At 59.9% G+C, this 97,633-nt stretch carries 103 protein-coding genes (1 of these 103 running past the window's edge); 50 read left to right on the forward strand and 53 right to left on the reverse strand.

Annotated features, from left to right (window positions below; translation table 11 throughout):
• The 7 genes from ampG to ACJ8PE_RS09010 form a co-directional block, all read left to right on the forward strand.
• Positions 1-908, forward strand: the 3' portion of a protein-coding gene (gene ampG / locus ACJ8PE_RS08980; protein ID WP_197793429.1) for a muropeptide MFS transporter AmpG. Its footprint begins 571 nt before the window's first position; only the last 908 of its 1,479 coding nucleotides appear in the window; its start codon lies off the left edge, out of view; it ends in the stop codon at positions 906-908.
• A 439-nt stretch (positions 909-1,347) separates the two neighbouring features.
• Complete coding sequence (gene cyoA, locus ACJ8PE_RS08985) at positions 1,348-2,298, forward strand: cytochrome o ubiquinol oxidase subunit II (RefSeq protein ID WP_033642069.1); 951 nt, start codon at positions 1,348-1,350, stop codon at positions 2,296-2,298.
• Positions 2,299-2,301: 3 nt separating this feature from the next.
• Positions 2,302-4,293, forward strand: coding sequence for a cytochrome o ubiquinol oxidase subunit I (gene cyoB, locus ACJ8PE_RS08990; RefSeq protein ID WP_033642067.1), 1,992 nt, complete (start codon positions 2,302-2,304; stop codon positions 4,291-4,293).
• Positions 4,283-4,897 (forward strand): cytochrome o ubiquinol oxidase subunit III, encoded by a 615-nt coding sequence (locus ACJ8PE_RS08995; RefSeq protein ID WP_004940367.1) that lies wholly within the window; start codon positions 4,283-4,285, stop codon positions 4,895-4,897. Before cyoB ends, ACJ8PE_RS08995 begins: the two co-directional genes overlap by 11 nt.
• Positions 4,897-5,235 (forward strand): cytochrome o ubiquinol oxidase subunit IV, encoded by a 339-nt coding sequence (locus tag ACJ8PE_RS09000; protein WP_004940369.1) that lies wholly within the window; start codon positions 4,897-4,899, stop codon positions 5,233-5,235. Before ACJ8PE_RS08995 ends, ACJ8PE_RS09000 begins: the two co-directional genes overlap by 1 nt.
• 17 nt (positions 5,236-5,252) lie before the next feature.
• Positions 5,253-6,143: a heme o synthase gene (cyoE, locus tag ACJ8PE_RS09005; protein WP_025301761.1), complete on the forward strand. Its 891-nt coding sequence runs from the start codon at positions 5,253-5,255 to the stop codon at positions 6,141-6,143.
• A 198-nt stretch (positions 6,144-6,341) separates the two neighbouring features.
• The gene (locus ACJ8PE_RS09010; protein WP_025301760.1) at positions 6,342-7,706 is read left to right on the forward strand and encodes an MFS transporter; all 1,365 of its coding nucleotides are present in this window, start codon (positions 6,342-6,344) and stop codon (positions 7,704-7,706) included.
• 34 nt (positions 7,707-7,740) lie between these two features.
• Here the strand turns inward: ACJ8PE_RS09010 and ACJ8PE_RS09015 are convergent, their stop codons facing one another.
• Entirely contained in the window at positions 7,741-8,232 is a 492-nt protein-coding gene (locus ACJ8PE_RS09015) for a YajQ family cyclic di-GMP-binding protein (protein ID WP_164057380.1), read from the reverse strand.
• A gap of 182 nt (positions 8,233-8,414) precedes the next feature.
• Between ACJ8PE_RS09015 and panE the strand changes: the two genes are divergently transcribed.
• Both panE and yajL read left to right on the forward strand, forming a co-directional pair.
• Entirely contained in the window at positions 8,415-9,326 is a 912-nt protein-coding gene (panE, locus tag ACJ8PE_RS09020) for a 2-dehydropantoate 2-reductase (protein WP_442536746.1), read from the forward strand.
• On the forward strand, positions 9,289-9,879 hold the full coding sequence (gene yajL, locus ACJ8PE_RS09025; protein ID WP_033642064.1) for a protein deglycase YajL: 591 nt from the start codon (positions 9,289-9,291) through the stop codon (positions 9,877-9,879). The genes panE and yajL overlap by 38 nt, the downstream gene beginning before the upstream one ends.
• Before the next feature lie 66 nt (positions 9,880-9,945).
• On the opposite strand, the gene thiI is transcribed toward yajL, so the two are convergent.
• On the reverse strand, positions 9,946-11,394 hold the full coding sequence (gene thiI, locus ACJ8PE_RS09030) for a tRNA uracil 4-sulfurtransferase ThiI (protein WP_033642063.1): 1,449 nt from the start codon (positions 11,392-11,394) through the stop codon (positions 9,946-9,948).
• A gap of 160 nt (positions 11,395-11,554) precedes the next feature.
• On the opposite strand from thiI, the gene xseB reads away from it, so the two are divergent.
• The 4 genes from xseB (at position 11,555) to ACJ8PE_RS09050 (ending at position 15,727) form a co-directional block, all read left to right on the forward strand.
• Entirely contained in the window at positions 11,555-11,818 is a 264-nt protein-coding gene (gene xseB / locus ACJ8PE_RS09035) for an exodeoxyribonuclease VII small subunit (RefSeq protein ID WP_033642062.1), read from the forward strand.
• Positions 11,819-11,823: 5 nt separating this feature from the next.
• A complete protein-coding gene (ispA, locus tag ACJ8PE_RS09040) occupies positions 11,824-12,744 on the forward strand; it encodes a (2E,6E)-farnesyl diphosphate synthase (RefSeq protein ID WP_033651083.1) in 921 nt (306 codons plus the stop codon).
• A 34-nt stretch (positions 12,745-12,778) separates the two neighbouring features.
• Entirely contained in the window at positions 12,779-14,644 is a 1,866-nt protein-coding gene (gene dxs, locus ACJ8PE_RS09045; protein ID WP_033651082.1) for a 1-deoxy-D-xylulose-5-phosphate synthase, read from the forward strand.
• Positions 14,645-14,752: 108 nt separating this feature from the next.
• Positions 14,753-15,727, forward strand: coding sequence for an aldo/keto reductase (locus ACJ8PE_RS09050; RefSeq protein WP_033642059.1), 975 nt, complete (start codon positions 14,753-14,755; stop codon positions 15,725-15,727).
• Between the two features lie 32 nt (positions 15,728-15,759).
• Here the strand turns inward: ACJ8PE_RS09050 and pgpA are convergent, their stop codons facing one another.
• From pgpA to nrdR, 6 genes are all read right to left on the reverse strand, one after another.
• On the reverse strand, positions 15,760-16,254 hold the full coding sequence (gene pgpA, locus ACJ8PE_RS09055) for a phosphatidylglycerophosphatase A (RefSeq protein ID WP_033634010.1): 495 nt from the start codon (positions 16,252-16,254) through the stop codon (positions 15,760-15,762).
• Positions 16,247-17,239 (reverse strand): thiamine-phosphate kinase, encoded by a 993-nt coding sequence (gene thiL / locus ACJ8PE_RS09060; protein WP_033642058.1) that lies wholly within the window; start codon positions 17,237-17,239, stop codon positions 16,247-16,249. The genes pgpA and thiL overlap by 8 nt, the downstream gene beginning before the upstream one ends.
• A gap of 52 nt (positions 17,240-17,291) precedes the next feature.
• Entirely contained in the window at positions 17,292-17,708 is a 417-nt protein-coding gene (nusB, locus tag ACJ8PE_RS09065) for a transcription antitermination factor NusB (protein WP_004940384.1), read from the reverse strand.
• 20 nt (positions 17,709-17,728) lie between these two features.
• The gene (gene ribH / locus ACJ8PE_RS09070; RefSeq protein WP_004940385.1) at positions 17,729-18,199 is read right to left on the reverse strand and encodes a 6,7-dimethyl-8-ribityllumazine synthase; all 471 of its coding nucleotides are present in this window, start codon (positions 18,197-18,199) and stop codon (positions 17,729-17,731) included.
• A 107-nt stretch (positions 18,200-18,306) separates the two neighbouring features.
• On the reverse strand, positions 18,307-19,416 hold the full coding sequence (gene ribD / locus ACJ8PE_RS09075; RefSeq protein WP_033642057.1) for a bifunctional diaminohydroxyphosphoribosylaminopyrimidine deaminase/5-amino-6-(5-phosphoribosylamino)uracil reductase RibD: 1,110 nt from the start codon (positions 19,414-19,416) through the stop codon (positions 18,307-18,309).
• A 10-nt stretch (positions 19,417-19,426) separates the two neighbouring features.
• The gene (nrdR, locus tag ACJ8PE_RS09080; protein ID WP_004940387.1) at positions 19,427-19,876 is read right to left on the reverse strand and encodes a transcriptional regulator NrdR; all 450 of its coding nucleotides are present in this window, start codon (positions 19,874-19,876) and stop codon (positions 19,427-19,429) included.
• A gap of 176 nt (positions 19,877-20,052) precedes the next feature.
• On the opposite strand from nrdR, the gene ACJ8PE_RS09085 reads away from it, so the two are divergent.
• A complete protein-coding gene (locus ACJ8PE_RS09085) occupies positions 20,053-20,613 on the forward strand; it encodes a DUF3251 domain-containing protein (protein WP_342170705.1) in 561 nt (186 codons plus the stop codon).
• A gap of 66 nt (positions 20,614-20,679) precedes the next feature.
• On the opposite strand, the gene secF is transcribed toward ACJ8PE_RS09085, so the two are convergent.
• The 5 genes from secF to queA form a co-directional block, all read right to left on the reverse strand.
• Positions 20,680-21,648 (reverse strand): protein translocase subunit SecF, encoded by a 969-nt coding sequence (secF, locus tag ACJ8PE_RS09090; RefSeq protein WP_019454209.1) that lies wholly within the window; start codon positions 21,646-21,648, stop codon positions 20,680-20,682.
• Positions 21,649-21,658: 10 nt separating this feature from the next.
• Positions 21,659-23,506 carry a protein translocase subunit SecD gene (secD, locus tag ACJ8PE_RS09095; protein WP_071845087.1) on the reverse strand — a complete coding sequence of 616 codons (1,848 nt, stop codon included), beginning with the start codon at positions 23,504-23,506 and terminating at the stop codon, positions 21,659-21,661.
• A 24-nt stretch (positions 23,507-23,530) separates the two neighbouring features.
• A complete protein-coding gene (gene yajC, locus ACJ8PE_RS09100; protein ID WP_004940391.1) occupies positions 23,531-23,863 on the reverse strand; it encodes a preprotein translocase subunit YajC in 333 nt (110 codons plus the stop codon).
• Positions 23,864-23,896: 33 nt separating this feature from the next.
• On the reverse strand, positions 23,897-25,021 hold the full coding sequence (gene tgt / locus ACJ8PE_RS09105; RefSeq protein WP_016928877.1) for a tRNA guanosine(34) transglycosylase Tgt: 1,125 nt from the start codon (positions 25,019-25,021) through the stop codon (positions 23,897-23,899).
• A 72-nt stretch (positions 25,022-25,093) separates the two neighbouring features.
• A complete protein-coding gene (gene queA, locus ACJ8PE_RS09110) occupies positions 25,094-26,164 on the reverse strand; it encodes a tRNA preQ1(34) S-adenosylmethionine ribosyltransferase-isomerase QueA (RefSeq protein WP_033642054.1) in 1,071 nt (356 codons plus the stop codon).
• 120 nt (positions 26,165-26,284) lie between these two features.
• Between queA and ACJ8PE_RS09115 the strand changes: the two genes are divergently transcribed.
• The 3 genes from ACJ8PE_RS09115 (at position 26,285) to ggt (ending at position 29,697) form a co-directional block, all read left to right on the forward strand.
• Positions 26,285-26,866 carry an ACP phosphodiesterase gene (locus tag ACJ8PE_RS09115; RefSeq protein ID WP_025301748.1) on the forward strand — a complete coding sequence of 194 codons (582 nt, stop codon included), beginning with the start codon at positions 26,285-26,287 and terminating at the stop codon, positions 26,864-26,866.
• 229 nt (positions 26,867-27,095) lie between these two features.
• Positions 27,096-27,698 (forward strand): peroxiredoxin C, encoded by a 603-nt coding sequence (locus ACJ8PE_RS09120; protein ID WP_004940403.1) that lies wholly within the window; start codon positions 27,096-27,098, stop codon positions 27,696-27,698.
• Positions 27,699-27,933: 235 nt separating this feature from the next.
• Positions 27,934-29,697 carry a gamma-glutamyltransferase gene (gene ggt, locus ACJ8PE_RS09125; RefSeq protein ID WP_072628292.1) on the forward strand — a complete coding sequence of 588 codons (1,764 nt, stop codon included), beginning with the start codon at positions 27,934-27,936 and terminating at the stop codon, positions 29,695-29,697.
• Positions 29,698-29,750: 53 nt separating this feature from the next.
• On the opposite strand, the gene malZ is transcribed toward ggt, so the two are convergent.
• Positions 29,751-31,574 carry a maltodextrin glucosidase gene (gene malZ, locus ACJ8PE_RS09130; RefSeq protein ID WP_404768981.1) on the reverse strand — a complete coding sequence of 608 codons (1,824 nt, stop codon included), beginning with the start codon at positions 31,572-31,574 and terminating at the stop codon, positions 29,751-29,753.
• Between the two features lie 246 nt (positions 31,575-31,820).
• Here malZ and ACJ8PE_RS09135 point away from each other — a divergent pair, with 246 nt between their 5' ends.
• The 4 genes from ACJ8PE_RS09135 (at position 31,821) to ACJ8PE_RS09150 (ending at position 34,130) form a co-directional block, all read left to right on the forward strand.
• Complete coding sequence (locus tag ACJ8PE_RS09135; RefSeq protein ID WP_197793809.1) at positions 31,821-33,077, forward strand: mechanosensitive ion channel family protein; 1,257 nt, start codon at positions 31,821-31,823, stop codon at positions 33,075-33,077.
• Positions 33,078-33,209: 132 nt separating this feature from the next.
• A complete protein-coding gene (locus ACJ8PE_RS09140) occupies positions 33,210-33,479 on the forward strand; it encodes a hypothetical protein (RefSeq protein WP_197793808.1) in 270 nt (89 codons plus the stop codon).
• Between the two features lie 85 nt (positions 33,480-33,564).
• Positions 33,565-33,843, forward strand: coding sequence for a type II toxin-antitoxin system RelE/ParE family toxin (locus ACJ8PE_RS09145; protein ID WP_033651073.1), 279 nt, complete (start codon positions 33,565-33,567; stop codon positions 33,841-33,843).
• Complete coding sequence (locus ACJ8PE_RS09150; RefSeq protein WP_025160069.1) at positions 33,843-34,130, forward strand: HigA family addiction module antitoxin; 288 nt, start codon at positions 33,843-33,845, stop codon at positions 34,128-34,130. Before ACJ8PE_RS09145 ends, ACJ8PE_RS09150 begins: the two co-directional genes overlap by 1 nt.
• A 45-nt stretch (positions 34,131-34,175) precedes the next feature.
• Here ACJ8PE_RS09150 and proY read toward each other — a convergent pair whose 3' ends face one another.
• The 5 genes from proY to phoB form a co-directional block, all read right to left on the reverse strand.
• A complete protein-coding gene (gene proY / locus ACJ8PE_RS09155) occupies positions 34,176-35,582 on the reverse strand; it encodes a proline-specific permease ProY (RefSeq protein ID WP_197793807.1) in 1,407 nt (468 codons plus the stop codon).
• A 73-nt stretch (positions 35,583-35,655) separates the two neighbouring features.
• Positions 35,656-36,972: a branched-chain amino acid transport system II carrier protein gene (brnQ, locus tag ACJ8PE_RS09160; protein ID WP_021504688.1), complete on the reverse strand. Its 1,317-nt coding sequence runs from the start codon at positions 36,970-36,972 to the stop codon at positions 35,656-35,658.
• Positions 36,973-37,457: 485 nt separating this feature from the next.
• Positions 37,458-38,420, reverse strand: a complete 963-nt coding sequence (locus ACJ8PE_RS09165; protein ID WP_116286626.1) for a PstS family phosphate ABC transporter substrate-binding protein — start codon at positions 38,418-38,420, stop codon at positions 37,458-37,460.
• Between the two features lie 14 nt (positions 38,421-38,434).
• Positions 38,435-39,751, reverse strand: a complete 1,317-nt coding sequence (gene phoR / locus ACJ8PE_RS09170; protein ID WP_004940434.1) for a phosphate regulon sensor histidine kinase PhoR — start codon at positions 39,749-39,751, stop codon at positions 38,435-38,437.
• Positions 39,752-39,775: 24 nt separating this feature from the next.
• Positions 39,776-40,465, reverse strand: a complete 690-nt coding sequence (gene phoB, locus ACJ8PE_RS09175; RefSeq protein ID WP_004940438.1) for a phosphate response regulator transcription factor PhoB — start codon at positions 40,463-40,465, stop codon at positions 39,776-39,778.
• Between the two features lie 215 nt (positions 40,466-40,680).
• Here phoB and sbcD point away from each other — a divergent pair, with 215 nt between their 5' ends.
• The 3 genes from sbcD (at position 40,681) to licT (ending at position 46,241) form a co-directional block, all read left to right on the forward strand.
• Positions 40,681-41,913 (forward strand): exonuclease subunit SbcD, encoded by a 1,233-nt coding sequence (gene sbcD / locus ACJ8PE_RS09180; RefSeq protein ID WP_197793806.1) that lies wholly within the window; start codon positions 40,681-40,683, stop codon positions 41,911-41,913.
• Entirely contained in the window at positions 41,910-45,161 is a 3,252-nt protein-coding gene (gene sbcC / locus ACJ8PE_RS09185; protein WP_197793805.1) for an exonuclease subunit SbcC, read from the forward strand. The genes sbcD and sbcC overlap by 4 nt, the downstream gene beginning before the upstream one ends.
• A 231-nt stretch (positions 45,162-45,392) precedes the next feature.
• Positions 45,393-46,241: a BglG family transcription antiterminator LicT gene (gene licT, locus ACJ8PE_RS09190; RefSeq protein ID WP_033651067.1), complete on the forward strand. Its 849-nt coding sequence runs from the start codon at positions 45,393-45,395 to the stop codon at positions 46,239-46,241.
• Here the strand turns inward: licT and ACJ8PE_RS09195 are convergent.
• The 3 genes from ACJ8PE_RS09195 to mak all read right to left on the reverse strand — a co-directional run bounded on the left by ACJ8PE_RS09195 (position 46,238) and on the right by mak (position 47,871).
• On the reverse strand, positions 46,238-46,624 hold the full coding sequence (locus ACJ8PE_RS09195) for a type II toxin-antitoxin system VapC family toxin (RefSeq protein WP_033651066.1): 387 nt from the start codon (positions 46,622-46,624) through the stop codon (positions 46,238-46,240). The two genes, licT and ACJ8PE_RS09195, sit on opposite strands and share 4 nt — an antisense overlap.
• Positions 46,621-46,854, reverse strand: coding sequence for a type II toxin-antitoxin system Phd/YefM family antitoxin (locus tag ACJ8PE_RS09200; protein WP_004940455.1), 234 nt, complete (start codon positions 46,852-46,854; stop codon positions 46,621-46,623). The genes ACJ8PE_RS09195 and ACJ8PE_RS09200 overlap by 4 nt, the downstream gene beginning before the upstream one ends.
• Positions 46,855-46,962: 108 nt before the next feature.
• Positions 46,963-47,871, reverse strand: coding sequence for a fructokinase (mak, locus tag ACJ8PE_RS09205; RefSeq protein WP_197793804.1), 909 nt, complete (start codon positions 47,869-47,871; stop codon positions 46,963-46,965).
• Positions 47,872-48,087: 216 nt separating this feature from the next.
• Between mak and rdgC the strand changes: the two genes are divergently transcribed.
• The gene (gene rdgC / locus ACJ8PE_RS09210; protein ID WP_004940461.1) at positions 48,088-48,999 is read left to right on the forward strand and encodes a recombination-associated protein RdgC; all 912 of its coding nucleotides are present in this window, start codon (positions 48,088-48,090) and stop codon (positions 48,997-48,999) included.
• Between the two features lie 65 nt (positions 49,000-49,064).
• On the opposite strand, the gene ppnP is transcribed toward rdgC, so the two are convergent.
• A complete protein-coding gene (ppnP, locus tag ACJ8PE_RS09215) occupies positions 49,065-49,355 on the reverse strand; it encodes a pyrimidine/purine nucleoside phosphorylase (RefSeq protein ID WP_004940463.1) in 291 nt (96 codons plus the stop codon).
• Positions 49,356-49,382: 27 nt separating this feature from the next.
• On the opposite strand from ppnP, the gene ACJ8PE_RS09220 reads away from it, so the two are divergent.
• Positions 49,383-49,604, forward strand: a complete 222-nt coding sequence (locus ACJ8PE_RS09220; protein WP_047025775.1) for a hypothetical protein — start codon at positions 49,383-49,385, stop codon at positions 49,602-49,604.
• Between the two features lie 24 nt (positions 49,605-49,628).
• Here the strand turns inward: ACJ8PE_RS09220 and ACJ8PE_RS09225 are convergent, their stop codons facing one another.
• Positions 49,629-49,829: a YaiA family protein gene (locus ACJ8PE_RS09225; protein WP_015376810.1), complete on the reverse strand. Its 201-nt coding sequence runs from the start codon at positions 49,827-49,829 to the stop codon at positions 49,629-49,631.
• Positions 49,830-49,876: 47 nt separating this feature from the next.
• The gene (locus ACJ8PE_RS09230) at positions 49,877-50,281 is read right to left on the reverse strand and encodes a nuclear transport factor 2 family protein (RefSeq protein WP_033651063.1); all 405 of its coding nucleotides are present in this window, start codon (positions 50,279-50,281) and stop codon (positions 49,877-49,879) included.
• A gap of 96 nt (positions 50,282-50,377) precedes the next feature.
• Between ACJ8PE_RS09230 and ACJ8PE_RS09235 the strand changes: the two genes are divergently transcribed.
• Positions 50,378-51,121, forward strand: a complete 744-nt coding sequence (locus ACJ8PE_RS09235; RefSeq protein WP_197761892.1) for a helix-turn-helix domain-containing protein — start codon at positions 50,378-50,380, stop codon at positions 51,119-51,121.
• A gap of 36 nt (positions 51,122-51,157) precedes the next feature.
• Here the strand turns inward: ACJ8PE_RS09235 and aroL are convergent, their stop codons facing one another.
• From aroL to ACJ8PE_RS09255, 4 genes are all read right to left on the reverse strand, one after another.
• On the reverse strand, positions 51,158-51,682 hold the full coding sequence (gene aroL / locus ACJ8PE_RS09240; RefSeq protein ID WP_197761894.1) for a shikimate kinase AroL: 525 nt from the start codon (positions 51,680-51,682) through the stop codon (positions 51,158-51,160).
• Positions 51,683-51,791: 109 nt separating this feature from the next.
• Positions 51,792-52,310, reverse strand: a complete 519-nt coding sequence (locus ACJ8PE_RS09245; RefSeq protein ID WP_197798033.1) for a GNAT family N-acetyltransferase — start codon at positions 52,308-52,310, stop codon at positions 51,792-51,794.
• A 53-nt stretch (positions 52,311-52,363) separates the two neighbouring features.
• The gene (locus ACJ8PE_RS09250; RefSeq protein ID WP_197793802.1) at positions 52,364-54,487 is read right to left on the reverse strand and encodes a TonB-dependent siderophore receptor; all 2,124 of its coding nucleotides are present in this window, start codon (positions 54,485-54,487) and stop codon (positions 52,364-52,366) included.
• Positions 54,480-55,595, reverse strand: a complete 1,116-nt coding sequence (locus ACJ8PE_RS09255) for an ABC transporter substrate-binding protein (RefSeq protein WP_197793801.1) — start codon at positions 55,593-55,595, stop codon at positions 54,480-54,482. The genes ACJ8PE_RS09250 and ACJ8PE_RS09255 overlap by 8 nt, the downstream gene beginning before the upstream one ends.
• A 216-nt stretch (positions 55,596-55,811) precedes the next feature.
• Here ACJ8PE_RS09255 and ACJ8PE_RS09260 point away from each other — a divergent pair, with 216 nt between their 5' ends.
• A complete protein-coding gene (locus ACJ8PE_RS09260; protein ID WP_033651058.1) occupies positions 55,812-56,273 on the forward strand; it encodes a GNAT family N-acetyltransferase in 462 nt (153 codons plus the stop codon).
• Here the strand turns inward: ACJ8PE_RS09260 and ACJ8PE_RS09265 are convergent, their stop codons facing one another.
• Together ACJ8PE_RS09265 and ACJ8PE_RS09270 are read right to left on the reverse strand one after the other, a co-directional pair.
• Positions 56,274-56,831: a class I SAM-dependent methyltransferase gene (locus ACJ8PE_RS09265; protein WP_033642027.1), complete on the reverse strand. Its 558-nt coding sequence runs from the start codon at positions 56,829-56,831 to the stop codon at positions 56,274-56,276.
• 240 nt (positions 56,832-57,071) lie between these two features.
• A complete protein-coding gene (locus ACJ8PE_RS09270) occupies positions 57,072-57,356 on the reverse strand; it encodes a YdgH/BhsA/McbA-like domain containing protein (RefSeq protein ID WP_033634035.1) in 285 nt (94 codons plus the stop codon).
• 310 nt (positions 57,357-57,666) lie between these two features.
• Between ACJ8PE_RS09270 and ACJ8PE_RS09275 the strand changes: the two genes are divergently transcribed.
• Positions 57,667-58,842, forward strand: coding sequence for a low temperature requirement protein A (locus ACJ8PE_RS09275; RefSeq protein WP_442536747.1), 1,176 nt, complete (start codon positions 57,667-57,669; stop codon positions 58,840-58,842).
• Between the two features lie 199 nt (positions 58,843-59,041).
• Here the strand turns inward: ACJ8PE_RS09275 and ACJ8PE_RS09280 are convergent, their stop codons facing one another.
• Positions 59,042-60,403, reverse strand: coding sequence for an esterase-like activity of phytase family protein (locus ACJ8PE_RS09280; RefSeq protein ID WP_197761902.1), 1,362 nt, complete (start codon positions 60,401-60,403; stop codon positions 59,042-59,044).
• A 426-nt stretch (positions 60,404-60,829) separates the two neighbouring features.
• On the opposite strand from ACJ8PE_RS09280, the gene aqpZ reads away from it, so the two are divergent.
• A complete protein-coding gene (aqpZ, locus tag ACJ8PE_RS09285; RefSeq protein ID WP_033642023.1) occupies positions 60,830-61,525 on the forward strand; it encodes an aquaporin Z in 696 nt (231 codons plus the stop codon).
• 57 nt (positions 61,526-61,582) lie between these two features.
• Here the strand turns inward: aqpZ and ACJ8PE_RS09290 are convergent, their stop codons facing one another.
• Positions 61,583-62,353, reverse strand: coding sequence for a class I SAM-dependent methyltransferase (locus ACJ8PE_RS09290; RefSeq protein WP_197793800.1), 771 nt, complete (start codon positions 62,351-62,353; stop codon positions 61,583-61,585).
• 117 nt (positions 62,354-62,470) lie between these two features.
• Between ACJ8PE_RS09290 and ACJ8PE_RS09295 the strand changes: the two genes are divergently transcribed.
• From ACJ8PE_RS09295 to ACJ8PE_RS09305, 3 genes are all read left to right on the forward strand, one after another.
• The gene (locus ACJ8PE_RS09295) at positions 62,471-63,274 is read left to right on the forward strand and encodes a helix-turn-helix transcriptional regulator (protein ID WP_033642020.1); all 804 of its coding nucleotides are present in this window, start codon (positions 62,471-62,473) and stop codon (positions 63,272-63,274) included.
• Between the two features lie 107 nt (positions 63,275-63,381).
• A complete protein-coding gene (locus tag ACJ8PE_RS09300; RefSeq protein WP_103101588.1) occupies positions 63,382-64,110 on the forward strand; it encodes a DUF2076 domain-containing protein in 729 nt (242 codons plus the stop codon).
• Positions 64,111-64,205: 95 nt separating this feature from the next.
• Complete coding sequence (locus tag ACJ8PE_RS09305; RefSeq protein WP_197779842.1) at positions 64,206-64,754, forward strand: GNAT family N-acetyltransferase; 549 nt, start codon at positions 64,206-64,208, stop codon at positions 64,752-64,754.
• Here the strand turns inward: ACJ8PE_RS09305 and ACJ8PE_RS09310 are convergent.
• From ACJ8PE_RS09310 to ACJ8PE_RS09330, 5 genes are all read right to left on the reverse strand, one after another.
• Positions 64,745-64,996 (reverse strand): hypothetical protein, encoded by a 252-nt coding sequence (locus ACJ8PE_RS09310; RefSeq protein WP_033642017.1) that lies wholly within the window; start codon positions 64,994-64,996, stop codon positions 64,745-64,747. The two genes, ACJ8PE_RS09305 and ACJ8PE_RS09310, sit on opposite strands and share 10 nt — an antisense overlap.
• An 86-nt stretch (positions 64,997-65,082) precedes the next feature.
• Complete coding sequence (locus tag ACJ8PE_RS09315) at positions 65,083-65,535, reverse strand: thiol-disulfide oxidoreductase DCC family protein (RefSeq protein ID WP_099783851.1); 453 nt, start codon at positions 65,533-65,535, stop codon at positions 65,083-65,085.
• A gap of 75 nt (positions 65,536-65,610) precedes the next feature.
• On the reverse strand, positions 65,611-65,940 hold the full coding sequence (locus tag ACJ8PE_RS09320; protein ID WP_197761905.1) for a hypothetical protein: 330 nt from the start codon (positions 65,938-65,940) through the stop codon (positions 65,611-65,613).
• 151 nt (positions 65,941-66,091) lie between these two features.
• The gene (ycaC, locus tag ACJ8PE_RS09325) at positions 66,092-66,718 is read right to left on the reverse strand and encodes an isochorismate family cysteine hydrolase YcaC (protein WP_004928476.1); all 627 of its coding nucleotides are present in this window, start codon (positions 66,716-66,718) and stop codon (positions 66,092-66,094) included.
• A gap of 116 nt (positions 66,719-66,834) precedes the next feature.
• Positions 66,835-67,716: a pirin family protein gene (locus ACJ8PE_RS09330; protein ID WP_016928920.1), complete on the reverse strand. Its 882-nt coding sequence runs from the start codon at positions 67,714-67,716 to the stop codon at positions 66,835-66,837.
• Between the two features lie 125 nt (positions 67,717-67,841).
• On the opposite strand from ACJ8PE_RS09330, the gene ACJ8PE_RS09335 reads away from it, so the two are divergent.
• Positions 67,842-68,750 carry a LysR family transcriptional regulator gene (locus ACJ8PE_RS09335; RefSeq protein WP_033634044.1) on the forward strand — a complete coding sequence of 303 codons (909 nt, stop codon included), beginning with the start codon at positions 67,842-67,844 and terminating at the stop codon, positions 68,748-68,750.
• Here the strand turns inward: ACJ8PE_RS09335 and ACJ8PE_RS09340 are convergent, their stop codons facing one another.
• Positions 68,751-69,134 (reverse strand): VOC family protein, encoded by a 384-nt coding sequence (locus tag ACJ8PE_RS09340; protein WP_033642012.1) that lies wholly within the window; start codon positions 69,132-69,134, stop codon positions 68,751-68,753.
• A 2-nt stretch (positions 69,135-69,136) separates the two neighbouring features.
• Positions 69,137-69,919, reverse strand: a complete 783-nt coding sequence (locus ACJ8PE_RS09345; RefSeq protein WP_442536748.1) for a DeoR/GlpR family DNA-binding transcription regulator — start codon at positions 69,917-69,919, stop codon at positions 69,137-69,139.
• Positions 69,920-70,057: 138 nt separating this feature from the next.
• On the opposite strand from ACJ8PE_RS09345, the gene ACJ8PE_RS09350 reads away from it, so the two are divergent.
• Positions 70,058-70,747 (forward strand): hypothetical protein, encoded by a 690-nt coding sequence (locus ACJ8PE_RS09350; RefSeq protein ID WP_033651048.1) that lies wholly within the window; start codon positions 70,058-70,060, stop codon positions 70,745-70,747.
• A gap of 106 nt (positions 70,748-70,853) precedes the next feature.
• Complete coding sequence (locus tag ACJ8PE_RS09355) at positions 70,854-71,471, forward strand: hypothetical protein (protein ID WP_182074089.1); 618 nt, start codon at positions 70,854-70,856, stop codon at positions 71,469-71,471.
• 35 nt (positions 71,472-71,506) lie between these two features.
• Here ACJ8PE_RS09355 and ACJ8PE_RS09360 read toward each other — a convergent pair whose 3' ends face one another.
• The 3 genes from ACJ8PE_RS09360 to pagP all read right to left on the reverse strand — a co-directional run bounded on the left by ACJ8PE_RS09360 (position 71,507) and on the right by pagP (position 73,027).
• The gene (locus ACJ8PE_RS09360; RefSeq protein WP_019454261.1) at positions 71,507-71,770 is read right to left on the reverse strand and encodes a putative hemolysin; all 264 of its coding nucleotides are present in this window, start codon (positions 71,768-71,770) and stop codon (positions 71,507-71,509) included.
• A gap of 51 nt (positions 71,771-71,821) precedes the next feature.
• On the reverse strand, positions 71,822-72,310 hold the full coding sequence (locus ACJ8PE_RS09365; protein ID WP_197793796.1) for a DUF2501 domain-containing protein: 489 nt from the start codon (positions 72,308-72,310) through the stop codon (positions 71,822-71,824).
• 126 nt (positions 72,311-72,436) lie between these two features.
• Positions 72,437-73,027, reverse strand: a complete 591-nt coding sequence (gene pagP, locus ACJ8PE_RS09370; RefSeq protein WP_033642007.1) for a lipid IV(A) palmitoyltransferase PagP — start codon at positions 73,025-73,027, stop codon at positions 72,437-72,439.
• A gap of 1,047 nt (positions 73,028-74,074) precedes the next feature.
• Between pagP and ACJ8PE_RS09375 the strand changes: the two genes are divergently transcribed.
• The gene (locus ACJ8PE_RS09375; RefSeq protein WP_197793795.1) at positions 74,075-75,754 is read left to right on the forward strand and encodes an alpha-keto acid decarboxylase family protein; all 1,680 of its coding nucleotides are present in this window, start codon (positions 74,075-74,077) and stop codon (positions 75,752-75,754) included.
• A gap of 52 nt (positions 75,755-75,806) precedes the next feature.
• Here ACJ8PE_RS09375 and ACJ8PE_RS09380 read toward each other — a convergent pair whose 3' ends face one another.
• Entirely contained in the window at positions 75,807-76,910 is a 1,104-nt protein-coding gene (locus ACJ8PE_RS09380) for a DUF1615 domain-containing protein (protein ID WP_197761909.1), read from the reverse strand.
• Between the two features lie 178 nt (positions 76,911-77,088).
• On the opposite strand from ACJ8PE_RS09380, the gene tehB reads away from it, so the two are divergent.
• Positions 77,089-77,952 (forward strand): SAM-dependent methyltransferase TehB, encoded by an 864-nt coding sequence (gene tehB, locus ACJ8PE_RS09385; protein ID WP_197761911.1) that lies wholly within the window; start codon positions 77,089-77,091, stop codon positions 77,950-77,952.
• Here the strand turns inward: tehB and ACJ8PE_RS09390 are convergent.
• Both ACJ8PE_RS09390 and ada read right to left on the reverse strand, forming a co-directional pair.
• Positions 77,947-78,660 carry a 2OG-Fe(II) oxygenase gene (locus ACJ8PE_RS09390; RefSeq protein ID WP_197761912.1) on the reverse strand — a complete coding sequence of 238 codons (714 nt, stop codon included), beginning with the start codon at positions 78,658-78,660 and terminating at the stop codon, positions 77,947-77,949. The genes tehB and ACJ8PE_RS09390 overlap by 6 nt on opposite strands.
• Positions 78,657-79,712, reverse strand: a complete 1,056-nt coding sequence (gene ada, locus ACJ8PE_RS09395) for a bifunctional DNA-binding transcriptional regulator/O6-methylguanine-DNA methyltransferase Ada (protein WP_442536750.1) — start codon at positions 79,710-79,712, stop codon at positions 78,657-78,659. The genes ACJ8PE_RS09390 and ada overlap by 4 nt, the downstream gene beginning before the upstream one ends.
• Before the next feature lie 237 nt (positions 79,713-79,949).
• Here ada and leuE point away from each other — a divergent pair, with 237 nt between their 5' ends.
• Positions 79,950-80,588, forward strand: a complete 639-nt coding sequence (gene leuE / locus ACJ8PE_RS09400) for a leucine efflux protein LeuE (protein ID WP_004940625.1) — start codon at positions 79,950-79,952, stop codon at positions 80,586-80,588.
• A gap of 159 nt (positions 80,589-80,747) precedes the next feature.
• A complete protein-coding gene (locus ACJ8PE_RS09405) occupies positions 80,748-82,247 on the forward strand; it encodes an aldehyde dehydrogenase family protein (protein WP_042783752.1) in 1,500 nt (499 codons plus the stop codon).
• A gap of 33 nt (positions 82,248-82,280) precedes the next feature.
• On the opposite strand, the gene feaR is transcribed toward ACJ8PE_RS09405, so the two are convergent.
• The 3 genes from feaR to ACJ8PE_RS09420 form a co-directional block, all read right to left on the reverse strand.
• Complete coding sequence (gene feaR, locus ACJ8PE_RS09410) at positions 82,281-83,180, reverse strand: transcriptional regulator FeaR (RefSeq protein WP_197761914.1); 900 nt, start codon at positions 83,178-83,180, stop codon at positions 82,281-82,283.
• Between the two features lie 139 nt (positions 83,181-83,319).
• Positions 83,320-83,961 carry a DsbA family protein gene (locus tag ACJ8PE_RS09415; RefSeq protein ID WP_197779929.1) on the reverse strand — a complete coding sequence of 214 codons (642 nt, stop codon included), beginning with the start codon at positions 83,959-83,961 and terminating at the stop codon, positions 83,320-83,322.
• Positions 83,962-84,068: 107 nt separating this feature from the next.
• Entirely contained in the window at positions 84,069-84,482 is a 414-nt protein-coding gene (locus ACJ8PE_RS09420) for an Exc2 family lipoprotein (protein ID WP_197793886.1), read from the reverse strand.
• A gap of 193 nt (positions 84,483-84,675) precedes the next feature.
• On the opposite strand from ACJ8PE_RS09420, the gene ACJ8PE_RS09425 reads away from it, so the two are divergent.
• Complete coding sequence (locus ACJ8PE_RS09425; protein WP_004940639.1) at positions 84,676-84,924, forward strand: hypothetical protein; 249 nt, start codon at positions 84,676-84,678, stop codon at positions 84,922-84,924.
• Here ACJ8PE_RS09425 and ACJ8PE_RS09430 read toward each other — a convergent pair.
• Entirely contained in the window at positions 84,921-85,688 is a 768-nt protein-coding gene (locus ACJ8PE_RS09430; protein WP_033651038.1) for an NAD(P)H-dependent oxidoreductase, read from the reverse strand. The two genes, ACJ8PE_RS09425 and ACJ8PE_RS09430, sit on opposite strands and share 4 nt — an antisense overlap.
• Positions 85,689-85,772: 84 nt before the next feature.
• Between ACJ8PE_RS09430 and ACJ8PE_RS09435 the strand changes: the two genes are divergently transcribed.
• The 6 genes from ACJ8PE_RS09435 to ACJ8PE_RS09460 all read left to right on the forward strand — a co-directional run bounded on the left by ACJ8PE_RS09435 (position 85,773) and on the right by ACJ8PE_RS09460 (position 91,919).
• Complete coding sequence (locus tag ACJ8PE_RS09435; RefSeq protein ID WP_197793887.1) at positions 85,773-86,153, forward strand: winged helix-turn-helix transcriptional regulator; 381 nt, start codon at positions 85,773-85,775, stop codon at positions 86,151-86,153.
• A 128-nt stretch (positions 86,154-86,281) separates the two neighbouring features.
• Positions 86,282-87,883, forward strand: a complete 1,602-nt coding sequence (locus tag ACJ8PE_RS09440; protein ID WP_197793888.1) for an ABC transporter substrate-binding protein — start codon at positions 86,282-86,284, stop codon at positions 87,881-87,883.
• A 278-nt stretch (positions 87,884-88,161) separates the two neighbouring features.
• Entirely contained in the window at positions 88,162-88,686 is a 525-nt protein-coding gene (cybB, locus tag ACJ8PE_RS09445) for a cytochrome b561 (RefSeq protein ID WP_197761931.1), read from the forward strand.
• Between the two features lie 53 nt (positions 88,687-88,739).
• Positions 88,740-90,026 carry a hypothetical protein gene (locus tag ACJ8PE_RS09450; RefSeq protein WP_197761924.1) on the forward strand — a complete coding sequence of 429 codons (1,287 nt, stop codon included), beginning with the start codon at positions 88,740-88,742 and terminating at the stop codon, positions 90,024-90,026.
• Positions 90,023-91,198: a hypothetical protein gene (locus ACJ8PE_RS09455; protein ID WP_197793889.1), complete on the forward strand. Its 1,176-nt coding sequence runs from the start codon at positions 90,023-90,025 to the stop codon at positions 91,196-91,198. The genes ACJ8PE_RS09450 and ACJ8PE_RS09455 overlap by 4 nt, the downstream gene beginning before the upstream one ends.
• 16 nt (positions 91,199-91,214) lie before the next feature.
• Positions 91,215-91,919 carry a hypothetical protein gene (locus ACJ8PE_RS09460; protein WP_197793890.1) on the forward strand — a complete coding sequence of 235 codons (705 nt, stop codon included), beginning with the start codon at positions 91,215-91,217 and terminating at the stop codon, positions 91,917-91,919.
• A gap of 3 nt (positions 91,920-91,922) precedes the next feature.
• On the opposite strand, the gene ACJ8PE_RS09465 is transcribed toward ACJ8PE_RS09460, so the two are convergent.
• Complete coding sequence (locus tag ACJ8PE_RS09465) at positions 91,923-93,020, reverse strand: hypothetical protein (protein WP_197793891.1); 1,098 nt, start codon at positions 93,018-93,020, stop codon at positions 91,923-91,925.
• A gap of 501 nt (positions 93,021-93,521) precedes the next feature.
• On the opposite strand from ACJ8PE_RS09465, the gene ACJ8PE_RS09470 reads away from it, so the two are divergent.
• Positions 93,522-94,055: a hypothetical protein gene (locus ACJ8PE_RS09470; RefSeq protein WP_197793892.1), complete on the forward strand. Its 534-nt coding sequence runs from the start codon at positions 93,522-93,524 to the stop codon at positions 94,053-94,055.
• A 50-nt stretch (positions 94,056-94,105) separates the two neighbouring features.
• Here ACJ8PE_RS09470 and ACJ8PE_RS09475 read toward each other — a convergent pair whose 3' ends face one another.
• Positions 94,106-94,324, reverse strand: coding sequence for a TM2 domain-containing protein (locus ACJ8PE_RS09475; RefSeq protein ID WP_015376761.1), 219 nt, complete (start codon positions 94,322-94,324; stop codon positions 94,106-94,108).
• A 429-nt stretch (positions 94,325-94,753) separates the two neighbouring features.
• Complete coding sequence (locus ACJ8PE_RS09480) at positions 94,754-95,533, reverse strand: alpha/beta hydrolase (RefSeq protein WP_197793893.1); 780 nt, start codon at positions 95,531-95,533, stop codon at positions 94,754-94,756.
• Positions 95,534-95,924: 391 nt separating this feature from the next.
• Between ACJ8PE_RS09480 and ACJ8PE_RS09485 the strand changes: the two genes are divergently transcribed.
• Both ACJ8PE_RS09485 and ACJ8PE_RS09490 read left to right on the forward strand, forming a co-directional pair.
• A complete protein-coding gene (locus tag ACJ8PE_RS09485; RefSeq protein ID WP_197761928.1) occupies positions 95,925-96,863 on the forward strand; it encodes a VirK/YbjX family protein in 939 nt (312 codons plus the stop codon).
• A 159-nt stretch (positions 96,864-97,022) separates the two neighbouring features.
• Positions 97,023-97,633: paraquat-inducible protein A (locus tag ACJ8PE_RS09490; RefSeq protein WP_442536751.1), on the forward strand; the 611-nt coding region annotated here is incomplete at its 3' end.

A 97,633-nucleotide genomic window follows, 5' to 3' on the forward strand; every position in this document is an offset into this window, starting at 1 on the left:
CGCTGATGGCGCCGGAACCGGATGAAAGCATCCCGGCGCCGCGCACCATGGAACAGGCGGTCGTCGCGCCGCTGCGCGATTTCTTCGGCCGCAACAACGCCTGGCTGATCCTGCTGCTGATCGTGATGTACAAAATGGGCGACGCCTTCGCCGGCAGCCTGAGCACCACCTTCCTGATCCGCGGCGTGGGATTCGACGCCGGCGAAGTGGGGCTGGTGAACAAAACACTCGGGCTGTTCGCCACCATCGTCGGCGCTCTGTTCGGCGGCGTGCTGATGCAGCGTCTCACCCTGTTCCGCGCCCTGATGCTGTTCGGCGTCCTGCAGGCGGTCTCCAATCTCGGCTATTGGATCCTGGCGGTGACCGACAAGAACCTGCTCACCATGGGCAGCGCCATCTTCCTTGAAAACCTGTGCGGCGGCATGGGTACCGCGGCCTTCGTCGCGCTGCTGATGACGCTGTGCAACCGTTCGTTCTCCGCCACCCAGTTCGCGCTGCTGTCGGCGCTGTCCGCCGTGGGCCGCGTTTATGTCGGCCCGATCGCCGGCTGGTTCGTCGAAGCCCATGGCTGGCCGCTGTTCTATCTGTTTTCGATCGCCGCCGCGCTGCCGGGCTTGCTGTTGCTCGGCGTCTGCCGCCAGACGCTGGAACACACCCAGGAGCATGGCGACTTTATGCCGCGCACCGCGTTTACCCAGGCTTACCGCTGGGCGCTGCGCCTGCTGACGCTGGGCTGCTCGCTGCTGGGGCTGTGGTTGCTGCTGCTGATCGCTAATGCGCTCGACTGGACGCAGGCGCCGCTGTTGGCCGACCGACTGCTGCAGATCGGCGCCGCATTGAGCCTGCTCGGCGTCGCGATGGGCAGCATGCTGGATTATCTGGCGCTGCGCCGCGCTCGTTTGGCGTAACCCGACCGGCCGGCGATTTTGCCGGCCGAAAAAAAAGCGATCCAGGGGTGTATTTATTTCGTTAAAAAAAGATAATCAGCGAGAAAATTATTTTTTATCCGACTGCGGCGCTCGGAAATAAAATTAAATTCACCTTTAAGACACAATTATTTTACATTAAATAAACCTTTTCTGCGTATTTCCCCGCCGCGCATTTCTTCGCCAGATTCATCATACCTTTAGTTTTCCTTAACATACGGACTGCTCGTCACGATTCAGCGTGCCAACGCGTTGTTGTCATTGGTAAATTGTCACGCAGGGTTACATCTGTGACCCCCTTAACAGAAAGTGTCAACAAGCCGCTGACACTCCCTTAAGCATGTTTACAGTACTGCAACCTTCCCGTAAAATGCCCGCACACATGAAACGACAATTGAGCCTTTGTTATTGAGGTCGTTAGATGAGACTTAAGAAATACAATAAAAGTATTGGGATGCTGTCATTAATTGCAGGCACTGTATTGCTCAGTGGCTGCGATATGGTTTTGATGAATCCCAAAGGAGCAATTGGTGTTGAGCAACGGACACTGATTATCACTGCAATCGCGTTGATGTTGATCGTGGTGGTGCCAGTTATCTTCATGGCGTTCGCCTTTGCCTGGAAGTATCGCGCTTCCAACAAAGACGCCAAGTACAGTCCGAACTGGGCCCACTCCAACAAGATCGAAGCGGTCGTCTGGACCATTCCTATCATTATCATCGCCATCCTTGGCACCATTACCTGGAAGACTACCCACGAACTCGACCCGTTCAAGCCGATTGTCACCGACAAGAAGCCGATGACGATCGAAGTGGTGTCGCTCGACTGGAAATGGCTGTTCATCTATCCGGAACAAGGCATTGCGACCGTTAATGAGCTGGCTTTCCCGAAAGATGTTCCAGTCGAATTCAAGATCACCTCTAACTCGGTAATGAACTCGTTCTTTATCCCGCAGTTGGGTGGACAGATTTATGCGATGGCCGGCATGCAGACCAAACTGCACCTGATCGGCAACGAAGCCGGTGCCTACAAGGGCATCTCCAGCAGCTACAGCGGCGCAGGCTTCTCCGGTATGAAATTCACCGCGATCGTTACCCCGACCGAAGGCGACTTCGATCAGTGGGTGGCCAAGGTGAAGGCATCGCCTAAAAACCTGAACACCACCGACGACTTTAACAAACTGGCAGAGCCGAGTGAAAACAACCCGGTCGAGTACTTTGCCGCTGTCAAACCGAATTTGTTCAAAGAAACAATTGCCAAATTCATGGGCGACATGGATATGCACAAGGGCGCTGGCGCGCACGAAGGCATGGACATGAGCCAAGGTATGGACATGGGTGAACATGCTGCTCACGCCGGAGCCGAGGAATAACTGATGTTGGGAAAATTAACACTTGATGCGGTTCCGTACCACGAACCGATCATCATGGTCACCGTAGCCGCAATTATCGTCGGGGGCCTGGCAGTGCTGGCGCTGCTGACCTATTTCGGCAAATGGAAGTGGCTGTGGAGCGAATGGCTGACTTCGGTCGACCATAAAAAAATTGGTATCATGTATATCGTCGTGGCGATGGTCATGCTGCTGCGCGGCTTCGCCGACGCCATCATGATGCGTAGCCAGCAGGCGTTGGCGTCCGCCGGCGAAGCCGGATTCCTGCCGCCGCACCACTACGACCAGATCTTCACCGCGCACGGCGTCATCATGATCTTCTTCATGGCGATGCCTTTCGTGGTTGGCCTGATGAACGTCGTGGTGCCGCTGCAAATCGGCGCGCGCGACGTCGCCTTCCCGTTCCTGAACTCCCTGAGCTTCTGGTTCTTCGTGGTGGGCGTTGTGCTGATCAACATCTCCCTGGGGGTCGGTGAATTCGCTCAGACCGGTTGGCTGGCGTATCCGCCGCTGTCAGGTAAAGAGTACAGTCCTGGCGTCGGGGTCGATTACTGGATCTGGAGTCTGCAGATTTCCGGTCTGGGTACCCTGCTGACCGGCGTGAACTTCTTCGCCACCATTCTGAAGATGCGTGCCCCTGGCATGCCTATGATGAAGATGCCGGTGTTCACCTGGGCGGCGCTGTGTACCAACGTCCTGATCATCGTTTCTTTCCCAATTCTGACCGTCACCATCGCGCTGCTGACCCTGGATCGCTATCTGGGCACCCATTTCTTCACCAATGATATGGGCGGCAACATGATGATGTACATCAACCTGATTTGGGCCTGGGGTCACCCAGAGGTGTACATTCTGGTTCTGCCGGTGTTCGGCGTGTTCTCCGAAGTCACCGCAACCTTCTCCAGAAAACGCCTGTTCGGCTATACCTCACTGGTATGGGCAACCATCGCGATCACCGTTCTGTCGTTCATCGTATGGCTGCACCACTTCTTCACCATGGGGTCCGGCGCGAACGTTAACGCCTTCTTCGGTATCGCCACCATGATCATTTCCATCCCGACCGGGGTGAAAATCTTCAACTGGCTGTTCACCATGTATCAGGGCCGCATCAAGCTCAACTCCGCAATGCTGTGGACCGTTGGCTTCATCATCACCTTCTCCGTGGGTGGTATGACCGGCGTTCTGCTGGCGGTGCCGGGCGCGAACTTCGTGCTGCACAACAGCCTGTTCCTGATCGCGCACTTCCACAACGTCATCATCGGCGGCGTGGTGTTCGGTTGCTTCGCGGGCCTGACCTACTGGTTCCCGAAATCCTTCGGCTTCACGCTGAACGAAAAATGGGGCATCCGCGCGTTCTGGTTCTGGATCATCGGCTTCTTCACCGCCTTCATGCCGCTGTACGCATTGGGCTTTATGGGCATGACCCGTCGTATCAGCCAGAACATCAACCCTGAGTTCCACCCTCTGCTGCTGGTTGCAGCCGGCGGTGCGGCGCTGATCGCCTGCGGCATCTTGTGCCAGCTGACCCAGATCTTCGTCAGTATCCGTGACCGCGAACAGAACCGCGATCTGACCGGTGACCCATGGGGCGCTCGTACTCTGGAGTGGTCAACGTCTTCTCCACCGCCGTTCTATAACTTTGCCGTAGTGCCGCAGATTCATGACCGTGATGAGTTCTGGGACATGAAAGAAAAAGGCGAAGCCTATAAGAAACCGGCTAAGTACGAACCGATTCATATGCCTAAGAACACCGGCGCCGGCGTTATCATCGCCTTCTTCAGCCTGGTATTCGGTTTCGCAATGATTTGGGAAATCTGGTGGATGGCTCTGGCCGGTTTCATCGGTATGATCGTCGTCTGGATCGGCAAGAGCTTCGATCACGATGTTGACTACTATGTGCAGGTTGATGAAATCGAGCGCATTGAGAACCAACACTACGAACAAATCCGTAAAGCAGGCGTGAACCATGTCAACTGAAACTCTGACCAATCATAACGCAGCCCATGCAGAGCATGGGCACCACGATGCGGGTGAGACCAAGGTCTTCGGATTCTGGATCTACCTGATGAGCGACTGTATTTTGTTTGCGAGCTTGTTCGCGACTTATGCAGTCCTGGTGAACGGGACCGCCGGCGGTCCCTCTGGCAAAGACATCTTCGACCTGAAGTTTGTCTTGGTCGAAACTTTCCTGCTGTTATTCAGCTCCATCACCTACGGCATGGCGATGATCGCCATGAACAAGGGTAAAGTTGGCGGTGTAAACACCTGGCTGTTCCTGACCTTCCTGTTCGGTCTGGGCTTCGTGGCGATGGAAATCTATGAATTCCATCACCTGATCGCCGAAGGCTTCGGTCCGGATCGCAGCGCGTTCCTGTCCAGCTTCTTCGCGCTGGTCGGCACCCACGGTCTGCACGTGACTTCCGGCCTGATTTGGATCATCGTGCTGATGATTCAGGTGAGCAAGTTCGGCCTGACCGCGACCAACAAAACCCGCCTGATGTGCCTGAGCCTGTTCTGGCACTTCCTGGACGTGGTCTGGATCTGCGTATTTACCGTTGTCTACCTGCTGGGGGTTATGTAATGAGCCATTCATCCCATGAAACCTCTCACGGCGGCGCAAGCCACGGCAGCGTGAAGTCATACCTGATCGGCTTTATCCTGTCGATCATCCTGACGGTAATTCCATTTGCGATGGTAATGAACGGCACTGCCTCTCATTCCACCATCCTGGCGGTTGTTGTCGGTATGGCGGTTATCCAGGTGATTGTTCACCTGGTTTACTTCCTGCACATGAACACCTCATCGGAAGAGCGCTGGAACCTGGTGGCATTGCTGTTCACCGCTATGATCATCGGTATCGTTGTTGTAGGTTCACTCTGGATTATGTACAACCTCAACATCAATATGATGGTCGATTAAGAGCTGAGCTGCACGTGATGATTAAGCAATACCTGCAAGTCACTAAACCAGGAATTATTTTCGGCAATTTAATTTCTGTCGTTGGGGGATTCCTGCTCGCTTCCAAAGGGAGCATCGACTATCCCCTGTTTCTCGCCACCCTGGTGGGTGTCTCGTTGGTGGTCGCGTCGGGCTGTGTGTTTAACAACTACATCGACCGCGACATCGACAAGAAGATGGAGAGAACGAAGAATCGGGTGCTGGTAAAAGGCCTGATCGCGCCGAGTGTCACCCTGGTTTATGCGACCGCGTTGGGTATTGTGGGCTTCGCGTTGCTGTATATCGCGGCCAACCCGCTGGCCATGTGGCTGGCGGTGATGGGCTTCGTGGTTTATGTCGGCGTTTACAGCCTGTACATGAAGCGCCACTCGGTCTACGGCACGCTGATCGGCAGCTTGTCGGGTGCCGCGCCGCCGGTTATCGGTTACTGCGCGGTCACCAACGAGTTCGACGCCGGCGCGTTGATCCTGCTGGCTATCTTTAGCCTGTGGCAGATGCCGCATTCTTATGCGATCGCTATCTTCCGCTTTAAAGATTACCAGGCGGCCAACATTCCGGTGCTGCCGGTGGTGAAAGGCATTTCCGTCGCCAAGAACCACATCACGGTCTACATCCTGGCGTTTATGATCGCCACGCTGATGCTGACCCTGGTGGGCTACGCCGGCTACAAATACCTGATCGTCGCTGCGGCGGTGAGCGTATGGTGGCTGGGCATGGCGCTGCGCGGTTACAAAACCGAAAACGACAGCGTCTGGGCGCGTAAACTGTTCGTGTTCTCCATCGTCGCCATCACCTCGCTGAGCGTGATGATGTCGATCGACTTCAGCGCCACGGCGGCGCCTGAAGCGCTGGTGACCTACGTTTGGTAAGCCAAATCATCTGTCAATGGGCCGCGTATGCGGCCCATTTTATTTGTCACGCCGAAAAGCGGCCAAACTGTAATATCTGTTAAACAACATTCGATTTACCCCCCCTGCCCTGCACACTAAAATGACGCAGCTTTACAGAAATCATGCCATCAGGCGCTGTCTCAACGTCTGATGGCATGGTTTTTACCGAGGTTTGATGTGAACGATAATTCAATGACCCCGCAGGAGCGCCGCGCCACCTGGGGATTGGGCACCGTATTCTCCCTGCGCATGCTCGGCATGTTTATGGTCTTGCCGGTGTTGACCACCTACGGCATGGCGCTCAACGGCGCCAGCGAAGCGCTGATCGGCATCGCCATCGGCATTTACGGCCTGGCGCAGGCGGTGTTTCAGATCCCGTTCGGCCTGGTGTCCGATCGCATCGGCCGCAAGCCGCTGATCGTCGGCGGCCTGCTGATCTTTGCCCTCGGCAGCGTGATCGCCGCGGTCACTGACTCTATCTGGGGCGTGATCCTCGGCCGCGCGTTGCAAGGCTCCGGCGCCATCGCCGCCGCGGTAATGGCGCTGCTCTCCGATCTGACCCGCGAGCAGAACCGCACCAAAGCGATGGCGTTTATCGGCGTCAGTTTCGGCATCACCTTCGCCATCGCCATGGTTCTGGGCCCTATCATCACTCACGCCTTGGGCTTGCACGCGCTGTTCTGGATGATCGCCGTGCTGGCGCTGGCCGGCATCGTCATCACCCTGGCGGTGGTGCCTTCCGCCGACACCCATCTGCTGAACCGCGAGTCCAGCATCGTGCGCGGCAGCTTCCGCAAAGTGCTGAGCAACTCGCGCCTGTTGAAACTCAATTTCGGCATCATGTGTCTGCACATTCTGCTGATGTCGAGCTTCGTGGCGCTGCCGCTGGCGATGGAAAAAGCCGGGCTGGCGGCCAGCGAACACTGGATCGTCTACCTGGTGACCATGCTGGTGTCGTTCGCCGCCGTGGTGCCGTTCATTATCTATGCCGAGAAATATCGCCGCATGAAGCAGGTGTTTATGGGCTGCGTGGCGGTGCTGTTCTGCGCCGAAGTGCTGCTGTGGCTCTCCGGCGCTCATCTATGGGGCATCATCGCCGGCGTGCAGCTGTTCTTTATGGCCTTCAACGTGATGGAAGCCATCCTGCCTTCGCTGATCAGCAAAGAATCGCCGGCCGGCTACAAGGGCACCGCGATGGGGGTGTACTCCACCAGCCAGTTTATCGGCGTGGCGATCGGCGGCAGCCTCGGCGGCTGGCTGTACGGTTTGCAGGGGGCAGGCTTGGTGTTTATCGCCGGCGCAGTATTGGCCGCCGTCTGGTTCCTGGTCAGCAGCACCATGAAAGAGCCGCCGTATGTCAGCAGCCTGCGCATTACGCTGTCGGAACTGGCGGTGAAGGATTCAGCGCTGGAAAGCCGCCTGAAGGCGCAGCCCGGCGTGGCCGAGGCGATCGTCGTGCCGGAAGAGCGCAGCGCCTACGTCAAAGTGGATACCAAGCAGACCAATCGCGGTCAGTTGGAAGCGCTGGTCAATTCGCTGTAAAAAATCAGGGCCGGCAATGCCGGCCCCGTCGAGATTAATCGCGGAAGTTCTTGAACTGGAACGGCTGGCCCAGATCGCCGCCGCGCACCAGCGCCATCACGCTCTGCAAGTCGTCGCGTGACTTGCCGGTCACCCGCACTTCTTCGCCCTGGATCTGCGCCTGCACCTTCAGCTTGCTGTCTTTGATCAGCTTGACGATTTTCTTCGCCACGCTGGTTTCAATCCCCTGCTTCAGCTTGGCTTCCACGCTGTAGGTTTTACCGCTGTGGGTAAACTCGTCCGGGATCTCCAGCGCGGCGCCGTCGATGCTGCGTTTGCTCAGCTTTTCGCGCAGAATGTCGAGCAGCTGCTGCACCTGAAAATCAGACTCGGTGGCAACCTTGATGCTTTGATTCTTCTCGTTTAGCTCAAAGCTGGCCGGCACGTTGCGAAAATCCCAGCGGGTGCCGAGATCGCGGGTGGCGTTCTCAACGGCGTTACGCACTTCCTGCATATCAATTTCGGAAACGATGTCGAAAGATGGCATACTTCTTCCTCCTGAATGAGTGCCTAATAGCTTAGGCGATTTTGATGCCGAGCATGATAACCGCTTTGCCGCCTCAGACAAAATCTGCTGAACGCACGCAGGGATAGCGCTTCAGGCTGCCATAAAGCCTATAGTTAGATCACGGTAATTGAGCGGTATTCCCGTGTTTCCAAGGAGACTGAATGAAAATAACCATTCTTGGTTGCGGCGCGCTCGGACAACTGTGGCTCTCCCGGCTGTATCAGCAGGGCCACGATGTACAGGGATGGCTAAGAGTGCCGCAGCCTTTTTGCGCCGTGAACGTGGTAGAGCCGGAAGGCGTCTCGTTTAATCGCAATTTGCCCACCAACGATCCGGAGCACCTCGCGCAAAGCGAGCTGCTGCTGGTGACGCTGAAAGCCTGGCAGGTATCCAGCGCGGTCAGCGCGCTGTTGCCGAAGCTGAGCCCCCGCTGCGCCATCTTGCTGCTGCACAACGGCATGGGCACTCAGGAAGAGCTGCCGCCGAACGGCCAGCCCATCTTGCAGGGCAGCACCACCCACGCCGCGCGCCACGAAGGCAGCACCATTATCCACGTCGCCACCGGCATCACCCACATCGGCCCCACCTCACCGGCCGCCCAGCACCTCAGCCACCTGGCGGAAGTGCTGCATCAGGCGCTGCCCGACGTCGCCTGGCACAACAACATCGCCTCGGCCAACTGGCGCAAGCTGGCGGTCAACTGCGTGATCAACCCGCTGACGGCGCTGTACGGCTGCCGCAACGGCGATCTGCAGCGCTACCCAGAGCAGATCGAAGCGCTGTGTCGTGAAGTCGCCAGCGTGATGGCCATGGAGGGTTACCACACCTCCTGCGAAGGCCTGATGCAATACGTGATGGACGTGATCCACAGCACCGCCGACAACGTTTCGTCGATGCTGCAGGATATCCGCAGCCAGCGGCATACCGAGATCGACTACATCACCGGCTACCTGCTGCGCCGCGCGCGCAGCCACGGCCTCACGCTGCCGGAGAATGCGCGGCTGTTTGAATTGATTAAACGAAAGGAAAATGAATATGAGCGTATCGGCGCTGGTCTGCCTGGCACCTGGTAGCGAAGAAACCGAAGCCGTCACCACCATCGATCTGCTGGTGCGGGCGGGCGTTAAAGTCACTACCGCCAGCGTCGCCGGCGACGGCGAGCTGACTATCGTTTGTTCGCGCGGCGTCAAGCTGCTGGCCGACGCGCCGCTGGTGGCGATCGTCGATGAGCCTTTCGACGCCATCGTGCTGCCCGGCGGCCTGCAGGGGGCGGAATGCTTCCGCGACAGTCCGCTGCTGGTGGAAAAAGTGCGGCAGATGCATCTGCAGGGCCACATCGTCGCCGCCATCTGCGCGGCCCCGGCGCTGGTGTTGCAGCACCACGATCTGTTCCCGATCGGCAACATGACCGGTTTCCCAGGTTTGAAAGATCGGATACCGGCGGATAAATGGATGGAGCGCCGCGTGGTGTACGACGCGCGCGTCAACCTGCTCACCAGCCAGGGGCCGGGCACCGCGATGGAGTTTGCGCTGAAGCTGATAGACCTGCTGCTCGGCAAGGCCAAAGCGGCGGAGATCGCCGCGCAGCTGGTGCTGATCCCTGGGATGTACGATTTCCGCGACTGAGCGGCTTGCCGATAAAAAAAGGGCTGAACACCGGTTCAGCCCCTCTCGTTTACGCCGCTGCCCGCGTTACGGGCGATAAACCTTCACGTTGCTGAAGCCCTGCTCCAGCAGGTACAGCGCCTGCAGGCGGCTCATTACGCCGCGCTCGCAGTACAGCAGATAGGTTTTGCTCTGATCCAGATCGCCGAACTGGGTGCTCAGCTTGTAGAACGGCAGCGCTTTCACTTCAACCTGTTCCAGCTGCAACGGCTTCTCTTCCTGCTCGTCGTTGGAACGGATATCCAGGATCACCTCGTCGGCGCCGAAGGCCGCGACGGTTTCCACTTCGGTCACCTGCTCCTGCGCCTGCTCGGCGATGGAGCGAATATCGACGTTCTTCGCCTCACTCACCACCCGATCGAGAATGCTGAAATCGAAGTGGCTTTCTTCCTCTTCAATCTTGGCCTTGACGGCTTTTACCGTCGGGCTCTTCGAAATCACGCCGCAGTATTCCGGCATGGTTTTGGCGAAGTCTTCGGTGCCGATTTCACGCGCCAGTTTGATGATGTGCTCTTTATCGTGCGAGATCAGCGGACGCAGGATCAGCGTATCGGACGCATTGTCGATCAAGCGCAGGTTGGTCAGCGTCTGGCTGGACACCTGCCCCAGCGCTTCACCGGTTACCAGCGCCTGCACGCCGTAGCGTTCGGCCACTTGCGAAGCGGCGCGCACCATCATGCGCTTGAGCACCACGCCCATCTGGCCGTCGTCGACTTTCTCCAGGATCTCGCCCACCACCGGTTCGAAGTCGATGGCGACGAAGCGCACTTTGTGCGAACTGGCGAAACGGTTCCACAGATAGTGCGCCACCTGCTTCACGCCAATCTCATGCGCGGCGCCGCCCAGGTTAAAGAAGCAGAAGTGCACGCGGCAGCCGCGACGCATCAGCATATAGCTGGACACGCCCGAGTCGAAACCGCCGGAAATCAGCGACATCACGTCTTCCTGAGTGCCGACCGGGTAACCGCCGATACCTTCGAGGCGGCGTTTAACCAGCATCAGCTTGTCGTCTTCGATCTCGAGGTTTACCGTGACCTGCGGGCGGGTCAGGTTAACGCGCGCGCTGTCGATATGCTGGTTCAGACCGCCGCCGACGTAGCGCTCCACGTCCTGCGAGTTGAAGGCCTGCTTGCCGCGGCGCTTGACGCGCACGCAGAAGGTTTTGCCTTCCAGCTGGGCGCGGTAGGCTTCCAGCGTCTGCTCGAAGATGTGGTGGATATCGGTATAAGCGCGATCTTCCACTTCCAGAATATGGTGGATGCCGGGGATCCGCGTCAGCGCGTCGGCGATGACCGGCCGCTGGTTTTCATCTTTGGCGCGAACTTCGATATGATCCCAGTGACGGACGACCGCCAGCGTTTCATCATACTGCTTCAGGACGTTGCGAATATTGGTCGAGAGAATCTTGATAAAGCGCAAGCGCACAGATTGGCTCTTGATGGTGATTTCCGGGAACAATTTAATGATAAACTTCATGGCGGTCTTTGTTGTCAGATAAGAATTACGGCGCGGAGTATATCACCATATCGCCGTGCTCTGCGCACAAAACCATACATGAGCGCCATGATTTGCTAATCAAGATCCGCTAGGATAGGCTCTGGCGCCACGGTTCACATGATGACGTAAAAAGAAAATTATGCCGAAAAAACCAGCACAATCAGCCAGTACAGAGCAAACAGCCAGCTTTGAAAGCGCCCTCGGCGAGCTGGAAAGCATCGTGACGCGTCTGGAGTCGGGCGAACTGCCGCTGGAAGACGCGCTGAACGAATTCGAACGCGGCGTGCAGCTGGCGCGTCAAGGCCAGCAGAAACTGCAACAGGCGGAACAGCGTGTGCAGATCCTCCTTAACGACAGCGCCGACGACGCGGCGTTGGCGCCTTTCACACCGGATACCGAGTAACCGACATGTCTGAGATCGTCCCATCGGCCGCTTTTGCCGATCAACTGCAGATTTTCCGCCGGCGCGCCGATCGCGCGCTGCTGGATTTCATCGCCCCGCTGCCGTTCAACGACGGCAACATGGTGGCGGCGATGCGTCATGGTGCCTTACTGGGCGGCAAGCGCCTGCGCCCGTTCCTGGTGTATACCACCGGCCAGATGTTCGGCGTATCGCTGACCAACCTGGACGCGCCGGCGGCGGCGGTGGAATGCATTCACGCCTACTCGCTGATCCACGACGATCTGCCGGCGATGGACGACGACGATCTGCGCCGCGGCCAGCCGACCTGCCACATTAAATTCGGCGAAGCCAACGCGATCCTGGCCGGCGATGCGCTGCAAACGCTGGCGTTTTCGATCCTGGCCGATGCCGAAATGCCCGACGTGGCGCTGCGCGATCGGCTGGCGATGGTCTCCGAACTGGCGGCAGCCAGCGGCGTCGCCGGCATGTGCGGCGGCCAATCGCTGGATCTGGAGGCCGAAGGCAAGCGTGTCGATCTGCAGGCGCTGGAGCAGATCCACCGCCACAAAACCGGTGCGCTGATCCGCGCCGCGGTGCGTCTGGGCGCGCTGAGCGCCGGCGAAGCAGGACGAGCGGCGCTGCCGCAGTTGGATCGTTATGCCGCTGCGGTCGGCCTGGCGTTCCAGGTGCAAGATGACATTTTGGACGTTGTCGGCGAGACTGAAAAGATCGGCAAGCGCCAGGGAGCGGACCAACAACACGGAAAGAGTACCTACCCGGCGTTACTCGGGCTTGACAGCGCGAAAGCAAAAGCGTGGGATCTCTATCAGGAAGCATTAGCTGCATTAGACACTTTGGCAGCGCAATCTTATAACACAGCGCCATTGCGAGCGTTAGCCAGCTTCATTATTGAACGCGACAATTAACGTGTGACGTTAACTCCTCTGATATGAGTATCGAATGAGTCTTGATATAGCCAAATACCCAACCCTGGCGCTAGCGGAAAACCCCGAGGAACTCCGCTCACTGCCCAAAGAGAGCTTGCCGAAGCTGTGCGATGAGCTGCGGCAATATCTGCTGAACAGCGTCAGTCGCTCCAGCGGCCACTTTGCCTCCGGGCTGGGTACCGTCGAACTGACGGTGGCGTTGCATTTCGTCTACAACACGCCGTTCGATCATCTGGTGTGGGACGTCGGCCACCAGGCCTACCCGCACAAAATCCTGACCGGCCGCCGCGACCGGATCGCCACTATCCGGCAAAAGAACGGGTTGCACCCCTTCCCGTGGCGCGCCGAAAGCGAATACGACGTGCTGTCGGTCGGCCATTCGTCAACCTCGATCAGCGCCGGCCTCGGCATGGCGGTGGCGGCAGAGCGTGAAGGCAAAGGCCGCCGCACGGTGTGCGTGATCGGCGATGGCGCCATCACCGCCGGCATGGCGTTCGAAGCGATGAACCACGCCGGCGACATCAATCCGGACATGCTGGTGGTGCTGAACGACAACGAGATGTCGATCTCGGAAAACGTCGGCGCGCTGAACAACCATCTGGCACAGCTGCTGTCCGGCAAGCTTTACTCCACCCTGCGCGAAGGCGGCAAGAAAGTGCTGGCCGGCGTGCCGCCGATCAAGGAGCTGGTGAAACGCACCGAAGAGCACCTGAAAGGCATGGTGGTGCCGGGTACGCTGTTCGAAGAGCTGGGCTTCAACTACATCGGCCCGGTAGACGGGCACGACGTACAGGGCCTGGTCGCCACGTTGAAAAACATGCGCGATCTGAAAGGCCCGCAGCTGTTGCACATCATGACCAAGAAAGGCCGCGGTTACGCGCCGGCGGAGAAGGATCCGATCAGCTTCCACGCGGTGCCGAAGTTCGATCCCGCCAGCGGCACGCTGCCGAAAAGCGCCGGCGGTCTGCCGACCTATTCGAAAATCTTCGGCGACTGGCTGTGTGAAACCGCCGCCAAAGACAGCTCACTGATGGCGATCACGCCGGCGATGCGCGAAGGTTCCGGCATGGTGCAGTTCTCGCGCGACTATCCGCAGCAATATTTCGATGTGGCGATCGCCGAGCAGCACGCGGTCACCTTCGCCGCCGGGCTGGCGATCGGCGGCTACAAGCCGGTGGTGGCGATCTATTCCACCTTCCTGCAACGCGCCTACGATCAGCTGATCCATGACGTGGCGATCCAAAACCTGCCGGTGATGTTCGCCATCGATCGCGGCGGCATCGTCGGCGCCGACGGCCAGACCCACCAGGGGGCGTTCGATCTGTCGTTCATGCGCTGCATCCCGACCATGGTGATCATGACGCCGAGCGACGAAAACGAATGCCGCCAGATGCTGTATACCGGCTATCACTACAACGACGGCCCGAGCGCCGTGCGCTATCCGCGCGGCACCGGCACCGGCGCTGTGCTGGAGCCGCTCAGCCTGCTGCCGATCGGCAAAGGCGTGGTGCGCCGCCAGGGGGAAAAGATCGCCATTCTCAACTTCGGCACCCTGCTGCCGGAGGCCGCTGCGGCGGCGGAAGCGCTCAACGCCACGCTGGTCGACATGCGCTTCGTCAAACCGCTGGACGAGCAGCTGGTGCTCGAACTGGCCGCCAGCCATGAAACGCTGGTCACGCTGGAAGAGAACGCCATCATGGGCGGCGCCGGCAGCGGCGTCAACGAACTGCTGATGGCCAAACGCCGTCCGGTGCCGGTGCTGAACCTCGGCCTGCCGGACAGCTTCGTCTCACAGGGCACCCAAGAAGAACTGCGCGCCGATCTGGGGCTGGACGCCGCCGGCATTCAGCGCCAAATCGAAACCTGGCTGGCGCAGTAATTCGCCACTCGCGCCTGATAAAACGCCTCCGCCTTCGGGGGCGTTTTCATTTCCGCCCTCCGGGATCCGCGCTACAGTTACTGTCTGAGCTGTGAATGGGAGGCAAGCATGAAATATCTCAAACTGGGCAACACCGATCTGAACGTCTCGCGCATCTGCCTGGGTTGCATGACCTACGGCGAACCGAGCCGCGGCAATCACGCCTGGACGCTGCCGGAAGAAAGCAGCCGCCCACTGTTGAAACAGGCGCTGGAAGCCGGCATCAACTTTTTCGACACCGCCAACAGCTATTCCGACGGCAGCAGCGAGGAGATCCTCGGCCGGGCGCTGCGCGACTATGCACGCCGCGAGGAGGTGGTGATCGCCACCAAGGTCTATTTCCCGCTGAGCAACCTGGAGCGCGGTTTGTCGCGCGCCAAGATCATGCAGTCCATCGACGACAGCCTGCGCCGTCTCGGCACCGACTATGTCGATTTGCTGCAAATCCATCGCTGGGATTACGAAACGCCGCTGGAAGAGACGCTGGAAGCGCTGCACGACGTGGTGAAAGCCGGTAAGGCGCGTTATATCGGCGCCTCTTCCATGTACGCCTGGCAGTTCGCCAAGGCGCTGTATACCGCCGATCTGCACGGCTGGACGCGCTTCGTCAGCATGCAGGATCAATACAACCTGATCCAGCGCGAAGAAGAGCGCGAGATGCACCCGCTGTGCGCCGCCGAAGGCATCGCCGTACTGCCGTGGAGCCCGCTGGCGCGCGGCCGCCTGACCCGCCCCTGGGGCGAAACCACCGCCCGCCTGGTCTCGGACCAATTCGGCAAAAGCCTGTACGATGAAACCGAAGGCATCGACGCCATTATCGCCGAGCGCGTCGCCAGCCTGGCGGAGGAACGCGGCGTGCCACGCGCGCAGATCGCGCTGGCCTGGCTGCTGAACAAGCCGGCGGTCAGCGCGCCGATCGTTGGCGCGTCACGCAGCGAGCAGTTGGACGACGCCATTGCCGCGGTCGATTTGAGTTTGTCGCCGCAAGAGGTGGCGGAGTTGGAAACGGCTTACGTGCCGCATCGGGTGACGGGATTTGAATAAGAGAAGCGGGCGCGAAGAACCGCGCCCGGCTGTCAGAACAGCCCGATCGGCCAGTGGTGCCCAATCAGGTAGATGATGCCCGCAGACAGCACGCCGGCGATGATATCGTCGACCATGATGCCCATGCCGCCATGCACGTTGCGGTCAAACCAGCGGATCGGCCACGGCTTCCACATATCCAGAATGCGAAAGATGACGAAACCGGCGGCGACCCAGCGCCAATCGTTGACCGGCAGCGCCATCAGCGTGATCCACATGCCGACGAACTCATCCCAGACGATGCTGCCGTGATCGTGCACCTTCATGTCTTTTGCCGTGCGGTGGCAAATATAGACGCCGATGCAAATGCTGAACATCACCGTCAGCGAGTAGAGCTGCCACGGCAGTTGGATCAGCAGCAGCCAGAACGGGATCGCCGCCAGCGATCCCATGGTGCCCGGCATCACCGGCGACAAACCGCTGCCGAAACCGGTGGCCAGCAGGTGCCACGGATTGCTCATCCGCAGCCGACGCTTGGCTTCATCCATGGGTGCCCGGCTCCGCGTTGAAATGATCGAACCCGGCCCAGTCCAGCACCACCGCCTCATCGTTGCGGTAATAGCGAATGCCTTCAGACAGCGGGCCAATCTGGCCGATACAGGTGTAATCGGCCCCGAGGTGGCTCAGCGCCACGTCCAGCGCGCCGCGGTTGATCTCCGGCACGGTGAAGCACAGCTCGTAGTCTTCGCCGCCCGCCAGCGCCCAACGCAGCGCCTGTTCGGCATCAGCATGGCTGCTCAGCGCCTGCGACATCGGCAGCTCGTCCAGCACGATGCGCGCGCCGCAGTCGCTGGCCTTCAGGATGTGCTTCAGATCGGAGATCAGGCCGTCGGAAAGATCGATTGCCGAGCTGGCCAGATCGCGCAGCGCCTGCCCCTGCAGCACCCGCGGCTGCGGACGCAGGTGGCGAGCGACCAGATAATCGCGCGCCGCGCTATCCGTCACCGCCAGGCGATCCTGCAGGATCGCCAAACCGGCGGCGCTGTCGCCCAGCGTGCCGGTCACATAGATCCAGTCGCCGATGCGCGCGCCGCTGCGGCTCAACGCCCGGCCGGCCGGGATCAGCCCCTGAATGGTCAAGGTCATGCTCAGCGGGCCGCGCGTGGTATCGCCGCCGATCAGCTGCATGCCGTAATAATTGAGTTGATCGAACAGGCTGTCGCTGAACGCCTTCAGCCAGGGTTCGTTCACCTCCGGCAGCGTCAGGGCCAGCGAGAGCCACGCCGGATCGGCGCCCATCGCCGCCAGATCGCTCAGATTGACCGCCAGCGCTTTATACCCGAGATCGGCCGGATCGATGTCCGGCAGGAAGTGAATGCCCGCGACCAACGTATCGGTACTGACGGCCACCAGCTGTTTTTCCGGCACTGCCAGCAGTGCGCAGTCATCTCCAATGCCCAACTGTACATCCCGGCGCACGCGCTTAAACCGGTCAAAATAGCGGGCAATGAGGTCAAATTCGCCGCATGCCATATCGATATTCCACTAGAAGAAATTAAGGCCGGGAATGCCGGCCTTAATGTTTTTACTTTTTCTTGCGAAGGGTTGGCGCCACTTTATCCAGCACCCCGTTCACAAACTTGTGGCTGTCTTCCGCGCCGAAGGTTTTCGCCAGCTCGATCGCTTCGTTGATCGCCACCTTGTAAGGGACATCCTCGCGCATTTTCAGTTCAAACAGCGCGACGCGCAGCACCGCGCGTTCCACCTGGCCCAGCTCTTCGAGCTGACGCGACAGGTAAGGCGCCATCAGTTCGTCCAGCATACCTGCATTCACTGCCGCGCCGGACAGCAACTCGCGAAAATAGGCGACGTCAACATCTTTGACATCCTGCTCCGTCAGGAACTGGTGTTCAACATCGGCAAGGTCGTTTTTAGACAACTGCCAAGAGTAAAGCGCTTGAACAGCGCACTCACGAGCGCGGCGACGAGCAGCAGGTTTCACGGAATTCCCCTTAACTAAATTCAGGCTTTAATAGCTTTGATAACATTAATCATTTCAAGTGCGGTCAACGCGGCTTCAGCGCCCTTGTTGCCCGCTTTGGTGCCGGCGCGTTCGATCGCCTGTTCGATGCTTTCGGTGGTCAGCACGCCAAAGGCAACCGGGATTTCGGCATTCATCGCAACGTTGCCGATGCCGGAGCTGGCTTCGCCCGCCACATATTCGAAGTGCGCGGTGCCCCCACGGATAACGGTGCCCAGCGCGATAACCGCGTCGTATTTGCCGGTTTTGGCCAATACGCTCGCCGTCAGCGGCAGCTCGTAAGCGCCCGGGACCCAGACAACGGTGATGTTGTCGTCAGCAACCTGACCAATGCGTTTCAGCGCGTCGATGGCGCCTTCCAGCAGGCTGTCGTTGATGAAATTGTTAAAACGTGCAATTGCGATCGCCACACGGGCATTTGGAGTAGCAACAACACCTTCGATAACTTTCATGGGCTTTCCTTAAAAATGGGTTCAATACCCCGCAGGGGGGCGGATTCTATCATATTCTTTCATCGCCTGCGCGGCGCTTTTGTAAAACCGGCGCGCGGGCGCGAGATTCAGTGTTTCGCCCGCAGGCGCAAACGCAGATCGGGGCCAACCTGGCGCACGTCGCTAAAGACGAATTCCGGTGCGTCGGCCAGACGCTCGAGGCCCGGCAAATGACACAGGCCGCGGCCATTATCGCCCAACAGTTTTGGCGCGATGTACAAAATGAGCTCATCCACCAGGCCGGCCTGCAGCAGCGCGCCGGCCAGCGTCGCCCCCGCCTCCACCCAGATTGAATTCACCTGGCGCTTGGCCAACAGCATCATCATCACCACCAGATCGACGCCGCCGCCGTGCGCCGGGCAGATAAACTGCTCAACGTCTTGCGGCCAGGCCTGTTCATCCGCCTGCAGCCGCGCCAGCCAGGTGGCGCCCGGCTGCTGCACCACGCGGTGCTGTGGGGTAATGCGATTTTGGCTGTCGAGCAGGATACGCAGCGGCTGACGCAGATTTTCGCGCGGATAGAGGCGCTGGGTCTCGGCATCCAGCTCATCCCAACGCACCGTCAGCGACGGATCGTCCGCCAGCACGGTGGCGCTGGTGCTGAGAATGGCGGCGCTCTGCGCACGCAGTCGCTGCACGTCCTGACGCGCTTCGGGTGAGGTGATCCACTGGCTTTCGCCGGAGGCCATCGCCGTGCGGCCGTCCAGCGACGCGCCCAGCTTCAGTTGCACATAGGGAAAACCGGTGCGCATGCGTTTGAGGAAGCCCAAGTTGACCGCTTCGGCCTCGGCCAGCATCAGGCCATGACGTACTTCGACGCCGGCTTGCTGCAGCTTGTACAAGCCGCGCCCCGCCACCTGAGGATTGGGATCTTGCATCGCCGCGACCACCCGCGTCACGCCGGCGGCCACCAGCGCATCGGCGCAGGGCGGCGTGCGGCCGTGATGGCTGCACGGCTCGAGCGTCACATAGGCGGTGGCGCCGCGCGCCTTGTCGCCCGCCATGCGCAGCGCGTGCACTTCCGCGTGCGGCTCGCCGGCGCGCAGATGATAGCCTTCACCGACAATTTCGCCGTCGCGCACGATAACGCAGCCGACGTTCGGATTGGGCGCTGTGGTGAAACGCCCCAGCCGCGCCAGCTCGAAGGCGCGCGCCATGTAAAATTCGTCGTGATGCATGAAAGATCCTTTAGTCTTGCAGGCGGGCAATCTCTTCGCCGAACTCGCGCACGTCTTCGAAGCTGCGGTACACCGACGCGAAGCGAATGTAGGCGACCTTATCCAGCTTTTTCAGCGCGTCCATCACCAGATTGCCGACTAATTTGGTCGGCACTTCGCGTTCGCCGGTGGCGCGCAGTTGGGATTTGATATGGTTAAGGGCGTTTTCCACGTCGTCCGAGCTGACCGGGCGCTTTTCCAGCGCTTTCAGCATGCCGCGACGCAGTTTGTCTTCGTTGAACGGCTCGCGCACCTCATCGCTTTTAATCACTCGCGGCATCACCAGCTCGGCCACCTCGAAGGTGGTGAAGCGTTCATTGCATACCAGACACTGGCGACGACGGCGTACTTGCGAACCGTCCCCCACCAGGCGGGAATCAATGACTTTGGTATCAACGGCGGCGCAGAAAGGGCAATGCATAACACGTCCTGATAAACGTTTTTTATAGATAAATGCAGTTTAACCCGAAGTGAAGCCACAACAAAGGGCGTCGGCCATTTGTTGCGATAAGCGGCGGGCAGGCGGCGCCGATATGACTTTCACCGCCATGCGGGCTAAGCTTGATAGCAGGAGATTCAGCATAGGAAATCGCCGTCATGACAACCCGTTACCCCAAAATCACCCTGCTCGCTGCCGCCGTGTTGCTCACTGGCTGCGCGCACAACGCCGCCGTGCCTCAGCTGCGCCATCAGGTCGCCGCGCTGAACCAAAAAGTGAGCGTATTGACCGATCAGGCCACCGCGCTGGAGCGGCAAAACCAGCTCAATCAGCACTCCGACAACGGCGTCTACCTGCTGCCGGCGGCGCGGAGCGCCGCCCGTTTGCAAAGCGGCATCGGCGAACTGAGCGTTTCGCTGAGCCACATCAAGAGCGAAGCCAACGGTGCCCAGGCGCAGCTGCATGTGCGCATCCTCTCACAGGCCACGCTGCCGCCGTTTAAAGCGGTGGTGGAATGGGGCCAACTGGACGCGGCCACCGGCCGGCCGCTGACCGCCGAGGCGCTGTCGCAACCGATCGCCAGCGCCGACTCGCTGCTGCCGAAACCCGGGCAGGACTTCGAGCTGCGCTTCAGCGGCCTGACGCCGGAACAGCTGGGCTATATCCGTCTGCACAGCCTGGTGGCCACCGCCCTGCCGGCGGTGGTGCAGCAACACTGAAATCCGAGGCAAAAAAAAAGGAGCGCCGATGGGCGCTCCTTCTCATTTCGCTGAATACTGCGGCGGTTAAGGCAGAATCGAAGGCTGATCCGCGCCCTCTTTTTCCACTTTTTGCTGCAGCATGTGTTCGCGTTTCATCCCCAGCTTCAACGCCAGCGCGGACGCGACGTAGATAGAGGAAACGGTACCGATCGACACGCCGATCAGCATCGCCAGCGAGAAGCCTTGCAGCATCGCGCCACCGAAGATGTACAACATCAGCACCACCATCAGGGTGGTCCCGGAAGTCATCAGCGTACGGCTCAGCGTCTGGGTCAACGACACGTTCATGATCTCGTAAGGCGTGCCGCGGCGGATCTTGCGGAAGTTCTCACGAATACGGTCGGAGACCACGATGCTGTCGTTCAGCGAGTAACCGATAACCGACATCAGGGACGCGACGATGGTCAGGTCAATCTCGATGTGGAACAGCGACAGCACGCCCAGCGTGATGATCACGTCGTGCGCCAGCGCGATAACCGCCCCCAGCGCCAGGCGCCATTCGAAGCGGAAGCCGACGTAGATCAGGATACAGATCAACGCCACCAGCAGCGCCATGCCGCCGGTTTGCGCCAGCTCGCTGCCCACGCTCGGGCCGACGAACTCAATGCGCTTCACGGTGGCGTTTTTATCCACCGAGTCGTTGATCACGCCGATCACCTTATTGCCCAGTTCCTGGCCTGCGGTGCCGGTCGCCGGTGGCATGCGCACCATCACGTCGCGGCTGCTGCCGAAGTTCTGGATAATCGGATCCTGGAACCCGGCCTTCTCCAGCGTATCGCGCATCAGGTCGAGGTTAGCCGGCTTCTCCAGGTTGATTTCAATCACCGTACCGCCGGTGAAATCCAGACCCCAGTTAAAGCCGCGCACCGACATGGTGGCGATCGACGCGACCAACAGCACCAACGAGATGCCGAAAGCCACGTAGTCCCAGCGCATAAAGTCGTAGACTTTACGGCCGTAGTTGAGTTGCTCAACAGTATAATCCTGTGCCACAACGCACTCCTCAGATAGACAGCTTGTTAATGCGTTTGCCGCCGTAAAGCAGGTTGACGATGGCACGGGTACCGACAATCGCGGTGAACATGGACGTCGCCACACCGATAGCGGTGGTGATCGCAAAGCCCTTGATCGAACCGGTGCCGACTGCGTACAGGATGACCGCGGTGATCAGGGTGGTGATGTTGGCGTCGACGATACTGGAGAACGCGCCTTTATAGCCCTCATGGATCGCCTGCTGAACGGACCGGCCATTCTTCAGCTCTTCCTTGATACGTTCGTTAATCAGTACGTTGGCGTCGACCGCCACCGCCAGCGTCAACACGATCCCGGCAATGCCCGGCATGGTCAGCGTCGCCCCCGGCAACAGGGACATCACGCCGACGATCAACACCAGGTTGGCGACCAGCGCCGTGGTGGCGATCACGCCGAACTTACGGTACCAGACCACCATGAAGACGATGGACGCCACCAGGCCCCACAGACAGGCTTCCAGACCTTGGGTGATGTTCTGCTGACCCAGGGTTGGACCGATGGTGCGCTCTTCAACGATCTGAATCGGCGCAATCAGCGCACCCGCACGCAGCAGCAGCGAAAGCTGACGCGCTTCGTTCGGGTTGCCGATGCCGGTGATGCGGAAGCTGTTGCCCAGACGCGACTGAATGTTCGCCACGTTGATCACTTCTTCCTGTTTCACCAGCACCGCACGGCCGTTGGCGTCTTTCTTGCCGCTGTCCTTGTACTCCACGAACAGGGTCGCCATCGGTTTACCGATGTTGTCCTTGGTGAAGTTGGACATCGACGTGCCGCCGGCGCTGTCCAGCGAGATGTTAACCTGCGGCTGGTTGTATTCGTCGGTGCTCGAGGTGGAGTCGGTGATGTGGTCACCGGTCAGGATCACGCGCTTGTACAGCACGATCGGCTGGCCGTCGCGGGTGTATTTCACCTCGGAATCGCCCGGCACGCGGCCGTTGGCCGCCGCGGTGGCGTCCGCATTGGTGTTCACCAGACGGAATTCCAGCGTCGCGGTGGCGCCCAGAATTTCTTTGGCGCGCGCGGTGTCCTGAATGCCCGGCAGCTCAACCACGATGCGGTCGGATCCCTGGCGCTGCACCAGCGGTTCGGCGACGCCGAGCTGGTTGACGCGGTTACGCAGGATAGTGATGTTCTGCTGTACGGCGTATTCGCGCGCTTCGCTCAGACGGGCGTCCGTCAGGCTGGCTTTCATGGTGTTGGCGCCATTGGCAGACAGCACCAGATCGCGCTGACGCGGGCCGATATAGCTGATGGCCTGGTCACGGGCCGCATCGTCGCGGAAGCGAACTTCCACGCCGTTGTTGTCCAGCTTGCGGATAGACGCGTAAGGAATGCCCTTCTCGCGCAGCTCGCTGCGCAGGGTATCCATGGTCTGTTCCTGCAGCTTGCTCAACGCGGTGTCCATGTCCACTTCCATCAGGAAGTGCACGCCGCCGCGCAGGTCCAGACCGAGTTTCATCGGCTCTGCGCCCAGCATGGCCAGCCAGGTCGGCGTAGCCGGCGCCAGGTTCAGCGCCACGACGAATTTGTCACCCAGCTCGGTCACCAGCGCTTCGCGGGCGCGCAGCTGAACGTCAGGATCTTTAAAGCGAGCCAGGATGGCGCCATTTTCCAGCGCAATCGACTTGCTCGCGATGTTGTCTTTTTCTAATACGGTACGGACCTGGTCCAGCGTAGTTTCACTGGCGGCGACGCCGCGCGCGCCAGTGATTTGTACGGCCGGATCCTCACCGTAGATGTTGGGAAGCGCATAAAGCAGACCGACGAGGATCACGACGATCAACATCAGATACTTCCACAAAGGATAACGGTTTAGCACGGCAATTCCCTTCGGGAAAAAAGATTACAGGGCCTTCATGGTACCTTTCGGCAGAACGGCCGCCACGAAGTCACGCTTGATCATCACTTCCGTGGTGTCGTTCAGCGCGATGGCGATGATGCCGGTGTCGGCCACTTTGGTCACGCGACCGATCAGGCCGCCGGTGGTCAGCACTTCGTCGCCTTTACCGATGGAGTCCATCAGCTTCTTGTGATCTTTCGCGCGCTTCTGCTGTGGGCGCAGGATCATGAAGTAGAAGATCAGGCCGAACACCACCAGCATAATGATCAGAGAGTACGGGCTTCCCTGAGCCGGAGCCCCTGCGGATGCGACGGCGTCAGAAATGAAAAAGCTCATTGAAATTCCCTCATTAAGTTATCAATTATTAGATCAAGCGTTTAAAGGCGGAATCGGCTTGCCGATCCGACCATAGAAATCCGCAACAAACTGCTCTAATTTACCCTCTTCGATAGCCTGGCGTAAACCCGCCATCAGGCGCTGGTAGTGACGCAGGTTATGAATTGTGTTCAGTCGAGCACCCAATATTTCGTTGCAACGGTCGAGATGGTGCAAGTAGGCGCGGCTGTAATGGCGACACGTGTAGCAATCACAGTCTTTATCCAGCGGAGAAGTATCATCCTTGTGCTTGGCATTACGGATTTTTACCACACCGTCAGTCACGAACAAATGGCCGTTGCGGGCGTTGCGGGTCGGCATGACGCAGTCGAACATGTCGATGCCGCGGCGCACGCCTTCCACCAAATCTTCCGGCTTGCCGACGCCCATCAAATAGCGTGGCTTATCTTCCGGAATTTGCGGGCAAACGTGTTCAAGAATGCGATGCATATCCTCTTTCGGCTCGCCTACAGCCAAGCCGCCCACAGCGTACCCATCAAAGCCGATATCCACCAGCCCTTTTACTGAAACATCACGTAAATCTTCGTAAACGCCGCCCTGAATGATGCCGAACAGCGCATTTTTATTTTCCAGCTCGTCGAAACGCTGGCGGCTGCGCTGCGCCCAACGCAGCGACATTTCCATCGAACGCTTGGCGTAGTCCCAGTCGGCCGGGTACGGCGTACATTCATCGAAGATCATCACGATGTCGGAACCCAGGTCATACTGGATTTCCATCGATTTTTCCGGGCTCAGGAACACCTTGTCGCCGTTGATCGGGTTGCGGAAGTACACGCCTTCCTCTTTGATCTTGCGCATCGCCCCCAGGCTGAACACCTGGAAACCGCCGGAGTCGGTGAGGATCGGGCCCGGCCACTGCATGAAATCGTGCAGATCGCCGTGCAGCTTCATGATCTCCTGGCCAGGGCGCAGCCACAGGTGGAAGGTGTTGCCCAGCAGGATCTGCGCACCGGTCTCTTTCACTTCTTCCGGCGTCATGCCCTTGACCGTGCCGTAGGTACCGACCGGCATAAAGGCCGGGGTTTCCACTACGCCGCGGTCGAAAATCAGGCGGCCGCGGCGTGCGCGGCCATCGGTAGTTTGTAGTTCGTACTTCACAAAGCCTCCAGCATCAGAGAAACAGTCTGATGTCGTTGAAACGGGGCCGCGCCGTGGGCGCAGCCCGGGAAATTAACCGCCGACGGACTCGTTTTCCGCCTGCGGATTACGGCTGATGAACATCGCATCGCCGTAGCTGAAAAAGCGATACTGCTCGGCCACCGCCTGCTGATAGGCGTTCATGGTATTTTTGTAGCCGGCGAAAGCCGACACCAGCATGATCAGGGTGGACTCCGGCAGGTGGAAGTTGGTCACCAGCGCGTCGATCACCTGATAGTGGTAACCCGGATAGATAAAGATGCTGGTGTCGCCGAAGAACGGCGCAATCAGCGCCTCTTTGCTGGCCGCCGCGGCGCTTTCCAGCGAACGCACCGAGGTGGTGCCCACCGCCACGACGCGCTTGCCGCGCGCTTTGCAGGCCAGCACCGCATCGACCACGTCCTGCGGCACTTCGGCGTATTCGGCGTGCATCACGTGATCTTCGATGGTTTCCACGCGCACCGGCTGGAAGGTGCCGGCGCCGACGTGCAGCGTCACGAACGCCATTTCAACGCCCTTGGCGCGCAACGCCGCCAGCAGCGGTTCGTCGAAGTGCAGACCGGCGGTCGGTGCGGCGACCGCGCCCGGCTTCTCGCTGTAGACCGTCTGATACAGCTCGCGGTCGGCGTCCTCATCCGGGCGAGCGATATAAGGCGGCAGCGGCATATGGCCGGCCGCGTTGAGAAGGGTGAAGACATCGCGTTCGTCGTTGAAGCGCAGCTCGAACAGCGTCTCGTGGCGCGCCACCATGGTGGCGGCGATGCTCTCGTCATCACCCAGCAGCAGCTCGGCGCCCGGCTTGGGCGCTTTCGACGCGCGCACGTGCGCCAGCACGCGATGGTCGTCCAGCACGCGCTCCACCAGCACTTCAATCTTGCCGCCGCTGACCTTGCGGCCGAACATGCGCGCCGGGATCACGCGGGTATTGTTGAACACCAGCAGGTCGCCGGCCTCCAGCTTGTCCAGCAGATCGGTGAATACGCCGTGCGTCAGCGCCCCGCTCGGCCCGTCCAGCTGCAGCAGGCGGCATGCGCTGCGCTCGGCCTGGGGATAGTGGGCAATCAGGGATTCGGGAAGTTCAAACGAAAAATCAGCGACGCGCATGGGTATTCACTTCTTCAATTTAAGGCTGGTTGGTAAAAAACAGGCGGCCTAGTCTAAAGCCGGGGGCGGTCAGCGGCAAGAAATAAGGAGGATTTGCCTGACTTCGGGTATAGTTGAGGGATGAATTTTCTCGCTCATCTTCACCTGGCCATGCTGGCGGACAGCTCGCTGCTGGGCAACCTGCTGGCCGATTTCGTGCGCGGCAACCCCGCCGCCGACTATCAGCCCGACGTGGTGGCCGGCATCATGATGCACCGCCGCGTCGACGTGCTGACCGACAGCCTGCCGCAGGTGAAAGCCTGCCGCGACTATTTCAGCGCCCCCTACCGCCGCGTGGCGCCAATTACCCTCGACGTGGTGTGGGACCATTTTCTGGCGCGCCACTGGCAGCAGCTGGAGCCTTCACGCGACCTGCACCAGTTTACCCAGGAAGCCCGCAGCCAGATCGAACCTTACCTGCCGCTCACGCCGCCGCGTTTTCAGAACCTGAACGGCTATCTGTGGCCGGAACGCTGGCTGGAACGCTACGCCGAATTGCCGTTCATCGCCCGGGTATTGCAGGGCATGGCCAGCCGCCGTCCGCGCCTCGATGCCCTGGCCGGCTCGTTCGCCGACGTCGAGCGGCATTATCATCAGCTTGAAACACAATTCTGGCAGTTTTATCCGCAAATGATGCAGCAGGCGAAGGAAAAAACGCTGTGAGGTCAAGCCCAAGCGTTTGAAATTGCAGCGCCTTGCAAGAATTTACGTTTTGCCGCTTGCCCTTTTGTGGGAAAAGGTTATTTTTAAAGCCTGTCAAATTTAATTAATGAATTTAATAGGTAAAAGCTATCTCATCGATTGGTCTTTTGCCCTTTATTCACCACGTCGCGGCCCCTATACTGGCCCTTGTTTTTACATCCACCCTTTAACACCTATTACAGGAGTAATTATGGTCCTGGTAACTCGTCAAGCCCCTGACTTCACTGCAGCTGCCGTACTGGGTAGCGGCGAAATCGTTGAAAACTTCAACCTGAAGAAGCACCTGAACGGCAAACCGGCCGTCCTGTTCTTCTGGCCAATGGACTTCACCTTCGTATGCCCTTCCGAGCTGATCGCTTTCGATCACCGCTATGAAGAGTTCCAGAAGCGTGGCGTTGAAGTGGTTGGCGTTTCCTTCGACTCAGAATTCGTTCACAACGCATGGCGTAAAACCCCTGTCGACAAAGGCGGCATCGGTGAAGTGAAATACGCAATGGTTGCTGACGTTAAGCGTGAAATCCAGAAAGCTTACGGCATCGAACACCCGGAAGCCGGCGTTGCGCTGCGCGGCTCCTTCCTGATCGACAAAGACGGCATCGTGCGTGCTCAGGTTGTTAACGACCTGCCAATCGGCCGTAACATCGACGAAATGATCCGTACCGTTGACGCGCTGCAATTCCACGAAGAGCACGGTGAAGTGTGCCCGGCTCAATGGGAAAAAGGCAAAGCAGGTATGGGCGCTTCCCCAGACGGCGTAGCAAAATACCTGTCTGAAAACGCTGCCAAGCTGTAATTTCAGCCTGATAGTGAATCAACCGGCCTCCGCGGCCGGTTTTTTTATGCCCCTTTTTGGGGCAACACGCCCGTCTTCAGTGCTTTATTTCCCTGTTTCCGCTCACATTTCCCACCCTGCTCGCCGCGCGTGCGCCCATCTGCGGCTACTATCAATAACGCTGGCTCGCGCTTTGCAAGTGAACAACAGCCAAGCAAACACAACACAATAAAAAACTGACAGGGTAGGAATAACTATGTTTTTACAGAAATGGAGCAAACCCCTGACCATGGCGGCGCTGCTGGTCAGCGGCAGCCTGCATGCGGCGTCCAATCCGGCGGTGGAGGCCAAAAACGGCATGGTGGTCACCTCGCAGCATCTGGCTTCGCAGGTCGGGGTGGATATCCTGAAGATGGGCGGCAACGCCATCGACGCCGCCGTGGCGGTCGGCTACGCGCAGGCGGTGGTGAACCCCTGCTGCGGCAACATCGGCGGCGGTGGCTTTATGACCGTCCACCTGGCGGACGGCACCGACACCTTCATCAACTTCCGCGAAACTGCGCCAGCGGCGGCCAGCGCCAACATGTATCTGGACGCCGACGGCAAGGTGAAGAAAGACGCCAGCCTGTACGGCTATCTGGCGGCGGGCGTGCCGGGCACCGTGCTGGGAATGGAAACCGCGCGTGAGAAGTACGGCAAACTGAGCCGCGAACAGGTGCTGGCGCCGGCGATCAAGCTGGCGCGCGAAGGCTTTGTGCTGACCCGCGCCGATACCGATATTCTCGACACTACCGTTGCACGTTTCAAACAGGATCCCGAGTCGGCCAAAATCTTCCTGCGCCCGGACGGCAGCCCGCTGCAGCCGGGGGACAAACTGGTGCAAACCGATCTGGCCAACACGCTGGAAGCCATCGCCAAAGGGGGAACCGACGCCTTCTACAAAGGCAAGATCCCGCAGGCGGTAGAGGCGGCGGCCAAACAGGGCGGCGGCATTTTGACGGCGGCCGACTTCGCCAACTATAAAGTCACCGAAACCCCACCGATCACCTGCAGCTATCGCGGCTACAAGTTCGTGTCGGCGCCGCCTCCCAGCTCCGGCGGCGTGACGCTGTGCGAAATCCTCAACGTGGTGGAAGGCTATGACCTGAAAAGCATGGGCTTCAACTCGGCGGCGGCCATTCATACCATGACCGAGGCGATGCGCCATGCCTACATGGACCGCAACACCTACCTCGGCGACCCGGAATTCATCAAGAACCCGATCGACCGGCTGGTGAGCAAGAGCTACGCCGAGCAGATCCGCAAGAAAATCGTCGCGGACAAGGCCACGCCGTCGGAAAACGTGCAGCCCGGCATGGAACCGCATGAGAAGCCGGAAACCACCCACTATTCGATCGTCGACCATGACGGCAACGCGGTCTCCACCACCTATACCGTCAACGGCCGCTTCGGCGCCGTGGTGATCGCACCGGGCACCGGCTTCTTCCTCAACGATGAGATGGACGATTTTACGGTCAAAGTGGGCGAGAAAAACCTGTACGGGCTGGTGCAGGGCACCGCCAACAGCATTGCCCCCGGTAAGCGCCCACTATCGTCAATGAGCCCGACGCTGGTGACCAAGGACAACAAGATCTTTATGGTGCTGGGCTCGCCTGGCGGTTCGCGCATCATCACCATCACCCTGCAGACCGCGTTGAACGTGATCGACCACGGCATGGCGCCGCAGGAAGCGGTGGACGCGCCGCGCATCCATCACCAATGGCTGCCGGATGAGGTGTACTACGAACAGCGCGGCGTTTCCGCCGATACGCTGAAACTGCTGAGCGGCATGGGCTATAAGATGGTCGAACAAACGCCGTGGGGCGCCGCCGAACTGATTCTGGTCGGTTTGCCGGGCGCAGCGGGCGTCAGCCCGGCCAACTCCGGCAACGATTCGGCGGTTTCCGGCAAAGTGCGCGAAGGTTACCTGTACGGCGCCAACGACGTGCGTCGCCCGGCAGGCTCCGCGGTCGGTTACTGATGTAAACGCCCACTCACCTTAATCGCGGGGGCCCTTCGGCCCCCCCAGTTCCCTTAGCCTTCACAGCGCCACAAGGTGGCCGATTCTTCCACCAGCTGCAGGCGCAGCCCGCCGGCCGTTTCGCTCAACTCTCCCCGCCCTTCCACGTGCCGCCACGGGCCGCGGGCCAACAGCGGGTTGTGCGGCAGCTGCGCCTGGCCGCTGCCGTCGCGCTGCAGCGCCACCAACACCTGCTCCTGCTGATACAGGCGCACGAACACCAGCGTTTCTCCGCTGGCGTACAGCACCTGACAGCCGCCGCGACGCAACGCCAGGCTCTGTTTACGCAGCGCGGCCATGCGCTGGAACAGCGCCAGCAGCGGCCGATCCCAGTCGCCGACGTCCCACGGGAACGGCTTGCGGCAGAACGGATCGTTGCCGCCGTCCAGGCCAATCTCATCACCGTAATAGAGGCAAGGCACGCCGATCCAGCTCAGCAACCACACCGCCGCCATCTGCATGCGCGCCGCGTTCCCCTGCAACAGCGTGAGGAAACGCGCGGTATCGTGACTGTCCAGCTGGTTGAACTGGATCAGCTGGCGGCCGTGCGGCAACCCGGCGCGGTAGCCGTCCATCCACTGCGCGCACCCGGCGGCGTCCAGCCGCACCGGGTGATAGGCCACGTCCAGCCCCGCCAAAAACGCCCGTACCGGCAGCGCGAACCCCATGTAGTTCATCGCCGCATCCTCCACGCCGGCGTGCAGCCAGCGACGCGCGTCGCCAAAGTGCTCGCCCACTACGTAGGCCTGAGGATTCTCCTGCTTCACCGCCTGATAGATGCCCGCCAGGTGACGCAGGTTGCCGGCAGCGCCGCCGTTCTCCCCCAGCATATGCACCACGTCCAGCCGCCAACCGTCGATGCTGTACGGCGGGCGCAGCCAGTGACGCACCACGCTGCCTTCCCCGCGATAGATTGCTTCCGCCACCTGCGGCTCGGCGAAGTTGAGCTTCGGCAGGCTGGCGTTGCCCTTCCAGTCGAGCGCGCGGCCGTCCGGGTAGAAGTTGAACCAGCCGCGATACGGCGAATCGGGGTGGTGGCAGGCGCCGTTTTGCCCTTGGCGATGGCGGTCGAACCACGGATGCGAGTCGCCGGTGTGGTTGAACACCCCGTCCAGCACCAGTTTCATGCCTACCTTGTGAGTGCTCACTCGCAAACGCGCCAGCGCCGCGTTGCCGCCGAAGTGCGGATCGACCTGGTAATAATCCTCGGTATCGTACTTATGCACGCTCGGCGCGGTAAAAATCGGGTTCAGGTATAGCGCCGTCACGCCCAGCTGCTGCAGGTACGGCAGTTTGGCGCAGATGCCGTCCAGATCGCCGCCGTAAAAGGTCGAAGCGGCGTGGCTGTCCTCCAGCGGATGCTGCCAGTCGCGCCGGATCACCTCGGTGCCGGCCGCGTGATGGCGGTAGCTGCCGCTTTGGATGCCGTGCTCGCCGCCGCTGCTGGCGAAGCGATCGGGGAAAATCTGGTAGAACAGCTGATCCGCCACCCACTCGGGGCCGTTGTCAGGCTCGTCGACGGCGAATTGCGCCAGCTGGCCCGGCGGCGTTAGCGACCAGCCCTGCGGCCCGAACCACTGCTGGCGATCGGCCCACAGCAGCTTGAAGCAGTATCGCCGCGTCGGCTCGCCCTCATTCAGCGTCAGGCTGGCCTGGTAGCGCCGCATCCCCTCGTGACGCTGCGCTTTCATCACCAGCAGCCACTCTTCGTTGTCCGGTTCGGCGCGCAAAAACACCCGTTCCGGCAGTTCATCCCCTTGTAACCACAGCGTGATATCCAAACGTTGCCCTTGCTTCACCACAAAAGGCGGAACCGGTTGATGCCAGGCATTAAGCATACTGTTCTCCTGCTGTACCAAACGAAATCGACGGCATTCTTCAAGAAGCGAACAATGCCACGTTAAGTGCAACTCCCCCTCCTCTCTGACCGCAAAACCCAGGGATGAGCCGGGGGGCGGAGACCGAAAAATAACGCTAACTCGATGTAAAAAAAGGTAAACAGGCACAAATCCTGCACGTTACCCCTTAGGCTAACGCGTTTTGAGCATACAGGATATTTTTTGCGCATTTTTTAAGGAGCGGTAATGCAACAACAGATAACGCGCTGGCTGGAACAATTTGGGTTGGAATTCGGCGGAGTGATGTCGCTGTTGATGGTCTTGGGGTTGATCGTCCTGATCTCGGTAGTGATCCACCTGGTGCTGCACCGGGTGGTGTTGGCCGCCCTTCAGCGCCGCGGCCAGCAGTCGCAACGCGTCTGGCAACAGGCCATCACCCAATACAAACTGTTCCAGCGCGTGGCGCTGCTGCTGCAAGGGGTGATCATCAGCATCCAGGCGACGCTGTGGCTGCAGAGCGGCAGCCAGACTCAGGCGGTGATCGTTACCGCCGCGCAGGTGTGGATACTCGCCTTCACCCTGCTGTCGCTGTTCTCGCTGCTGGATACGCTGCTGGCGCTGCTGCGCCAAAGCCCGATTTCCAATCAGCTGCCGCTGCGCGGCATTTTCCAGGGCCTGAAACTGGTGGCGGCGATCCTGATCGGCATCATGATCGTCTCGCTGCTGATGGGCAAATCGCCGCTGTTGCTGCTCAGCGGCCTGGGCGCCATGACAGCGGTCCTGATGTTGGTGTTCAAGGATCCGATCCTCGGGCTGGTGGCCGGCATTCAGCTCTCCGCCAACGACATGCTGAAGATCGGCGACTGGCTGGAAATGCCGAAATACGGCGCCGACGGCGCGGTCACCGACATCGGCCTGACCACGGTCAAAGTGCGTAACTGGGACAACACCGTCACCACCATACCGACCTACGCGCTGATCTCCGACTCGTTCAAAAACTGGCGTTCGATGTCGGAATCCGGCGGGCGCCGCATCAAGCGCAGCTTGAATATCGACACCGCCAGCGTGCACTTCCTGTCGGAAGAGGAACAGCGCCGCCTGCAGCGCAACCCGCTGCTGCACAGCTACCTGAACGTCAAGACCCAGGAGCTGAGCCAGCATAATCAGGAGATCGCCGTCGATCTGGCCTCGCCGCTCAACGGCCGCCGCCTGACCAACCTCGGCACGCTGCGCGCCTATCTGGAAGCCTATCTGCGCGCTCACCCGCGCATTCACCAGAACATGACCCTGATGGTGCGCCAGCTGGCGCCGACGCCGGAAGGCCTGCCGCTGGAAATCTACGCCTTCACCAACACCACGGTCTGGGCGGAGTACGAAAGCATTCAGGCGGATATTTTCGACCATATCCTGGCGGTGATCGACGAGTTCGGTCTGCGCGTGCATCAGACGCCGACCGGCAACGACATGCGCGGCATGCTGCGACAAAGCGCGAACGCTTCCTGACGTCGGCTGACGTAACTGTGTCTGCTGGTAATTATTCGCTTTCAATTGCCAGCAGATATCTCCATCCCCTTCTTTTCCCCGGCGAAAACGGCGTTAATGCGCCCTCACCTTCACCACCGAGAGGGAAAGCCCTTGCTGAAACGGATACGTCATCGGCTGTTTACCCTGATGGCCACCCTGCTGTTTATCGGCTGCCTGCACAACGCTTTGCTGGATGAAAGCCGCATGCCCCGCAATCTGCAACCTTCGCTGAGCGCCCTCAGCAGCAACCTGCAGGACATTCGCGAAGTGCTGGCGCGCTGCGCCGGCGAGGAAGAGGAGGAACGCCTGAACGACGGCGGCATACGCATCGAAGCCCGCGCCGCCGGGGATGATGAAGCGGAAGAAAAACGCCAGACATAGTGGGTTAAAAAACGCCCCAATTTGTTGCGTGATACGCAACACCCTACTATGATGCGTATAGCGCAACACTCATGGAGCCATCAGGATGATAAGAAGCTTCAAGCATAAGGGACTCAAAAAGTTTTTCGAAACCGGTTCAACAGCAGGTATCGACGCCAAACAGGCGAAAAAAATCGCGCTGCGGCTGAGCGTGCTGGATTTAGCGAAAGTGATTGATGACGTGGATTTACCCGGCTTCTTCTTGCATCCGCTAACGGGCGCTCGCAATGGGCAATGGTCCGTCACCGTGACCGGTAACTGGCGCATCACGTTTGAACTGGTCGAGGGTGATGTTTATATCGTGAATTATGAGGACTATCACTAATGAACCGCATGCATAATCCTCCTCATCCTGGTGAGTTGATCAAAGAAACCATGGAAACGCTGAATCTCAGCGCGCGCGCGCTGGCCAAAGCATTGGACGTCGCGCCGTCTACGGTTCAACGCCTGATCAGCGGTAAATCCGATATCTCGCCGGAAATGGCCATCCGCCTGTCCATCGTAATAGGCAGTTCCGAACAGGTCTGGATGGGAATGCAAGATGCTTACGATCTGTGGCAGGCCAGGCAGTCCATAGACGTTTCCAAACTGCGCAAGCTGGACTTCGCTTGACGCCTGCCCCTAAAAAAACACCGGCCTCAGCCGGTGTTTTTCCACTTAGTCTTGCTGCGTCGCCAGCAGCGCGCGTTTTTTCTGGCGGTTGACCTTGAACCAGTAACCCGCCAGCAGCAACACTACCCAGACCAGGCCGGCGTACAGCGAGACGCGCGTGGTCGGGAAGTAGCCGATCAGGCCGATGATGAACACCAGGAACACGATCGCCACCACCGAGGTGAACACCCCGCCGCGCAGCGGGAACGCCAGTTGCTTCACCTGCTCTTTGCTCAGGCTGCGGCGGAAGGCGATTTGCGAGAACAGGATCATGATCCACACCCACACGGTGGCGAAGGTCGCCAGGGAGGCGATCACCAGGAACACGCTCTCCGGCATGATGTAGTTGAGGTATACCGCCAGCAGCAGCGCCAGCATCATCACCACCACCGTCACCCAGGGAATGCCGCGTTTCGACACCTTGCTGAACATCTTCGGCGCATGGCCCTGCTCGGCCATGCCGTGCAGCATGCGGCCGACGCCGAACACGTCGCTGTTGATCGCCGACAGCGAAGCGGTGATCACCACGAAGTTGAGGATGCCCGCCGCCACGGTGATGCCCATATGCTGGAAAGTCAGCACGAACGGGCTGCCGTTGGTGCCCACCTGGTTCCACGGGTAGATCGACATGATGACAAACAGCGTACCGACGTAGAACACCAGAATGCGCCACGGCACCGAGTTGATGGCTTTAGGAATCGATTTTTTCGGATCCTTGGCTTCGCCGGCGGTGATGCCGATGATTTCAATGCCGCCGTAAGCGAACATCACCAGCTGCAGCGACAGGATCATGCCGATAACGCCGTTGCTGAAGAAGCCGCCGTTCGACCACAGGTTATGAATGCCGGTCGGTTGCCCGCCGTTGCCGATACCCCAGATGATGATGCCGATGCCGGCCGCGATCATGATGATGATGGTGGCGACCTTGAAGAACGAGAACCAGAACTCCAGCTCGCCGAACACCTTGACGCTCATCAGGTTGATGGCGCCGATGATCAGCACCACGCTCAGCACCCAGATCCAATGCGGCACTTCCGGGAACCAGACGCCCATATAGATGCCGAAAGCGGTCACATCGGCGATGGCGACGATCAGGATCTCAAAGCAGTAAGTCCAGCCGGTGATGTAACCCGCCATCGGGCCGAGGTAGTCCTGCGCGTAGCGGGAAAACGAGCTGGCCTGTGGGTTGTTGACCGACATCTCCCCCAGTGCGCGCATGATGATGAAGGCCACGATACCGCCGATCAGGTAAGCCAGCAGCACGCTCGGGCCGGCCATTTTGATGGCGTCCGCCGAGCCGTAGAACAAGCCGGTGCCGATGGCAGACCCCAACGCCATAAAGCGGATATGACGCGTGCTGAGGCCGCGTTTCAGCTTATTGTCGGGGACAGTGGTGGGTGACTGTTGTTGCATGAAAATGACCCATAGTTTTAAACGTAAAAAAGCCACGGACATGTCCGTGGCCCTAGATTAAGCCGGGGGATTATCAGTGCGCGGTCACTTGGGAACGCGTGCACACCCGATCATAAATCGCGACCAGCGCCAGCATCAGCAGCGAAGGCGGCAACCATGCCAACCCCTGCTCCGCCAGCGGCAGGTGAGTGGTCCAGGCCGGCAGCAGCTGCTGGAAGCTGGACGCTTTCACCGCGTCAAGGATACCAAACAACAGGCTGACAAGCATCACCGGCGCGATGATGCGCGGCGCGCTGTGCCACCAACGCAGGGTGAAGCTCAGCACCACCAGCACGATGCACGGCGGGTAAATCGCGGTCAGCACCGGAATGGAGATCTGGATCAGGTGGCTCAGGCCGAGGTTGGACACCACCATCGAGAACAGGCCCAGAATAAACACCAGCGTCTTGTAAGAGAACGGCAGGTATTGCGCGAAGAACTCGGCGCAGGCACAGGTCAGGCCCACCGCGGTCACCATGCAGGCGATGAAGATCAGCGCCGCCAGGAAGAAGCTGCCGAGGCCGCCAAAGGTGTTCTGAACGTAAGCGTGCAGGATCACCGCGCCGTTGGTGGCGTCCGGCACCAGCGCGCCGCTGCCGGAACCCAGTTTGAACAGGCTCAGGTACACCAGCGTCAGGCCCACGCCGGCGATCAAACCGGCCAGAATGGTGTAGCGGGTCAACAAACCGGCGTCTTTCACGCCGCGCGAACGCGCCGCGTTGACGATAACGATGCCGAACACCAGCGCGCCCAGCGTATCCATGGTCAGATAGCCGTTAACGAAGCCGGAGGAGAAAGGCACGCTCTGATAAGCCGTCGTCGCCGGAATCGGCGCACCGGCAGGCCACAGCAGCGCGGCGATGCCCAGTACGGCCAGCGCGACGATCTTCAGCGGCGCCAGCACATGGCCGACGGTATCGAGCAGGCGGCCCGGATACAGAGAGATGCCGATCACCAGCGCGAAGTACACCAGGCTGTAGATGAACAGCGGCATGGCGCCGTCGCCGGTCAGCGGGGCGATGCCCACTTCGAAGGACACGGTGGCGGTACGCGGCGTCGCGAACAGCGGGCCGACGGCCAGGTAGCAGACGGTCGCCAGCAGCAAGCCGGCGCCGCGGCCGATTGGCGAACTGAGGGCGTCGATGCCGCCGCCGACGCGCGCCAGCGCGATGACGGTGATGACCGGCAGGCCCACGGCGGTGATCAGGAAGCCCAGCGCCGCAGTCCAGACATGTTCACCGGACTGCAAACCGACCATCGGCGGGAAGATGATGTTCCCGGCCCCGACGAATAAGGCAAAGGTCATAAAGCCCAGTGCCAGGATATCTTTTGACGTTAAACGATGACTCATACGATGTCGTGTTGCCTGTTCAAATGAAAAAAAGGGTCCGATAGCGTGGTGGCGTGACGCCCCACCCGGTTGCCGGCATGCCCGATCGTCGCCGCGCCAAATAAGCACCCTAAACGCAGTCGATCCGGCGTTTATGTCCCTATTCGAAAGTGGCCGCTCATAAAGATGGGCAAAATTTTAGGAGTTATAAAAATGGAGGTTTAATCCGACAACGAAGGCTAAGGTAAACGTTTATAGCGCTTCAAGGCAAGACGCACGGCGAAAAGCAGAGCTATCGACCATATAAACTTTAGCCACCAGTCGATCATATTGGCTATCAATAAATATACACTACATGATTTGTATCATTTTTGAACAATGAATTCACAAAACGTGAAGCATATATCGCTTTACCGCTCGAAATCGCCAATAAAAAGCCGATTTTCGCGTGGTATGAGCTTCGTTTCGCCATAAAAAAAGGTGAAAATTACGCCGTTTTTTGTCGCTTATTGCGCCATGACCGGCGCGAGCGGTGGCAACCCCAGCGCCTGACGGGTCTTCTGCAGGGTGGCCGGCGGCAGCGGCAGATAGCCGTCGTGGTTGACCAGGCTTTGGCCTGGTGTCGACAGCACGCGATCGAGGAACGCGGCGGTCAGTGGCTCCAGCGGTTGATGGGGGGCTTTGTTGATGTAGATATACAGATAGCGCGACAGCGGGTAGCGATCGTTGCGCACGTTGGCGGCGGTAGGCGCGACATAGTCCTCTCCCGATTCCGCCAATGGCAGCAGCCGCACGCCGCTGGCGCGAAAGCCAATGCTGGCGTAGCCGATGCCGTTGAGCGAACCGGCCACCGCCTGCACCACCGAGGCCGAGCCGGGCAGCTCATTGACGCGCGGCATAAAATCGCCGCCGCACAGCGCGCGCAGTTTGAAGTAGCCATAGGTGCCGGACGCCGAGTTGCGGCCAAAGCGCTGCAGCGAACGCGACGCCCAGTCGCCGCGCAGACCCAGCTCGCCCCAGCGCGTCAGCGGCTGGCTTTCGCCGCAGCGCCGGGTGGCGGAGAAAATGCGGTCGAGCTGCTGCAGGTTGAGGCCGCGCAGCGGATTATCCTGATGCACCAATACCACCAGCGCATCCACCGCTACCGGCACCGCCAGCGGCGCATAGCCGTAACGGTGTTCGAATGCCGAGATCTCGGCCGCCTTCATCGGCCGGCTCATCGGGCCGAGCTGCGCGGCGCCCGCGGCCAACGCGGTCGGCGCGGTCGAGGAGCCGGCGGCCTGGATCTGCAGGTTGACGTTGGGATAATGCTGGCTGAAATCCTGCGCCCACAGCGCCATCAGATTCGCCAGCGTGTCGGAACCGACGCTGGACAGGTTGCCCGCCAACATGCCGTCAGGCTGCGCCAGCGCGCCGCGTCCGGCCAGCAGCGCCAGGCAAAGCAACAGCCCTCGGGTTATTCGGGTCATACCGGTGTCTCGCGTTAATTTTTCACCGCATTCTCTGATAAAGCGGCGGGAACAATCAACCGATTGGGCAAGGTAAAGATAAAGCGGGTGCCGATCCCCGGTTCGCTGAGGATCTCCAGCCGCGCGTCGTGATGGCTGAGCGCGTGCTTGACGATCGCCAGCCCCAGCCCGCTGCCGCCGGTCTGGCGCGAGCGGGCCTTGTCGACGCGGTAAAAACGCTCGGTCAGGCGCGGCAGGTGTTCGGCGGCGATGCCCGGCCCGTTGTCGCTGACCTGGAACTGCGCGCCGTGCGCCGTCTGTTGCCAGCTCACTTCGATATGGGTGCCCTTCGGCGTGTGGTTGACCGCGTTGTACACCAGGTTAGACACCGCGCTGCGCAACTGGTCTTCATTGCCGAACACGTTGAGCTGCTCGTTAACCCGGAAGGTGATCTCATGATTGCCGCCGCTCAGCGATTGCGCCTCGCGCTGCAACACCCGCAGCATCAGCGGGATATCCACCCGCTCGTTCATGTCGACATTGGGCGCCGCCTCGATGCGCGACAGCGTCAGCAGTTGCTTGACCAGCCCGTCCATCCGGCGGGTCTGCTCTTGCATGGTGCTGAGCGCCTTGCTGCGCAGCGAACCGTCCTGCTCTTCGTCGCCCATCATCTCCAGGTAGCCCTGCAGCACCGTCAGCGGCGTGCGCAGCTCATGGCTGACGTTGGCGAAGAAGTTGCGCCGCGCGCCCTCCAGCTGGCGCATCTGGGTGACGTCGCGCGCCACCATCAGCAACTGCCCTTCGGAATACGGCATCACGCGGAATTCGACGTAGTGTTCGTTGTTCAACTGCAGCGTCAGCGGGCGCGAAAACTCCTGCTGTTGCAGATAGTGGCTGAATTCCGGATAACGCAGCAGGTTAAGGATGTGCTGGCCGTTGTCTTCCGGCCAGCGGAAGCCGAGCAGATGCTGCGCCAGCCCGTTGCACCAGAAGATGTTGCCCTCGACGGTGGTCATCACCACCGCGTCAGGCAGCGATTCGGCTCCGCTGCGAAAACGCTTGATAAGCAGCGCCAGCTCGCGCCGGCGGCGGCGGTTGCGCTGCTGCATCTGATACAGGCCATAAAACAGCGGCTCCCAGCTCCAGCGGCCGGGCGGCGGCGTCATGCTGCGGTCGATCCACAGCCAATGGGAGAGTTTGAGCTGGTTGTAGAAATTCCACACCAGCGCAGCCAGCGCGGAGGCCAGCAGGAACCAGGGCAGATAACCGAAAATCAGCCCCAGCAGTAAGGCGGGCAAACAAAAAAGAGCCAGCTCCAGAGCCAGCCTCTTCCACGACAGACGTTCTAACACGGCATATTCTCCAGCGCGGCGCGATCAGTAGCGCGTTGAGAACCGGTAGCCGGTGCCCCGAACGGTTTGAACCATTTTATCATGCCCACTGGTTTCTAACGCCTTGCGGAGCCGACGGATATGCACGTCAACGGTACGGTCTTCCACATAAACGTTAGTGCCCCAGACGTGATTAAGCAACTGCTCACGGCTATAAACCCGCTCCGGGTGGGTCATAAAGAAGTGCAGCAGCTTGAACTCAGTCGGCCCCATGTCCAGCGCCTGATCGTTCGCCATCACGCGGTGGGAGGACGGGTCCAGGCTCAGCCCTTGCATTTCAATCACCTCTTCCACCGCCATCGGTGAAATGCGGCGCATGACCGCCTTGATGCGCGCCACCAGCTCCTTGGGCGAGAACGGCTTGGTGATGTAATCATCCGCCCCCACTTCCAGGCCGCGCACCCGGTCTTCTTCTTCGCCGCGCGCGGTCAGCATCATGACCGGAATATCGCGGGTCAGCGCTTCGCGCTTCATATGTTTGATAAACTGAATGCCGGAACCGCCGGGCAACATCCAGTCAAGCAACACCAAATCAGGGAACGGCTCAGACAGACGCGTCACGGCGCTGTCATAATCCTCGGCTTCCAACGGTTGGTAACCATTTTGTTCCAACACAAAGCACACCATCTCACGGATCGGCGCTTCGTCTTCCACCACCAGTATGCGTCTTGCCATCGTCAATCCTGCCAATGTGTTAGCGACTTTTCGGGCGCCATTATGCGTCAGTTTTGTGACACTTTTATGAAAAAAACCGGCTGTTATAGGCAGTAAGCATAGCGATTATTTCCCGCAGTAAAGAAAAATCATCCGGTTGTCATCATCATTGCGCCGGGACAGCCGCCGCCGCGGCCTTTATAATCATCGCCATTATCTTTGCATCCGGGAGTGTCATGCGCCTGATCCACACCTCTGACTGGCACCTTGGCCAGTACTTTTTCACCAAAAGCCGCGCCGCCGAGCACCAGGCTTTTCTGAACTGGCTGATCGAACAGATCGAACAGCAACAGGTGGATGCGCTGATCGTCGCCGGGGATCTGTTCGATACCGGCTCACCGCCCAGCTATGCCCGCGAGCTGTACAACCGCTTCGTGGTGGAATTGCAGCGCACCGGCTGCCAGTTGGTGGTGCTGGGCGGCAACCACGACTCGGTGGCGACGCTGAACGAATCGCGGGAGCTGCTCTCCTGCCTGAACACCACGGTGATCGCCAGCGCGCAAGGCGCCCCGGAACAGCAAATCGTGGTGCTGAACCGGCGCGACGGCCAGCCGGGCGCGGTGCTGTGCGCCATTCCGTTCCTGCGGCCGCGCGATCTGCTCACCAGCCGCGCCGGCGAATCCGGCGCGCAGAAACAGCAGGCGCTGCAGGAAGCCATCGCCGAACATTATCAGACGCTGTATCAGGCGGCCTGCGAGCGCCGCGACCAGCTGGGCTTGCCGCTGCCGATCGTCGCCACCGGCCACCTGACCACCGTCGGCGTCACCACCTCCGACTCGGTGCGCGACATCTATATCGGCACCCTCGACGCCTTCCCGGCGCAGGCCTTCCCGCCCGCCGACTATATCGCGCTGGGCCACATTCACCGCGCGCAGAACGTCGCCAAATCGGAGCATATTCGCTATAGCGGCTCGCCTATCCCGCTCAGCTTCGATGAGCTGGGCAAAGCCAAAAGCGTCTTCCTGGTGGATTTCGCCGACGGCGCCCTGCAGCGGATTGACGCGTTAACGATCCCGCAGTTCCAACCCATGCAGCTGATCAAAGGCGATCTGGCCGAGATCGAACGGCAACTGCGGCAATTTGCCGACTATGCCGGCGAGCTGCCGGTGTGGCTGGATATCGAAGTGGCGACGCAGGACTACCTCAGCGATATTCAGCGCCGCATCCAACTGATGGCGGATGAGCTGCCGGTGGAAGTGGTGCTGTTGCGGCGCAGCAAAGAGCAGCGCCGCCAGGCGATTGCGCAGCAGGATAAGGAAACGCTGAACGAGCTGAGCGTCAACGAGGTTTTCGAGCGCAGGTTGGCGCAGGAGGCTGAGATGCCCGAAACGCGCCAACAGCGGATGCGCCAGATGTTCCGCCAGGTGGTCGAAGCGGTGCAGCACAACGCCGAGGAGACGAATTCATGAAGATCCTCAGCCTGCGGTTAAAAAACCTCAACTCGCTGCAGGGCGAATGGAAAATTGACTTCACCGCCGAGCCTTTCGCCAGCAACGGCCTGTTCGCCATTACCGGCCCGACCGGCGCAGGCAAAACCACCCTGCTGGACGCCATTTGCCTGGCGCTGTACCACCAGACGCCGCGCCTCAACGTCACGCCGAGCCAGAATGAACTGATGACCCGCCACACCGCCGAATCGCTGGCGGAGGTCGAATTCGAGGTCAAGGGCGTCGGCTATCGCGCCTTCTGGAGCCAGCGCCGCGCCAAAAATGCGCCGGACGGCAACCTGCAGGCGCCGAAGGTCGAACTGGCGCGCCGCGAGGACGGCAAGATCCTGGCGGACAAAGTGCGCGACAAGCTGGAGCTTACCGCCGCCATCACCGGGCTGGACTTCGGCCGCTTCACCAAATCGATGATGTTGTCTCAGGGGCAGTTCGCCGCCTTCCTCAACGCCGACGCCAACGATCGCGCCGAGCTGTTGGAAGAGCTGACCGGCACCGAAATCTATGGGCGGCTGTCCGAGCAGGTGTTCGAGTCGCACAAGCAGGCCAAAACTGACCTGGATGCGTTGCACCAACGCGCCAGCGGCATCGAACTGCTGAACGACGAGCAGCGCCAGTCTCTGACCGAACAGCTGGCGGCGCTGAGCACGCAGGAAAGCGCCCTCGGCGAGCAAACCCAGCGGCAGCAACAGGCGCTGAGCTGGCTGCAACAATGGCAACACCTCCGGCAACAGCAAAACGAGGGGCAATTGCGGCTGGACACCGCCCAGCGCGAGCAGGCGGAGGCCGCCCCACAGCTGCAGCGGCTGACGCTCAGCGAGCCGGCCGAGAAATTGCGGCCGCTGCGCGGTGAACGCGATCGCTGCCGCGCCGAGCTGCAGACGATACAGCAGCAAGCGGCTCTGTTGGCGCAACAGCAGGAACAGCAGTCAGCGCAGTTGACCCCGCTGCAGCAGGCGGTGGAGAAATCCCGCCAGGCGCAGCAAACCCATGCCGAGCATATGCGGCAACAGCAACAGCTGATCGACGAGCAGGTCGCCCCGCTCGATCACCAGATAGCCCAACTGCTATCGACCCAGGTCGAGCGGCGACAGGCCGGCGATGCCGCCGCGCAGCAGTGCGCCCAGCAGCAAACTACGCTGGAGCAGCTCACCGCTCAGCGCAGCCAGCTGACAACGCAGGCCGCACAGTTTCAGCAGCAGTTGAATGCGCTGAGTGAAGCGCTGGCCGCTCAACAGCAACAGCAGCAGGCACTGGAGGCGAAAACGCCGCTGGCCCCGCTGCGCCAGCGCCTGAGCGCCCTGGCGGATCTGCGCCCAACGCGTCAGCAGCTATTTACTCTGACGTCCCTTCACCGTCAGACTCGCGAGCGTCTGGCCCGGCAACAGGCGGAGCATGCCGAGCGGCAAACGCAGCTCGCCGGGTTGCAACAACAGCTGGAGAGCGCGCGTCAGCAATTCAAACAGCACAAGGCGCAGCTGCAGGAAGTGGAGCGGATCCACGAACTGGAAAAACGCATCGTCAGTCTGGAAGCGGAGCGCGCCCTGCTGCAGAACGGTGCCCCCTGCCCGCTGTGCGGTTCCACCAGCCATCCGGCGGTAGAGCAGTATCAGGCGGTGCAGCCTTCGGCCACGGAACAGCGTTTGGTCGAGATGCGTACCCTCGCCGAGAAACTGCAAACCCAGGGCACCGAGCTGCGTACCCGCTGCGAAGGCCTGCAGGAACAACAACAGCGCCAACAGCAAACCATCGCGCAGGATGAACAGCAGCTGGCTGCCCAACAGCAGCAGTGGCGGCAGCTCAGCACACCGCTGGCGTTCGACTTTACGCTGGCGGATGGCGAGCAACTCAGCGCCTGGCTGAACGGCTGCGACGACGAAGAACGGCGCGGGCAACAGGCGCTGCAGCAGCATGAACAGGCGGCGCAGGCGGTACAGCAGGCGAAAGACGCGCTCACCGCTCTGCAAGCGCAGCAGCAGCAGACGCAGCAACAGCTGGCGTTGCTCGAAGAACGCTTTACGCTGCTGCATAAAGCCCACGCCGACAGCCTGCAACAGCAGCAAGAGCTGCAACAACGCTGGCAAGAAGGCGAGAAAACCCTCGCTGAACGACGTGCGCAGCGGCTGGCGCTGTTCGGCGAACAGCAGGTGGCTCAGGTGCGCGAACAGCTGCGCGCCAAACAAATCGCCTGCGAACAGGCCAGCGTTCAGGCCGCCGAGCAGTGGCAAAAGGCGCAGGAACTGCGCGAACGCCTGGCCGGCCAGCAGGCCGGGCTGCAACAACAGCTCACCCAGATGCAGGAGCGGCTGCAGCAGGCGCAGCAGCAGTGGCAGCAGGCGCTGGCCGACAGCGAGTTCGCCGATGAAACCGCCTTCGCCGCCGCGCTGCTGGACGACGCCCTGCGTCGCGAATTGCAGCAGCGCAAAGAGCGGCTGCAACAGCGACAGGTGGAGGCCGCCGCCCTGCTGACACAGGCGACGCAAACGCTGGAGCAGCATCGGCAGTGCCGCCCTGAAGGGCTGGATGAGGCCAATGCGGATATCGATGCGCTCACCCAATCGCTGGCCGAGCTGGCACAGCAGTTGAAAACGTTGCAGCTGCGTCAGGGCGAACTGCGCAATCAGCTGGAAAGCGATGCCGCTCGTCGCCTCAATCAGCAGGCGCTGTTCGAGCAAATCGCCCGCAGCCAGCAAGACTACGACGACTGGAGCTACCTCAACCAGCTGATCGGCTCGAAAGAAGGCGACAAGTTCCGCCGCTTCGCTCAGGGGCTGACGCTCGATCATCTGGTCTATCTGGCCAACCGGCAGCTCGGCCGGCTGCACGGGCGCTACCTGCTGCAGCGCAAGACCAGCGATGCGCTGGAGCTGCAGGTGGTGGACACCTGGCAGGCGGACGCGCTGCGCGATACCCGCACCCTGTCCGGCGGCGAGAGCTTCCTGGTCAGCCTGGCGTTGGCGCTGGCGTTGTCCGATCTGGTCAGCCATAAAACCAGCATCGACTCGCTGTTCCTCGACGAAGGCTTCGGCACGCTGGACGCCGAAACTCTCGACACCGCGCTGGATGCGCTGGACAGCCTGAACGCCTCCGGCAAAACCATCGGCGTGATCAGCCACGTCGAGGCGATGAAAGAGCGCATTCCGGTGCAGATCAAGGTGAAAAAGGTCAACGGGCTCGGCGTCAGCCGGCTGGAGGCGCACTTCAGGCTGGAATGATCCCGCGGCTCGCGGCACAGAAGTGTGACCGCGGCGGCACTCCGCGGTGAAAAGCGTTGAGCCGCGGCGGGCACGGGTTATTATGCCAGCATAACAGGATTGTTACTGTATCCCCTCCGCCGCTCAGGCCGCAGGGCAGAAAGAAAAAATACAGGCAAAACCTGACGCCCGGGATCGCTTCCGGGCGTCAGGTTTTTTCGTTTTCAGGATGCTGAAACACCGGGAAAAACCATGAAAATCGCTAAAATACTCAATAATAACGTGGTGATTACGCTGGACGACCGTCAGGCAGAGACGGTGGTGATGGGAAAAGGAATCGGCTTTAAAAAGAAGCCCGGCGATACGCTGGACGAAAGCCTGATCGAAAAGGTCTTCACCCATAACGGCGGAGAAATCGCCGAGCGCTATAAAGAGCTGCTCGCCGAGATCCCATTGGCCTGCGTCACCACCGCCGACAGAATCATCACCCTCGCCCGCGAACGCCTGCCGGGCAAGCTGCATAACATCGTCTACATCACGCTGACCGATCACATCCACTTCGCCCTGCAGCGCCATGCGCAAGGGCTGGATATCAAGAATGCGCTGCTGTGGGAGATTAAAAAACTCTATCCGGCCGAATTCGCCGTCGGGCTGGAGGCGCTGGCCCTGATCGCACAGCGGCTGGATACCGCGTTGCCGGAGGACGAAGCCGGATTTATCGCCCTGCACCTGGTCAACGCCCAGCTTAACGACGAGATGCACAACACGCTGCACATTACCCGCGTGATGCAAGAGATCCTCAACCTGGTCAAGTACCATTTCCGCTTTGATTACAACGAGGAATCCCTGAGCTACCACCGGTTCGTCACCCACTTGAAATTTTTCGCCCAACGGCTGCTGGGGAAAAACTACGTCGACAGCGACGACGATTCGCTGTATCAGGTGGTGAAAGAGAAGTACCCCGAGTCATTCGCCTGCGCCGGTAAGATCAACCGCCACATCGAAAAACACTATCAGCATCAGCTCACCACGGAAGAGATGATGTTTCTGACCATTCATATCGAACGGGTGCGCAGCGAAAGCGAGGAAAAGCCGGCTTAACGGCGGGCGTCCGCCACCCGCACGCCGTACTGCGGAAACACCGCGTCGGCGGAGATCAGCGTCAGCCCCTCGGCCTGCGCCTGTGCGATCAGCATGCGATCGAAAGGATCTTGATGATGGGGCGGCAGCTGCCCGGCCTGTTGGCAGTGAAAGGCGTCCATCGGCAACGACAGAAAATCCTCGGCCTCGATGATCGCAAAGATGTCTTCCGGCAGCGCCAGTTTGCCCAGCGCCTGCTTGATCGAGATCTCCCAAATGCTGGCCGCGCTGACGTACACCGCATTGCCCGGATCGGCGATCTGCCTTTTGGCGTTCACGCCCAGGCAGGCGTCGTCGATCAGCCACCACAGCAACGCGTGGGTATCCAGCAACAGGCGCTTCATTCATCGCCCTCAAACAACGCCGCAATGGCCGCATCCCCGGCGTTGAAATCCGCCGGCACGGTGAACCTGCCCTTGGCGGCGCCAGGGCGGCGCGCTTCCCCCTTGATGGCGACCAGCTGTACGTACGGCTTCCCTGCTTTTGCAATAATCACGGTTTCTCCCTCCGCGGCTCTGTCCGCCAACTGGCTCAGATTGGATTTGGCTTCGTGCATATTGGCCTGAATCGGCATACGCGTCCTCCTTAGCTAAGTTAGCTAAAGCATAAAGCGCCGTCCAGTTTTTGTACAGTGAAGGGTTTAAAGCGCGAGCAGCCTCGCGCTTTGTTGCAACGCTTAGCCCTACTGTTGCGGCCACAGCCAGGCCGCACCGCGCACGCCGCTGGAGTCGCCGTGAACGGCCTTGCGGATCGGCGTTTCACACTCGCCGCCGAACACCCAGCCTTTCACCAGTTGCGGCACCGTGCGATACAGACGATCCACGTTGCTCATACCGCCGCCGAGCACCACCACATCCGGATCCAGCATGTTGATCACGTGCGCCAGCGATTTCGCCAGCCGCATTTCGTAGCGGCCAATCGCCTGCTCCGCCAACGCATCGCCCCGCTCGCTCAGCGCCATGATCTCATGCCCTTGCAGCGCATTGCCGCTCAGGCGCGCATAGTCGGTGGCGAAACCGGTGCCGGAAACAAAGGTTTCGATGCAACCCGGCTTGCCGCAGTAACACGGCACTTCGCGGGCGTAACGCAGCTCATCGTCATCCTGCCACGGCAGCGGATTGTGCCCCCATTCACCGGCGATGCCGTTGCCGCCGGCATGCGCCTGGCCGTTCAGCGCCACGCCGGCGCCGCAGCCGGTGCCGATGATAACCGCAAACACAGTTTTCGCGCCGGCGCCGGCGCCATCGGTGGCTTCCGACACCGCCAGACAGTTGGCATCGTTGGCGATGCGCACCTCTCGCGTCAGCAGCGCAGAAAGATCCTCGTCCAGCCGTTGGCCGTTGAGCCACACCGAGTTGGCGTTTTTCACCCGCCCGGTAAACGGCGACAGCGTGCCGGGAATGCCGATCCCGACCGATCCCCGTTCGCCGGTATGATCCTCGGCCAGTTTCACCAGCCCGGCGATCGCCGCCAGAGTTTGCCAGTAGTCATGGCGCGGCGTGGCGATACGATGGCGAAACAGCTCCCGCCCGTCGTCCGCCAACGCAATCACTTCAATTTTCGTTCCACCCAAATCGATGCCAATGCGCACGTATTTTTCTCCTCGATGCCGCGCAGCGTTGCCACAGCCTAATGTAAGCGCGCGAATGAATCACCTGTTTCCCACCCTCCGTCGCGTCCTTTCTCGCTGCGTAAAGCGACGCAATTCAGAGAGAATGGGGCGATTTTTCAGCGTCAATTCGTTATCATGCCGCCCTGCTTTTGACGAATCAGCGTGCCGAACGCACGCCCAGCCTGGGATAACATTATGCTGTGGTTTAAGAATTTGATGGTTTACCGTTTGAGCCGCGAAGTGGCGCTAAACGCGGATGAAATGGAAAAACAACTCAGCGCATTCGCCTTCACGCCGTGCGGCAGCCAGGACATGGCGAAGACCGGCTGGGTCTCCCCGATGGGTTCGCACAGCGATGCATTGACGCACGCGGTCAACGGCCAAATCGTCATCTGCGCGCGCAAGGAAGAGAAAATCCTGCCGTCGCCGGTCATCAAGCAAGAGCTGCAGGCCAAGATTGAGCGCCTGGAGGCGGAACAACACCGCAAACTGAAGAAAACCGAGAAGGACGCGTTGAAGGATGAAGTGCTGCACAGCCTGCTGCCGCGCGCATTCAGCCGCTTCAACCAGACTTTCATGTGGATCGACACCGTCAACGATCTGATCATGGTCGATGCCGCCAGCGCCAAACGCGCCGAAGATACGCTGGCGCTGCTGCGCAAAAGCCTCGGTTCGCTGCCGGTGGTGCCGCTGACGATGGAAAGCCCGATCGAACTGACGCTGACCGAATGGGTGCGTTCCGGCGAGATGCCGGCCGGCTTCGCCATTCAGGATGAAGCGGAATTGAAAGCGATTCTGGAAGAAGGCGGCGTGATCCGCTGCAAAAAACAGAATCTGATCAGCGACGAAATCGCGGTGCACATCGAAGCCGGCAAACTGGTGACCAAGCTGGCGGTGGATTGGCAGGAGCGCATTCAGCTGATGCTGTCGGACGACGGTTCATTAAAACGTCTGAAGTTTGCCGACACGCTGCGCGAGCAGAACGACGACATCGATCGCGACGACTTCGCCCAGCGCTTTGACGCCGACTTTATCCTGATGACCAGCGAGCTGGCGGCGTTGATCAAAAACACCATTGAAGCGCTCGGCGGCGAAGCCCAGCGTTAATCCCGCCTCAGAAACGACCAGGGCCCAGCGTTCGCTGAGCCCTGCGTTCCCCTAACGAGCAACCTTTATTTGCTCAGGTAGCGGCACAGATAGGCGGTCGCGTCGGCCACCTGCAGGTTGAACTCGCTGTGCCCCGGCACGAAGAATTTCTCGCCCGGCGTAAACACCTGCCAGTCCGGCGCGCCCGGCAGCAGCACTTTCAGCGCCCCGGTGATCACCGTCATTTCTTCCGGCTGCGCGGTGGAGAAGGTGTATTCGCCCTCTTCCATCACACCCACGCTGGTAAGACCGATGCTGCTACTGTCAAAACCGATAGACTTCACTTTTCCGGCAAAATACTCATTCACTTTCAGCATAGACTGGCACCCGCGTCATCATCTTGTATGGAAAATCCATATTGGGGGATTGCGGTTGATCTGTCACTGGTTTTTCACGCGAAATGCGATCGCGGCGCAGAGCAAACTGCTGCCGGGACGCTTACCGGCAAATGGGCGGACAGCATAATAGAGTCGGTGCGCAGCGTCTGGCGGGACAAGCGGCGCGATCCGCGCGGGAAAGAGAGCAAGGGCGTCGATTTCCAAACCATAAACAGGAAACCGGCCTGACGCCGGTTTCCGCTGGGCTGCAGGTCAATGCTCTAACGCCTCGTCCTCATAGCGGTGCTTGGCGTCGAGCGCTTCCTGCTCGGTTTCATGTTCACTGAGCAACGTATTCGGCTCAATGTCGTCGGTGCGCACCTCAAAACGGCGCAGATGCAGGTTCGGGTCGCCTCGAAACACCTCTACGACGCGGGCGCTCCGTGGATAAGCAGGTTGATCATTTTCGCGCATGCCGTTCTCCCGTGTGTTTCACACAGTAGCAAGTATAGCAGCCGCCCTCATTCCGGCACGCGCGAGCCGAGATCGCGATCGCCGGGGGCACCCGTCAACAGCTCGGTCAGTTCATCGCAGGCGCAAATCCGGCCTTCACGCACGGTGAAGTGCGCCAGCACCCGCACGCGGCTGCAGGTGCCGTCACGCTTTTCCACCTCGACCAGATGGTGGGTCAGCACCGACTCATCCTGCGCCGCCGCCGCGAGCACCTTCAGCGTCATGCGGCGGGTTTGCCGTTTCAGCAGCGCCATATGTTGCTCAAACTGCTCGAAGTTCAGCACCTTGCCATCCACCTGCTGGCGGTAGCCTGCGCTGAAACGGGCGGCGAGCTGCGTCGGCCGATGCTCCGGGCTGGCGACCACCTGCTGCAGCGTATCGAGCACCAGGTTCAGCGGGGTAAGTTGAGTCATCACGTTTCTCCGAAATGGGGGGAATGGCGATCCTATCCCGGCCAGGCGATGGCATAATAACCGCATCAAGACTTTCAATAACGTTAAACGGACAATATGACGCAGATCCGCAGCCAACGCCTTCAGCATGAAAGAAAACACCTGACGCCCTGGCACCGGCACGACGGCGGCCAGATCTATCTCTTGACGCGCGGCATGCTGGCGCTGGAACTGCCTGGCCGGCAATGGGCGATCACCGGCGGTGCGCTGGGCTGGCTGCCGCCGGGGTGCCCCCATCAGGCGCTGGCCTGTGGCGATGTGGCGGGCTGGAGTCTGTATCTGCCGGTGGAAAGCGCGCCGGAGATGCCGCCGCAGCCGCAGCTGTTCACCGCCTCCGCGCTATTGCAGGCCCTGGTGGAACGCATCGCGCAGTTCTCCGCCGGCCCGATGAGCGCGCCGCAACGGCGGCTGCTGCAGGTGCTGCTGGATGAAATGCACACGGCAAGCCGCGCGCCGTTGCAATTGCCGCTGCCGCAGGACGCCCGGTTGCTGAACATCGCCCGGGCGCTGCTGAACGATCCCGCCAGCCTGCACAGCCAGCGCGACTGGGCCGCCTGGGCCGGGCTCAGCCCACGCACCCTGAGCCGCCGCTTTCTGCAGGAAACCGGCATCAGCTTCGCGCTGTGGCGCCAACAGGCGCGGGTATTGCGTTCACTGGAGGGATTATCACGCGGCGAAGCGGTCAGCGAGGTGGCCGACGCCTGCGGCTACGACAACGTCAGCGCCTACATCGCCGCCTTTCGCCGCCGCTTCGGCGTCACGCCCGGCGCGTACTTTGTGGCCGCTCGGCAAAGGGAATAAGAAAACGGGCGCACAGCGCCCGAAGAGAAGAAAAGGTTATTTCACCGTCTCGCGCGGCAGCACCGCGAGGATTTGTTCCACCACCCGCTGAGGATCGGCGGCGCCGTCCATCACGTAATGCGCGGCATCCTGATACAACGCTTCACGCGCGGCCAACACCTCGAGCATCTCTTCGGCGATCGGCCTGCCGGTGAGCGTCGGGCGCTGCGCATCTTCCGGGTACTCTTCCAACCGCTGCGCCAACACGCTGGCCGGCGCGCACAGGTAGATAACGGTGCCATGCTGGCGCATAAACTGACGGTTTTCCTCCGCCAGGATCGCCCCGCCGCCGGTGGCAACTATAGTTGACGGCTTGGTCACGGTTTGCAACGCGATGGTCTCGCGGCGACGAAACCCCAGCCAGCCCTCGCGCTCGACCATTTCCGCCACGCTCATCTGCGCCGCCTGCTGCATAAACAGATCGGTATCGACGAACTGATAGCCCAACGCCAGCGCCAATGCGCTGCCTACCGTGGTCTTGCCGGCTCCGCGAGCGCCTATCATGAACAGGGTTTGTGTCATTACGGGTTGTCCCTTATGCGGTGACTTGAGTGCATTGCATACCAAAATACCGAGCGGGTGCGATGGCGTGGTGGCAGCATCATACCCCGCCCGCTCTGTATTTCAATATTTACGATAGTGTAAATTCCATGGCACAGCGACTGCCAGCAGCAAAGCCGTGCGCCAGATCCTCATCCAGATGCCGCCGCAAGGCGGCCGTGAGCCGCACGTCGTCGAGCGACCGGAACCCCAGCCGCCGGTAATAAGGCGCATTCCACGGCACCTCAATGAAGGTGGTGAGCGTCAGGCGAGCGGCGCCCTGGCGTTTGGCTTCTTCCGCCACCGCCCCGATCAGGCGGCGGCCGACGCCCTGCCGTTGCCAGGCACCGGCGACCGACAATTCGGCGATATGCCAGTCTTTCCCCTGAGCCTGCACGGCGATAAAACCGGCGCACTCGCCGTTGTCGCTTTCGGCCAGCCATTCACGGCGTTCGGCGATAAACGCGGCGTGCTGTTGCGGGCTCATCACCTCGCCTTCGGCGATAAAGCGCCACGCCGGCTGCTGGCGAAACAGCTGCGCCGCCGAGCGTTCAACCGCCATCAGATGCGCGATATCCCGCTGCTGCGCCAAACGAATTTGCAGGCTCATGGATTCTCCTTAACGTTGGGGCGGTTATTTAAGCAAATTTCACCGCCCGCGGCTCAGAAATCGATACTGCCGCGCAGCACCACCTCACGCGGTTCCCCCACCGCCACGCGCAAATTGCCGCCGCTGGACGGGTAATAGGTTTTATCGAACAGGTTCTTCACGTTCAGCTGCCATTTCACCCGATAGCCGTTGATCGGCATGGTGTAAGCGGCGAACGCATCGGCAACGGTGTAATAATCCAGATTGAAGCTGTTGGCAGCATCGCCCGGGCGGCGGCCCACGTAGCGCGCGCCGGCGCCGATACGCATCTCATCACCGCTGTACAGGCCGGGGCTGCCCAGGTTCTGGGTCAGGAACAGCGAGGCGGTATGGCGCGCCACGTTGGTCATCTCTTTGCCCTTGTTGTCCGGATCGTCCACCACGCGGGCGTCGGTATACGCATAGGAACCGATCAGGCTCAGCGAGTCGGTAAGATTACCGGCCACGTCCAGCTCCACGCCCTGCGAACGCACGCGCCCGGCGGTGCGCGTCACGGTTTCGCCCTCCACCAGCTCATTGACCATCACGTTGCGTTTGGTGATGTCGAACAGCGCCAACGTGCCGGTGACGCCGTTCGGCAGCGCCAGCTTGCCGCCGACTTCCCACGACTTGCCCTGCTCCGGCGGCAGCGAACCAATTTGGGTGGCGATGGAGGAGTTAGGCTTGAACGACTCGGTATAGCTGCTGTACAGCGACACGTAAGGCGTCAGCTTGTAGACCACCCCAGCGCGCGGCACCAGCTTGCCGTCCGAGCTGTCGGTGTTGGTCTGGAACGGCCGCCCCTTGCCGGCATAGACGTCGAAAGCGTCGTAGCGCAGCCCGCCCATCACCAGCCATTTATCGGTCAGTTGGATGGAATCCTGCATAAACCAGCCGTAGCTGGTGAGATTTTCCCGCTGATCGCTGTCTTTGGCGCTGACCGCGGTCGAGGGCGGCATCAGGCCGTATACCGGATGATAGATATTGAAATCGCTGTTCTTTTTGCCGCGGATCATGTCGCCGCGGTAGGTGCGGTTATCTTCAAAATCGAAGCCGAACAGCATCTGGTGGTTGATGCGCCCCCAGTCCACGTCGCCATTGAGCGTCAACTGTACCGCGTTGGCGTGGCTGACGGCATGGGCGGTCGAGTCGGCCTGGCGAGTCAACACGCCGGTCACCGGATTCAGCGCCGTGGCGCGCGCCTGGTTGTCGCTGTAGCTGTTGCGGCTGTAGGCGTAGGTCAGCGAGCTTTTCCAGCGCTCATTGAGCGTTTGATCGATCTGCAGGGTAATGCTGTCCTGATCGCCGCGGGTGGCGTTATAGGCTTCGTCGAAACGGCGATCGCGCGGCGTATTCACCGGTTTGCCGGTGCGCGAATCGATAATGGTGCCGCGATCGAACGGCACCCGATATTCCATATGTTCATAGGCCAGCCGCACGGTGGTGTTCTCGCCATACCACATCAACGAGGGCGCGATCACCGTCTGGCGGTTGCGGCCGAAGTTGCGCCAGTAGTCAGTTTCATCGTGATCGACGATCATGCGATAGGCGAACCCCGACGTGCCGAGCGGCCCGGTGACGTCGAGCTGGCCGCCGCCGCCGTTGAAGCTGCTGCCCCAGCCTTCCACATGAGTGCGCTGCTGCAGCTGGGGTTTTTTGGTGATCATGTTGATCATGCCGCCCGGTTCCCCCATGCCGTACAGCATCGAAGCCGGCCCCTTGAGCACCTCTACCCGCTCGGTGGTCGGCGTGAAGTTGCGCGCCTGCACCGAGCGCACGCCGTCGCGCAGAATGGAGCCGTCGCGGTTGTCGCCGAAACCGCGTTTCATTACCGCATCCTGGGTGCCGCCCAGCGTGTTGGCCTGGGTAATGCCGCTGACGTTGTACAGCGCTTCATCCAGGCTGCTGACCGCCTGATCGGCAATCACCTGCTGCGGCACCACGTCGATCGCCTGCGGCACGTTCAGCAGGTTGGTTTCGCTGCGGGTGCCGGTGACGCTGGTCAACGGCTGATAGCTCTGCACGCCGTCGGCATCTTTGCGGCCGATCACCACCAGGCTCTCTTCCTGCGACGCGGTTTTTTCCGCCGCCCACGTCGGCGATGTCGCGCAGACCGCCAACGGCAATGCACACCACCAACCGCGTTTGTTGTTATTCATTATCTAACTGACTCCAATAGGTCCCTGAAAAAGGTAACGGCAAAAACTGCTGATAAAGCTGTTGGAAGGTCTGCTGCGGGTCGATGTCGGCGAACAGATCCGGGTAAAACGCTTTGGCGAACACCTCGACCAGCACCACGTGGTACGGGCTGAGGTAAAAGTTGTGCCAGACGCTCCAGGCGCGGTGGTTTTTCACCGCCTGCAGGTTGGTCAGCATCGGCTGTTTGGCGATCAGCCGCCGGAAGCTGTCAGCGGCCTCTTGGCGGCTGACCTGCGGCCCGAGGCGCAGATCGGACAGCCGTTTGCCCTGCGGCCCGGCCATGCCGGTGGCGAGGTACACGTCGGGATTGGCGCTCAGAATGGTTTCCGGGTTCAGCTCGCCATACACCCCTTTGACGCTGGCGTTGGCGATGTTGTCACCGCCGGCGAAGGTCAGCAGATCGCCAAGGTTGCCGTGTGCGGCGGTGGTGCAACAGGTCTCGCGCCGCCCCAGATGCAGATGCAGCATCACTTTGGGCTTCGGCCCCAGATAGCCCGCCAGGCGTTGCTGAATCACCGCCATATGCTGCTGATAAAACTGGATGAACTGCTCGGCGCGCTGCCGGCGATTGAGCACGTCGCCCAGCAGCCGCACGCTCGGCACGGTGTTGTTCAGCAGATCGATGCGCAGATCGACGTAGATCACCGCCACGCCGGCCTTGTTCAGCGCAGAAACCAACCGATCGTTGTCGCCGTCTTCACGCGCGTAGCGCGCCAGGATCACCAGATCCGGCTTCAGCTGCAGCAGGCTTTCAATATTGACCTGGCGGAAATTATTGCCGCTGATAATGGGGATCGCGGCGATCTGCGGGAACTTCTGCGTATAGAGCTGCCAGCTTTGCGCATCGAACCGCGCCAGATCCGCCGGCCAGCCGACGATGCGCTGCGCCGGGTTGCCCGGCTCCAGCAGCGCCAGCGTATACAGCATGCGGCTCTCCCCCACCACGATGCGCTGCGGATTGTCCGGCACCACAACCTGACGGCCGGTGATATCGGTCACCGTCTTCGCCTGGGCGGAGAACACGCCGAACCACAGAGAAAGCAGCAGTAAAATGAGGAAATTGCGCATGATTGAGCCGAAAGGAGGAAATAGTGTGCGCATGATAATCACTCTCATTAGCGCTTGCAATCCCGTGCCGCCATTGCCAAAAGAAATCCGGGAAACGGCGCCGGGCGCGCGGCAAACACGGCGAAACCGCTAAAATAACGGCTTTAAAAAGTTAAAAAAATGGCGGGGAAATCGGTTAAATAGAACGGGGAAACAGCTAAAAACCGGGAGACCTCCATGACTCAACGCATCATTCCGCTGTCGGATTGCCCGCAGTTTGCCGATGTGTGCGCCGCCTGGGCATTCGGCCAGTGGGGTTCACAGCGCGGCGGCTCGCTGGAGCGCACCCAGCTGCGTTTCGCCCAATGCAGCCGACCGGGCGACGATCACCTGACGCTGATGATGATCGACGGCGATCGTCCGGTGGGCATGGCCAGCCTGTGGCCCAGCGACGACCATCAGCGCCAGGATCTCACCCCGTGGCTGGCCGGCGTCTTCGTGCATCCCGATCACCGCCGCAAGGGCATCGCCCACCGTCTTGAAATGGCCATCGTCGAGGCGGCACGGCAGCGCCATCACTCGGTTCTGCATCTCATTACCGACAAATCGGAAGCGCTGTACGCCGGCTGGGGTTGGCAACCTCTGGAGCGCCGGCGGCAGCATGACGAAGAGGTGGTGGTGATGGAGAAAAAACTGTAGCTAACGCGGCGTACAGACATACACCAGCGCCGGCGGGAAGTTGCGCACTACCCGCAGGCGCTTCCAGTGAAAATAGCGCGACAGCAATTTTTCCGATAGGTGGCTGTATTGGAACAGCACCAGCGTGCCGTTGCGCGCCAGCAGCCGCTGCCGGGCCTGCTGAAGAATGCGCACGCTGATCCTGACCGGGATCGACAGCAGCGGCAGGCAGGAAAACACCACGTCGTAATCCGTGGCCATCCGGGTCGCCGAATGGCCCATCACCTGCAGCCGCCGATCGTCAATCCCGCGCAGCCGATGCACGAAATGGGGTTGGATCTCGAAGGCCTCCAGCGCCGCATCGGCGCGCATCCGCCCCAGAATGCGTTTGGTCAGCACGCCGTCCGCCGCGCCCAGTTCCGCGATCGACAGCGCCCGGGTCCATTCAACCTGATTCAGCATCGCCTGACACAGCCACGGGGAAGAAGGCGCCAGCGTACCGACGGTGCGCGGTGAAGCCATAAATTGCTGCAGGTAAGCGAAGTGATTCATCAGTTGCAGTCGGGTCGCATTTAACATTGAGGCCTCCTTGGGTTAAGCCCTCAATGTGAGCCGAATTTCTTAAGTAATCATTAACATGATTCCGAAAGCGGCGGACACAGTTGTAATAAAATGCAACCTTGTCAGCGGCGCGCAAAGAAAAACGGTCGCAATAATGATCTGAGAATAAGCGGTTTATGCGCCGACCGTTCAGATAATTATTGCGACCGTTTATTTTTTTGGCCGCGTTGCCGCGGCCAGAGGGTAAAAAGCTAACGCTTAGCGATAAATTTCCGCATTGCCGCGCCAGTTGCTGGAGTCCCCGGGGGTGTCCAGACCGATAATGCGATAATGACTGGCGCCGTCCGCCGCGGCTTTTTCTTTCAGGGCGGTGATGGCGTCATGCGGTGAGCCGCTAACGCCGGAAACCGACACGACGCCGAGGCTTTGCAGATTGGCGGCCTGCTCGCTGTTGACCTGTTTTACCGACGACAGCGGCGCGGCGAAAGTGGAAAATGAAGCGGCGGCGATCAATACGGCTGCGATGCTTGGGATAAGTTTCATGATTGACTCCAGGTGTTCTTGTTTATTAGCTCGTTGTCAGTGATGTTAATTATCCGCTAGCCAATGAAAACGGACGTCATGCAACGTAAAGAACATCAATCATTGTGAGGAGAATAAGGAGGAAGTGAGAGCGGGTGTGTATTTTCAGGCGAGAATAACTTTATAGGCTTCACCCTACCCCTATTTGATGAACAATTAAAGACGGCGCGTGATAAAGAATGCGCGCCGCGTCTATTTAAGATTTTTTACCCGCCGGAGCGCGCTGAGCTACGCTGAATTTTGTGGCTTACCCTTTTAAGGAAGAACGCTTATGTCGCAAAACCTGCTGCGCGTGCGTGACGGTCAGGGCGCGTCGGTCTCATTTTCCGAGCTGCTGTTCGATCTGATCTACGTTTTCGCCGTGACCCAACTTTCCCACTATCTGTTGCATCACCTGACGCTAACCGGCGCGCTGGAAACCCTGCTGCTGTGGTTCGCCGTCTGGCTGGCCTGGCAATACACCGCCTGGGTCACCAATTGGTTCAATCCGGATACCCGCCAGATCCGCCTGTTGCTGTTCGCGATCATGCTGCTGGGGCTGTTCGCCGCCGCCGCGTTGCCGCAGGCGTTTGGCGAACGCGGTCTGATCTTCGCCCTGTTCTACGTCGCCATTCAGGTCGGGCGCTCCGCCACGGTATTGCGCCTGCTGGCGCCCGATCATCCGTTAAAACAAAACTTTCGCCGCATTCTCGGCTGGCTGTGCATCTCCGCCGTCTTCTGGATCGCCGGCGGGCTGGCGGAAGGCCATGCTCGCCTGGCGCTGTGGGCGATCGCCGTCTTGTGCGAATACGTCTCGCCGATGTTCGGTTTTCGCCTGCCGGTGCTGGGGCGCTCGGACAGCAGCAGCGAATGGACCATCGAAGGCCACCATCTGGCGGAGCGCTGCCAGCTGTTCGTGATCGTGGCGCTGGGGGAAACCATTCTGATCACCGGCGCCACCCTGAGCGAAATGGAAAGTTGGAGCCTGCCGGTGCTCATCGCTTCGCTGGTGGCCTTTCTCGGCAGCCTGGCGATGTGGTGGGTTTACTTCGACACCAGCAGCAAAGCCGGCAGCCACGCCATTAGCCAGGCGGAAAATCCCGGCCAACTGGGCGCTTATTTCCATTATGTGCACGTCGCGCTGGTGGGGGCGATCATCGTCTGCGCCGTGGCCAACGAGCTGGTGATCGCCCAGCCCGACGGCCGCATCCAACACGCCACGGCGGCGGTGCTGCTGCTCGGCCCGGCGATTTACCTGTTCGCCAACGCGCTGCACAAACGGCTGGTGTATCGCCGCTTCCCGCTGTCGCATCTGGTCGGGCTGCTGGCGCTGGCGGTATTGGCCCCGATCGCCTATTTAACCGACCTGCTGATGGTCAATGGCCTGACGACGCTGATCATGGTGGTGGTGGCGACGTGGGAGAGCATCTCGCGCGGCAAAGCGCCGCAGCGGCACGCGCAAGCCTGAATCAAACGGGGGCGCAATCGCCCCCGTTGTGAGATTGATGACAAACCTCATGCCATTACCGGGTTTGCAGAGAGCAGTGGATAAAAACAAGGAAAATCAATTTATTGATTTTCGGCTGATGGCCACCAAGGAGGAAAAACCCATGTTTTTTCCTCCTTTGTCAACGGTCTGACGGGGGCGCAATCGCCCCCGATGTCGGTCACTTCAAGGATTGCGGCAAGGTGAGCACCCAGAGCTCACTCAGCGATTCCGGCTGCTCCAGAGGGCGCAATTCGATGTGGGCGTCGGTTTTGTCACCGTCGAGGCTCAACCGCCCTCCTTTCTCCAGCTGATAGTCGCCGATTTTCTTGCTCTTTGGCGACGCATCCACCAGCGTGGCCTGCAAGCCGAAATCGTTGTCATTGATCACCGCCAGCGTGCGATCGTCGATCAGCGCCAACCCTTCCGCTTTCTCCTGGCGCCAGCCCAACTGACGCAGATCCGCCACTTCCCGTTTCTGCGCCAGCTTCACGCCGCGTTTAGCCAGATCTTTCGCATCGTCGAACTCCAGCGCTTTACCCTGGCCGTCAAACGCGCTCAGATCGCTGGCCTGCGCGAGATCCACCAGATAGATCTTGTTGATCATCGACTTATCTTTACCGGTTCCCTGTTCAATCAACAGGATGCGCTGGTTGTCCAACGCCACGACATCACCAATTTTGGCGTCTTTGGCTTTTTTATAGCTGTCGATATCGATGGGATAGCCGTACATGGCGGTTTTGCCACTGCGCGGATCGAAGCTCACCAGCCGGGTAAACTGCGCCTTGTTTTTGCTTTTGCCATCGACATCCAGCGTGCTCTGCACCGCCGCCAGAATTCGCCCGTCCGGCATCCGGGTCAATCCTTCAAAACCGCGGTTGGGCTGACGCCATTTCAGGATGTTCGGCAAACCGCCCGCCACCGCCTGTTCGCCGGCCTGCGGCGTTGGGCCATATTTGGCGAGGATTTTACCTTTGCCGTCGATATGGATCAGAAACGGGCCGTACTCATCACACAGCCAATAGCCGCCGTTGCCGTCACCGGTCACCCCTTCGGTATCCAACCCGCGGCGATCGCCGGACAGCGACTGCAACGCGTCGTTCAACGCCACTTCGTTTGTAGAACCAATCAGCTCGCCCGGCAACGGCAGCCCGCCGATCGGCCCTTTTTCATCGTGCAAGGGCCGCGCATTCTCTGCTACGGCCTTGCCGCCGCCGATACGAATGTCCATCAACAGAGGCGTGAATTGCGGATTAGCGAAAATCTTGGCCTCTTGCTTGCCTACCGCCGGGGCATCGGCATTCGGGCCGCGATCGGTCAGCGTCGTCAGCACCAAATCGTCGCCCTGCTTCTTGTTGAACATCAATCCGGAGCCGATCCCTACCGGCAATCCCTGCGGGAAATGCTTGGCGAACGCCCCCTGATAGGCGACGCGTTCCCCGCCGGGGAAACCGACCACATAACGCGCCACCTCAATGTCGGCAGCGTGAGCCAATACCGGAAACAGTGAAGCCAACAACAGGGAGAGCGATTTTATTTTCATATTTTTTACCCGAGGTTAAATGAAGCGTTGTCAGGCAGAAGACGATATTAATTTAGCATGACACTTAGATGACAATAGGCAATTCGTCAAATGCACATCAGGCAATAAGGTTGGCTGGCAAATAGAAATGAGCAATTAACCTGAGCATATTGAATGGAGAAAACCGCTGGAAAAAATCGCCCGGAAATAGCCCGTCGTTTTGCTTAGGGTAAATTCTTATAACAAAGATAAAAAAATCGGCAAACGCGCGTCAACACGGCGAAAAACGGTGTTTTTCTCATAGACAAAATAAAATGTCAGGGATTTAATACCGCCGTTATTCAAGGTGCATTAAGAAAATTCTATAGAATATCTGCATGAACTTAAAAAGCTGTTCTATAGTTTTTAGTGCTAACGCCCGTTAGTCTATTCCGCAGGATGGAATCTATGTCAAAGCGACTTTTTGCTGAATTTTTTGGCACATTTTGGTTGGTGTTTGGTGGTTGTGGTAGCGCAGTATTGGCAGCGGCATTCCCACAGCTGGGTATTGGTTTCCTCGGCGTCGCGCTCGCTTTCGGTCTGACCGTAGTGACGATGGCCTATGCCGTCGGCCATATTTCCGGCGGGCATTTTAACCCGGCGGTCACCGTCGGCTTATTCGCCGGCGGCCGTTTCGCGGCGAAAGACGTGATCCCTTACGTTATCGCACAGGTGATCGGCGGTATCGCCGCAGCGTCGGTGCTGTATTTGATCGCCAGCGGCAAAGCCGGTTTCGACGCCACGGCAGGCGGTTTCGCCTCCAACGGTTACGGCGAACACTCACCGGGCGGTTACTCTCTGCAAGCCGCAATCGTGATTGAGTTGGTGCTGACCGCCTTCTTCCTGATCGTTATTCATGGCGTGACCGACAAGCGCGCGCCGGCAGGCTTTGCCCCGCTGGCTATCGGCCTGACGCTGACGCTGATCCACCTGATCAGCATCCCGGTGACCAACACCTCCGTCAACCCGGCGCGCAGCACCGGCGTAGCGATCTTCCAGGGCACCTGGGCGCTGCAGCAGCTGTGGGTGTTCTGGCTGGTGCCGCTGGTCGGCGGCATTATCGGCGGCCTGATCTACCGCTGCCTGCTGGAAGACAAAAAATAAGCGTATCGCAGTCGATCGCGTTTCACGGGGCAGCCTTCATCGGCTGCCCCGTTGCTTTCAGCCCTTCGTCACTTCAAACATCATGATATCGCTGGTGAAGGAGCCGTCCGGCTGGATGGCGAAATGCGCCGCCACCTCCTGCGACACGCTTTGCTGCAGCGCGCGGATCGAGGTGACGAAATGCGCCGGCGTGCGCATACGCGCCACCCAACTGCCGAACTCCAGCGTCAATCGATCCGACGTCACCTCGCGTACCACCAGCCCGGCCTCGGTCAGCAACGTCAGCCACTCGCCCGGCGCATAGTTGCGCACGTGCGAGGTGTCGCGCAGCACTTCCACGGTTTGCAGGTAGATATCCAGCAGCGGGTGCCCCGGCGAGACCACGTCCATAAAGATCGCGCTGCCGCCCGGTTTGAGTACCCGCCTGACCTCGCGCAGCGCCTGGCCGACATCGCGCCAGTGGTGCGCCGAATAGCGGCTGATGACCAGATCGAAACTGGCGTCCTCAAACGGCAAAGACTCCGCCACGCCCTGCTGCTGCTGAATGTTGTTCAGGCCTTTTTCCGCCGCCGCCTGCTTCACCACCGCCAACATTTGCGCCGACAGATCGTAGGCCACCACCTGCGCTACGCTGGCCGCCGCGGTGAAGCTGGCATGCCCGGCGCCGCAGCCCAGATCGAGCAGGCGCGCTTCGGCGTGCGGCGCCAGTAACTGCGCCAGACGTTGCAAATCCTTGCCCTGCGCATGCACCGCGCTGGTTAAATAGGCATTGGCCTGCTCGCCGAACTGCCGGTCTACCGCATTGTTATGGCTGTTGCTGTTGCTCATGTTTGCTCCTGTTATTATCCGGCTTGCGCCTGTGCCTGAAGGCTTTCGGCTACTATAATCAGGCTACTATACGGGTACAATATGAGCAGTTATCCTGGTATAAATAGGTACCATGCTATGTCATCAGAAGCCTTATCCGGGCCAAAAGCCCTCGGCGCATTCCTGCGCGCGCACCGCGAACGCATCACGCCGGAAATGATCGGCCTGCCCAGCTCTTCGCGCCGCCGCACCAGCGGCCTGCGCCGCGAAGAGCTGGCGCAAATCAGCGGCATCAGCGCCACCTGGTATACCTGGATCGAACAGGGCCGCGAGGTGTCCATTTCCCCTTTCACGCTGGCGCGCATCGCCAAAGCGCTGCGGCTCGGCCCGGCCGAACGCCACTACCTGTTTACCCTGGCGCGTATCGCCGACCCCGAGCAGGAAGCGCACCGAGAAACCGCCAATGACGCGGTGCTGCAAAGCGTGCATCAGATGACGGTGCCCTGCTATCTGCTGGACGTGAGCTGGAACGTCGTCGCCTGGAACCCGCAGGCGGCGGCGCTGTTCAGCGGCTGGCTGGATGTGGCCAACAGCCCCAACCTGCTGCACTTCATGTTCTTCCACCCGTTGGCGAAAACGCTGGTCAGCGATTGGGAAGAGCGCGCGCGCCGCGTGGTGGCCGAGTTTCGCGCCGAGACCAGCCATCATCAAAATACCGAAGAGATGCGCGCCTTCGTGCGCAACATGACGCACAACAGCGCGGACTTTAATCACTGGTGGAAGCAACATGACGTCATGGCGCGCGAAGGCGGCGAAAGAGCGTTCGAGCATCCTCAGCGAGGCGCGCTGCGCTATCGCCAACTCACCTTCCATCCGGCGGAGCACGCCGGTCTGAAGCTGGTGATGCTGATCCCGCTGCCGCAATTGGTAACAAATTCATAGGCAGGTTTACCCGCCATTTATTTATTGGTTCATGTAAACGCGCTAGGGTAATTGATACCGATGATAGTGATCATCCAGCACCGTTATTTATCTCCTGAGGTACTCCTATGCAATCCGAAGAACAACGCCTTATCGATGGTCTGTTTGGCCGCCTGAAAGAAGCCGAGACCAAGACGGGCCCACGGGATCTCCAGGCAGAGCAGCAAATCAACCAGCATATTCGCGAGCAGCCTTCCGCCCCTTATTACATGGCGCAGGCGATGATTATTCAGGAAGCGGCGCTCAAGCAGATGGATCAGCGGGTCAAAGAGCTGGAGGCCCAGGTGGCGCAGCTGCAGCAAACCGCCAACGGCCAGCAGAGCAGCGGCGGCTTCCTGGCCGGCCTGTTCGGCGGCGGCAGCCGCAGTACGCCAAGCCCGCGCGAACAGTATCAGGCGCAGCAGCAAAATACGGCGGCCTGGAACAACGCGCAGCAGCCGCAGCAACCGGCCTATGCCCCACCGCAGCAGGCGGCGCCTTCACGCGCCGGCGGCTTCCTGGGAGGCGCCTTGCAAACGGCTGCGGGCGTCGCCGGTGGCGTGGTATTGGCCGACATGCTGACCGGCATGTTCCGCCATTCGCAACCACAGGAAATCGTAAATATTATCGAGGAAACCCCGGCGCCGCTGGACGACAGCGCAATGCGCAATTTCGACGCCTCCAACAACCTGGATACCTTCAACAACGGCGATGGCGGCAGCTTCCTCAATCAGGACAACGGCTTCCAGAACGCCAACTATCAGGACGACACGGACTACGCTGACGACGATTACAGCGACGACGACTCCTTCCTGTAATTCCCTTCGCCCCCTCTCACCCGCAGAGGGGGATTTCCCGTTTCGCCAATCTGGTCTACAGTGAACACTGTTCATTTATCCAGCAGAGAGAAACGATGACAAGCTTTAATCCTTCCACCCCTTTCTTCAGTGAACGCCTGCAGATGCGCCCACCGGTGATGGCGGATCTCGCGCGTTTCTACGCCATCTTCGGCGATCCGCAAACGCAGCGTTTCAATCCCGCCGGCCCACTCACCAGCGAAGCGCAGGCCGCATCGGCGCTGCAAGAGAGGATTTCCGGGTGGCAACAACACGGTTACGGTTCCTGGGCGATCGCTCTGCGCGAACGGCCGGATTGGATTATCGGCTTTGGCGGATTGTCCCGGAAACCGCTCGGGGCGCAGCGCACCGTGAACCTCGGCTATCGCTTCGATACTCGCGTCTGGGGCATGGGATTGGCCACCGAGATGGCGCGGGCGTCGCTGCAATACGGTTTTGTCGGATTGGCGCTGGGGGAGATTTCCGCCATTGTGCGTGCGGAGAATCAGGCTTCGTGGCGAGTGCTGGAAAAGGTCGGCATGCAGCGGGTGGATACGCTGGATGACGTGCCCGGCGCGGCGCCGAGCCTGGTGTATACGCTAAAGCGCTGCGACTATCAGGGCTGATCGTCGCTGATTTTGGCCAACGCCATGCGGTAAGATTTGACCTTCTGGCGCTTTTTCAACCAGGTGGCGGTAGAGACAATGAATACCGCGCCCGACATCGCCAACACGCCGGTTGGATGGCCATAAAACACCATCAAGGCAAAGTAGACGGCGGAAACGATCGCCACCCATTTCGCCGTATTGCCCATGTCGTTTTTCTCTTGGGTCAAACGGCGGATGTGCTCTTCTTCACTGATTCCCATACGCGCTCCTTGTTGGCTGAATGACCCATTATATGGAGCTGGAGTGCTGATATTTCAAGCGGTTGGATGGTAAAGAAGCGTAAAGCTCAGGCCGGCGGCTCCCGCCGCCGAGGCAGATAGCGCCCGGGCTGGTCGGCACCCGGCAGGCCGCTGCCGTCGTTGCGGCCAAACAGCCGGTAGCGATTGCCGGCGACCGCATCGTAGATCTTGTCCGCCAGTCGCGGCGGCAGGTAACGCGCCAGCGCCAGCGCGCGGTACGGCCATCCCACTTGGCGCAGCGCCCGAAACAACGCCGCCGAACGCAGCCAACAGCGCCCCTGTTCCACATAGACCACGGAATCGAAACGGTCGGTCGGCAATCCCAGCGCCTGCAGGATTGCCTGCCCTTCGACGGATTGCACCGTCGCCAACAGAATGCGCCGCTGCCGATCGGCGCGAACAAGGTATCTCACCAGCCCATGACACAGGTTGCATTCGCCGTCGAACAACAACGCGCGATCGCCGGGCTGCAGATAAGGCAGCTGTGATAAAGGGGTCATCCCGCCTCCCGAAAAATGCTCGCCTTAGCCTAACGCGCCTGGTGCGCCCAGGCCAGAGCGGGATGACAGGGCGTGTTAAGGCGCGGGCGGTGCGTCAGGCACCGCCACCACCGCGACGCGCACTTCGTAATGTTTGGCGCTGCCCGCCGGGATCACCGCCGTCAGTTTGTTGATGGTTTCCACCGGGTTGTCGCTGGCCGAGGTGGCGCAGAACAGCTCACCGCCGCGGCAGAACCCCGGCTTGGGCGGGTGCCCGCCCGGGAAAGGCGGCATGCGCATCGGTTCATCCGCCAGAGGCGGCAACGCTTTGGCCGCAGGCGCCTCGGGGGCAGACATCGCGCTCGCGCTGAACAACAGCGCCATGCCCATGCAGGGCAGCGCCAGGATCTTGATTGCTTGTTTCATTGAATTAGCCTCATTTGCCGGGTTCGGGATTACGCTACCCCGCCCCCGGCCCATGAGAAAGCCGCTTTTCGCTACCTTTTCGCGCCGCTGCGCTTTGCTTACACGCGCTTAACGTGATGAGAGGCAAAAGGTTGGGTAAAGGGCCGTCGCGTTACTTGCCGTTCGTCAGCGTGTTGTAGCTGGTCATCAGATTGCGGTAGTCCGGGATATGGTTGGAGAACAGCGTGCCCAGGCCTTCGATGTCGTTGCGCCAGTCGCGGTGCAGCTCGCAGGCGACGCCGAACCAGGTCATCAGCTGCGCGCCGGCGGCCTCCATGCGGCTCCAGGCCGACTGACGCGTCAGCTCATTGAAGGTGCCGGAAGCGTCGGTCACCACAAAGACCTCGAAACCTTCATTGAGCGCCGACAGCGCCGGGAATGCTACGCACACTTCGGTCACTACGCCGGCGATGATCAGCTGCTTGCGGCCGGTGGCTTTCACCGCCTTGACGAAGTCGTCGTTGTCCCAGGCGTTGATCTGGCCAGGGCGAGGAATGAAGGGAGCGTCGGGGAATTGGGCTTTCAGTTCCGGCACCAGCGGGCCATTGGGGCCGTTTTCGAAACTGGTGGTAAGAATGGTCGGCAGGTTGAAGTACTTCGCTAAATCACCCAGCGCCAGCACGTTGTTTTTAAACCGATCGGGATCGATATCACGCACCAGCGAAAGCAGCCCTGCCTGATGATCCACCAGCAATACGGCGGCCTGGTCTTTGTCGAGGCGCTTGTAATTTGCAGTCATGGTTTTACTCCTGTGGGGTTGATGTTGCGGATGAAACGCCCCGCCGCAGGGCGGGGCGTTGAGGTTTAAGTGTAGCGCCTGAGCAGGGGAACACTGTCCGCCCCAGGCGCCAAGGTTCAACCGGCGCTCGCTTCGGCGTTCATGCTGCCGAACTTGCCGCTGTTGAAATCGCGGAACGCCTGCTGGATTTCCGCGTCGCTGTTCATGACGAACGGGCCGTAGCCGACGATAGGCTCATCGATCGGTTCGCCGCTCAGCACCAACAGCGCGACGTCGTTGTTGGCTTCGATGGTGATCGAATCCCCCGCCCGGTCGAAACGCACCATTTGGGTTTCGCGCACCACGTCTTCACCGTTAACCAGGATCGCGCCGTGCAGCATCACCAGCGCCAGCGTATGGCCTTCTTTCACCGTCAGCGTGGTGGTATGGCCGGCATTCAGCTTCATGTCCCACACGTTAAGCGGGCTGAAGGTGCGCGCCGGGCCGGCGTGGCCGCCAAAGTCACCGGCGATCACCCGCACCTGCCCTGCGCCGTCCGCCAGAGGAACCACCGGAATATCGGCGTTCAGCAGCGTCTGATAGCCCGGCTCGGCCATTTTGTCCTTGGCCGGCAGGTTGACCCACAGCTGTACCATTTCCATGGTGCCGCCCTTGCGCGAGAAGTCCCGCGAATGGAACTCTTCGTGCAGAATGCCGGAGGCGGCGGTCATCCACTGGACGTCGCCGGGGCCAATCACCCCGCCGCTGCCGGTCGAGTCGCGGTGTTCCACTTCGCCCTGATAGACGATGGTCACCGTTTCAAACCCGCGATGCGGGTGCTGACCCACGCCACGGGTGCCGGAGGCGGAGCGGAATTTGGTTGGCGCTGCGTGATCCAGCAGCAGGAACGGGCTCATTTCCGCTCCCAAATCGTTATAAGAGAACAGCGAATTCACCAGGAAACCGTTACCGACCCAATGTGCTTCCGGGCTGTTGTGAATACCGAGGATTTTTTTCATCTTGAACTCCCGTTTCAGACCTCACGGCCTTAAGTTGATGTCAGAAGTTTAATCCGCCGGGGTTTGCTGCAGTAGTAGGCAAGATGTACACTCAGCGTTCCACTGGTAGAACGATAAGGGATGCGATGCTGACCGATCTGAACGACCTGTTTTTCTTCGCCAGCGTGGTCGATCACCAGGGATTCGCCCCCGCCGGCCGGGCGCTGGGCATTCCCAAATCCAAACTCAGCCGCCGCGTGGCGCTGCTGGAAGAGCGGCTGGGCGTGCGCCTGATCCAACGCTCGACACGGCGCTTCTCGGTGACCGAGGTCGGCCAAACCTATTACGCGCACTGCAAGGCGATGCTGGTGGAAGCGGAAGCCGCGCAGCAGGCGATCGAGCAGACGCGCGCCGAGCCCTGCGGCACGGTGCGCATGTCCTGCCCGGTGGCGATCCTTCACACCCGCGTCGGCAGCATGGTGGCGGCCTTTATGGCCGATTATCCCAAGGTGACGGTGCATCTGGAGGCCACCAACCGCCGGGTGGACGTGGTGGGGGAAGGGTTGGATCTGGCGATCCGCGTGCGGCCGCCGCCGCTGGAGGACAGCGATCTGGTGCTGAAAATCCTGGCGCAGCGCACCTGGTGCGTCGCCGCCAGCCCGGCGCTGGTGCGCACCCTCGGGCCGGCGCACACGCCGGAAGACCTGCGTAAATACCCGACGCTCGATCTCGGCCCGGCGCGCGGTCAGCACCAATGGCGGCTGACCGGCCCACAGGGTGAACGGGTGGAGTGGGAGCACACGCCGCGGCTGGTCACCGACGACATGCTGATGCTGCGCACCGCCGCCATCGCCGGCGCCGGCATCGTACAACTGCCGGCGATGATGATGCGCGACGACATGCTGCGCGGCGAGCTGGTGCAACTATTGCCTGGCTGGCAGCCGCAGGGCGGCGTGGTGCACGCGGTCTACCCGTCGCGCCGCGGCCTGCTGCCGGCGGTGCGGCTGCTGCTCGACTATCTGGGTGAGCAGTTCGCCAGCATTGAAGAAGAGTAATCAGGCGGTGATTTCGATCGCGTTGCCGTCCGGATCGCGAATGACCGCCTCGTAGAAGCCGTCGCCGGTCCAGCGTGGCGCGGACAGCAAGATGCCCTCCTGCCGTGCGCGCTGCGCCAACCGATCGACCTGCCGCTCATCCCCCAGCGACAGCGCGATGTGCGCCCAGCCCACCCGCTCCTCCTGCGCCTGCGCCGGCAGCAACGTCGGCACGCGCATGATCTCCAGCGTCGGCCCGGCCGCCAGGCTGACGAAGCGGGAAACGAACCCCGGCCGATTGCGGCTGACGTACTCCTCCCCCGCTTCACCGTTGAAATAGCGCTGCCAGAACGCCAGCTGCGCGTCGATGTCACGGGTCCACAGGGCAACATGGGCTATTTTCATCATCATTCTCCGGTCGATAAATCGCTGTGCCAGATCTGGCCGCCGCCCTGCGCCACCTGCTGCTCAAGCTGCGGGTGCGCGCCGCGCGCCGTCACCAGATGATCCACCCGCCCGGCGGGCAGGAAGGGGTAGGGGGCGTAGGTATTGAGTTTGTCGCGGGTGCACAGCACCGCCACGCTGCCGGCGCGCGTCAGCAACCGCTTTTTGAACGTGGCGTCCTGGTAACTCAACGCGGAGAAGCACCCGGCCGGGTCGTAGGCGCAAATGCCGGTGAACACCAGATCGAAATGAAATCCGTCGATCTCTTCCGCCGCCTTGGCGTCCACGCAGCCGCCGACCTGCGCATCCAGTTCGCCGCCGATCAGGATGGTGCGGATCCCCGGCCGTTCCAGCATTTTGCCGGCGATGCTCAACGCATTGGTTACCACCGTCAAACGCCGATCGCGCGGCAACAGATCCGCCAGATACAGGTGGGTGCTGCCGGCATCGAGGAAGATCAGCTGTTCTTCGCCGATCACCCTCAGCGCGGTCTGTGCCAGCGCCAGCTTCTCATCACCGCTGAGGGCAATGCGCGCCGTCACGGGGCCTTCGGCCGGCGTCGGCGCCAGCGCACCGCCATAGATGCGTTTGCACAGATTCTGTGCCGCCAGCTGACGCAGGTCGCGGCGGATGGTCGCTTCGGTGGTATTCAGCCGCTGCGCCATCTCCAGAGCCAGCACTCGCCCCTGTTGGCGGAGCGTGTCGAGAATGGCCTGATGGCGCTCATTCGGTAACAGTTTGGACATCATGTCAATCCGGCGATGCTAAAGTGATCATTAATGTACACAAACGTACACAATCGAACAAACACTTTTTTGGCAACACTCAAGCGGCGGCGCTCGTCTAGACTGAAAGTGACATCACAGATAAGGGATTATGACGCGATGACCTCCGCCGTGCTTTATACGCTGTTTCCCGCCGCAGCCACCGTCGTCGGCGCAGCGGTGGCGCTCTATCGCCGCCCCGGCGACGCCGCGATGCGCGTCATCCATCACTTTACCGCCGGCATCGTGTTCGCCGCCGCCGCCACCGAAATCTTGCCCGATCTCAAACAGCAGTCGCCTTTGGCGGTGTTGCTGGGCGGCGCTGTGGGGGTGCTGTTAATGTTGCTGGTTCGGCGTCTGGGCGAAAAAGCGCAGGGGCCGGTCGGTTTTATCGCCGCGGTCGGCGTCGATATCTTTATCGATGGGCTGGTGCTGGGCATTGCCTTCGCGGCCGGCGCCAAAGCCGGCCTGCTGTTGACGCTGGCGTTAACGCTGGAAGTGCTGTTCCTGGGATTGTCGATCGTCGGCGATTTGCAAGACTTTCTCGGCAGGCGGCTGCGCGTCATGGCGGCGATAGTCGGCCTGGCGCTGCTGTTGCCCATCGGCGGCCTGCTGGGGGCGCCGGTGGCCATGCTGGGCGCATTTTGGCTGACCGCCTTTCTGGCCTTTGGTCTGATCGCCCTGCTCTACCTGGTGACCGAAGAGCTGCTGGTCGAAGCGCATGAAGGCGGAAAGGAAACCCCGTTCGCCGCCGCGATGTTCTTTGCCGGCTTCTTGCTGCTGTTGCTGTTGGAAGAAGGTTTAGGATAAAAAAACAGGAATTTCATGGCGCATGCCGCCCGGTGGCAACGCTTTGGCTATACTGAGGCAAGCGAAGTTACCGCAGACGTAACGGCTTGGGCGTAAAGGGAAAACGATGTTATTGACGATCGCAAGGTGGCTGTTTCAATTACCCGGGAAGCTGTTTGGGCTGATTTTTAAAAATCGCCTGAGGGTATTTCTGTTCTTCATGCTGGTCGCCCTCGGGGTGCTCGGCGTCAAGCGCTATCTGCTCACCCACCAGTATGACGACGAATTCAGCCTCGCCGCCCCCACCGATTACAACCGCGCCATCAAGCGTGAAATGCCGCAGCGCGAAGCACGTGAGCAATGCGGAGGGCCGCTGCACGATAATGCCGGGCAACCCTGGCCCGCGTCAGCCGGCTATCTGCATCAGCCGACCGGCCTGCCCGCAACCGGCCTGCATCGGCTGACGCTGGACAATCAAGGCAACGACTTCGCGGTGTTGGTCAAAATGGAAACGCCCGCCGCGCCGCAGCAGCTGGCGGAAGTCTTTATTCCGGCCGCCGGCAGCTTCGAGGTTAAAATGAATGCGGATGCGGAACACGTGATGAAAATCAAGAACATCAAGACCGGCTGCATGTTCCGCTCCAGGCCGTTCAACCTGGATAAACGGACCGATTGGCGCATACCGTTATCGCTGCAAAAGGACGGCAGCCTGCAGCTGCAGTCGATAGGCGATCGGCAATTCTGATCGGGCGCCGGGCAGAGTCGCCGGCGCCGCAGAGGTTACTTTTTCACCGGGTGATCGCGGCGGAACAGCTCCCAACTTTCAATTTCCTGCCCATTCGGCAGCGTACAGGTCGAATACTGGCCCGCCGCGTTTTCTTTGGCGTTCAGCTTGCCGCCGATTTTGGTGCAATACACGTCGGCCGGGTTCGCCATGCCGATCGGTTTCACCTGCGGCGGTGGCGGCGCATCGTTGGATTTCACGGAACACCCCTGCAACATCGTCATCCCTGCCAGCAGGGAAAGCATCAACGTTTTTTTCATTTTTCCAGCTTATGCAAAATACCCACGGCGGAACGCTCCGCCGTGGGTTGATCATGAAATAAAGGATTTGCCCTGTTTCAGCACCAGATCGCAGGCTTTTTGTTTCACTCTCTCGGTGATCTGCGAGGTGCCCAGGCTGTTGAGATCCAGGCTCTTGCCTTCACCGGTCTGCAGCAAGCCGCCCAGGCCCTGCTGATAATCCTGGCTCTTGGCGTTTTCAGTGCTGGTGATGCCCAGTTTGCTGAGCAACTGATCTTTCACCCCTTCGGCGCCGTTAGCCGACAGCACGTTGTTTTTCACACAGTATTGCAGGATGCCGGCGGCGTTGGTCATGCTGCTGGAGCTTAATGCCTTGTCGCCGCCGTTCAGCAGGCCGGTCAACGAGGAGAGCGACATGCCGCCGCCGCTTTCGCCGCCAGACTTGCTCAGTTCGCCCGCCGCGCTGCTGAGAGAATCCATCAGACCGGCGGCCTGGGTGGCGCCGCTGGCCAGGGTCGCGGACAGCGCCAAAGCCAGCAGTAAACGATGTTTGGTGATCATAGTGATAAAACTCCTGTAAGAACGGCATGCAATCGGCGCAGCGCGCCGGGATACCTCTCCGACGCCGCCTGCGGCGACAAGTTCCTTTTATCTCGCCGCCGCGCCGTTTTTCGGAATTCAGGAAGTTTAGAACTGCCAGCGCAGCCAGGCGAAGAACACGTTGCCGTTGTTATAGGTGCCGGGAATGTAGGTCGCCTGGAACGTCAGCCGCTGATAGCCGATAGAAGCCAGCGGCAGCGGCGCCGGGATAGGGATATATTTCCAGTTATCGCGCGCGGTGACGCTGGCGGTGAAACCCAGCCCCAGGCGGAAATCCTTGTCATCCAACGGACGCCAGATCTTCTCGTAGGCGTAGCCGCCGATCGGCTCCCACTTGTTGAAGGAATCCTTGAACGCCATGATGTAGATGCCGTGCCAGTCACCGTCGCTGTCGTAGCGGGAGATACCGTAACCGGCGCCCCACGGGCGCTCGTTGTACTTATCGATATGTTCGTCATCGTAAGTCCAACGGTTATGCCAGGTGATGGCCGGAATATAGAGATCGTGATTCGGCGAATTGTTCCAGGTCTCCGACACGTTATGGGTAAAGCGCTGCCATAGACCCGGTTTTTCGGCCTGCGCGGTATTGCCACTTTCTGTACTAACCTCAGCGTAAGAAGGCAGTGCAGGAAATATCAACGCCAGAGAACATGCCAACAGAGTCCGTTTGAGAAACATGGTAAAGCTCCTGTAAAAATACGGCCGAAGATTTTTACCGATAGCCCAGGCAAGATCAAGCTGTATCCAATTTATCCAACGCCCGTTTCGCCTTGGTTAAGCTTAGCATCGGAAAATTCGCATTGGTTTATAACGGGTTGCACCGACATGTGCATGTTAGCGCCTTTCGGACGGCAAAACCGTGGGAAAAGTCCGCTTTGTCGTTCGCTACTCGCGTGCCAGGTGCTTGACCAACACATCGACATCGAGGCGGTTCACGAACGCCAGAGAATAAGGCCGAACAGTCGATTTTAAAACGCCGAAGGGTGACGCGCGGCAACGGCAACCCATCACGCTCGTCGTGGATCAGCACCAGCACATGTCGATAGTTTTTCATGGCTATTTCCCCCTCAGACGAGCCCAGCTGGGACGCAGGCCCTTTGGTAGGTATACGCCATCCAGGCACACGTAGAGAAAAGTTTACGTATCGGCCCCAAGGAATGTGATGGTCGCCACGTTATATTAGCGCCCGTAACGACGCTTGTTTACGCCGGCCCGAAGCGACGCGCATTGCAGCCCCGTAAAGTAAAACTGACAACACGACGCGAATAAAAAAGCGACATTGTTAATTTTTTGTTTTTGATTGGTTGCGCGATGGTTTCATGAAATAAGCGTGCGGCGGATCACCAAAATGCCTCTTTGCGCCGGCTTCTGCCTTTATTTACCAGCAAGGTAGCGTTACGCCACCCGATGGGATTTAACGCGGCGTCAAAAGTACCGGATGATTCGCCCTGCATCATGATAAATGCCAATACGCCGCCATTTTTCTGTCGATATACCGCCAGGGAAAAATACCGCACCGTCCTCCTGCATAATAACCACACTATTTATACATTATTCAATCGCGTAAAGCGCCGAATACAAACCGCCTATTCATCGGCTGCCACGCCTGTCTTGAACAAGCCGACACTTTAAATAACTGTTAATGCTAACGACACAACATCGCCAGCAATTTATTTTTGCTGATTTTCGCCTGACAAAATAAAGATAAATAATTCGGAGCAATCAATGAAAATAACTATCGGGTCATTCATTCTGCAACAGCTTCACGCCCTGAACGTCGATCGTATTTACGGCGTGCCCGGCGACTATAATCTCAGCCTGCTGGAGCTGCTGGAAAACGACGAGCGGCTGGCGTTTGTCGGCAACTGCAATGAATTGAACGCCTCCTACGCCGCCGACGGTTACGCCCGCATGAAAGGCGCCGGCGCGCTGATCGTCACCTACGGCGTCGGCGATCTGGCCGCGCTGTCCGGCATCGCCGGGGCCTATGCCGAATCTTCGCCGGTTATCTGCATCGCTGGCACGCCGCCGCTGCATGCGATGAAAAATCACCAGCTCTTGCACCATACCCTGGGCGATGGCAATTTCGACAACGTCATGAACTGCTTTAAACAATTCACCGTTGCGCAAGCCTTGATTACGCCGGAAAATGCCGCACAAGAAATCCCACGCGTTATTTCCCGCGCCTGGATAGAGAAGAAGCCGGTGTATTTACAGCTGCCGTCGGATATTTGCGATGTGGAAATTGAAATCGCCGCGGCGGCGACGGCACCGCAATTACCGGCCAGCGATAAATACAATGTGCAATTAGCGGCGATGGCGCTGTTAACCAAAATCAAACGCGCACAGCGCCCAATCATGTTGGTCGATCAAATGGTGGATCGCTACCAGTTGCAGCAGTTGGTCATCGCGGTCGCTCACCGCTTCGCCATTCCGCTGACCAATATGCCCACCGCCAAATGCATTATCCCGGAAAACACCGCCGGTTGGATGGGCGGCTACAGCGGCAATCTGTCGCGCCCCGAACTGTATGAACACATGGCCCACTCGGACTGCGTGCTGAGCTTCGGCGTGCGTTTGGTGGATTCCACCACCGGCTATTTCTCCCAGCACATTCCCGCCGCCGCTCAGGTGGACATCCAACCGTTCTCAATGAAGCTGGACAACACCTCCTACCCGGCGGTGTCGACGGCGGATCTGCTGCAGGCACTGTTGGATCTGAGCGAAGACGCGCCGGCGCAGCCCCTGGCGCCGTTGGCCAGCCCACATGAGAAGCTGGCGACGCCGAGCGACGCGCCTATCGACCAGGCCTATCTGTGGCGGCGCATCCAACGCTTCATCCGGGCGGATGACGTGGTGGTGGTGGAAAACGGCACCTCCGGCGCGGCCATCGGCGGCATGCGCATGCCGGACGGCATCAAGGTGGTCAACCAACCGATTTGGGGCTCGATCGGCTATACCCTGCCGGCGCTGCTCGGCACCCTGATGGCGGCCCCGGAGCGCCGCCACCTGCTGTTCATCGGCGACGGCTCTTTCCAGTTGACCGCGCAGGAAGTGTCCACCCTGCTGCGCTGCGAGCAAAAGCCGATCATCTTCCTGATCAATAACGACGGCTACACCATCGAACGCTATATCCTCGGCGAAAGCTCGTCCTACAACGACATCAGCCCGTGGGACTACGCCAAACTGCCGGCGGTGCTGAATACTCGATCGCAGCCGTTCAGCGTGGCGGTGGAAACCACGCAACAGCTGGAAATGGCCCTGGAACACGCCTCGCGGCAGGATAGGCTGGCGTTTATCGAGGTGAAAGTGCCGATGATGGACACGCCGCCGGTGATGAAAGAGTTCTGCAATCGCTGCAACAGCTTTAACTTCGGCCTGACCAACCCGCGCCGCAGCGCCTGATGCGCGATCGCGCCGCCGGTGACTCAGGCCACCGGCGGCGTTTTCTTTAGGGTTAACCGCCTGCGCGCGCCATGCAGCGCTGACGGCGTTCATCCACCCGCTTGGCGAACCAGGCGGTAGTCAACTTACGGGTGATTTTCGGGCTTTCCAGTTGGATGCCCGGCAGCATCTCGCGCGGCAGCTTGCCGCCCGCCAGCGCATAGACCTTCTTATACAGGTCGGTATCGGCAAAGTCGGCCGTGTCGCCTTTCTCCAGCGCCCGGCGAATGGCGCTGTCGCTCATGTTCAGGCGCTTGCCGAGCGTGCGCACCGCCAGCTCGGTGGAGCCGGGCTTGTCGCTGCCAAAGTCGATCAGATCGCCGTCCAGCGCCAGCGGAATGGCGCTCGCCCGGCTGACCGCGTTTTGGAACGCCGCGTTGCGGCTGGCGTACCAGCCGGCGTTGAAGTCGGCGAAGCGGTAAATTGGCCGGCTATAGTCGGCCGGGTACCCCAGCAAATGCATAATGCCGAAGTACATGCCGCCGCGTCGGCTGAAGACTTCGCGCCGAATCGAACCGTCAACCGGATAAGGATACCCTTTGGCATGCGCCTCAGCGAAGGCGACGCTCACCTGCATCGGGCCACCGGTATGAACCGGGTTCAAATGACCGAACAGCTTCTGCCCCATCGGCACGCGGTCGATCATGTCATCGAATATATCGCTCAGATCCTTCTCCGTGCGCACCTTATCCAGGCGCTCGCTGTAGCTCTGGCCGTTCGACGACGAGATCTTCAACGCGGTATGTACCAAAAAGTTCGGGATGTGCATCTGATCGGCGCGGCGGTCGATCTCCTTCCAGGCGATCTTCGGCAGCCCCGGCACCTGCGGGTTAGCCTGGAACGTCGACTCCTGTTCGGTGACCGCCAGCACCGAGCACAGGTTCTCATCGCTCGGCTCAATGCCCTGCGTGGCGAACGCGGCGGTGATATCGGTGGCCCAACCCTGACGATCGCCGGCATTGGCCGGGATCAGCGTCATCAGTCGCGCTTTGACGTCGGCGGGGCGCGCCGCCGGCGAGGTGGTGGTGGTTTTGCTGGTACAGCCCGCCAGCGCCAGCAGCGCGGCCAGGCTCAGCAAACGGAGGGGCTTCGGGTGGCATAAACGGCGTATCGACATCTTTTCCCTGAACGTGATGACATGAACAGCACTGAAATTAGCCCAGCCGCCGCGCACAATCCAGTATAAAGATCTCGCCGCGCCTTTCCTTCAGGCTGCTATGTTCAAACGATCGATAAAGATGTATTTTATATGCATCATATAAATCACTTTGCTTGCCCAGCCAGAGGAGCCCCCTATGGAGCAGCAGCTGCTTTGCTATAAAACCCTGCCGGAATGGAACAGCGAAACGCTGCCGGAAGCCTTTCGTCAGCGCCACAACACCCAGAGCGGCACCTGGGCGAAGCTCACCGTGCTGAGCGGCAGCCTGACGTTCGCCATGATGACCGAAGACGGCGCCACCACCGAGACCTGGCAGTTTAGCCCTGAAAGCCAGCCGCCGTTTATCGCCCCCCAACAGTGGCATCGCATCGTTTCCTTTTCGGGCGACATGACCTGCCGGCTGGCGTTTTACTGCACGCCGGAAGATTACTACCACAAGAAATACGAACTGACGCGCACTCACTCGGAAGTGGTTGAGGCGGCGGCGCGCATCGCGCCGGGCAAGGCGCTGGATCTGGGCTGCGGCGGCGGCCGCAATTCGCTCTATCTCAATCTGAAAGGTTTCGACGTCACCGCCTGGGACAAGCACGCGCCGTCGATAGCCCGCCTCAACCAGATCGTCGACGCCGAGCAGCTGACCCGCCTGAGCGCCAGCGTGCAGGATCTCAATACCCACCGCTTCAGCGGCGAATACGACTTTATCCTGTCCACCGTGGTCTTGATGTTCCTCGAACGCCAGCAAATTCCGCATATCGTGCAAGACATGCAGGACAGCACCGTGCGCGGCGGCCATAACCTGATCGTGGCGGCGATGGATACCGAGGATTATCCCTGTCCGCTGCCGTTCCCGTTCACCTTCAGCGCGGGTGAGCTGAAGCATTATTATCGCGACTGGGAGATCCTCAAATACAACGAAGACGTCGGCCAACTGCACAAGACCGACGCCGCCGGCAACCGCATCTCGCTGCGTTTCGCCACCCTGCTGGCGCGCAAGCTATAGCGCGTCGTGAAAGATAATCCCCAGCGTGTGGCGTTGGCCGGCGCGTATTCGGCTGACGCCGTGGCGCAGATTGACCCGATAGTAGCCTTTCACTCCCGCCACCGGCCGGTGATGCACGGCGAACACCACCGCGTCGCCCTGTTGCAGCGGCACCACCTCCGCCCGGCTCTGCATCCGCGGCCGCTGTTCGGTCAGCACGAACTCGCCGCCGGTGAAGTCCTGCTCGGGGGCGGAGAGCAGAAACGCCACCTGCAGCGGAAACACTCGCTCGCCGTACAGATCCTGATGCAGGCAGTTGTAATCCCCCGTTTCGTAGCGCAACAGCAGCGGCGTCGGCCGCCGCTGGCCGGCCCGGTGGCATTCCGCCAGGTAGGTTTCATGTGCGACGGGATAACACGTCTCCAACCCCAACAAGGCGTTCCAACGGTTGGCCACCGGCGCCAGCCGCGCATACATCAGGCTGCGCGCTTCGGCCACCGGCGGCGGCAGCGGATAGGCGAAATAGCGGTACTCGCCGCGGCCAAAACCGTGCTTCGCCATCACGATGCGGCTGCGAAAATGCGCATCCTGCGGGTAAAGCGCCGAAAGCTCGCGGCACAGGTCTTGGCTGAGCACGCCCGGCAGACGCGCGCAGCCCTGCGCATCGAGTTCACGTTCAATTGCCGCCCAGTCCAATTCGGCCAGCCGGGTCGCCAGCGCGCCGCTCATCGCTGCGCCTCTTTTTCCAGCAACGCTTTCTTGCGATCGACGCCCCAGCGGTAGCCGGACAGCGTGCCGTCGTTGCGCACCACCCGGTGGCAGGGGATCGCCACCGCCAGCATGTTGGCGGCGCAGGCGCCGGCTACCGCGCGCACCGCTTTGGGCGCCCCAATGCGCCGAGCGATATCGGCATAGCTGACGGTTTCGCCGACCGGTATCGCCTGCAGCGCCCGCCAGACCCGCTGTTGAAACGCGGTGCCGCGAATATCCAGCGGCAGCGCCAACCCGTTCTCCGGCGCTTCAATCAGGCCCACCACCTGCGCCATCAGCGCTTCATACTGCGCGTCGCCGCCGATCAGCTCGGCGTTGGGGAATTTGTCCTGCAGATCCTGCACCAGCTGCTGCGCATCGTCCCCCAGCAGAATGGCGCAGATGCCCACCTCGCTCTGGGCCGCCAGGATCTCGCCCAGCGAACAGCGCCCGACGGCGAAATGGATGCGCATGCCTTTGCCGCCCGCCCGATAGGCCTTCGGCGTCATGCCCAGCGCGGCGTTGGCCTGCTGGTAGAAGCGGCCGTTGGCGCCATAGCCGGCGTCGAAGATCGCATCGGTCACCGTTTCCCGCTGCGTAAGACCGGCGCGTAAGCGTTGGCTGCGCTGCGCGTCGGCGTAGCCTTTCGGCGTCAGGCCGGTGATCGCTTTGAACAGCCGGTGGAAATGGTATTGGCTCAACCCGACGTGGCGCGCCAGCGTCTGCAGCGACGGCGCTTTTTCCGCCGGCTCGATATAGCGGCAGGCCTCAGCTATCTGCCGCGCATGCTGTTCCGTCAGCGGCGTCAGCCCCTGCCGGCAGCGTTTACAGGGCCGATAGCCCGCCGCCTCCGCCTGCTCCGCGTCGTCAAACAGCTCCACGTTTTGCCGATTCGGTTGGCGTGACGGGCAGGAAGGCGAGCAATACACGCCGGTGGTTTTCACCGCGTAGATAAAGCGGCCGTCGGCGTGCTTGTCGCGGCTGACAATCGCCAGCCAGCGCGGATCGGCGCTGTCGATTACGTTTTTCATCATCCGTTCCTCACTGCGGTTTCGATGTTAACCAGCATAGTGACGGGCCGTTGGCGAAACACGCCGACTCTTGCTTTTTAATTCGTCGCCGACGTTTTCAACAATCTTTCGACAATTTTTAACCAACAACATGAAGTTTATTACGTTGCCAACCCGGTTGCACGGCGTTAGGATCGCGGCCGGCCACGGGCGTGGCCAGTGTTTCTGCCTGTTAGTTGCGCGCATGGAGAGGTTATTGTGTTAGAGAGTTTTGGCGTCCTGAATTTATGGACCTATTTGGCCGGGGTGGTCTTCATCATCATTCTGCCGGGGCCGAATACGCTGTACGTGCTGAAAACCGGCATATCGCGCGGCGTGCGCGCCGGCTATACCGCGGCGCTGGGCGTGTTTATCGGCGATGCGATCCTGATCTTTTGCGCCTATATCGGCGTGGCTTCGCTGATCCGCACCACGCCGTTCCTGTTTACCCTGGTGCGTTTTCTCGGCGCGATTTACCTGCTGTTCCTTGGCGCAAAAATCCTCTACGCCACCTTCGTGCAGAAGGCGCAGGCGCAACAGCAACAGATTGAGGGCGGCCACAGCATTCTGCGCAAATCGCTGACGCTGAGCCTGACCAACCCGAAAGCTATTCTGTTTTACGTGTCGTTCTTCGTGCAGTTCATCGATTTCAACTACGCGCACACCGGGCTGTCGTTCACCATTCTGGCGCTGATCCTTGAAGCCGTCAGCTTTATCTACATGAGCACGCTGATCTTCTCCGGCGCGATGCTGGCGCATTTCTTCAACCACAAGAAAGGCCTGGCGAAGCTCGGCAACGGCCTGATCGGCCTGCTGTTCCTCGGTTTCGCCACCCGTCTGGCGACCCTGAGTTCGTAATCCTTCCCGGCCGGCGCCCGCCGGCCGCGGTTTACTGTTCCGTCACGGCAAAATGACACGCAGGACAAATCGAATGTCAGGCAGAGCAAAGCCGCCGCTTTACCGCTGATCTAGACTCTCAGGGTTAACGATAACCTGATGAATCTGATCGGAGGATGTATGTCTGACAATACCGTAGCCGTGCTGGATAGCGTGTCGCGTTTTCTCGATCGTCAGCATGGGCTGTATATCGACGGCCAGTGGCGCGCGTCCGCCGCGGAAGGCCGCCTGGCGGTGTATAACCCCGCCAATGGGCAGCAAATCGCCACCACCGCCGACGCCAACGAACACGACGTGGCGCAGGCGGTGGAGTCCGCCCACAAAGCATTCAGCGAAGGCGTCTGGGCGCAGCGTCTGCCGGTCGAGCGCGAACGCATCCTGCTGCGCTTCGCCGATCTGGTGGAGCAGCACGCCGAAGAGCTGGCGCAGCTCGAAACCCTGGAGCAGGGCAAATCCATCAACATCGCCCGCGCTTTCGAAGTCGGCAGCACCCTGAACTGGATGCGTTACACCGCCGGGCTGGCGACCAAAATCACCGGTCAGACGCTGGACGTGTCCATTCCGATGCCGCCGGGCGCCAAATATCAGGTTTATACCCGCAAAGAGCCGATCGGCGTCGTCGCCGGCATCGTGCCCTGGAACTTCCCGCTGATGATCGGCATGTGGAAAGTCATGCCGGCGCTGGCGGCGGGCTGCTCCATCGTCATCAAGCCGTCGGAAACCACCCCGCTCACCCTGCTGCGCATCGCCGAACTGGCGAGCGAAGCCGGCGTGCCGCCGGGCGTGTTCAACGTGGTCACCGGCCGCGGCACCGTGTGCGGCAAGGCACTGACCGAACATCCGCTGATCGCCAAAGTCAGCTTTACCGGCTCCACGCCGGTGGGCAAAAGCATCGCGCGCGCGGCGGCGGATCGCCTGACCCGCGTGACGCTCGAGCTGGGCGGTAAAAACCCGGCCATCGTGCTGCAAGATGCCGATCCGCAGCAGGTGATCGAAGGCCTGATGCTCGGCAGCTTCCTCAACCAGGGGCAGGTGTGTGCCGCCAGCTCGCGAATTTATATCGAAGCGCCGATTTACGATCGGTTGGTGGCCGGATTCGAACAGGCGGTGAAATCGCTGTCGGTCGGGCCGGGGATGGATACCGGGGCGCAAATCAACCCACTGGTGTCGCTCGCGCACCGCAACAAGGTGGCGGCCTACCTGGACGACGCCAGGGCGAAAAACGCCGAGCTTATCGGCGGCGCGGCCGGCCCGGACGCCAACGGCTTCTACATTCCGCCGACGCTGGTGATCAATCCGGATGACCGGCTGAACCTGACGCGCGAGGAAGTGTTCGGCCCGGTGGTCAACCTGATCCGGGTGGCGAGCGCCGAAGAGGCACTGAGCAAAGCCAACGACACCGACTTCGGGCTGACCGCCAGCCTGTGGACCACCAGCTTGCAAAAGGCGATGGCGTTTACGCCGCGCATTCAGGCCGGCACCGTGTGGGTCAACACCCATACGTTGATCGACCCGAACATGCCGTTCGGCGGGTTCAAACAGTCGGGCAGCGGCCGTGATTTCGGCCCGGATTGGCTGGATGCCTACACCGAGTCGAAATCGGTCTGCATCCGCTATTGAGTGCAGCGGCGCGGGCCTGGCCCGCGCCCTGACTTATTGATACTGCCGACGGTACTCGCTCGGCGACATACCGAAACGCTGCTTGAAAGCGGTCGAGAAATGGCTGTGATCGGCGAAGCCCCAGTCAAGGCCAATGCCGGCCAGCTTTTCCTGCCCGGCGGCGCTGCGCAGCGCCTGCGCGCACAGATCCAACCTGCGGTTCCTGATGTACTGCGCCACCACCAGCCCTTGACGGGCGAACAGCCGATACAGGCTGCGTAACGATACCCCCAGCTCGGTTGCCACCCACTCAGGACGCAGCTGCGCCGACTGAATATGCCTGTCGATCAGCGCCAGCGCCTTGTCAAAGACCGGGTGCTGCCCTTCCGGCCGCGCCTGTTCGAGCGCCAAAGCCGGGCGCAGCAGCGCCGCCAGCGCATTCAACACCGCCTCGCTTTCCGCCGCGGCGAGCTGAGGATCCTGCATGCTGCTCAGCACCAGCTGGCGGCTGAGGCGCACCGCGCTCAGCTCCGCCCCCAGACGCTGCACGCAAGGCGGCGGCAGCGGCAGGCAGCCGCGCGGCAGTAGCAAAGAGATTTGGCGCGAATCGCGCTGGAAGGTGAAGCTGCTGGGCTGTGAGGCGTCAATCAGCGTCATGTCGCCGGGAGAGAGCATCGTTTGGCGATCGCCCTGCTCCATCAACGCGCTGCCGCGCAGCTGGAAGACGGTAAAAAAGTGCGCGCCGTCGCTGCGGGCGATTTCACGCGGCGTGCGATACAGCCGGGCCTGGGCCACGTCGACCACGCTCAGACGCAGCGCATGGGCGCGGAACTCCTGCATCGCCCCGCTGAAACCCGGCCCCAGCGTTTTCGCGCAGAACCTGCCGCAGGCGGTGTTGATTTTGCCCAGCCACTCTTCGAAGCCGGCGTCGCGGAGCGTTGCCAATGCCGTCATGATCTCTCCCTTCAAACGCCGGCGGCGCTGCGCCGTTGAACAGAAAATCACCATAACAATCCGTTAACACACAATCAATGGCGAGCGGGGGATTTGGCACCGCGATCACAGATCATCGGGTGCCGAAGGGAGAACCACCTTAAGGCTGTTTGTCCAACAGGTAACGCACCACCGCCGCGTACTCTTTGGCGTAGCCTTCAACACTGGTGGCGGCCATGCCGGCATTGTCTATCTTGTATTGGCCAGCCACGTAGAACGACGGGGTGCCGCGCACGTCAAACGCTTTCACCGCTTCATTCTGCTTGGCGATCAACCCTTTGACCAGCAGGCTGTGGCGCGCGTTTTCATAGGTGGCGGCATCGATGCCGGCCGCCGTGAACACCCGCTGTATATCGTCGGCGCTGTTGACGGCGCGCTGTTTCTGCACCGCGTCGAACATCGCCCCTTCAATCTTGTCTTCCACGCCCAGCACCGTCGCCACCGCCCAGGCTTCGGTCAGCGCATTGCCCAGTTTGCCCATCAGGCTGACGTGATATTTGGTGACCTTCTCGCCCGCGGGCAGCGCCTGCGCCACGGTGCTGCCCACGCGGTAAGTTTCGGCGAACTGATAACAAGGGCCGCAGTAGAAGGAGAAGAACTCCACCACCGCCGGCGCGGCGGCCACCGGCTTATCCAGCCGGGTGTATTGCTCGCCCGCACGGTAATCCGCGGCCTGAACCGCGGGCAACGCCAACATCAATACGACGGCGGCGGCGAACGAACGCTTAACGTTTGCCAACATAAACACTCCTGGTTTCGATTATGAACATCGTCCTTAGCGGCGGTTTTTATAATCAAATAACCGGCAGAAGGCCAGTTTTTATTACCTTCTGTTTATGTGGGATTCAGTCAGCGTCCTTCGTAGCCGTCCCAATAGGCACCTACCGCTTCCTGCGACAGCACCTGGCGACGCTTAGGATTGTCGGATCCGCTGTAGGCGCGATTGATGAAAATGGTTTTGTGTTCCATGTTATGCTGGAATTCCGGGCTGGCCAGATAGTCGGCCTTTTTCTGCGCCTCGCTGCGCGCTACGCCCGCCGCGCGATCCTTTTTCCCCTGCTGGTAGAACTGTTCGAACATCGGCACGGCGTTTTTAATGCTGCCGTTCACATCGGTGCGGAATTGCGGATCGAAGTCGTCGCGGGTTTGATAAACGTAGTGTTTGGCATGCTGCTCGGCGCTGCTGAGGTGATGAGTGCAGGCGCTGAGCGCCAACAGCGGCAACAGCGGCAACAACAGCGCCGCGCTTTTCAGTCTTTTCATGTCGTCTGTCCCTGTCAGTGAGGAAGGTCCTTTAGCGCCAAGAGCATAGCGCCGGCCCCCGGCGAACGTCAAACGACAAAAAATCGCATCATATTGTTTTATATTAATATTATATACATTGATTGGTATTCATTGCCTGAAACACTATGCTTTAACAGAACAGGGTAAACACTCACCGACAGCGAGGCGGCCAATGAAACCGATCGACAAAAGCGTGGGGGAGTACGACCTCACGGCGGAAAAAAAAGCGGGCATGATCACCGGCACCATCCGCGGCGAACTGCCGGACAGCGACGCGAACCTGCCGCTGCTGCCCTTCTCCGGCACCTTCGCCGGCCCGAGCGTGGCCGAAGCCATCGCCGATATTCAGCAGCAGTTCCCCGACATCGAACCGGCGATTATCGACGATTTACGCGAGGAACTGCTGAAGGCCGGATTCTAATCCGGATCGCAATGCCGCACGAACGGGCTGTACACCGGCGCGCCGGGCTTCAGCGCCAGATCGGCGTCAAAATCTTCATTGCGGTTGAACGGCACCGCCGGCCAGGCGGAAAACGCGTTCAAACCGTCCCGGTACGCCTGCGTCACCTGCGCCAACGCGGCGTTTTGCGCCTGCAGAGCCTCGCCCGCCAACCCGCCGCGCACGCCATAGACCAGGAACGGCTCCAGCACGCTAAAACCGATATAGTGCAACGCATGCATGATGGGCCACAGCATCAGCCGCATATCGCCGTCACGCCCGTTCGGCGCGCAGGCCTGTGCGGAAGCGCCGGCGGTGACGGTCAGCAGCGCCCGTTTGCCGCGCATTACGCCGTTCTCATGGCGGTGGCGGCTGTCGTAGATCCCGCCGTAAACGAACACCCGATCCATCCAGCCTTTGATGATGGCCGGCGCGCCGAACCACCAGAAAGGAAACTGCAGCACCAGCGTATCCGCCCAGTGCAGCAGCTCGATATGCCGCCGGATCTCCGCCGGCAGCGCCTGAGTCGTCCAGTGATGGCGCTGCTCCTGCATCGCATCAAATCTGTCCGCCTGCTTTCTGCTGGGGTAATGGCCGGCGCCCTCGCGCGGATCAAATCCCTCCTGATACAGATCGACCGTCTTCACCTGATGCCCCTGCGCCAGGCAGGCCTGCCGCGCCTGTTCGGCCAAATGGGCATTGAAGGAATGCGGCTCGGGGTGAGCCAGCACAATCAGCACGTTCATCCTGTTTCTCCCGTTGTAAGGTGGTGCTGCTATGCTGTGGCTTTATCGCCCCCTTGGCAATTACGCACCTGAAGGTAACCCCCAATGGCTTATCCCGGCGACGTCTATTCGAGCAAGTGCTCCGCGCGCGATGCGCTGGCGCTGATCTCCGGCAAGTGGGTGATGCTGATCCTGCCTGCGCTGGCGCAGCGGCCAATGCGCAACGGTGAGCTGCTGCGCCGCATCGACGGCATTTCGCAGAAGGTGCTGACGCAAACGCTGCGCCAGTTGGAACGCAACGGGCTGCTCGAACGGCTGGATTTAAGTGAAAAGAATCAGGCGCATGTGGAATACCGGCTCAGCGCCGTCGCCTGCTCGCTGGTCGAGACGCTGACGGCGCTGGACCGCTGGGCGGAATACCATTTCCCCGAGCTGGACGCCGCTCGCGAGCGCTATGATGCCGACCACAAGCGCGAGAGCGAGTAAAGCGGTTTGGCAAGCAACGCGCGGCGCACAGAATGCGCAGGTGAGACGCTTGTTCCCGGTCTCGCCATCCGTTATCTATAGTTAATTCAATTCGCCGGTAACGGCCCACTCCACCTGAGGATCTTGCCTTGACGTTTTTAAAACACCCAATCGCCGCGCTGGTGCTGGCCGGCTGCGGCCTGCTGTCGGCGGGCGGCGCGCTGGCCGCTTCCGATGCGCTGGTGTACTGCACCGTTGCCTCGCCGGAATCGTTCAACCCGCAGCTCTCCAGCTCCGGGCCGACCTTTATCGCCACCTCGCAGGTGCTGTACAACCGCTTGGTAACGCTGCGCGAAAGCGATAAAACCCCTGCCCCTTCGCTGGCCACCGAGTGGAGCGTCAGCCCGGACGGCAAGACCTACACCTTTACCCTGCGCCAGGGCGTGAAATTCAACAGCAACAAATATTTCACCCCAACGCGCGACTTCAACGCCGAAGACGTGGTGTTCACCGTGATGCGGCAGAAGGATCCCGCTAACCCGTATCACAAGGTCTCCGGCGGCAACTATGAATACTTCACCGACATGGGACTGGATAAACTGATCGCCAAGGTGGAAGCGGTGGACGAGCATCATGTGCGCTTCACGCTGAGCCAGCCCAACGCCGCCTTCGTCGCCGACTGGGCGATGGATTTCGCCTCGATCCTGTCCGCCGAATACGCCGACGCCATGCTGAAAAAGGGCACGCCGGAATACGTCGACAACTGGCCGATCGGCACCGGGCCGTTCGCGCTGCAGCAGTACAAGCAAGATTCGCTGATCCGCTACATCGCCAACCCGCACTACTGGCAGGGCGAAGTGGCCAGCAAGCATCTGATCTTCTCGATTACGCCGGATCCGCAAACCCGGCTGGCCAAGCTGAAAACCAACGAATGCCAGATCATCCCCGCGCCGCTGCCGGAACAGTTCGCCGCCATCAAGGCCGACGACAACCTGCAGCTGCACGACATTACCGGGCTGAACGTCGGCTATCTGGCGTTCAACACCCAGAAAAAACCGTTCGACAACCTGCTGGTGCGCCAGGCGCTGAGCTATGCGGTGGACAAGAAAGCGATCGTCGCCGCAGTGTTCAAAGACAGCGGTACACCGGCCAATTCGCTGCTGCCGCCGGGCATGCTGGGCTACAACGACAAGCTGCCGGAATACGCCTACGATCCACAAAAGGCGCGCGAGCTGCTGAAGCAAGCCGGGCTGGAGCAGGGTTTTGAGACCGACATCTGGTCGATGCCGGTACAGCGCCCTTACAACCCGAACTCGAAGCGCATCGCCGAGATGATCCAGAGCGACTGGGCGAAAGTGGGCGTGAAGGCCAAGATCGTCACCTGGGAGTGGGGCCAGTATCTGGCCGGGCTGCGCAAAGGCGAGCAACAGAGCGCGCTGTACGGCTGGGTGTCCGACAATGGCGATCCGGATAACTTCGCCACCCTGCTCGGCTGCGCCGGCGTGCAGAGCGGCGCCAACGTGGCGCGCTGGTGCGATAAGGATTATGACAGCCTGATCCAGCAGGCGATCCAGGAGAACCAGCCGCAGGCACGCGCCAGGCTGTATCAACAGGCGCAGGTGATCTTCGCCAAACAGGCGCCGTGGCTGCCGCTGGCCACCGGCAAAGTGTTCTACGCCACCCGCAGCAACCTGAGCGGCTATGTGGTGGACGTGAACGGCAGCGATTTCGCCAAGGCCAAATTGAACTGATCCCAGGCGCCGCGGCGAGAGCTGCGGCGCTACCCGCCTCATCGCTTAATAAGCTGCCAGCCTCTGAACCTACCGCGCATTAACTTCACAACTTACGATGCTAACTGCCTCCCCTGTCGCCAGGCACTTAACCCACTAAATTCATAGCTTAATAAACGGCGTAATCCCTGGCATTTTGCTTAAACTGCATGCAGGCGCTTTCCTCGCCTGTAACATTTAGTTACCATCGGCACACAGACCCTTTAATATCAAAAGGTAACCCGGTGCAGAACACCTACATGCCGTGGCAAATTCGCCTGCACTGGCTGGTGGCGATCCTGCTGGTCATCACCTGCGTCACCATCGAGCTGCGAGGCTTTGCCGAGCCCGGCAGCGCCCCCTGGTACGTACTGGTTGTCACCCACTTCAGCTGCGGCGTAACGGTGTTTGCGCTGATGATCGCCCGCCTATTCCTGCGCTGGCGCCACCCCTCGCCCACCATCGTGCCCAAACCGCCGAAGTGGCAAACCGGCCTGGCGCACCTGACGCACACCCTGATTTACCTGCTGTTGCTGACGCTGCCGGTACTGGGGGTGTACTCGCGCTATCTGGGCGGCAAGGAGTGGTATCTGTTCGGCCTGTCGATGCCGTTCGCCGACGTGGCGGATCGGCCGCAGGCGCGGATGATTATCGGCTGGCACAAAACGTTGGCGTCGTTCGGCTACTGGCTGATCGGCCTGCATGCCGCCGCCGCGCTGTTCCATCACTACATCGTCAAGGACAATGCGCTGGTGCGCATGCTGCCATTGATGAAAAAACGCTGAATACCCGGCGCCAGGGATGACTTTTCGGGCCACGCCCGCTGACAGGGAATGACATGCAAACCCAATTTTTTAATGTGACCGTCGAACAATGCGCCTGCCAGCAGACGGCGCCCGACAACCTGGTGAGGATCATCGCCTCTGGCCAGACGTTCTTTTTTTACCGTGACGACTTCAGCGACAGCGAAAATCTGCTGGCCACGCTCGCCGCCGGCGATCGGGTGAAGATCGGCGCTCACCGCCTGCGGGACGGCAGCTACTGGCTGCACTGGCTGCTGCACGGCACGAAAGGCCGGCTGGAACCCGACAGAACGCTTAAATACAAGCTGAAATATTTCGCCCTGCTGGTGCTGGGCGCGGCGCTGGCCGGTGGCTTCCCGGCCGCCTTTTTCATCATGGACCGGGAAGACTCCTGGCTGACCATCGTCCTGTTCTTTATCGCCATCATCGCTGGCCTCATCGGCATCGGCATGGTGCTGTTCGTCGGTTCAGAGCTCTTGCTGATCGGGCATCGCGGCCGCAGGCGCCTGCTCAGGGCGCTGGATCGCGTGCTGCTGGGGCAAGACGTCACGCCGCCCGATTCGCTCAGCCTGAAAATCCCCGGCATCAGATACCGGGCTGTCCGCAAAGACGCCGTGCCGACGACCGCACCGCTGCAGACCGCACTTCCCCTTCCGGACGGCGTCGAGGCCTCCGGCATCGAGACGGTCAACGCCCTGAGCTACGAACTTCGCCACTATGAGATCCCGCGGCAGGTGCAGTATTTGGACACTTACGCGTGGCGTCAGAACGAGACGCACTTCGCGGTGACGACCCGCGCGCTCAACGTCCCCACGACCAAACTGCATCCGGTATTTCGTCGGCAGCATCCGCTTTTCATCGCTAAGGGCGATCCGCTGCAGGTGTTGTACTGCGAGAACGACACCGTCCCCGAGTTGCCAACGGTGCGCGGGATCATCAATCATCGCGACCACCAAACCTATCTCATCGGCGGCAATCGCTACTTCACCGAAGCCGGCCTTAACCTGAGCGCGCGTGTCATTTTCATCCTGGGCGCGATCATGATGTGTTTGATGCTCGGCCTGATCGTGTGGGATAACGCCGATACCCCAGCGGGCTTTTACCTGGATGCCTGGACCCTGAAGCGCCTCGGCAGTGAGTTGCCGCCGATTCTGCTGCTGATGATGCTGATGGTCAGCGGCCTGGCGCTGCTGATCGAGGGCTTCGCCCAGATCTGCCGCCTCTACGCTTTTGAGCAGCACCGCACGTTTAAGACGTTCAAATACCTGCGCAATCTGCGCCGCAGGCTATGGCGGCAGGAACAGGTGACGGAGCTGAAATGATGACGCTAGCGCTTTATAAAAGACCCCTTATTATCCTGACGCTGTTTTTGGCCAGCGCGCTGGGCGTCTATTTCCTCGCCCCTGAACAACGCTATGCGCAGTGGCAATGGACCCAGAGCGACGAGGCGTTGCCGACAATAGCCCGTTACGATCTCATCCACAGCTACCCGGCGCAGAACGGCGCTCTGCTGCTCATCAGCAAAAGAAGTGAGACCAGCGCCTACAACAGCTTCTACGGCTGGGCGGCCAACTACCTCAGCCAGGTGTTATTCACCGGCCCGAAGGGGTTGCAGATGCTGGGGCAACTCGACGAATCAATCTACGATGCGGTTTGCGTCGAGCAGGAGTGCATGCTTTTTCTGTCCAAAGGGCGCCGGCTGGTCGATGTGCAACGGGGCACCATCGGGGCGCTGATCCCCTGGCCGGAGGGCGACGACAATCTGCCTTCCTTTATCGGCGGCAAACTGGCGGCGCTGTCGGGAAAGCGCGCGCTGTATTTCATCAGCACCGAAGGCGTATTCTACAGCCCGGACTTTGGCGCCCATTGGCGGCAGACGCTGGATCTGCCGGCGCTGTTGGATGAGCGACAGCTGCTGGGCTTTGAGCGCGGCGAGGAGGAGTCACCGACGGCTTACGCCTCCGGTAAGCGCAAATCCATGCCCGAGATCTTTACCGCCGTTGATGGCGATCGCGTGCTGTTTTGGATGAACCCGGTGCTCGGTTCCGGCGCCTTGCACATTGCCGTTAACGGCAAAACCGGCGAGGTGGCCGAACTGCATTGGCTAACGGTGCGCGTCAAGGAAAGCGCGCAGGCTCCGGATGGCGGCATCTACCTGATCGCCCAAACGCTGGACAGAGGGCTGTATCAGCTTCTGCGTTATCAATCCGACGGGCAGTTGGCGGTGCTGTTGGAAAACGGCGATAAATCGCTGTATCAGCTGTGGGCGGGCAACGACAAGCTGGTCGCCCAAACGGATAACGGCGATGCGCGCCTTTCGCTGATTTTCGATCTGCGTTCATCCGAAGTGCGCTACCGACAGCCGTTGGAGTACCGCTACAACGGGCGCGACGACGCACGCCAAACCGTGATCGAACCGGAAAGCCACTATGGCGATGACGGGGAGGCCCCGCCGCTGCCCTACTTCGTTCGCTATCGATCCACCACGCCATGAACATGAGGAACCTGCCATGCTGTTAGGCTATAGTGCCGGCGCTGCGGGGTTGGTGGCGCTGTTGTTGGCGCTGCTGCCCACCGGCATCCTGCTCGCCTGGTGGGGCTGGCGCTACGCCGCCGCCCGCTGCGGCCGCCCGCGACCGCAGCTCTCCTGGCTCGGCTTTCTGCTGGCCTCGGCGCTGGCGGTCTATCCGGTGGCGTGCGTGCTGATGCTTATCGGCATCGCCATCCAGGATATCAAGAGCAAGCGGGCGGAAGAACAGTGGAATCGGCGCAGCTACCTGACGCTCGACGAGGCAAAACCGTTCGGTGAAATCACGCTGCCGAAAGGCAGTTGGGTGAACCGCCAGGAACCACGCCAGCCCGGCACCGAAGACAGCCCTATCACGATGGACGGCGTGACCGCCGTGCGTTTTCCTCAGCCGCAGAGCGTGGCCGGCGTGCCGATCATCGCCTTCGAGGTTTTACCGCCGGTGATGGAGCTGGCAGGTGCGCATACCTTCACCCGTCCAACCGGCCAAACGGTGCACTGCGAAGCCGGTTGGCTGGTCTCTTTCTCTTTACCGCCGGATAAGCCGACCCCGCAGTGGGAGGAGTGGCAGGCCGGGCTGCCTGCGGCGGCGTTTCGGCCCAGCGACTGGATCTTTAGGGAGTGCTTCTCCGGCAGCCCGATCGCGGTGCTGACCATGCACAACGGCGAAGTCAGGGTGCTGCCTTAAGCCTTACGCCGTGGCGTTGGGCAAACGCACGGTCACGCGGTTGTTGGCCGTTGGCAACTGCAGCGGCGTTTCCTGCCAACTTACCGCGATAACCAATACCGGCGGGGCCGGCACGCGCGGCTCACGCCCGCCTGGCCCCACGCTGTAGGCATCCCATTCAATCACAAACACCCCGCCGTCTTGCGGCTCGACCCGCTCGACGAAAAAGGTGGTGTCCGAACCGCGCCCGCCCGCCGGTTTATGCGCATAAGAGAGCAGGCTGAACCAGTCGCCGGCGAAGTAGAGATGGTATAGGCCATCGACGATATGCTCGCCGCGGAACTGGCAGCCGCCGACGCTCAAACCGTCACCCACCGGGGATTCCGCCACGCGTTCGAGATCGCGCACGAAGCGATCGGTCGGCCTGTTATCCAACAACAGTTCATAAGGCGGCGTGTGCAGCAGCGCGGCAGGATCGTCCGCCTGGCGCAGATCCGCCGGCAACATCGAGCGCGCCGCCAGCACGCGGCCGCTGGGCAACGTGATCTCCAGCCGATCCGCCGGATCCTCAGACCACAGCGGCACCCACAGACCGCGCACAAGGTGCAACGGCGTGGCCTCCACCTGCCGACACGTCGCCCGCAGCCGCGCCAGCGCCTCAACGGAACCGGCGGCCAAGGCTCCCAGCTCGCGATCGGTCAACGCAGGCAGCGCATACATCGCCCGGGCGGCGGGCTCGTATACCGTCAGCTCCTCTCCCTGGCGGCTGCGGGTCGGTATCAGGCGCAGCTTGCCATCGTCCACGTCCTGCGGCACGGCACAGGCGCCATGCACAATCGCCCCGTCGCGCAGCAGCAGCGTCCAAAAGCTGGGGCCTCCCATGCCCAGTTCCCCCACGCCGCCAATCTGCCGGTCGCTGTCGCCGGCGTGCGCCATCTCAATCGGCTGCGAACGCCAGTCGGTCTTGCGCCACTCTGCCGCTTCTTCGGGTTCTTGCCCGCTTTTAGCGGCGTACTTCGCCCATTGCAGCACGGCAAACAGCGCGATGCACAGCACACCCCAAACCGGGTGATCCTGCCAAATCAATAACCAACCGACGATCAAAAGCGCCCAGGCGGCCATGGCGATATCCTTTTCGAAGAGAAAACCGCCTGATTCTAGCTCAGGCGGTTAGTGGGGTTGAAGCCTATGCCATGAATAATTAGCCGTTAAATAGAAAGGTAATAATTTCAGCGTTATTTCTGTGACTATGAAGATCACATAAATAACGCTTCACAGAGTGACTGCAACGTAGAAAGATAACTCTCTGTATCTCAATGCAATATTTACAGCCCTATTAAAAACAGAAAGCAGAAAGAGGAAAAAAGCTGCAATAATTTGTACATATTCTAAACATTGACTATGTTTAGACATACTATTTATATGCAGGAAAAATACCGAATAAAAAATCAGAAAGGCGCTTAAAAAATTAACACAACCTTGCTTTTCGCGAGGAAGAAAAACTCTTTTCTAGCAATATTCCGGGGATATTTCATCTCCACGGAACGGGTCACTTTGCGTTTTATCAGGCCAATAGGCTACACACCGCAATTAATATCATTATTAGCATTCCGGAGACCGACAATGAAAATCGTTACGGGCATTATCCTTACCTCTGTGGCCGCCTTCAGCGGCGCGGCTTACGCGGCCGATGCACAACCTACCACCGGCAACGCGGAAGTGATGCTGGAACACGTGCACGCCGTGATGGAAAACGGCAGCCCGGCGCCGCAGCACGACGCCGCCTGCCAAAAAGAACTTTCCATGCCGGAATCGAAATATATGGGCATGAAGGTCAAAACCGATTACACCATCAACAGCAGCACTATGATGATGTCGGCCAAGTCGATGTTCCCATCACCGGATTCCATGAAACCCATGGAGCTGACGGTCGATCTCTCTGCGCTGGGCCTGGCGGATGTGTACGCCTTCGGCGCCTTTAAACCGGCTGCACTACCGCAGGCCTATATTTATTTCACCATCGACAAGAATTTTAAAGATCCGGTCAGCACCTTTATGATCATTAACCAAGGCAAGCAATATAACTGCGTGATTTCCAGCTCGAATAAAATGATGAGCAAAGAAATGCGCGGCAAGATGATGATGAAGAAACAGTAACGGAATGAAAAACGGCGCTTCCCGCAACAGGAAGCGCCGTCAGAAAAGCCTTAAATCAGACCAGGATTGTATTTCTGGTTGAATTTCTCTTCCGACTGGAACAGATAAATAATACCTTCGATAAAGCCGACAATCGCCGGGATCCCCGTCCAGCAGAACAGCAGGTAGAACAGCCCCCACCACTTCATGCCCAGGTAAAACTTGTGAATGCCCAGCCCACCCAGGAAGATGGCCAACAGGGCCGCCGCGAGCTTGTCTTTTCTGCTCATAGTCCACTTCTCCTAACTTCTCACCGAACCACCGGCATGCCTAAAAACGGATGCCGCTCCACAGAGCGCCGCATCGCAATGCTTGAGGAGGAAAACATTCACCCATCAAGACTCAACAGGGGTAATTATAACAGCAATTAATTAAACGGTTGTTTAACCGGCGAAAGGATAAGCTGCGGGAAGCAGGGGAAGCGAGGCTACAGATACTCGGTTTCGGCTCAAAAAAACACGCACGCTCGCAGGATCTCGGCGGCATAATAGATGAGCGAACATTATCCCGCAGCCGTCATTGTAAGAGATAAGGTTAAAACAGATTTTCATTGCCTGATATCGGCATATCGTTATAATTTTTAGTTTCCCTGGTGAATACCTGCAGACGGCTAAAAGCAGCTCACTTGCAGATGTTCAAAAAATGATTATATCACGACGCTAAAGCCCATCACGTTGAGTATTATGCGCCGCAATCGCATTCGCCATCAGTGCATAATCCTTGATGACCCCTTGGTGACGACGCCCTGAGCAGAAAATAAAATCACAGCGTTGCTCATCTTCGATCAGTTTTTTTGCCAGATGCCTGACTCGCAATTTGGGTGTTGCATTAATTCTGGTCACCCGCCCTCTTTCAGTTTCATTACTTTGCGGATGAACCTTTTCTTCATACTCGCCAATCATCAGGGTTATTTTATTAACGCTTTCAGCGATTGTTAACTTGCCATCAGGAAGCAACGCCCCATTCCCCCACCAGATCGATGGACTGGCCGCCAGATAATTTTGAAACGCGTCAGGATGATTAAGCAGCGTATAAAGTACAAAATGCCCGCCATGTGAATGACCTGCCAGCGTTTGTTTGTCTGTATTGATTGAGTAGCGTGACTCAACCCAGGGCTTAACGCATGCGGTGATAAACTGATAAAATGCCGGCGCTCCGCCACCGTCAATAAACTCTTTATCATCAGAGGGAACCGTATAGTCGCGGGTTCTTGCTTTTAGTATATCCACCCCATCCTGATAGCCAATGCCGACATAAAGAATATTGTCGTTGTTTCTACTCTGATGGCGTTCGGTCAGCTGGGAGAATTGAGTATTGGCATCGAGAAAGTAAAGCGCTTTTAAATCGCCATGCGCTTGCTTGTCATGAGCAATAAAAACCCTATAACGTTGACCATTAAAGTTAAAGTCCTTCGTTCTTGAAATCAAACATCCACACATAACAACCTCACTTTATAAATAAGCCTGTGATTTAACATTGGCGGTAATGTCTCTCCCCAGATGAGAGAAAAGACGGTGAGGTTCAACCGTAGCAACAGATTATTCGGCTTACGACGCTTGCTGGTTGTGTGAATCATTAAACAAACATACTGGTATTATCCCTTGCAGCACATTACCACTCAGCAACAAACAGAGGCCTCGTGAACAACCTGAACCGCATGCGCAAAAGGCCGGCCGAAGCAGATTCAGGGCGACATGCTGTCCGGTTAAAAGCGTCTTCTCCATCAAATCTTGATAGAACATGGATAATAAATTAAGAATCACCCATTAAAATATCAAGAACGCCATCAATTAATAAACGAAAAATCAAAATAAAAAACGCACTTATAGGATGAAAATCTTGAAAGGAAATATTATCTTAGAATTACTCTCGGGACAGACTGTCCCTGGCCCGGCATGGAGGAAAAAGAGCTTCCGCGCAAAGTTCTTGCTTCGCCTTATTTTATACTATTCATCGACTAAACAATCACTGTCCATTTTAACTCTACAGAGTGAGTTGAAATCGATGCTATATAATCAAGACACATTCCCGTGTAAAACGCACCGGCAATACCTGACGCGCAACCTCAATGCCAAACAACGCGCATCGGCAATTGTCAGCCATTACCGGTATGTGTCCTCTCTCAGTAACAAAGCACTGTCCTGCGCGCTGATATCACGTGAAGAAACGATTTTGGCGGAATTCACCGGCAGAGAGGAGGCTCGTTTTACTATTTCGGCCTCTTGTGCGCACAAAGCAGAACGAGAGGGCGAGTCAACGCTATGGTTGCGTGGTGACAATAATGTGCTACTCGCCAGCGTGACCTTTTCGGCCGTGTCCGAAGGGGCTGAATGGCATTTCATCATTGGTGGTCTGCAAGGTCCTGGACGACATGTACCTCATGAGACCATCAAAGAAGCTACGCGCGCTCTATCGGGTATTTTCCCCAAACGTGTTTTGATGGAGTTTATTAGCCGCCTCGCGGAACTCACCGCGGTGCGCGCTATTTATGGTGTCAGCGATAATGGACACGTTTTTCGCTCACTGCGGTATCGAATGAGTAAAGGTCGGCATTTACATGCAAGCTACGACGATTTCTGGTCGTTGATAGGCGGGATAAAACAAAATGCCTGGCGCTGGCAGCTGCCTTTGACGTTTGAAAGAAAATCTTTGGAACATATACCCAGTAAAAAGCGGGCAGAGTATCGCCGACGTTTTCAAATCATAGATGATATTGCAGAGCAAGTTCGCACGCTTAATACGACTAACCTCTGCGCGAAAATTGCATAATAAAACTATCATGAACATTCTTGGGACAGTTTTTTGAGTCAAATACCCCGTACGTTGCCCACCAATTACAGGGAAAACCAGTTGCCATCCTTCAGTCGGCCAGCACTACTGCACATCGACGCGTCGTCACAGAATAAGACGCTCTGCCCGCAGTGCGACATGCTGGTGGCGCTGCCGCCGCTGGCCTATGGCAGCAAAGCGGTATGCCCGCGCTGCAAAACCACGCTCAGCGCCCGCTGGGACGAGCCGCGCAAGCGGCCGATCGGTTACGCGCTCAGCGCCTTGTTCATGCTGGTGCTGGCCAACATTTTCCCGTTTATCAACATGCGCGTCGCCGGCCTCGGCAACGAAATCCGGCTGATCCAAATCCCGGAAGTCATGGTGGCGGAAGACTACGCCAGCATGGCCACCTTGTTTATAGTGTTCGTGCAGCTGATCCCGGCGTTTTGCATGGTGGCGATCGTTCTGCTGTGCGCCAGAGTGCGCTTGCCGCTGGGCCTCAAAGAGTGGATGGCCCGGGTGCTGTTCCAGTTCAAGACCTGGTGCATGGTGGAAATTTTCCTCGCCGGGGTGCTGGTCAGCTTCGTCAAGCTGATGGCCTACGGCGACATCGGCATCGGCAGCAGCTTCGTGCCTTACTGCCTGTTTTGCCTGCTGCAGGTGCGCGCTTTCCAGTGCGTGGATCGGCGCTGGCTGTGGCAGGATATCGAACCGGCGCCGCGACTTAATCGCCCGCTGACGGTGGGGCGCACCGGCATGCGCCAGGGCGT

The sequence above is a fragment of the Serratia sp. CY74737 genome, assembly GCF_052166775.1.
Classification (GTDB): domain Bacteria; phylum Pseudomonadota; class Gammaproteobacteria; order Enterobacterales; family Enterobacteriaceae; genus Serratia; species Serratia ureilytica.

Bases quoted from the DNA above. Each gene is read 5' to 3' on its own strand.
- cyoA (WP_033642069.1), top strand. From the start codon at position 1,348: ATGAGACTTAAGAAATACAATAAAAGTATTGGGATGCTGTCATTAATT.
- cyoB (WP_033642067.1), top strand. From the start codon at position 2,302: ATGTTGGGAAAATTAACACTTGATGCGGTTCCGTACCACGAACCGATC.
- ACJ8PE_RS08995 (WP_004940367.1), top strand. From the start codon at position 4,283: ATGTCAACTGAAACTCTGACCAATCATAACGCAGCCCATGCAGAGCAT.
- ACJ8PE_RS09000 (WP_004940369.1), top strand. From the start codon at position 4,897: ATGAGCCATTCATCCCATGAAACCTCTCACGGCGGCGCAAGCCACGGC.
- cyoE (WP_025301761.1), top strand. From the start codon at position 5,253: ATGATTAAGCAATACCTGCAAGTCACTAAACCAGGAATTATTTTCGGC.
- ACJ8PE_RS09015 (WP_164057380.1), bottom strand. From the start codon at position 8,232: ATGCCATCTTTCGACATCGTTTCCGAAATTGATATGCAGGAAGTGCGT.
- panE (WP_442536746.1), top strand. From the start codon at position 8,415: ATGAAAATAACCATTCTTGGTTGCGGCGCGCTCGGACAACTGTGGCTC.
- yajL (WP_033642064.1), top strand. From the start codon at position 9,289: ATGAGCGTATCGGCGCTGGTCTGCCTGGCACCTGGTAGCGAAGAAACC.
- thiI (WP_033642063.1), bottom strand. From the start codon at position 11,394: ATGAAGTTTATCATTAAATTGTTCCCGGAAATCACCATCAAGAGCCAA.
- xseB (WP_033642062.1), top strand. From the start codon at position 11,555: ATGCCGAAAAAACCAGCACAATCAGCCAGTACAGAGCAAACAGCCAGC.
- ispA (WP_033651083.1), top strand. From the start codon at position 11,824: ATGTCTGAGATCGTCCCATCGGCCGCTTTTGCCGATCAACTGCAGATT.
- dxs (WP_033651082.1), top strand. From the start codon at position 12,779: ATGAGTCTTGATATAGCCAAATACCCAACCCTGGCGCTAGCGGAAAAC.
- ACJ8PE_RS09050 (WP_033642059.1), top strand. From the start codon at position 14,753: ATGAAATATCTCAAACTGGGCAACACCGATCTGAACGTCTCGCGCATC.
- pgpA (WP_033634010.1), bottom strand. From the start codon at position 16,254: ATGGATGAAGCCAAGCGTCGGCTGCGGATGAGCAATCCGTGGCACCTG.
- thiL (WP_033642058.1), bottom strand. From the start codon at position 17,239: ATGGCATGCGGCGAATTTGACCTCATTGCCCGCTATTTTGACCGGTTT.
- ribH (WP_004940385.1), bottom strand. From the start codon at position 18,199: ATGAAAGTTATCGAAGGTGTTGTTGCTACTCCAAATGCCCGTGTGGCG.
- ribD (WP_033642057.1), bottom strand. From the start codon at position 19,416: ATGCATCACGACGAATTTTACATGGCGCGCGCCTTCGAGCTGGCGCGG.
- nrdR (WP_004940387.1), bottom strand. From the start codon at position 19,876: ATGCATTGCCCTTTCTGCGCCGCCGTTGATACCAAAGTCATTGATTCC.
- ACJ8PE_RS09085 (WP_342170705.1), top strand. From the start codon at position 20,053: ATGACAACCCGTTACCCCAAAATCACCCTGCTCGCTGCCGCCGTGTTG.
- yajC (WP_004940391.1), bottom strand. From the start codon at position 23,863: ATGAGCTTTTTCATTTCTGACGCCGTCGCATCCGCAGGGGCTCCGGCT.
- queA (WP_033642054.1), bottom strand. From the start codon at position 26,164: ATGCGCGTCGCTGATTTTTCGTTTGAACTTCCCGAATCCCTGATTGCC.
- ACJ8PE_RS09115 (WP_025301748.1), top strand. From the start codon at position 26,285: ATGAATTTTCTCGCTCATCTTCACCTGGCCATGCTGGCGGACAGCTCG.
- ACJ8PE_RS09120 (WP_004940403.1), top strand. From the start codon at position 27,096: ATGGTCCTGGTAACTCGTCAAGCCCCTGACTTCACTGCAGCTGCCGTA.
- ggt (WP_072628292.1), top strand. From the start codon at position 27,934: ATGTTTTTACAGAAATGGAGCAAACCCCTGACCATGGCGGCGCTGCTG.
- malZ (WP_404768981.1), bottom strand. From the start codon at position 31,574: ATGCTTAATGCCTGGCATCAACCGGTTCCGCCTTTTGTGGTGAAGCAA.
- ACJ8PE_RS09135 (WP_197793809.1), top strand. From the start codon at position 31,821: ATGCAACAACAGATAACGCGCTGGCTGGAACAATTTGGGTTGGAATTC.
- ACJ8PE_RS09145 (WP_033651073.1), top strand. From the start codon at position 33,565: ATGATAAGAAGCTTCAAGCATAAGGGACTCAAAAAGTTTTTCGAAACC.
- ACJ8PE_RS09150 (WP_025160069.1), top strand. From the start codon at position 33,843: ATGAACCGCATGCATAATCCTCCTCATCCTGGTGAGTTGATCAAAGAA.
- proY (WP_197793807.1), bottom strand. From the start codon at position 35,582: ATGCAACAACAGTCACCCACCACTGTCCCCGACAATAAGCTGAAACGC.
- brnQ (WP_021504688.1), bottom strand. From the start codon at position 36,972: ATGAGTCATCGTTTAACGTCAAAAGATATCCTGGCACTGGGCTTTATG.
- ACJ8PE_RS09165 (WP_116286626.1), bottom strand. From the start codon at position 38,420: ATGACCCGAATAACCCGAGGGCTGTTGCTTTGCCTGGCGCTGCTGGCC.
- phoB (WP_004940438.1), bottom strand. From the start codon at position 40,465: ATGGCAAGACGCATACTGGTGGTGGAAGACGAAGCGCCGATCCGTGAG.
- sbcD (WP_197793806.1), top strand. From the start codon at position 40,681: ATGCGCCTGATCCACACCTCTGACTGGCACCTTGGCCAGTACTTTTTC.
- sbcC (WP_197793805.1), top strand. From the start codon at position 41,910: ATGAAGATCCTCAGCCTGCGGTTAAAAAACCTCAACTCGCTGCAGGGC.
- licT (WP_033651067.1), top strand. From the start codon at position 45,393: ATGAAAATCGCTAAAATACTCAATAATAACGTGGTGATTACGCTGGAC.
- ACJ8PE_RS09195 (WP_033651066.1), bottom strand. From the start codon at position 46,624: ATGAAGCGCCTGTTGCTGGATACCCACGCGTTGCTGTGGTGGCTGATC.
- ACJ8PE_RS09200 (WP_004940455.1), bottom strand. From the start codon at position 46,854: ATGCCGATTCAGGCCAATATGCACGAAGCCAAATCCAATCTGAGCCAG.
- rdgC (WP_004940461.1), top strand. From the start codon at position 48,088: ATGCTGTGGTTTAAGAATTTGATGGTTTACCGTTTGAGCCGCGAAGTG.
- ppnP (WP_004940463.1), bottom strand. From the start codon at position 49,355: ATGCTGAAAGTGAATGAGTATTTTGCCGGAAAAGTGAAGTCTATCGGT.
- ACJ8PE_RS09220 (WP_047025775.1), top strand. From the start codon at position 49,383: ATGGAAAATCCATATTGGGGGATTGCGGTTGATCTGTCACTGGTTTTT.
- ACJ8PE_RS09225 (WP_015376810.1), bottom strand. From the start codon at position 49,829: ATGCGCGAAAATGATCAACCTGCTTATCCACGGAGCGCCCGCGTCGTA.
- ACJ8PE_RS09230 (WP_033651063.1), bottom strand. From the start codon at position 50,281: ATGACTCAACTTACCCCGCTGAACCTGGTGCTCGATACGCTGCAGCAG.
- ACJ8PE_RS09235 (WP_197761892.1), top strand. From the start codon at position 50,378: ATGACGCAGATCCGCAGCCAACGCCTTCAGCATGAAAGAAAACACCTG.
- aroL (WP_197761894.1), bottom strand. From the start codon at position 51,682: ATGACACAAACCCTGTTCATGATAGGCGCTCGCGGAGCCGGCAAGACC.
- ACJ8PE_RS09245 (WP_197798033.1), bottom strand. From the start codon at position 52,310: ATGAGCCTGCAAATTCGTTTGGCGCAGCAGCGGGATATCGCGCATCTG.
- ACJ8PE_RS09250 (WP_197793802.1), bottom strand. From the start codon at position 54,487: ATGAATAACAACAAACGCGGTTGGTGGTGTGCATTGCCGTTGGCGGTC.
- ACJ8PE_RS09255 (WP_197793801.1), bottom strand. From the start codon at position 55,595: ATGCGCAATTTCCTCATTTTACTGCTGCTTTCTCTGTGGTTCGGCGTG.
- ACJ8PE_RS09260 (WP_033651058.1), top strand. From the start codon at position 55,812: ATGACTCAACGCATCATTCCGCTGTCGGATTGCCCGCAGTTTGCCGAT.
- ACJ8PE_RS09265 (WP_033642027.1), bottom strand. From the start codon at position 56,831: ATGTTAAATGCGACCCGACTGCAACTGATGAATCACTTCGCTTACCTG.
- ACJ8PE_RS09270 (WP_033634035.1), bottom strand. From the start codon at position 57,356: ATGAAACTTATCCCAAGCATCGCAGCCGTATTGATCGCCGCCGCTTCA.
- ACJ8PE_RS09275 (WP_442536747.1), top strand. From the start codon at position 57,667: ATGTCGCAAAACCTGCTGCGCGTGCGTGACGGTCAGGGCGCGTCGGTC.
- ACJ8PE_RS09280 (WP_197761902.1), bottom strand. From the start codon at position 60,403: ATGAAAATAAAATCGCTCTCCCTGTTGTTGGCTTCACTGTTTCCGGTA.
- aqpZ (WP_033642023.1), top strand. From the start codon at position 60,830: ATGTCAAAGCGACTTTTTGCTGAATTTTTTGGCACATTTTGGTTGGTG.
- ACJ8PE_RS09290 (WP_197793800.1), bottom strand. From the start codon at position 62,353: ATGAGCAACAGCAACAGCCATAACAATGCGGTAGACCGGCAGTTCGGC.
- ACJ8PE_RS09295 (WP_033642020.1), top strand. From the start codon at position 62,471: ATGTCATCAGAAGCCTTATCCGGGCCAAAAGCCCTCGGCGCATTCCTG.
- ACJ8PE_RS09300 (WP_103101588.1), top strand. From the start codon at position 63,382: ATGCAATCCGAAGAACAACGCCTTATCGATGGTCTGTTTGGCCGCCTG.
- ACJ8PE_RS09305 (WP_197779842.1), top strand. From the start codon at position 64,206: ATGACAAGCTTTAATCCTTCCACCCCTTTCTTCAGTGAACGCCTGCAG.
- ACJ8PE_RS09310 (WP_033642017.1), bottom strand. From the start codon at position 64,996: ATGGGAATCAGTGAAGAAGAGCACATCCGCCGTTTGACCCAAGAGAAA.
- ACJ8PE_RS09315 (WP_099783851.1), bottom strand. From the start codon at position 65,535: ATGACCCCTTTATCACAGCTGCCTTATCTGCAGCCCGGCGATCGCGCG.
- ACJ8PE_RS09320 (WP_197761905.1), bottom strand. From the start codon at position 65,940: ATGAAACAAGCAATCAAGATCCTGGCGCTGCCCTGCATGGGCATGGCG.
- ycaC (WP_004928476.1), bottom strand. From the start codon at position 66,718: ATGACTGCAAATTACAAGCGCCTCGACAAAGACCAGGCCGCCGTATTG.
- ACJ8PE_RS09330 (WP_016928920.1), bottom strand. From the start codon at position 67,716: ATGAAAAAAATCCTCGGTATTCACAACAGCCCGGAAGCACATTGGGTC.
- ACJ8PE_RS09335 (WP_033634044.1), top strand. From the start codon at position 67,842: ATGCTGACCGATCTGAACGACCTGTTTTTCTTCGCCAGCGTGGTCGAT.
- ACJ8PE_RS09340 (WP_033642012.1), bottom strand. From the start codon at position 69,134: ATGAAAATAGCCCATGTTGCCCTGTGGACCCGTGACATCGACGCGCAG.
- ACJ8PE_RS09345 (WP_442536748.1), bottom strand. From the start codon at position 69,919: ATGTCCAAACTGTTACCGAATGAGCGCCATCAGGCCATTCTCGACACG.
- ACJ8PE_RS09350 (WP_033651048.1), top strand. From the start codon at position 70,058: ATGACCTCCGCCGTGCTTTATACGCTGTTTCCCGCCGCAGCCACCGTC.
- ACJ8PE_RS09355 (WP_182074089.1), top strand. From the start codon at position 70,854: ATGTTATTGACGATCGCAAGGTGGCTGTTTCAATTACCCGGGAAGCTG.
- ACJ8PE_RS09360 (WP_019454261.1), bottom strand. From the start codon at position 71,770: ATGAAAAAAACGTTGATGCTTTCCCTGCTGGCAGGGATGACGATGTTG.
- ACJ8PE_RS09365 (WP_197793796.1), bottom strand. From the start codon at position 72,310: ATGATCACCAAACATCGTTTACTGCTGGCTTTGGCGCTGTCCGCGACC.
- pagP (WP_033642007.1), bottom strand. From the start codon at position 73,027: ATGTTTCTCAAACGGACTCTGTTGGCATGTTCTCTGGCGTTGATATTT.
- ACJ8PE_RS09375 (WP_197793795.1), top strand. From the start codon at position 74,075: ATGAAAATAACTATCGGGTCATTCATTCTGCAACAGCTTCACGCCCTG.
- ACJ8PE_RS09380 (WP_197761909.1), bottom strand. From the start codon at position 76,910: ATGTCGATACGCCGTTTATGCCACCCGAAGCCCCTCCGTTTGCTGAGC.
- tehB (WP_197761911.1), top strand. From the start codon at position 77,089: ATGGAGCAGCAGCTGCTTTGCTATAAAACCCTGCCGGAATGGAACAGC.
- ACJ8PE_RS09390 (WP_197761912.1), bottom strand. From the start codon at position 78,660: ATGAGCGGCGCGCTGGCGACCCGGCTGGCCGAATTGGACTGGGCGGCA.
- ada (WP_442536750.1), bottom strand. From the start codon at position 79,712: ATGAAAAACGTAATCGACAGCGCCGATCCGCGCTGGCTGGCGATTGTC.
- ACJ8PE_RS09405 (WP_042783752.1), top strand. From the start codon at position 80,748: ATGTCTGACAATACCGTAGCCGTGCTGGATAGCGTGTCGCGTTTTCTC.
- feaR (WP_197761914.1), bottom strand. From the start codon at position 83,180: ATGACGGCATTGGCAACGCTCCGCGACGCCGGCTTCGAAGAGTGGCTG.
- ACJ8PE_RS09415 (WP_197779929.1), bottom strand. From the start codon at position 83,961: ATGTTGGCAAACGTTAAGCGTTCGTTCGCCGCCGCCGTCGTATTGATG.
- ACJ8PE_RS09420 (WP_197793886.1), bottom strand. From the start codon at position 84,482: ATGAAAAGACTGAAAAGCGCGGCGCTGTTGTTGCCGCTGTTGCCGCTG.
- ACJ8PE_RS09425 (WP_004940639.1), top strand. From the start codon at position 84,676: ATGAAACCGATCGACAAAAGCGTGGGGGAGTACGACCTCACGGCGGAA.
- ACJ8PE_RS09430 (WP_033651038.1), bottom strand. From the start codon at position 85,688: ATGAACGTGCTGATTGTGCTGGCTCACCCCGAGCCGCATTCCTTCAAT.
- ACJ8PE_RS09435 (WP_197793887.1), top strand. From the start codon at position 85,773: ATGGCTTATCCCGGCGACGTCTATTCGAGCAAGTGCTCCGCGCGCGAT.
- cybB (WP_197761931.1), top strand. From the start codon at position 88,162: ATGCCGTGGCAAATTCGCCTGCACTGGCTGGTGGCGATCCTGCTGGTC.
- ACJ8PE_RS09450 (WP_197761924.1), top strand. From the start codon at position 88,740: ATGCAAACCCAATTTTTTAATGTGACCGTCGAACAATGCGCCTGCCAG.
- ACJ8PE_RS09455 (WP_197793889.1), top strand. From the start codon at position 90,023: ATGATGACGCTAGCGCTTTATAAAAGACCCCTTATTATCCTGACGCTG.
- ACJ8PE_RS09460 (WP_197793890.1), top strand. From the start codon at position 91,215: ATGCTGTTAGGCTATAGTGCCGGCGCTGCGGGGTTGGTGGCGCTGTTG.
- ACJ8PE_RS09465 (WP_197793891.1), bottom strand. From the start codon at position 93,020: ATGGCCGCCTGGGCGCTTTTGATCGTCGGTTGGTTATTGATTTGGCAG.
- ACJ8PE_RS09470 (WP_197793892.1), top strand. From the start codon at position 93,522: ATGAAAATCGTTACGGGCATTATCCTTACCTCTGTGGCCGCCTTCAGC.
- ACJ8PE_RS09475 (WP_015376761.1), bottom strand. From the start codon at position 94,324: ATGAGCAGAAAAGACAAGCTCGCGGCGGCCCTGTTGGCCATCTTCCTG.
- ACJ8PE_RS09480 (WP_197793893.1), bottom strand. From the start codon at position 95,533: ATGTGTGGATGTTTGATTTCAAGAACGAAGGACTTTAACTTTAATGGT.
- ACJ8PE_RS09485 (WP_197761928.1), top strand. From the start codon at position 95,925: ATGAAAATCTTGAAAGGAAATATTATCTTAGAATTACTCTCGGGACAG.